Raw genomic sequence first — 113,367 nt, 5'->3', positions numbered from 1 at the left:
CCCGGCCACAGCACGAGCACCACGAGCGTCACGAGCACGACGTTCACGACGAGCTTCACGAGCACCCACCGGTAGCGGATGAGCCCGTACTTCGTGCCGAGCCCGAGCAGCACGCCGGTCGCGAGGGTGAGGAGTCCGACCGCGACGAGCGGCCAGGTGGCGACCGCGGCCATGGTCGCGGCCGCCGCGCCGGCGCCGGTCGGGTCGCCGAGCAGGGCCGTCCCGACCAGGATCCCGAGCACGAGGTCGAGGCCGACCCAGACGCCCGCGGCCGCGATGTGCACGAGCAGCAGGAGCTTGCGCACCCGGGTCGGCAGCGACATCCGGATGACGCGGGCCCCCGCCGCGGGGCGCGGTGCGGCCGGCCGTGCCGGGTCGGTTCGGGACCCTGCCGGACTCGGCGGAGTGGTGCGCGTGGCGGTGGACATGACCTCCACGATGCCCGGGGCGCGGCGGCGGGGCATCCGCTCGCCGGAGTCACCTGCGGTACGCCCGTGGTCGTACATCGAGGAGGCCGACGGATGCGGCCCGCGGGAGCGGCGCGGTTCAATGGACCATGCGACTCGTCGTGCTCACGGGCGCCGGCATCTCGGCGGAGAGCGGCGTGCCGACGTTCCGCGACGCGGGCGGGCTCTGGGAGGGGCACCGCGTCGCGGACGTCGCGACGCCCGAGGCGTTCGAGCGCGATCCCGACACGGTGCAGCGCTTCTACGACCTGCGGCGGCACGCCGTCGCCCGGGTCGAGCCGAACCCGGCGCACGACGCGCTCGCCAGGCTCGAGCGCACGCTGGGCGACGACCTGCTCGTCGTCACGCAGAACATCGACGACCTGCACGAACGGGCGGGCTCGCAGCGCGTCGTCCACATGCACGGCGACCTGCTCACCGCGCTGTGCGCGAACTGCGGCGCGCGCACGCCCGTCACGGCCGACCTCGTCGAGCAGCCGCCGTGCCCGGTCTGCGGTCGGCGGATGCTGCGACCCGACGTCGTGTGGTTCGGCGAGATGCCGTACGAGCTCGACGCGATCGACGAGGCGCTGCTCGCCTGCGACGTGTTCGCCGCGATCGGCACCTCGGGCGCCGTGTACCCGGCGGCCGGGTTCGTGATGACGGCAGCGGAATGGGGCGCGCGCACCGTCGAGCTCAACCTCGCGGCGAGCGAGATCACCCCGCTGTTCGACGAGGTGCGGCACGGCCCGGCGAGCCTCGAGGTGCCCGCCTGGGTCGACGAGGTGGTGGCGGCGCTGAGTGACGGACGCCCGTCCTAGACTCGCGAGAGGCCGTCGCCGCACCGCAGCGGGCGACGAGAAGGGGCAGCATGTCGTTCCAGGCGTACCTCGACAACATCGAGGAGAAGACGGGGCTCACGCCGCGGCAGTTCATCGAGCTCGCGCACGACAAGGGCTACGACGACCCGTCGGTCAAGGCGGGCGTCATCGTCGACTGGCTGAAGGCCGACTACGACCTCGGGCGCGGGCACGCCATGGCGCTCGTGCACGTCATCAAGAAGGGCCCCAAGATCGACGCGAAGCACGTCGACTCGGGCGGCACGCACAGTGACGCGAGCGACACCCTCTGGCTCGACGGCAGGGCGACGAACCCCGACAACGCCTGACGCCGACAGACGGGCCGGCGTCAGCCCGCGGCATCCGGTCGGGGCTCGCGCTCGGGCTCGGGTGCCGGCCGGCTCGCCTCGAGCGCGCGGATCAGCGTCGCCGAGTCCCATGGGCCCATGTGCCGCTTGCCGCCGATGAAGAACGTCGGCGTCGAGTGCAGGTCCATCATCTCGGCGTCGAGCTGGTCGTCCTCGACGCGCCGGACCACCGCGGGCGAGCGCAGGTCGGCGGCGAACCGCTCCATGTCGAGGTCGAGCTGCCGGGCGTACTCGAAGAGGTCGTCGGTGGTGAGCTCGTCCTGGTTCGCGAAGAGCGTGCGCGCCATCTCGAGGAACTTGCCCTGCAGCGCGGCGGCCTCGTACGCCTGCGCGGCCTCCTTCGCGTGCGTGTGCACGGTCTCGAGCGGCAGGTGCCGCCACACCCAGCGCACGTCGTCGCCGAAGTGCTCGATGACCGCGTCGACCGACCCCGTCGCACGACTGCAGAACGGGCACTCGAAATCACCGTACTCGGTGATCTGGAAGGGGGCGTCCGGCCGGCCGCGGAAGTGGTCGCGCTCGGGATCGAACGGCCGCACGAGCACCTTGCCGATGGGCACGGGCGGGCGGAGGCGGTCGCCGACGACGAAGATCGCCCATCCCAGCGCGAACGAGATGACGGATGCCGCGAGCACGCCCACGCGCGCGAGGTCCTGCGTCTCGCGGTCCTCGATCGCGAGTCCGACGATGAACAGCGCGATCGTGAACCCGATGCCCGACAGCGCGGCGCCGCCCGCGATGCGGGGCATCGTGAGCCCGGGCGCCAGGCGCCCGATCCGCAGCATCCGCACCAGCGCGGTCGCACCCGTGATGCCGACGAACTTGCCGACCACGAGGCCGGCGATGATGCCCCACGTGAGCGGTGACGACACCGCGGCGCCCAACGTCTCGGGGTCGAGCCGCACGCCGGCGTTCGCGAGCGCGAAGATCGGCAGCACGATGAAGTCGATGTACGGTGCCCACGCCGACTGGAGCCGCTCGTTGATCGAGATCGAATCGCGCAGGCTGCGGGTGGCGGCGCGCGCGTAGGCCGTGTTCGGCGACTCGCGGAACGCGCGCGTGAGCTCCGCCGCCCGCTCGACCTCGTTGCGCTGCGGCGGGAACACCGGGATGAGGAGGGCGACGGCCACGCCCGCGAGGGTGGGGTGCACGCCGGCGGCGGCGACCGCGAGCCACAGCGCGAAGCCGAGCACCGTGTACGCCGGGCCGCGGCCCGCGGGCAGGAACCGCACGAGGGCGAGCAGCACGAGCAGCACCGCGACGATCGCGAGCGGCACGACGTGCAGGCCGTGGTTGTAGAAGACCGCGATGACGACGAGCGCGCCGATGTCGTCGACCACGGCGAGGGTCAGCAGGAACGTGCGCAGGCGAGCCGGGAACTTCGGCCCGATGATGGCGAGCGCCCCGAGCAGGAACGCGGTGTCGGTCGAGATCACCACACCCCACGCGTCGGCCTGGCCGGTGTTCGCGTTGAGCATCAGGAAGATCAGCGCCGGCAGGATGAGCCCCGCGATGGCCGCGATCACCGGGACCGCGGCGCGCGAGCGATCGGTGAGCTCGCCGATCGTGAACTCGCGCTTCACCTCGAGGCCCACGATGAAGAAGAAGAACGCCATGAGCCCGTCGTTGACGAGCTGATGCAGGGTCAGCTGGGCGGAGAAGGACCCGATCGTCACCTCGATCGGGGTCTGCCAGAACTCCTCGTACGACGAGCCCCACGGCGAGTTCGCCCAGACGATCGCGATCACGGTGCCGAGCAGCAGGAGCATCGCGGCGCTGCGATCGGTCGTGCCGCCCTTCTTCAGGGCGCGACGCACCGACGCGACGGTGGTGGCGCTGACGCCGGGGGTCGTCATGCGGTGCGGGCCGTGACTACCGTGGCGCGCGGATCAGCGACCAGAGGGCCGCAAGGAGCAGGACGCCGCCCACGGCGCCGATCAGGCCGAGGATCGACCAGAGCACGGTTTCCACATCCATGGCGCACCTCCGGGGTTCCCGCCCATTCTGGCAAGAGGAGTCCCGTCGGGACCAGTGCCTGTGCACAGTTGACCCGGCGGCGGCATCCGTGCGACCCCATCGTCAACCCGTTGACCGCACGCGGCGGCGGGTCGGACGCTGGGTGCATCGATGGAGGAGGATGCACCATGACCGACCCGCGAGACGACGAGCGCGACGACGACGAGCCCGGCCCCGACGCCGACCAGCTCGACGCCGACAACCCGGTCGAGGAGGACACGATCGAGACGCTGGACCCCGAGAACCCGCCCGCGTGACCGCGCCGCAGTCGTGGCGTAGGTGAGGCAAACCTAACAAAGAAATAGCGGCTGATCTGCGAAAAAGACCGCCGGGGGTACTGCGGGCGATGGCGGTGGGGGCTAGCATCGCCCGTAACGCACGGTCGGAACCGCCTCAGGAGGTCACCATGAGCATGACGCTCGACGAACTGCCCGCCGTTGCCGAGTGTTCGGTGAGCGGCTGCTCCTACAACGACCACTCGCACTGCCACGCCGCCGCAGTCACGATCGGCGGTGCGGTCGGCGACGCCGAGTGCGCGACCTTCATCCCGCTCGGCACGAAGGGCGGCCTCGACAAGGTCGTCAGCCACGTCGGCGCCTGCCAGCGCGCCGAGTGCATCCACAACGACTCGCTCGAGTGCACCGCGGCATCCGTGCGCATCGGACCCGGCGCCGACGACGCCGACTGCCTGACCTACCAGCCCGCCTGACCGGCTCCGCGTCGCGTGGGGGCATCGTCCCCGCCAACGGTCCTGGTCGGCTGCGACGCGCCCGCCATCGCCTGACGGGCGCGTCGCTCATGCTCGCGATCGCCCGGACTACGCCGCGCGAGCGAGCTCCGCGCGCGACTCGCGCACGCCCCTGAGCGCCGCGGCCCACGGCACGAGCTGGTCGAGCTGGGTCGCCAGCATGCCCTGGTGGTAGGCGGCGGGCGTGAAGTTCACGTACTGCTCGAAGTCGGTCATGAGCGAGAACGACACCTGCTGGCGCACGTCGGCGACCTGCAGCTCGCCGAGGATCAGGCGCAGGTGCTCGGCGGCACGGGTGCCGCCCGCTGCGCCGTAGCTGACGAGCCCGGCAGCCTTGTCGTTCCACTCGCCGTAGACGAAGTCGAGCGCGTTCTTGAGGGCGCCCGAGGTGGAGTGGTTGTACTCGGGGGTGACGAAGATGTACCCGTCGAACGAGTCGACCTTCTCGGCCCAGGCCTTCGTGTGCGCCTGCGCGTACTGGCCCATGCTCGGCGGCACGGCCTCGTCGAGGTGCGGCAGTGCGAAGTCGGCGAGGTCGACGAGCTCGAACTCGGCGTCGCTGCGCTCGGCGGCGTGCTCGAGCACCCACTTGGCGACCTGGTCGCCGACGCGACCGGGTCGCGTGCTGCCGATGATGATGCCGATCCTGACTGCGGTCATGGGGTGGTCCTTCCGGGAAGTAGTTGACGTGTCATCACAACGGTTGACGCGTCATCATAACCCGAGAAGATGACATGTCAACCAAATCTCGGGTAGGCTGGCGTCATGTCCGTGGTGTCCGAGATCGACGAGGCCGACTGGGCGCTCTGGCGCGGCTTCCTCACGATGCACCGCGATCTCATGCGCGAGCTCGACGGCCGCCTGCAGCGCGACGCGGGCATCTCGCAGGCCGACTACTCGGTGCTGCTCACGCTCTTCGACGCGCCCGACCGGCGGCTCCGTCCGGGCGCGCTCGGCGAGGCGCTCGGCTGGGAGAAGAGCCGGCTCTCGCACCAGCTCACGCGCATGGCCGCGCGCGGGCTCGTCGAACGTGCCGAATGCGTCACCGACGGGCGCGGCTCGTGGGTCGTGCTCACGCGCGACGGGCGGCGCACGCTGCTGCACGCGCTGCGCGACCACGCGGCGTCGATCCGGAGCCTGTTCCTCGACGCGCTCGCTCCCGACGAGAAGCGGGCGATGGCGCGGGCGTCCGAGCGCGTTCTCGAGCGGCTCGACGACGCGGCATCCGATTCTGCTCTGAGCGGATCGGCCTGACGCCGACCGCGGCCCGCGATTAGCCTCGCCACATGGGCAAGGTCGTGGAGTTCTCGCGGGCGATCGGCCCGCGCGCGTCGAAGCCGCTCTGGCGGCACGTGCTCGGCGAGGTGCTGCGCGAGGAGCGCCTCGTCCAGGAGCGGATCCTCACCGAGGTGGCCGCCGCCGCGGGCGTCTCGCCGCAGTACCTCTCGGAGATCGAGCGGGGGCGCAAGGAGCCGTCGTCCGAGATCCTCGGGTCGGTCGCCGACGCGCTCGAGCTCGAGCTGTTCGACGTCGTGCACCGTGTGGGGGAGCGCCTCGGCGCGCGGCTCGACGTCGAACGTCGCGAGGCCGAGCGGCGCGAGCGCCTGCTCGTCGAGGCGTCGTTCGCGTTCCGCGCCGACGTGGTGCCGGGGCATCCGCTCGACCTCACCGGTGCGGATGCCGCGGGCACGATCGTGCTCGCCGACGCCACCCTCGCAGCGCCCGCCGACGCCTTCCTCCTCGCCGCGTAGCCCGACGGGGCCCCGCCCGGGACGCCCTCGCCCTAGAAGAGGGTGAAGCCGCCGTCGACCTTGACGATCGAGCCGGTCATGAAGCTCGACGCATCGCTGGCGAGGAAGATCGCGACGGGCCCGAGCTCGTGGGGAAGCCCGTAGCGCTTCATCGGCGCAGGGTCGACGACGTGGGGCGTGAACTCGGGCCGGTCGACGGGCGACATCTCCGTGAGGAAGTAGCCGGGGGCGATCGCGTTGACCCGGATGCCGTACGGCGCCCACTCGGCCGCGAGTCCCTCGGTCAGGTGGTGCACGGCGGCCTTCGAGGTGAGGTACGAGACCTGCCACCGCGTCCGGTTCACGATCTGCGCGGACATCGATCCGATGTTCACGATCGTGCCGCCGCCCCGCTCGGCCATGCGGCGGGCGACGGCACGGCTGCAGTACCAGACGCCGTCGACGTTGACCGTCATGACGTCGCGCCACACCTCGTCGGGCGCATCGAACGCCGCGCCGCCGATGCCGATCCCCGCGTTGTTGACCAGCACGTCGATCGCGCCGAACTCCGACTCGACCTCGGCGACCGCGCGCTCGACGTCGTCGACGTCGGAGACCTCGAGGCGAACGCCGTACGCGCGGATGCCGGCCTCGGCGAGCTCGCGGGCGGCGCGCTCCGCGGCCTCCGAGGTCGTGGCCGTGACCGCGACGGCGGCTCCGGCTTCGCCGAGCGCCTGCGCCATGGCCCGGCCGAGCCCGCGGCTGCCGCCGGTGACGAGCGCGGTCTTCCCGCGCAGTGAGAAGGTGTCGAGTGCGTTCATTCGGAACTCCTCTGGTTCGGACCGGGGCCCTCGGCCTCAGTCGACGAGCGGGACTCGCGCGTCCGACGCGAGCGACGTGCGGGCGGCGAGCGCGACGCGGAGGGCCGCGATCGCGGCCTCCGTCGGGCATCGGTCGGGCTCGGCCTGAGTCTCCACGCACTCCAGGAAGTACCGGGCCTGCGTGAGGAACGGGTCGTCGGACGGCTCGGCGGCATCCGATGCGTCGACTGCGTCCGTGCCCGACGTTCCGACGACGTCGAGCCCGCTGCGGAACTCGGAATCGGAGGGCAGGTCGGCAACGCTCAGGACCTGGGCGACACCGCCGTCGGCGTACTCCACGGTCGTCGCGACCGGAGCGCCGAAGCCGCCGGCGCGCTCGCCGGCCCCGACGCTGCGCACCGCGACCGGGGTGCCGAGCAGCAGGTTGGCCTGGTCGAAGTCGTGGATGGCGAAGTCGACGAGGATCCCGCCCGAGCGTCGCTCGTCGTCGAACCACGATCCGCCCGGCGGGCCCGACGAGAGCCGGTCCGCGCGGACCGCCCGAGCACGGCCGACCGATCCGTCGGCGACCCGGTCGGCGAGCTCCGCGTACCGGCGCATGAACCGGACGACGTGCGCGACCATCAGCACGCCTGTGCTGCGACGCGCGGCCTCCGCGACCGCCTCGGCGTCGGCCACAGTCAGCGCGATGGGCTTCTCGAGCAGCACGTTCCGCCCGTGGCGGAGCGCCTCGATCGCGATCTCGGCATGGGACGGGGTCGGCGTGCAGACCGAGAGGAGGTCGACCTCCGAGTCGGCGAGCACGTCCTCGAGCCGCGTCACCCAGCGGGCGTGCGGCGCCGCGTCGAGCTGCGGCCGGGTCCGGGGCGACACGACGTACGAGATCGCCTCGCCCAGCCCGGCCCGGCTCCAGGCATGGGCGTGCGCCTGCGCCATGCGCCCCGCGCCGACGATGGCGATGCGGTGCACCGTCATCGCGCCGGTTCGAGCTCGTGCACGTCGAAGATCCGGTCGAGCACGAGGCCCCCGGCGCCGAGGATCCCGGCCTGCTCCTTCGCCTGGCTCACGACGATCTCGAGCTCGTCGGTGATCATCGGGAGGCACTCGAGGTAGATCGCCGAGCGCACTCCCGCGACGAACGCCTCGGCCTCGCCGAGGATGCCGCCGAGGACGAGCCGCTGCGGGTTGAAGAAGTTCATGATCGTCGCGAGGACGCGCCCGACCCGGGTGCCGGCCTCACGGAGCATCCGGGTCGCGAGGGGATGCGCGTCCCTCGCGAGCGCGAGGACGTCGTCGACGCTGTCGACCTGCACGCCGGCGTCGCGGAGCGCGCGGACGATCGCCCGGCCCCCGGCGACGGCGTCGAGGCATCCGGTGCGCCCGCACGAGCACAGCACGGGCGGCGCGTCGGGGACGGTGACGTGGCTGATGTCGCCCGCCATGCCGTGGTTACCGTGGTGCAGCGAGCCCGACGCGATGACGCCGCAGCCGATGCTCGAACCGACCTTCACGAAGACGAGGTCGGCGACGCTCCGATCGAGCCCGTGCTCGCCGAGCGCCATGAGGTTCGCGTCGTTGTCGACGACGGTGGGGAGCCCCGTGAGGTCGGTCACCGCGGCGGCGACGTCGACCCCGTTCCATCCCGGCATGCGCGAGGGCGACACCAGCGTCCGGGTGCGGGAGTCGACCGGCCCCGGCACCCCGATGCCGAATCCGCGGAGGCGCTGCCCCGGCTCGGCGTGCTCCGCGACGAGGGCGTCGGCGACGCCGACCATCCAGGTGAGGATCGGCTCGACGCCCTCGGCGATGTCGATGCGCTCGCGACGCGTGGCGATGAGCCGGCCCGAGAGGTCGAGGAGTCCGAAGGTCGCATGCTGCGAGCCGAGGTCGACGGCGCACACGACGCCGGTCGTCGGGTCGACCTCGAGTGCGCGCGGACGGCGACCGCCCTGCGAGACGCCCATGCCCGCCTCGCGCACGTAGCCCGCATCGATGAGCACGTCGACGCGTTGCGCCACCGTCGTGGGCGACAGTCCGGTGACGCGGGCGATCTCGGCGCGAGAACGCGCCTGCCCGCTGCGGATGAGACCGAGCATGGCGCCGGCCGAGGCCTGATGCCGAAGCAGGTCGTTCGAGCCGTTCATCGCCCCGGATCCCTTCCTCCACGTGTGACGCCGAGTCCTCGACGCTGAGTGGTGCGTCCGAGACTACTGTACGTCTATTCATCCAAAACTGGATGAAGAAAATGCATACTTGCACCTTCAAGAGGATGTTAGTACGCTCGCCGCAACAACCCGACGATGATGCGAGGAAAGATGCCAGCAACGGAGCCCCGGCCCATGGTCAGCCTGCGGGGTGTCGACAAGTACTTCGGCGATCTGCACGTGCTCAAGCACATCGACCTGACCGTGCGGGCGAGCGAGGTCGTCGTCGTGGTCGGCCCGTCGGGCTCCGGCAAGTCGACGCTGTGCCGATCGATCAATCGACTCGAGTCCATCGACGCGGGCGAGATCCGCGTCGACGGCGAGCTCCTCCCCGTCGAGGGCCCGGCCCTCGCCTCGCTGCGCGCCGACGTGGGCATGGTGTTCCAGTCGTTCAACCTGTTCGCACACCGCACCGTGCTCGAGAACGTCACACTGGCGCCCGTCAACGTCCGCCGCGTGCCGAAGGCCGAGGCGAAGCGGGAGGCGATGGAACTGCTCGACCGCGTCGGCATCGCCGACAAGGCCGGGCACCTGCCCGCCCAGCTCTCCGGCGGACAGCAGCAGCGTGCCGCGATCGCGCGCGCGCTCGCGATGCGTCCCAAGGTCATGCTCTTCGACGAGCCGACGTCGGCGCTCGACCCCGAGATGGTCGGCGAGGTGCTCGACGTGATGACCTCCCTCGCCGCGGAGGGCATGACGATGATCGTCGTCACCCACGAGATGGGCTTCGCGCGTCGAGCCGCCGACCGGGTCGTCTTCATGGACCAGGGGCAGATCGTCGAGGAGGCGGCCCCCGACCGGTTCTTCGATGCGCCCGACTCCGAGCGCGCCCGTTCGTTCCTGGCCTCCGTGCTGTCGCACTGACCCAGCTGTCCCACTGGCCCAGCTGTCCCACTGGCCCCGCTGTCCCACCGACCCCGCTGACCCGCCGTCGCATCGACTTCGCGGTCGCCCGAGACCTTCACCACCCCAACCACCCCAGAGGAAGGACGCACCACCCATGTTCCGGATCACACGACGGAAGGCTGTCGCCGGCGCCGCACTGGCCGCCGCAGCCTTCGCCCTCACCGCGTGCTCGAGCACCACGAGCCTGCCGGGCGACGAGAACGACGCGGATGCCTCGGCCGAGACGAACTCCGTGTTCGCCGACGCGCCGGTCGCCGCCGACGACCTGATCCTGCCGGGCTCGACGATGGAGCGGATCAAGGAGCGCGGCAAGCTCGTCGTCGCCGAGGCGCTCGACGCGCCGCTGCTCTCCCAGCAGAACCCGACCGACCCCGACAGCGTCGAGGGCTTCGACGCCGACCTCGCCAAGCTCCTCGCGATCTACATCCTCGGCGAGCCGAACGTCGAGATCGTCCCGCCGGCCACCGAGACCCGCGAGGCGATGCTCCAGAACGACACCGTCGACGTCGTGTTCAACACGTACACGATCACGCCCGAGCGCGCCGAGCAGGTCTCCTTCGCAGGCCCCTACTTCGAGTCGGGCCTGGCCGTCGCGGTCAAGAGCGACAACGACGACATCAAGGGCATCGAGGACCTCGACGGCAAGGAGGTCATCGTCGGTGCGAACACGCCTGCCGTCACCGCCGTGCCGGAGCAGGCGCCCACGGCCAACGTCACCGCGTTCGCGACGGACCCGGCCGCCGTGCAGGCACTCCTCCAGGGCCGCGGCGACGCGTACGTGCAGGACTACACGCTGCTCGCGAGCAACGCCGCGAACGACTCCTCGCTGAAGGTCGTCGGAACGCCCTTCACGAAGGAGCCCTACGGCATCGGCCTCAAGCACGGCGACGACGACTTCAAGTCGTTCGTCAACGACTGGCTGCTGTCGATCCAGAAGAGCGGGCACTGGGCCGAGGCCTGGAAGACGACCCTCGGCACCGTCACCGACTCCGACGTCCCCACGGCGCCCGAGATCGGCTCCGTCCCCGGTTCCTGATCGACGCGGGTGCGGCGCGCCGACCGGCACGCCGCACCCGCTCCGACCGGCGCACCGCGCCAGTGAGTGCTCATGAATCCCCTCATCGACAACCTCGGCCTCGTGCTCGAGGCGCTCGGCACGACCCTGATGATGGCCGTCGTCGCCGGGGTCGGCTCCATCCTGCTGGGCGTGCTCGTCACCGTGGCCCGGGTGAGCCCCATCCGCGCGCTTCGCGTCGCCGCCTTCGGGTACGTGCAGTTCTTCATCAACGTGCCGCTGCTCGCCCTCCTCCTGCTCGCGGTGTTCGCCCTGCCCGATGCCGGGCTCATGCTCCCGCTCACGCCGACCGCGATCATCGTGCTCATCGTGTACGAGGCCGCCTACGTCGCCGAGGCCGTGCGCAGCGGCGTGAACACGGTCGCCGTCGGGCAGCTCGAGGCGTCCCGAGCGCTCGGACTCACGCTCGCGCAGTCGCTGCGACTCGTGGTCCTTCCCCAGGCGCTCCGCGCGGTCGTGCAGCCGATCGGCAACGTCATGATCGCCCTCGCCATGAACACGGCACTCGCCGCCGCGGTCGGGGTCGTCGAGCTGACGGCCGCCGTGAACAAGATCAACCTCGTGGCCGCCCAGCCCATCCTCATCTTCTCGAGCGCCGGCGTCATCTACATGGGCATCGCGCTCGTCATCGGCCTCGCCGCCGGCCGGGTCGAACGAAAGGTGGCGATCGTCCGATGACCGCCCAGCTGATCCCCGACCGCCCGACGGCCGTCCGCCGCCAGGATCGGGCACCCCGGTACGCGGCCGCGTTCCTCTACGACGAGCCCGGTCCGCTCGCGAAGCGCCGCCACCTCATCGGCTCCATCGTGAGCTGCGTGGTGTTCGCCATCGTCGTGGGCCTCGGGCTGTGGCAGTTCGCCTCCCACGGGCAGCTCGACGCCGAGAAGTGGGTCCCCTTCACCGACCCCGCCGTCTGGCAGTACCTGTTCGTCGGTCTCCTCGGCACGCTCGAGGCGACCGTGGTGGTCGCGGTGCTCGGTGCGGCCCTCGGCGTCGTGCTCGCGTTCGGACGCATGAGCCACCGCCCCTGGGTCCGCGGCCTGAGCGGCGCGTACATCGAGATCGCCCGCACGGTGCCCGTGCTGCTCGTCATCTACCTCATGCTGTTCGGACTCCCGCAGATCGGCATCAACGTGCCCACGCTCTGGAAGCTCGCGATCCCGCTGATCATCGCGAACTCGGCCGTGTTCGCCGAGATCATCCGGGCGGGCGTGCTCAGCCTGCCGCGGGGCCAGCGGGAGGCGGCGCTGAGCCTCGGCATGCGCTCCACGCAGGCCACGCGACTCGTCGTGCTGCCGCAGGCCGTGCGCAACGTGACACCGTCGCTCGTGACGCAGCTCGTGAGCCTCATGAAGGACACGTCGCTCGGGTTCATCGTGGCGTTCACCGAGCTGCTCTACCGCGGCCAGGTCCTCGCGACGTACCTCCACCTGCTCATCCCGACGTACCTCGTCGTGACGCTCATCTACCTCGTCGTCAACGGGAGCCTCTCCGCGCTCGCGGCGCACCTGCAGCAGCGCCTGCACCGCACAGGTTCGCCGATGCCCCGACTCCCTCGTCTCCCCGCCCTCTCGGGCGCCGCCAGGAAGGCCTCGTGATGTCCCACCCGTCCACCGTGCACCCGACCGATCCCGCGCTCGCCGAGCTCGCGGTCGTCGAGCGCTCGGGCATGATCGAGAGCCGCCATTTCGGCTCGATCGTCGCGATCGGACCCGAGGGGGAGACGCTCCTCGAGCTCGGGACGCCCGACGCGCGCATCCTCCCGCGCTCGACGGTGAAGCCGCTGCAGGCGCTCGCGTGCCTGGCCGCGGGCGCCGACCTCCGCGGCCCCGAGCTCGCGATCGCCGCCGGCAGCCACACGGGCGAGGACGAGCACGTGCGCGTGGTCGAGGGCATGCTCGAACGCGCCGGCCTCGACGAGTCCGCGCTGGGCTGCCCGGCGGATCGCCCGGAGGACGAGCCGACCTTCGAGCGACTCCTCCGCGCTGGTGCCGCACGGACGCCGATCCGCATGAACTGCTCGGGCAAGCACGCGGCGATGCTCCTCGCGTCCGCCGCGAACGGCTGGTCGACGCACGACTACCTCGACCACGGCCACCCGGTCCAGCAGGCGGTGCGCCGCACGATGGCGGAGGTCACCGGCGTCGCGGTCGGGCACGACGCCGTCGACGGGTGCGGGGCTCCGCTCTTCGACACCACGGTCCGGGGCCTGGCGCAGGCGTTCCGTGCGCTCGTGCTCGCCGACCCGGCGACGCCGGCGGGTCGGGTCGCGGCCGCGATGCGCGCGCACCCGTTCTACGTCGGCGGTGCGGGCCACCAGAACTCCCGGCTCATGGAGACCGTCCGCGGCGCGCTGGCCAAGGGCGGCGCGGAGGGCGTGATCGGCGTGGCAGCGCCCGACGGCACCGCCGTCGCGATGAAGATCGTCGACGGCAATCCGAGGGCCACGACGCTGCTGGCCCTGGACCTGCTCGACGCGCTCGGCGTCGACGTCTCCGGCGCGGGCGAGCTCGCGCGGGTTCCGGTGCTCGGCGGCAGTCGCCCCGTCGGCGCGGTCGGCATCGGTGCCGACCTCGACGCGGCGCTGCGCGACCGGGCGGCGGCCGCACGATGACGCTGCTCGAGGTCTGCCTCGACGACGTCGACGGCGCCCCGGTCGCCGAGGCCGCCGGAGCCGACCGCCTGGAGCTCTGCGCCGCGCTCGGTGACGGGGGCATCACGCCGAGCCTCGGAACCGTGGCCGCGGTGTTCGACCGCGTGCACCACGTCGGCGTTCAGGTGCTCGTCCGCCAGCGACCGGGCGACTTCGTCTACAGCAACGCCGAGCTCGAGGCCATGGCCGCCGACATCCGAGCGATCCGTGCCCTTCCCCGCCCCGAGAACGTCAAGCTCGGGTTCGTCATCGGCGCGCTCACGCCCGCCGGAACCATCGATCGCGCGGCCACCGAGCGCCTCGTGGCGGTCGCCCGAGACGTGCCGGTCACCTTCCACAAGGCGTTCGACCAGACGCCCGATCAGCTGGCCGCGCTCGACCAGCTCGTCGATCTCGGCTTCGAGCGGGTGCTGACCTCGGGCGGGGCCGCCTCTGCGCTCGAGGGTTCCGCGCGGCTCGCCGAGCTCGTCGCGCACGCCTCCGGCCGCATCGCGGTACTCGCCGGGGGCGGGGTGCGCCCCGACCACGTCGACGCGCTCGTCCGGACGACCGGGGTCGGCGAGGTCCACCTCCGGCCGGGCGCGGCCGTGCCCAGCGCGGCGCTCGCCAGTACGGTCGACGCCTCGCCCACCGCGCGCAGCTACGATCCCGGCCACCGGATCGCGACCTCGGGAGAGCTCGTCGCCCGCATGCGGGCCGCCCTCGACCTCACGAGGGCGAGCGCATGACCGCCGACCATCGCCGCCGGACCGTCCTCGCGGTCGATCTCGGCGGCACCACCATGAAGGGCGCGGTCGTCGACGAGCACGGGACCACGTTCGCGCGGCGCACCGTCCTGACGCCGTCGCACGACGTCGAGCTCGCCCTCGTCGAGCTCTTCACCGAGCTGCGCGACCTGGCCCTGACCGCGGCGACGACGCCGGTCGGCGCGGCGGTCGTGACGCCGGGGTCGGTCGACGAGTCGCGTGGCGTGGTGCGGTACGCGTCGAACCTCGGGTGGCAGGACATGCCGCTGCTCGACGTGCTCGCGTCGGCCCTCTCGTTGCCGGTCGCCGTGGGGCACGACGTGCGGTCGGCGGGACTCGCCGAGCAGCGCTTCGGCGCGGCGCGGGGTCGCGACGACTTCGTCCTCATCCCCATCGGCACGGGCGTGGCCGCCGCCCTGGTGACCCGCGGCGGCACGGTGACCGGGGCCACGGGCGCCGCCGGCGAGTTCGGCCACATCCCGGTGATCGCCGGTGGCGAGCCGTGCGCCTGCGGCCAGCGCGGATGCCTCGAGGTCTACGTCTCGGGCGCCGGCCTCGCGAGGCGGTACGCGGCGGCCGGCGGCGGCGAACGCAGCTCGCGCGAGATCGTCGGCCGACTCGGATCGGACGCCATCGCCGATCGCGTCTGGACGGAGGCGGTGGACGTGCTCGCCCAGGGGCTCAACATCCTCACCCTCCTGCTCGACCCCGGCGTCATCGTGCTCGGCGGCGGGTTCTCCCGCGCGGGCGAGGTGCTGCTCGAGCCGCTCGCCGAGCGGATGACCGCGGGCCTGGCGTGGCGCGAACGACCCGAGGTCCTCACGAGCGAGCTCGCCGACGAGGCCGGCCGCATCGGCGCCGCGATCCTCGCGTTCGGCGCGGCCGGGCTCGGCGAGGTCATCGACGCGTGGTCCGCGGCATCCGTCATCGGGCCGTCGCGAATTCCCCAGCGCTCGCCGGCGCCGGTGCCGTGAGCACGTGGTCGGCGAGCCCGTAGGCGACCGCGTCGGCCGCCGGCAGGATGAGGTCGCGGTCGGTGTCGTGCCGCAGCGTCATCACGTCGCGGCCGGTGTCGGCCGCGAGCGCCGCCTCGAGGTCGGCGCGCACGCGCAGCACCTCGTCGGCGTGCAGGATCAGGTCGGGCACCGTGCCGCGACCCTGCGTCGACGGCTGGTGCAGCGTGACCTTGCCGTGGGGGAGGATCGCCCGCTGCCCCTTCGCGCCGCCGGCGAGCAGCACGGCCGCGGGGCCGCCTGCTTGCCCGACGCACGTCGTCGCGACATCCGGCCGGATGTGCTGCATCGTGTCGTACACCGCGAGCGCCGCGCCGGGCGAGCCGCCGGGGGAGTTGAGGTAGAGGCTGATCGGCACGTCGCCCGACTCCGACGCCAGGTGCAGGAACTGCGCGATGAGCACGTTCGCGACGCCGTCGTCGATCTCGGTGCCGAGGTAGACGATGCGCTCGGAGAGCAGGCGGCTGTAGACGTCCATGGTGCGCTCGGCGTTGCCGCGCTTCTCGACGACGTAGGGGATCGTGTAGGTGCTCATGCCGGCACCCGCAGTCCGGCGACGGGTCGTGCGCTGCCGCCGAAGAGCTCCTCCGACCCGTGCACGACGCGGTCGATGAAGCCGTAGTCGACAGCCTGCTCGGCGGTGTACCAGCGGTCGCGCAGCGAGTCCTGCGTGATGCGGTCGAGCGGCTGGCCGGTCAGCTCCGCGGTGATGCCGAGCACGACGTCGCGCGTGTACCGCAGGTCGTCGGCCTGCAGCCCGACGTCGACCGCGGTGCCGCCGATGCCCGCCGACCCCTGGTGCATGAGGATGCGCGCGTGCGGCAGCGCGAACCGCTTGCCCGGCGTGCCCGCCGTGAGCAGGAACTGGCCCGCGCTCGCCGCCCATCCGACGGCGATCGTGGTCACGTCGTTCGGGATGGCCCGCATCACGTCCATGATCGCGAGCATCGCGGGCACCGAGCCGCCGGGCGAGTTGATCCAGAAGCGGATGTCGCGGCGCGGGTCGTCGGCCGCGAGGGTGAGCAGCTGCGCGATGAGCCGGTTGCCGCCGGCCTGGTCGAGCTCCTCGCCGAGCACGATGATGCGCTCGTGGAAGAGGCGTCGGGTGAGCTCGGCGTCGATGGGCTGGACGGGTGGTGGGGTCTCGTGATCGCTCATGTCCCCAGCCTGCGTCGCGAGCGGATGCCGCGGGCTCGACGCTGCCCTCGGCAGCACTGCTCTCCGCAGCACTGCGCTCGGCAGCACGGCGGACACGACGGATGCCGCGGCAGCGCGCCGCGGCATCCGTCGCCTGATCGGTCAGCCGATGGCGCGAGCGGACCGCACGCGCTGGAACACCCGCACACCCGCGAAGGCGATCGCGGCCAGCATGGGCAGCGCGCCGGCCGCCGGCAGGATCGGCAGGTCGTACGGCAGGAAGAGCATGCCCGCGTAGCCCGCGACGATCGCCGCGAGCGTCCACCATCCGACGACGCCGGCGCGTGCGAGCCCGGCGAAGGCGACGAGCAGGCCGAGCGAGATGAGCGGGGCGATGCCGAACGAGAGCTGGAACAGCCCGTGTCCGAGCACGGCGTCGGAGATGCTCGCGGCCTGGTCGAGTTCGAGCGCACGGCCGAGCTCGAGGTGCATCCAGTCGGCGAACAGCGCGCCCGAGTTGCCGAGGAACGCGACGGCGGCGAGGAACGCGCCGACGATCGCCGCGATCGCCCCACGACGGCCGCGCACCAGCCACGGGACGGCCAGGATCCCGACGCCCATCAGCAGGTTGCCGTAGTGCAGCAGCACCGCGGAGACCTGCGTGAGGAGCGGGTCGCGGGCGAGCGACGCGATGTACGAGGCCTTGTCGGTGCCCTCCTGCACGGGTGAGGTGGCCAGCCCGGCGAAGAAGAGCGCAGGCCCGGCGACGAGTGCCACGCCGGCGGCGACCGCGAGCGCGGTCTGGGTCGGGTGGGTCGTGCGGGCGAGGGCCGTCTCGCGTGCGGCGCTGGAAGTGGTGGTCATGGCGTCTCCAAGGTGAAGGTCGGATGCCGCTGCGTCTCGAGCGGCCGGAGATCACGGTAGGGACGGGGTCCCGTGGACGTCTGCCTTCCGACGGCCCGACGCGGTCGTCCGTGCGGAGGACGCTGCGGGCGCCGTGGTCGTCCGCGCGGAGGACCCGCCGCGGCCGCCCGCTCGATTACGGTTGAGCCACGTGCCCGGAGGGAGGAGCCGCATGACCCGCGTCGAGCGCATCGTGCCGATGATCGCAGCCGCCGCCTTCCTCGTGATCGGCGTCGCCGAGATCCTGCTCGATCCCGGCTTCCGCGCCGACCCGATTGCTCCGGCGGCGGGCGTCGTCGTCGTGGTGACCGGGACGCTCATCGCCGGGTGGTTCCCGATCGCGGGGACCGTCGTCGTCGCCGCGATGTTCCCCGTGACGACCGCGCTCGGCCTCTCGGGCCCCAGCGGACTGGGCGTGCTGGCGTTCTTCCTGCTGCCGGGCTGGGCGGCGTACCTGCGTCCGCCGCGGCGCTCGTGGATCGCGCCCGCCGGCGCCCAGGTCATGGCGACGCTCGGGGTCTTCCTCGCGTCGGCCGGCAGCACGGATGCCGCTGGGCCGACCGGCGCCGACGCCGTGCTCGCGACCGTGTGGGAGAACCTGTTCTTCTCTGCCATCTGCTGGGCCTCCTGGGGCGTCGGCCTGCTGGCTCGCCGGGCGAGCCACCGCGCGGCGCAGCTCTCGCGCCTGGCGGCCGCGCTCGACGCCGAGCGCGAGGCCGCCGAGCGGGCCGCCGTCGTGCGCGAACGGCAGCGCATCGCCCGGGAGATCCACGACGCCGTGGCGCACTCCGTGAGCGTCATGACCCTGCAGGTCGGCGCCGTGCGGTCGACCCTGCAGCCCGACGCGCCGCAGGCGGAGATGCTGCTCGGCATCGAGCGGCTCGGCCGCGAGTCGGTGGCCGAACTGCGCGCGGTCGTGGGCATCCTCCGCCAGGCGGACGACGCGTCGCCGGCCGCACCGCCCTCGCTCGATCGACTGGACGAGCTGCTCGACGACGTGCGCGCCGCCGGCCTGCCGGTCGAGCTGGTGGTGGAGGGCGATCGCACCGACCTGGCGCGGGCCGTCGACGTCTCGGCGTACCGCGTGGTGCAGGAGGCCCTCACGAACGTGCTCCGACACGCCGGACCCGTGCGCACCGAGGTCACCGTGGTCCGGTCGGGCGGCGGCGTCACCGTGGAGGTGGCGAACGCGCCTGGCGCGCCCACGGCGACCACCACCCTCGCCGCGGTCGGGACGAACGCCCGACCCGCGGATCGTCACCCCGCTCGCGAGGAGCCCGGCGGCGGCAACGGTCTGATCGGCATGCGGGAGCGGGTCGCGATGTTCGCGGGCGACTTCTCGGCCGGCCCGACGCCCGACGGAGGGTTCCGCGTCCGAGCCGGGTTCCCGGGAGTCGTCGGGTGAACGGCCGCATTCGCGTGGTGCTCGCCGACGACGAGGCGATGGTGCGGGCCGGGCTGCGGATGCTGCTCGAGCACCAGCCCGACCTCGAGGTGGTCGGCGAGGCATCCGACGGCGTCGAGGTGGTGGCGGTGGTCGCGCGGACGCGGCCCGACGTCGTGCTGCTCGACATCCGGATGCCGCGCGCCGACGGGATCACGGCGGCGCGCGAGATCCTCGCGGCCGGCGACGCACGCGTGATCATCCTCACGACCTTCGACGAGGACGAGCACGTGGCCGCCGCACTGCGGGCCGGCGTGAGCGGATTCCTGCTCAAGGTCGCGCCGCCCGAGCAGCTCCTCGCCGCGGTGCGCACCGTCGCGGCCGGGCAGGGGCTGCTCGACCCGGCCGTGACCGTGCGGGTCATCGAGTCCTTCGCGGGATCCCATCGGCCCGATCCGGAGCTGGCGCGCGGGCTCGCGTCGCTCACGGACCGCGAGGCCGACGTGCTGCGCCTCGTGGCCGAGGGCTTGTCGAACGCGGAGATCGCGACGCGCATGTACCTCGGCGAGACGACGGTGAAGACGTACCTCTCGCGCATGCTCGCGAAGCTGGGGCTCCGCGATCGCGTGCAGGCCGTGGTCTTCGCCTACGAGAGCGGGCTGGTCACGCCCGGGGAACGCTGACGCCGGGGGCCGAGAGTGCTCGCGATGCCGGAACGGCGCGCGGATTCCGGCACTTCCCGCACTCTCGGGCGACGCCGTACGCGCGTCACCCCATGCGGGCGGCGGCCGGGCCCTCGCTGAACTGGCAGGAGGTCGCGGTGAGGCGCTCGTCGGGGTCGAGGCGCGTGAGCACGGCGCCCGCGATCTGGTAGAGCTGCTCGAGCTGGTCGGGCGAGAGCGCGTCGAGGACGTTCGCACGCACGGTGTCGACGTGGCCCGGCGCGGCGGAGGCGAGCAGGTCGAGGCCCGCCTGCGTGATCGTCGCGTTCGTCGCGCGGCGGTCCTCGGGGCACGGGAAGCGCTCGATGAGCCCCCGCTCCTCGAGTCGGCGGGCGACGTGCGAGAGGCGGGGGAGGGTCGCGTTCGTGCGGGAGGCGAGCTCGGTCATGCGCATCGTGCGGTTCGGGGCATCCGCCAGCGACATCAGGGCCACGTACTCGAAGTGGGTGAGCCCGGCGTCGCGCAGGAGCTGCGCGTCGAGCGCACCCGGGAGCAGCTCGGCGAGCGCGATGAGGCGCACCCAGGCCGCCGATTCCTCGGTGTTCAGCCATCTCGTGTCCGTCGCCATGACTCAATCCTACCGCATTGGTTGACGCGACAACTGATTGTGCGTATGATGTTGGTTGTACCTACAAGTAATTGCGTCCGAACGGGCGCAGGGAGGACGATATGACCACCGTCAGCATCATCGGCAACGGCAACATGGGCACCGCCATCGGCGGCATCGTGGCGGCCGGCGGCAACACCGTCGAGTTCGTCGGGCGCGACGCGAGCGAGCCCATCACGGGCGACCTCGTGGTGCTCGCCGTGCCGCACACCTCGCTCGACGAGATCGTGGCCGCCCGCGGCGCTGAGCTCGCAGGCAAGGTCGTGGTCGACATCACGAACCCGCTGAACTTCGAGACCTTCGACTCCCTCGTCGCGCCCGCCGACGGCTCACGCGCGAGCGAGCTCGCCAAGTCGCTGCCCGAGTCGCGCGTGCTCAAGGCGTTCAACACGAACTTCGCCGCGACGCTCGCCACGAAGACCGTCGGCGACGCGCACCCGACCACCGTGCTCGTGGCCGGCGACGACGACCTCGCCAAGCAGGCGCTCATCGACATCGTGCGCGCCGGCGGCGTGAACGCGGTCGACGCGGGTTCGCTCTCCCGTGCTCGCGAGCTCGAGTCGGTCGGCTTCCTCCAGCTCACGCTCGCCGTGCAGGAGAAGGTCGGCTGGAACGCGGGCGTCGCACTCGTCGCGTAGTCGCGAGCCCGCCGGGCGCGAGCCCGCACCGAACGAACGGATGCCGCGGTGCTACGCCCGCCCGCGGAGGTACACGAGCTGTGCTCGAACGGATGCCTCCGCGGCGGGCCGCACCGCGGCATCCGTGTCGGCGTAGACGAGGTCGGTCACCTGGGCGACCGTCGCCTCGGCCCCGAGCTTCTCGAGCGCGCCGCGGATCTGGTCGAGGCGTTCGGCGCGGTGCGCGAGGTAGTCGTCGGCGATCGAGGCGAGGTCGCGCAGCACCGGTCCGTGTCCGGGCAGCACTGCGACCGGCCCGCCCGCGTGCTCGCCGAGCGTGCGCAGTCGCCGCAGCGACTCGAGGTACGGTCCCAGGGCGCCGTCGGGGTCGGCGATGATCGTCGTGCCGTAGCCGAGGATCGTGTCGCCCGTCAGCACGGAGCCGTGGTCGCCGTCGCCGGGCAGGTGGAAGCTGACCGAGTCGGCCGTGTGCCCGGGCGTGGCGACGACCTCGAGCTCGATGCCCGCGACCTGCAGCCGCTCGCCGTCGACGATCGGATCGGCGTCGAGGCAGTACTGCGCGTCGATCGCCCGCGCGGGCGCGCCCACCAGGCGGGCGAACTCGTGGAGCGCCTCGCTGTGGTCGGGGTGGTGATGCGTGAGGAGCACGAGTTCGACCGTGCCGAAACCTGCGAGGTGCTCGAGATGCTCGGCGATCGACGGACCCGGGTCGACGACGACCACTCCGGCCGATCCGGGACGGCGCAGTACGTAGGAGTTCGTGCCGTCGAGGGTCATGGGCCCCGGATTCGGCGCACGCACGAGGGTCGCGAGCGGCGACACCGCCTCGCTGTCGGGACCGCGCAGTCGTGGCACGTGCATGTCGGCAGTGTATCGAGCGCGGGCTGCATCCGGCCGGGAGTGATCGGTGCGCGTCCGGCCCGACCGTCCTAGTCTGGGTGAATGGACAGCGACCTTGAATCCCTGACGAACGACGAGGTTCCCGGGGCAGCGGCGACCGTCGTGCTGCTGCGCGACGGCGAGCGGGGCCTCGAGGTGCTCCTGGCCGAACGCCCGCGCGATCGGGGCTCCTTCGCCGGAGCCTGGGTCTTCCCAGGCGGCGCCGTCGACGACTCCGACGCCCTCGGCGGCCCGATCGACACCGAGGATGCCGCGCGGCGCGCCGCGGTGCGCGAGACCCAGGAGGAGATCGGGCTCGAGCTCGACCGCTGGGACCTCGTGCCGTTCTCGCACTGGACCCCGCCCAAGGGCTCGCCGAAGCAGCTGCGCACCACGTTCTTCGCGGTGCGGGTACCCGAGGGCGAGATCCGCCCGGCGCCCGACGAGGTCATGGCGGTCGAGTGGCTGCGACCCGTCGACGCGCTCGACCGGCACGCGGCCGGGGCGATGACGCTCTGGCCGCCGACGTGGGTCACGCTGCACGGACTGCAGCGCGCCCGATCCGTCGACGAGGCGCTCGCCGAACTGCGCTCCGGGCAGATCACGCCGTATGTGAGCCGGTTCAGCGAGGACGGCCGCACGATCATCTGGCAGGAGGACGACGAGTACGCCGACGAGCGCCGCCTCCGCGAGAACGACCCGGCCGTGCCCGACGAGGGTCCCGACGCCGAGGGCACCCAGCACCGGCTCGTGATGGACCGACTGCCGTGGATCTACACGAACACCATGGGAGCCGGGTTCTGAGCGCGTGACCGACGTCGTCGACGTCACGGTCGTCGGCAGCGGGCCGAACGGTCTCGTCGCGGCGGTCGTCGCCGCGCGCGCCGGGCTCTCGGTCCGCGTGTTCGAGGCCGCGTCGTCGATCGGCGGCGGGGTGCGATCGGCGGGGCTGACGCTGCCCGGATTCCAGCACGACGTGTGCTCGGCGGTGCATCCGGCGGCCCTCGCGTCGCCCGTCTTCCGCCGCCTCGGGCTGCTCGACCGCATCGAGTGGATCGTGCCCGAGGTCTCCTACGCGCACCCGCTCGACGGAGGTCGCGCCGGGGTGGCGTGGCGGGACCTCGATCGCACGGTGGAGGCGATCGGCGGCGCAGACGGCCGTGCGTGGCGGCGGCTCATCGCGCCGCTGCTCGCACGGCAGCGCGGGGTCGTGTCGTTCACCGGCTCCCAGCTGCTGCGGATGCCGGGCGACCCGATCGCGGCGGTGCGGTTCGGGCTGCGCGCGCTCGAGCAGGGCACGCGCCGCTGGAACGCCCGGTTCTCGCGCGACGTCGCACCGGCCATGTTCACGGGCGTCGTGGCGCATGCCGCGGGCGGCATGCCCTCGCTCGCGTCGGCGGGCGCCGGCCTGCTGCTCGCCATGCACGGGCACGGGGTCGGGTGGGGCTTCCCGAAGGGCGGCTCGCAGCAGATCGCCGACACGCTCGCGAACGAGCTCCTCTCCCTCGGCGGCCGCATCGTCACGGATGCCCCGGTGACCTCGCTCCACCAGGTGCGGGGGAGTCGCGCGGTGCTGCTCGACACCGCGCCCGACCTGCTCCTGTCCGCAGACCTTCCCGGCCGTTACCGGCGGGCGCTGCGGACGTACCGCTACGGCTCGGGCGTGGCGAAGGTCGACTTCGCGCTCGACGGTCCGGTGCCGTGGACGAATCCCGAGGTCGGGCTCGCGCCCACGGTGCACCTCGGCGGCAGCCGCGAGGAGATCGCCGCCGCCGAGAACGCGGTGCGGGCCGGACTCCAGCCCGGCGTGGACGACGCGGCGCCGCAGCATCCGTACGTGCTCGCGACGCAGCCGACCGTGGTCGACCCGAGCCGTGCGCCCACCGGCAAGCACGTGTTCTGGGCCTACACGCATGTGCCGGCCGGCTCGACGCTCGACGCGACCGAGCTCGTCACGCGCGAGGTCGAGCGGTTCGCGCCCGGATTCCGCGACCTCGTGCTCGCGTCGGCCTCGCGCTCGGCGGTCGAGATCGGCGCGCAGAACGCCAACTACGTCGGCGGCGACATCTACGCGGGCGAGCTCTCGATGCGGCAGTTCGTGAAGCGGCCGGTCGTCTCGACCAAGCCCTGGCGCACGCCGCTCGAGGGCGTGTACCTGTGCTCGAGCGCGACGCCGCCCGGGCCGGCGGTGCACGGCATGAACGGGTGGTGGGCGGCGAAGCTGGCGCTGAAGGAGCGGTTCGGCATCTCCTGAGGCGGCGGGCGGCCGGTTTCGAGACGCGTCGCCCTTCTCGCGGCGCTACTCGACCACCGGGGAGGCGTAGCGTGAGCACGTGGACTGGCTCGACTGGTTCGACGCGCACGACTACGAGATCGCCCGCCAGGTGCTCCAGCGCGGGGTGGCCGCGCTCGCGTTCGTCGCGTTCCTCTCGACGCTGAACCAGTTCCGGCCGCTGCTCGGCGAGCACGGGCTCCTGCCCGTCCCCGAGCTGCTGCGCATCGCGCGACGGCTGCGGGGGCCGACGCTGTTCCGCTGGGGCTACACCGACGGCCGCCTCGTCGCGATCGCGATCACGGGCATGGTCCTCGCGGCATCCGTCGTGCTGGGGCTGCCGCAGCTGGGCCCGCCGTTCGTGCCGATGCTCGTCTTCCTGGCGCTCTGGATCCTCTACCTCTCGATCGTGAACGTCGGCCAGACGTTCTACGGCTTCGGGTGGGAGATGCTGCTCTGCGAGGCGCTGTTCACGATCGCGTTCCTCGGCTCGAACGACCAGCCGCCGCCCCTCACGATCATCGTGCTCGTCTGGTGGCTGGTGTTCCGGCTCGAGTTCGGCGCGGGCATGATCAAGATCCGCGGGGGTCGCGAGTGGCGCGACCTCACGGCGCTGATGTACCACCACGAGACGCAGCCCATGCCGAACCCGCTGAGCCGGCAGGCCCACCTGCTGCCGAAGTGGTTCCATCGCGGCGAGGTGCTCGGCAATCACTTCGCGCAGCTCGTCGTGCCGTTCCTGCTGTTCGTCCCGGGGCCGGTGGGCTCGATCGCGGCGACGATCGTCATCCTCACCCAGCTGTGGCTCATCGTCACCGGCAACTTCGCCTGGCTCAACTGGATCACCGTCGTGCTCGCGGCATCCGCCATCACCGACTCGGCCTGGCACTGGCTCATCCCGGCGATCCCTGCAGACCTCGGCACGGATGCCGCGACGACGCCGATCTGGTGGTTCGCCATCGTCGCGGCGGTGACCGTGCTCCTCGTCGTGCTGAGCTGGTGGCCGATCAGGAACCTGCTCTCGCGGCGGCAGCTCATGAACGCGAGCTTCAACCGGTGGATGCTCGTGAACGCCTACGGGGCCTTCGGCACCGTCACCAAGCGGCGCATCGAGATCGTGGTCGAGGGCACGCTCGACGAGTTCCCCGACGACGCGTCGGAGTGGCGCGAGTACGCGTTCAAGGGCAAGCCCGGCGACGTGCGGCGCATCCCGCGGCAGTTCGCGCCGTACCACCTGCGGCTCGACTGGCTCATGTGGTTCCTGCCGCTCGGGCGCATGTGGGAGCCGTGGTTCGAGGTGTTCCTGCTGCGGCTGCTGCAGGCGGATGCCGCGACGCTCGCCCTGTTGCGCCACGACCCGTTCGACGGCGAGGCGCCGACATGGGTGCGGGCGCACGCGTACCACTACCGGTTCTCGACGCACGCGGAGTACCGGACGACCCGGCAGCGCTGGATGCGGACGTTCGACCACGAGGTGATCGGGCCCGCCGGGCTGCCGTGAGCCCGGCCGTCGAGTCCCCCGGTCGACGACCGAGGACGCGAGCGGAGCGCGGCGGGCGCTACTCGGCGACGCGCGCCGGCTGCTCCTGCTCCGCCGGACGATGCTCGATGTCGTCGACGTGCGCGCGCGGCATCGCGACGGCGCCGGCGATCGTCGCGACCGCCGCGATCGCGACGCCGATGAACACCGCGGCCGAGGCCCCCTGGATCGCCGCGGCGGAGTGGGCGCCGAGCCCGGACGCGTCGATCATGGCGTTGGCGACCGCGCCGAAGATCGCGACGCCGACGGCGCTGCCCATCGAGCGGAGGAACATGTTCGCCCCCGTGACGACGCCGCGCTCCTCCCACGGCACCGACGACTGCGCGGCGATGAGCGTGGGGGAGGCCACGAGGCCGAGTCCGAGGCCGACGACGAAGCAGGCGATCGCCGTCGTCACGGGGTTCGGCACGAACGTCGCCGCGACGAGGCCGGCCGTGCCGAGCACCGCGATGCCGAGGCCGAGGAACGCCGTGTTGCGGAACCCGATCCGCAAGAACAGGCGTCCCGACTGCGACGCCGAGATCGGCCAGCCGAGCGTGAGCGCGGCGACCGCGAGTCCGGAGATGAGCGGGGTCGCTCCCGCGGAGACCTCGAGGAACGTGGGCACGTACGACGTCAGGCCGATGAGCACCGCGCCCACGCCGAACGACATGAGCGAGGTCGTGAGGATGAGGCGCCGCGAGAACACCCAGAGCGGCAGCACCGGCTCGGCGGCCCGCCGCTCGATGAAGACGAAGGCGACGAGGAGGAGCGCCGCGATCGCGAACGCGGCGATGCTCTGCCACGAGTTCCACGCCCAGGCCTGGCCGCCCTCGAGCACCGCGAGGATGAGCAGGGTGAGCCCGACCGTGAGCACGGCCGCGCCCGCGATGTCGATGCGGTGCTTCTTGCGCTCCACCGTCTCGTGGTAGTTCCGGATGAGCATCCACGCCGCGAGGATGCTCAGCGGGATGTTCACGAAGAAGATCCAGCGCCACGAGAGGAACTCGGCGAAGACGCCGCCGAGCGACGGTCCGATGACGGATGACGCGGCCCACACGCTCGCGATGTAGCCCTGCACGCGGGCGCGCTCGCGCACCGTGTAGATGTCGCCCGTGATGGTGATCGACACGGGCAGCACGGCGCCGGCGCCGAGGCCCTGGATCGCGCGGAAGACGATGAGGGACGTCATGTCCCATGCGAAGCCCGCGAGGATCGACCCGACGAGGAACGTGCCGATGCCGACCAGGATGATCGGCTTCCGGCCGATCGTGTCGGCGAGCTTGGCGTAGACCGGCACCGAGACGGCCTGGGCGAGCAGGTAGATCGAGAACAGCCAGGGGAACTGCGCGAAGCCGCCGATGTCCGCCACGATCGACGGCACCGCCGTCGCGAGGATCGTCGCCTCGATCGCGACGAGCCCGGTGCACAGCATCAGCGCGATCAGCACCGGCCCGCGTTCGGAGCGGAATCCCACGGCGGTCTGCTCGGTCACGTTCCTCCTCGTCGCCGCGTTTCCGTCGCGTCGGGCGCGGCGAACCACCCCACACCGGAGAGACAACGCGTCGGGCCGGGATCCATTCCCGCTTCGCGGCATCCGTTCGGTCCGGGTCGTCGACGATCCGGTTTCGCTAGATCATCTAGTAATCAGTTCATGTAGTCTGTCGGCATGGACGAGCGGCGGTCCTCGGGCTACTGGTATGCGGGCGATGGCACCCGCCGGGGTGTCGCGGTGCTCAACGCGCTCCGCGACTACCGGGCCGCGGAGGCCGCGATGCGACGGCGCACGCGATCGGCGATGCGCATGGGGGAGACCGACCTGCTCGCCATCCGGTTCCTGCTGAAGGCGCAGTCCGCCGGCCGCATCGTGAGCCCGAAGGACCTCGCCGCCCACCTCAGCATCTCGACGGCGTCGACGACCGTGCTCATCGACCGCCTCGTGCGGAGCGGCCACGTCGAGCGACGGCCGCACCCGACCGACCGCCGGGCCCTCGTGGTCGCGCCGACGATCGACAGCGACGACGAGGTGCGCGCCACGCTCGGCGACATGCATCGCCGCATGATCGAGGTCGCCGAGTCCCTCACGGCCGAGCAGGCGGCGACGGTCCTGGGGTTCCTCGACCGCATGCGCGAGGCGGTCGACAGCGTGCCCCGGCCTGCAGCGACGACGGATGCACCGGCGCCCGCGACGAGGAAGCCCGACCGGTCCGCGCGCGCCTGACGGCCGCTTTCGCATGCCGCGCCGTCCCTGTCAAGGGGATCCCGCTGGAAACCTAGTTAGATAAACTAGCAATACGCATGGATGACCGATGCGGTGCGCCACCCGACCTCGACGACGTACGACAGCAGGAGCAGACCATGACCGACCCCTCTCCGTCCGATCCCCTGACCGCGGCGCCCCCGCGGCTCCGGTACGACTTCCTCGATCACCTCGGCTCGGGCGGGATGGCCGACGTGTATCGCGCACGCGACACCGAACTCGGTCGCGACGTGGCGATCAAGGTGTTCCGCGAGGACGACGACACCATCGCCGACCGGCAGCGTCGGGAGCGCGAGATCCACCTGCTCGGCACGCTCAACCACCCCGGCCTCGTCGGAGTGCACGACGCCGGCACGCTCGTGCACGACGGGCGCCCGCGTCGCTATATCGTGATGGAGCTCGTCGAGGGCCGTTCGCTCGCGCATCGCCTGGCGAGGTCGCCGATGAAACCGCGTCAGGTGGCCGATGTCGGTGCCCAGCTCGCCGACGCGCTGACCTACGTGCACGCGCGATCGATCGTGCACCGCGACCTCAAGCCCGAGAACGTGCTCCTCGATGAGACGCCCACGTTCGGCTACACCCTGCTCGCGAAGCTCGCCGACTTCGGCGTGGCGCAGTTCGTCGACGGATCCCGCCTCACGAGCGACGGCGCCATCATGGGCACGGCCGCCTACATCTCGCCCGAGCAGGTTCGTGGTGAAGCGGTCGGCACGCCGAGCGACGTGTACTCGCTCGGGCTCGTGATCCTCGAGTCGTTGCGGGGGGAGCGGGAGTACACCGGCTCAGCCGTCGAGGCGGCGCTCGCGCGACTGCACCGGCCGCCGTCGATCCCCGACGACCTGCCCGAGGAGTGGCGCGCGCTGCTCGTCGCGATGACGCACGACGACCCGGCCAAGCGGCCGACCGCGCACGAGGTCGCGGCGACACTGCGCGACATCATCCGCTCGATGATCATCGATGGTCGCGGGAAGCACGGGCGCGGGCATCCGCGTGCCGGCGCCGCCCGCGCGTCGGGCACCCGCACCGCCATGCTCGCGAGCTCGGCCGTCGGGGGACTCGCGATCGCCGTCGTGGCGGTCGCCGGGGCGGTGTCGGGTGTCTGGGCCCCCTGACACCGAGCCGCGCCCGATCGCGCCGAGCGCGGAGCCGGTCACGGTCGCCCTGGGGCGCGATGCCGCACCAGACGCCACACCGGCGCGGCGCGGCGCGGCGAGCCGGGGAACGCGTAGCGTCGCTCGCATGTGGAGACGCAGGGTTCCCGCCGAGCCGCCGCCTGCGGCCGAGGTCACGGCGAACGCCGACACGCACGCGCCCGAGGTGAAGATCCGAGCGTTCCGCATCGGCTTCGTCGGCGCGATCGGCGTGCTGCTCGCGCTGCTGCTCGGCGGCATCGTCGGCCAGCTCGGCACCGTGATCCTCTACGTCGCGCTGGCGCTGTTCCTCGCGCTCGGCCTCGACCCGGTCGTGAGCTGGCTGCAGAAGCACGACGTGCCGCGCTGGCTCGCGATCCTGCTGGTCTTCGTCATCGTGATCGGCGTGTTCGTCGCCCTCATCGCGACCATCGTGCCGATCGTCGTCGAGCAGACCACGAAGATCATCGAGGACTGGGACTCCATCGTCGACGGGGTCAGGAACAGCGACTTCGTGGCCTGGATCGCGTCGATCGGCGGCGAGGGCCTCAGCCTCGACGCCGCCATCGCCTCGGCGGTGGACTGGCTCGGCGACCCCGCCAACCTCGGCGCCCTCACGGGCGGCATCCTCGCGGTCGGCGCCGGCATCGCCGGCGGGTTCACGGGCGCGGTGATCGTGCTGATCCTCACGCTCTACTTCCTCGCCTCGCTCGACGCGATGAAGCGCTACTCGTCCCGGTTCGTGCCGGCGAGCCACCGCGCGCAGTTCCGGTCGGTGGCCGAGGAGGTCACGGGCTCGGTCGGCCGCTACGTCATCGGCCAGGTGAGCCTCGCGTCCATCAACGGCGTGCTGAGCCTCATCTTCCTGTCGATCATCGGCGCGCCCTTCCCGATCCTGCTCGCGTTCATCGCCTTCCTCGCCTCGCTCGTGCCGCTCGTCGGCACGCTGACGGGCGCGATCATCATCACGCTCACGTGCCTCACCGCGTCGCCGGCGACCGCGATCGCCGCGGGCATCTACTACCTCGTCTACATGCAGGTCGAGGCCTACGTCCTGAGCCCGCGCATCATGAATCGCGCGGTGGCCGTGCCGGGTGCGCTCGTCGTGATCGCCGCGGTGGCGGGCGGCACACTCGGCGGCGTGCTCGGAGCGCTCGTCGCGATCCCGGTCGCGGCGTCGCTCATCATCATCGTCGAGAAGGTGATCTTCCCGCGCCAGGACGCGATCTAGTCCGGTCCGGCCACGCCCGGCGTCGGCGAGTCCGCTCGAGCACTGCGGCCGGCGGTCGCCTGCCGCCCCTGAACATGACGGATGCCGCGACGCGGCGTCGCGGCATCCGTCATGCCGACCGGGGTGAAGCGGTCAGGTTCGGAGGACCGAGCCGCCGGCACGGACGCGGCTGAGGGCGTCGACGGTGGCGGCGAGGATGAGGACGCTGCCGGTGACGACGAGGTTGACGCCCGCGGGCAGGTTGAGCAGGCCGAGGCCGTTCGTGATCACGGCGATCACGAGGGCGCCGATCGCGGCGTGCATGAGGCGGCCGCGTCCGCCGAAGAGGCTGACGCCGCCGACGACCGCGGCCGCGACGCCGGACAGGACGATCTCGCGTCCGGCGGCGGCGTCGACCGAGCCGACCTTGCTGATCGAGAACAGGCCCGACACGACCGCGAGGGTGGAGCAGCAGATGAACGCCGTCCAGCGGATCAGCATGACCTTCACGCCCGAGCGACGGGCCGCCTCGGCGTTGCCGCCGATCGCGTAGAGGTAGCGGCCGTACCGCGTGCGGTCGAGGACGAAGGTGCCGATCCAGAGGATGACGAGCACGATCGGGACGACGATCGGCACGCCCTCGACCACGCCGACCGACTGGCCGCGGTTGCGGCTGAGGATCGCGATCGCCGCGCCGCCGATGACGGCGATGACGCCGAGCTTGATCCACACGAGCGAGATGGTGCGGTTCGCGACGCCGGCCCGCTTGCGGCGGGCGCGGTCCCAGAAGGACGTCGCCGCGGACACGGCGAGGATCACGGCGAGCATGGCCCAGCCCGCCCAGACCGGCATGTTCGAGTTCTGGATCGCGGTGATCTCGGGGATCTGCACCCGGTAGAGGCCGCCCGCCCCGATGATCCAGAGCGTGATGCCCTGGTAGCCGAGGAACAGGCCCAGGGTGACCACGAATGATGGGATGCCGACCCTGGCGACGAAGAACCCGATGAACGTGCCGGTGAGGATGCCCACCAGGAACGCGACCGCGAGCGCGATCGGCCACGGCACGGCGTTCACGTTCACGAGCACGATGAACAGCGCCATGGTCATGCCGGACGTGACGCCCGCGGACAGGTCGATCTCGCCGAGGAGCAGCACGAACACGAGCGCCATGCCGAGCATGACGAGCGTCGCGGCCTGGGTGAGCAGGTTCGCGAAGTTGCGCTCTGTCAGGAAGAACGGGCTGAGGAAGCTGAACAGGATGGTCAGCACGACGAACCCGCCGACGGCGGGCAGGGCGCCCATGTCGCCGGAGCGCAGGCGCTGGAAGTACGCCTGGATCTGGTCGCCGAGCGACCCCTCCTGGCCGGAGCCGATGCGGTCGGCCGGGATGTCGGTCACCGACGTGTCGGGTGCCGGCGACGTCTTCTGCGTGCTCATGCGGTCGCTCCCTGCGGCGTCTTCGTGCCGGTGATGTAGCCGACGACATCGTCGCGGGTGGTCTGGTCCGCGTCGAGGGACGCGACCATCTGCCCGAGGTACAGGACGCTGATGTAATCGGCGACCTCGAACACGTCGGCGAGGTTGTGGCTGATGATGATGACCGCGACGCCCTGCTCGGCGAGGCGCTGCACGAGGTGCAGGACCTGCTCTGTCTGCGCGACGCCCAGGGCGGCGGTCGGCTCGTCGAGGATCACGAGGCGCGCCTTCTTCAGCACCGCGCGGGCGATGGCGACGGTCTGCCGCTGGCCGCCCGAGAGGCTGGACACCTTCTGCCGCACCGACTTCACGGTGCGCACCGACAGCGAACGGAGCGTGTCGGAGGCGTCGCGTTCCATGCGGCCCTCGTCGAACGTGCCCCACTCCGTCTCCTCGCGACCGAGGAACATGTTCTGCACGATGTCGAGGTTGTCGCACAGTGCGAGGTCCTGGTACACGACCTCGATGCCCAGGCGGGCCGCGTCGCGCGGGGTGTGCAGGTTCACCGGCTCGCCGTCGAACCGCACCACGCCGTCGTCGTACGGCTGCACGCCGGCGAGCCCCTTGATCAGGGTCGACTTGCCCGCGCCGTTGTCACCCACCAGCGCGGTGACCTTGCCCGGGTAGGCCCGGAGGTCGACGCCCTTCAACACGCTCACGGGACCGAAGCTCTTCACGACCCCTTCGAGCTCGATGATCGGCGTTCCGGCGCCGTCCCTGCTCGCATCCATGCCGCTTTCCTTTCGACGACGACGCTGTCTGGCTCTCAGTGTGGCACTCGGGAGCCGAGGCCGGGAGGGGGAGATCGGGCCCCGGGCCCGGCGGTCGCCCGCCGGGGCCCGAGGCCCGGATCAGAGGTTGCGTACTACTGGATGCCGAACTCGCTGCACTTGGCCGCGACCTCGCCCTGGCAGAGCTCGGACACGTCGGCGTCACCGGCGTCGACCACGTCGACGACCTTGTCGGGACCGACGAGCTGCGGCGTGACCGCGATGTACGGCGTGCCGTCCTCGAGCTCCTGGTCGGCGGTCGGCGTTTCGCCGCCCAGCAGCTTCGAGGCCAGGTCGACGGCCGCGTCGGCCTCGAGCTTGATCGGCTTGTAGACCGTGGCGGTCTGCTTGCCGAGCAGCACGTTCTGCAGGCCCGCGATGGACGCGTCCTGACCCGAGACCGGAACGACGAGGCCGTTCTTGTCGAGGATCGTGATGACGCCCGCGGCGTTCGTGTCGTTGGCGACCCACACCGCGTCGACCTTGCCGCCGAGCGAGGTCAGCGCCTGCTCGAAGTTGGTCGCGGACTTCTCGCCGTCCCACACGCCCGGAGGCTCGGCGGCCGGCTTGATCCCAGCGGCCTCCATGACCTCGACGGCGCCGTCGTGGAACATCTTCGCGTTGCCGTCGGCGGGGTCACCGCCCATGTACACGACGACCGCGGTCTTCGGGTCCTTGCCGGCAGCGGCCAGGCCGTCGACGATCGACTGGCCCTCGAGACGCCCGACCTCGGCGTTGTCGAACGACACGTAGTAGTCGGCGCCCTCGATCGGGCGGTCGTAGGCGATGACCGGGATGCCCTCGGCCTTGGCCTTCTCGGCCACGGCGGCGCCTGCGCCGTTGTAGTCCACGAGCAGCATCACGCCGCAGCCCTTGCTGAGCTGCTGGTCCGCGATCGTGGCGTACTTGCTGGTGTCACCCTGCGCGTTCTGGATGTCCGTCTCGAACCCGGCGGCCGCGAGGCCGTCCTCCAGGTACGGACGGTCGTTGTTCTCCCAGCGCGGTGACGACGCGGCGTCGGGCAGGATCACGCATGCGCGCGACGCCGCCTCGGCACTCCCCGTCTCACCGCCGGAACCACCGCTCGAACACCCCGCCAGCAGCAGTGCCGAAACCCCGGCGACCGCAGCGACAGAGACCAATGAAGACGTCTTCATGGCTCTCCCCTTCTTCAAGGTTGAGGTCGACCCCTCCGGGTACCCCCGTCGTCCTCGGCGGCGGCACTGTCATCATGCGCCCAAATGTCCTGACGCCGAACAAAAGGTTGATAACACTTCCGTAACTTACTGACGAGACAGTAAGTGAGGTTTCGTGGGAATCCGGGGGACGCGGGGGGAGCGCTCTCACGGAACCCCCCGGACTGGGGTGGAGTGGCCGCGATCGGAATCCGCTTACCCGCCGTGGTGCCTGTTCCTCGATTCGGTGTTCCACGGCGACGCGCCGTTTCGGCGCCCGCTCGTCGGGTGTGTCGCCGCGGGACACCGAATCCGCTGACAGTGGGTCAGTGGTCAGTGGTCAGTGGTCAGTGGTCAGTGGTCAGGGGTGTGGCTGCGCGAGCGACGCGGGCGACGCCCGCGCTCAGAACCAGATGCTGAGGTGCGGCGTCCGCTCCGAGGCGAACATGCGGTCGGCGAGCACGAGCGAGCGCGGCGCGGTCTCCGTGATGCGGGCGGCACGCGCGAGCAGCGACGGCCGCACGCCGCCGAGGTAGATCGCCCCGAGCTCCTCGATGCCGAGCCGCAGGCCGGGGCCCGTGGCATCCGAGGCCTCGATCGGCTCGACCTCGGCCCGGCCGCGATCGTCGATCGTGAGGCGGAACCGGCCGCGCGCATGACGCAGGCCATCGGACACGTCGAGCACGAGCGTGCCGGAGGTGCCGTAGCGGCGGGCGCGCAGCGCCTCGATCGGGTCGAGGATGCGCACCCAGAGGTGGTCGTCGACGTCGGTCACGCTCACGGCGCGCGGGTCCTCGAGGAGCCAGGGCAGCGGCTCGTCGACCGAGCGGAGCCGCGCCCGGACGCCCGTGACGAAGTCCTGCTCGATGAGGAACCGCCAGAGCGCGCGCTCGGCGTCGTCGGTCGCCGCGACGAGGAAGTCGAACTCGAGGAAGCCCGGCTGGTTCGGCTCGCGCGCGATGCGGTACGCCGCGAAGCCCTGGGCCTGGCCGTGCTCGTCGTCGTAGCGCACGGCGCGGATCGAGCGGGCGCCGTCGCCGTCGGGGTCGACGAGTCCGAGGGCGCGATCGAGGATCCCGGGCCAGCGGTCGATCTCGCCGGGCGTGCGGGAGACGGCGCGGCGCGCGATGGCCGGCGCCGCCTCGCGCAGGTCGGATGCCGCGACGAAGTGCACGCGGCCCGGGGCATCCGGCCCGACCCAGTGGGTGCGTCGGCGGTCGACGGTGATCGTGGCGGCCTTCGCGGCGGGCGCGAACCCGAAGCGGCCGTAGATGGTGGCCTCGGTCGCCGTGAGCATGGCAACGGCGGCGCCGGCGGCACGGGCGTTCGCGAGCTCGCCCTCCATCAGCGCGCGGGCGATGCCGCGGCGGCGGTGCGTGGGGGAGACGGTGACCGCGCTCACGGCCCACGCGTCGACGCTGCGCCCGCCGGGCACGCTCAGCCCGGTCGGCCACGCGTCGACCGTGGCGACAGGGATCTCGGGCTGGGCGGCGGTCGGGTCGTAGACCCCGTGCACGCGGCGCTCGGAAGCCACGGAGAGGTCGTAGTCGCGGTCGACGTCGCGGGGTCGCCCGTGGTGGAAGCCGCGGTTCTCCGCCTCGATCCAGGCGTGCATCGCGTCGCGGTCCGCCGGGTCGAGCAGGCGGTACTCGAGCCCGTTCCGTGCGAGCGCGGCGGATGCTGCGGAGTCGAGCGGGATGCTGCGGGGATCGAACGGCATCCCGCCAGCGTAGCGACCGAGCCTGATCGACGGCACAATGGAGGCATGACCGGGCAAACGCTTTCCCAGATCGAGCACGCCATCGACGGGCGGCATCCGCTGCGGTCCGTGCTGCGCCTGCTCGACCTGCATCGCGGGCGCGTGCTCGCGGCGATCGGCTTCTTCGCGCTGAAGGACACGCCGCTCTGGCTGCTGCCCGTCGTCACGGCCGGGGTCATCGACGTGGTCGTCGCCGGCGGCCCGCTCTCGACGCTCGCCATCTGGGCGGGCGTCGCGCTCGTGGCACTGCTGCAGAACTACCCGAACCACGTCGCCTACACGCGCCTCTTCATGGGCGCGGTGCGGTCGACCGGCGCCGACCTGCGGAACGCGCTCGCGGCGCGCCTCCAGTCGCTCTCGATCGGCTTCCACTCGCGGGCGAACTCCGCGATCGTGCAGACGAAGGTGGTGCGCGACGTCGAGAACGTCGAGGTCATGCTGCAGCAGACGGCGCATCCGCTGCTCTCGGCGACCATGGTGCTCATCGGCGCGATCGTCATGACGGCGATCAACGTGCCCGCGTTCCTGCCCGTGTACGCGCTCGCGATCCCGCTGGCCGTCCTACTGCGCGCGATCCTGAACCGGCGCAGCGCCGCGCGCAACGAGACGTTCCGGCGCGAGGTCGAGCAGTTCTCGGCTCGCGTGGGCGAGATGGCGACGCTCATGCCGATCACCCGCGCGCACGGCCTCGAGCAGACGGCGGTGCGCCGGGTCGCGCACGGCGCCGAGGGCGTCCGCACCGCCGGCTTCGCGCTCGACCTGCTCAACGGTCGGTTCGCGTCGCTGTCGTGGGTGAGCCTGCAATTGCTGGGGGTCGGATGCCTCGTGCTCGCCGCCTGGATCTCGATCACCGGGCTCATCCCCATCACCCCCGGCCAGGTGGTGCTGCTGAGCTCGTACTTCGCGCTGCTCACCGGAGCGGCCACCAACCTGCTCATGCTGCTGCCCGTCATCGCGCGCGGCACCGAGTCGATCCGCTCGATCGCCGAGGTCGTGCAGGAGCCCGACCTCGAGTTCAACGAGGGCAAGCGCGCGGTGGCCGACGTGAGCGGCGGGATCCGCCTCGACCGCGTGCAGTACCGCTACGACCTCGGGATCCCGCCCGCCCTCGACGACGTCTCGCTCGACATCCGGCCCGGCGAGACGATCGCCTTCGTCGGGTCGTCGGGCTCGGGCAAGTCGACGCTGCTCAACCTCGTGCTCGGGTTCCTCCGGCCCACCCGCGGGCAGGTGCTGCTCGACGGCATCGACATGGAGGAGCTCGACCTGCGCACCTTCCGCCGGTTCGTGTCGGTCGTGCCGCAGGAGTCGGTGCTCTTCGAGGGGACGATCCGCGAGAACATCGTCTACGGCCTCGGCGAGGTGAGCGACGAGCGCGTGCTCGCGGCGCTGCGCGACGCCAACGCGCTCGAGATCGTCGAGGCGCAGCCCGAGGGATGGGACACGGTCGTCGGCGAGCGGGGCGCCCGGCTCTCGGGCGGACAGCGCCAGCGGCTGTCGATCGCGCGAGCGCTCGTGCGCGACCCGCGCGTGCTGCTGCTCGACGAGGCGACGAGCGCGCTCGACCCCGAGTCCGAGGCGAAGATCAAGGGCGCGCTCGAGCACCTCATGCGCGGGCGCACGACGCTCGTCGTCGCGCACCGGCTCTCGACGATCCGGAGCGCCGACCGCATCGTCGTGCTCGAGCGCGGCCGCGTCGTCGAGATCGGCTCGCACGACGAGCTGCTCGCGGCGGGCGGGCGGTACGCCGAGCTCGACCGGGTGCAGTCGGCGTAGCGCGGAAGCCTCAGCCGCCGGTGTGGGGCCCGAGGTGCTGGTGCACGGTCGAGATCACGACCGAGCCCTCGCCGACGGCCGAGGCCACGCGCTTGATCGAGCCGCGCCGCACGTCGCCCACCGCGAAGAAACCGGGCATCGACGACTCGAGCGGGTACGGGTCGCGGCCGCTCCCGAGCCAGGCGCGTCGTCCGCCCTCCTCGAGCACCTCGGGGCCGGTGATGACCGAGCCCCACTGGTCGCGCAGCACCTCGGGCGGCAGCCACTCGGTGTGCGGGCGCGCCCCGATGGTGACGAACACGGCGTCGGCGGGCACCGAGACGCGCTCGCCCGAGTCCGACCGCTCGAGCACGACGTGGTCGAGCCGGTCGACGTCGTGGGTGGCGCCGGCGTCGACGACATGGGAGCCCGTGATGAGGCCGACGCCCGCGGCATCCAACTGGTCGATGAGGTACTGCGACATGCTCGCCGCGAGCGACGGCCCGCGCACCACGAGCGAGACCGACTTCGCGTAACGGGCGAGGTGCAGCGCCGCCTGCCCGGCGGAGTTGCCGCCGCCGACGACGAGCACGTCGCGATCGGTCTGCGCGCGCGCCTCGACCGACGAGGCGCCGTAGAAGACGGAGGAGCCGACGAACGGCGCCAGCCCGGGCGCAGCGAGGCGCCGGTAGGTCACGCCCGTCGCGAGCACCACCGCGCGGGCCCGCACCACGTCGGCCGCCGCGCCGTTGGCCCCGGCCGCCGAGACGTCGAGCTCGAACCCGTCGTCGACCCTGCGCACGGCGGTGACGCGGCGCGTGTGCGCGAAGCGGGCGCCGAAGACCCAGGCCTGCTGGTATGCGCGCTGCGCGAGCTCGGATCCGGAGACCCCGCGCGAGAAGCCGAGGTAGTTGCGGATGAGCGAGCTCGAGCCCGCCTGCCCGCCGATCGACTCGCCTTCGAGCACGAGCGTGTCGAGTCCCTCCGACGAGGCGTACACCGCTGCAGCGAGGCCTGCCGGACCCGCGCCGATGACGACCACGTCGACGGGCTCGTCGGGCAGTGAGGTGGTGAGCCCGTAGGCGCGTGCGAGCTCCGCGTCGTCGGGGTCGACGAGCACGCGGCCGTCGGCCGTGCGAACGAGCGGCACGCCGGTGTAGGTCACGCCCGCGGCATCCAGCATCGCCACCGCGTCGTCGGCCGAGGGATCGAGGTGGTCGGCCGGCACGCCCGCCCGCGCGAGACGATTGCGCAGCTCGTGCGTGCGCGGCTGCGAGACGTCGCCGATGACCGTGTAGGCGCGGTGGCGCTTGCCGGCCGCGGCCTCGTGCTCGCGCAGGAAGTCGGTGATCGCACGGTGGAACGACTCGTCGGGCGAGTGCGTCGGCCGCACCACGTAGTAGTCGATCTGCACGTGCGTCATGAGCTGGAGCACCGCGTCGGACGTGACCCGGTCGGCCCACGAGCCCCACTCGATCACGAGGCCGCGGCGCACGTCGGGGAAGCGGCGGCGGGCCGCGGCGAAGACGCTCTCGTGGTCGTCGACCGGGGACGCGTCATCCGACAGCACGAGCGCCATGCTCCCGCCCTCGGTCGCGAGCTCCTCGATCGCCGCGACCGCGCTCGCCGGACCGTCGGCCTCGACCACCCGGTAGTCGTCGGCGTACCGTCGCCGCAGCGGCTCGAGCAACGAGGCGCGCACGCCCTCGTCGGCCGACACGACGAGGATCACCGGCGGGCCGGCGGAGTGCACCCGAGCATCCATTCGACTCCCCCCGGAGCGGCGCGACGAGCGGCGGAAGGCCGCCACGGCGCCACTGTACCGCCGGGCCGCGGCGAGCCGCCAGCATCCCCGACGCGCCAGCCCCGTGCTGGGTATTTACAGGCGGATGCCGCGGGGAACAGACTCGAAGGCATGAGCCCCGCCGATCCGGCGATCCGCACGCCAGACCAGCGACTGCGCGTGTTCGTGAGCTCCACGCTCAGGGAGCTCGCGCCCGAGCGCCGCGCGGTCCGCGCCGCGATCGAGCAGCTCAACCTCGCGCCCGTGATGTTCGAGCTCGGCGCGCGGCCGCATCCGCCGCGCGACCTCTACCGCGCCTACCTCGCGCAGAGCGACATCTTCGTCGGACTCTACGGCGAGCAGTACGGCTGGGTCGCGCCGGGGGAGGAGATCTCGGGGCTCGAGGACGAGTACCGCCTCTCGCCGGCGGGCATGCCGAAGCTCGTGTACGTGAAGGACGACGGCGATCGCGAGCCGCGCCTGCGGGAGCTCCTCGACCGCATCAAGGCCGACGACCGCTCGTCGTACGTGCACTTCGCCGACGCCGAGGAGCTCGCGGAGCTCGTGCGCGGCGACCTCGCGACGCTGCTCGCCGAGCGGTTCGCGCGCGCGGCCGAGCCCACCGGGACGCCGTTCACGTCGATGGACGGCACGGTCGAGCTCCCCTCCTCGCTGACGTCGCTCATCGGGCGCGACCGCGAGGTCGCCACCGTCGCCGAGCTGCTCGCCGACGACGACGTGCGGCTCGTCACCCTGACCGGCCCCGGCGGCATCGGCAAGAGCCGCCTCTCGATCGAGGCCGCGAACCGCGTGCGCGACCGGTTCCCCGGCGGCATCGCATTCGTCGACCTGGCGCCCGTCACCGACCCGTCGCTCGTGTCCGCGGCCATCGCGAACGCCCTCGGCATCATCGACAACGGCGACGGCACGCTCGACGAGAAGCTGCGCATGGCCGTGCGCGACCGCCGCCTGCTGCTGCTCCTCGACAACGTCGAGCAGGTCGTCGACGCTGCGCCGGTCATCCGCGCGCTGCTGGCGGATGCCCCGCACCTCACGGTGCTCGCCACGAGCCGCATCCTCCTCCGCATCAGCGGCGAGCACGGCGTCGAGCTCGGCCCGCTCGCCCTCCCCGACCTGCGGCACGGCACGACCGTCGCGCGGGCGCTCGCCACGCCGTCGGTCGCGCTCTTCGTGCAGCGCGTGCGGGCGACGAAGCCCGACTTCGAGCTCACGGCCGAGAACGTGGAGGACGTCGAGCGCATCGTGATCGCCCTCGACGGGGTGCCCCTCGCGCTCGAGCTCGCCGCCGCGCGCGGCCGCGTGCTGACGCCGTCCGAGCTGCTCGACCGGCTCGACCAGCGCCTCCTGGTGCTCGGCGGCGGCGCCCGCGACCTCCCCGAGCGCCAGCGCACGATCCGCTCCACGATCGAGTGGAGCACGCAGCTGCTCACTCCGACCCAGCAGGAGCTGCTCGCCCGGCTCGGCGTCTTCTCCGGGGTCTTCACCCTCGACGCCGTCGAATGGCTCGCCGAGGGCATCCCCGACGCGGACACGCTCGACGACCTCGCCGCGCTCGTCGACGGGAGCCTCGTGCGGCAGCAGGACCGCGGCGATCGTGCGGTGTTCACCATGCTCTCGACCGTGCGGGAGTACGCCCGCGACCGGCTCGACGGTCGCGAGGACCTGCGCGAGCTGCGCGACCGGCACGCCCAGTACTACGTGCGACTCGGCGAGCAGGCCGAGTACGAGCTCGAGGGCGCCACGCAGCTGGCGTGGATCGCGCGCCTCGCCGAGGAGGGCGACAACCTGCGTGCCGCCGTGCGACACCTGCTCGACACGCGGCAGTGGTCGATCGCGGCGCACTTCACGTGGACGCTCTACGTCTACTGGTGGGTCGACGGCCACCTCGGCGAGGTGCACGCCTGGATGCAGGAGGTGCTCGACTCCGGCGACGAGCTCGACACCCCGACGCGCGCGCGGGCCCTCTACTTCACGCGCGCGATCGGGTTCTGGCAGGACCCCGACGAGCTCCTCGTGCCGGGACTCGGCGAGAGCGCCGCGCTGTTCCACACCGAGGGGGAGCGGTCGGGGGAGGCGCTCGCGCTCATCTCGCTCGCCCTCGCGCTGCTGGCGTCGCGCGAGCCCGACGTCGTACGGGCGGGCGAGGCGCTGCAGGGCAGCCTCGGCCTGTTCCGCGAGGCCGACGACGACTGGGGCGAGGCGATGGCCCTCGTCACGATCGGGCGGGTCTCGCTCCTCAGTCGCGACGTCCGCGGGGCGCTCGATCGCTTCCGGGAGAGCCTCGCCGTGGCGCAGCGGCAGCACGACGCCCTCGGCGAGGCGATCGCGCTCCACCACCTCGGTTGGGCGGAGCTGCTGCTCGGCGACTTCGCCGTCGCTCGCGACTGCTTCGAGGAGAGCCTCAGCGAGTCGACGCGCCTGCACCACGACGACGGCGTCGCGTACGGGCTCGAGGGACTCACGGCGGTCGCCGCGGCTGCCGGCGACCTCGCGCGCGCGGGCACGCTGCTCGGCGCAGCGCAGATCGTTCGCGAACGCACGGGCCTGTACAACGCGCCGTCGTTCTCGTTCCACCAGCAGTTCGTCGATCCCATCCTCGCGGGCGAGGGCCGCGAGGAGTTCGAGGCCGCCCGCGCGCGCGGGCGCCGCATGCACGTCGACGACGCGGTCGCGTTCGCGCTGCAGCACGAGCCGGCGGATGCCGCGGCATCCGCCCCCTGATCACCGAGCCCCGCGGCATCCGCCCCACCGAGGAGGCACCATGAGCGAGACGGCACCAGGTACCGACGCCCCCGAGCGTCACCGCTCCGGACCCGAGGACCGCGTGCTCCCGTTCACCCGGGTGCTCGCATTCGTCATCATCCCGTTCCTCGTCGCGGCGGCGTTCCTGCTGCTCGTGCTGCCCGGCGCCACCGAGCAGCACTTCGCGTGGACCATCCAGCCGCCCATGACGGCGATGCTCCTCGGCTCGGCGTACGCGGGCGGGATCTGGTTCTTCGTGCAGGTCGCGGTGCAGCGGCGCTGGCACCGGGTGCGGCACGGCTTCCCCGCAGTGCTGGTGTTCGCGACGCTGCTCGCGATCGCCACGTTCCTGCACTGGGATCGCTTCCACTTCGGGCACATCTCGTTCATCACCTGGGTCGCGCTCTACATCTCGACACCCGTGCTCGTGCTCGTGGCGCTCGTCCTGAACCTCCGCGAGGACGACGGGATGCCCGAGGGGGACGACATCGAGATCCCCGGGCCCTGGCGGTACGTGCTCGCGCTCGTCGGCGCGGCATCCACCGTGACCGGGCTCGTGCTCTTCATCGTGCCGTCGCTGCTCATCGGCTCGTGGGCGTGGGAGGTCACGCCCCTCACCGCTCGCGTCGTCGGCGCGGTGCTCACGCTGCCCGGCCTCGTGAACGTGTGGATGCTCTGGGACGACCGCTGGTCGGCGTTCCGCCGCGTGTTCCAGGCGCAGCTCGTGAGCCTCGCCTGCATCCTGCTCGCGATCGCCGTGCGCCTGGCCGATTTCGACTGGAACCGGCCGAGCGCGTGGCTCTTCGCGATCGGGATCGTCGTGTCCGCCGCCGTCTACGCACTCTTCTACTTCTCGCTCGAGCGACGCGCCACGCGTAGCGTGTAGGCGGGAGACGCGCCGACCGGCGCGCAGGAGGGGGATCGATGGGCTGGACCGAGGAGTTCCTCGTGGACGCGTACGTCTTCGGGTATCCGCTCGTGTACAACGTGTCGTCGATGCAGGCGATCGCGACGCACGGGCTCGGCTCGTTGCCGCCGTCGGGCATCAACCGGTTCGCGCACGCGACGAAGCTCGGGTCGCCCGAGGACACGTTCGTGAGCATCAACAACGACACGGTGTACGCGATCGCGGTGCTCGACCTCTCCGGCGGCCCGCTGCTCGTGCACGTGCCCGACACCGACGGCCGGTACTACGTGCTCCAGTTCGTCGACGCGTGGACGAACAACTTCGCGTACGTCGGTCGGCGCGCCACCGGCACCGCCGAGGGGACATTCCTCATCGCGCCGCCCGGATGGTCTGGGACGGCGCCCGACGGCGTCCCCGTCATCCCCTCGCCCACCGACCTCGCGGCGATCGTGGGACGCATCGCCGTGGACGGCGAGGACGACCTGCCCGCGGTCGCCGCGCTGCAGCCGCAGTTCACGCTCACCCCGCTCGACGGGAACGGGCCGCTTCGCGGCATCCCGCAGCCGCACGGGGAGATCCCCGAGCACCTGCGCTTCTGGGAGCTGCTGCGCGCGTGGAGCCTCGCCTTCCCGCCGGCGAAGGCCGACGTCGACTACCTGCACCGCTTCGCGGACTACGGCCTCACCGCTCGCGGCAACCCCTACGGCGTGGTCGCGCGCGACCAGGAGGAGCACCTCGCGAACGCGTTCGTGGAGGGTCGGAACCGCGTCGAGGAGCTCTCGAAGCCCGACCCCGCCGCCGCCGTGAACGGGTGGCAGGCCTGGCCGCACGGCTTCGACTACAACGTCGACTACCTGGGGCCCGGCACGATCGACGCGCCGGAGTGGCGGATCGCCGATCGCGCCACGGCGTACACCACGCGGGCGCGCGCCGCCCGCAACGGGCTGTGGGGCAACCACGGCTTCGAGGCCGTGTACGCCGAGGTCTTCGTCGACTCGGAGGGCCGTCGCCTCGACGGGTCGCACGCCTACGAGCTGCACCTCACCGAGCTGCCGCCGGCCGACGCGTTCTGGTCGATCACGATGTACTCGGTGCCCGACTTCTACCTCGTCGAGAACCCGATCGAGCGCTACTCGATCGGCGACCGCACGCCCGGCCTCGTCACCGGCGAGGACGGCTCGCTCGTCATCCGCATGCAGCGCGAACGGCCCGACGACGAGGCCGCGGCGGCGAACTGGCTGCCGACGCCAGAGGGGCCCTTCCGTCCGATGCTGCGGGTGTACCAGCCGCGCGCGGAGATGATCGACGGCACGTTCGTGATGCCGGCGATCACGCGGGTCCCGTCCGCAGGTTGAGGAGCGCCCGCGGAGCCGGACGCTACTCGACCGCCGAGAGGGGCACGGATGCCGCGAGGTGCGGCACGACCGCGGCCTCGAACGCCGCGGCGGTGCGGGCGACGACCTCGGCGAACGGCGTGTCCCACAGTTCCTGGTTGAAGATCTCGACCTCGATGTCGCCGGTGTAGCCCGTGGCCTCGACGGCTGAGGTGAGCGACGCGAAGTCGATCACGCCGTCGCCCGGCTCGTGCCGGCTGAGCAGCACGTCGGCGGGCAGCGGCGTCTTCCAGTCGCAGACCTGGTAGGTCGCGATGCGTCCCTCGGCGCCGGCGCGCGCGATCTGCGGCAGCACCTCGGGGTCCCACCAGATGTGGAACGTGTCGACCGTCGCGCCGACCACCGACGGGTCGAACGGCGCAGCCAGGTCGAGCGCCTGCTTCAGCGTCGACACCACCGCCCGGTCGGACGCGTACATGGGGTGGAGCGGCTCGATCGCGAGCGTGACGCCGGCCGCCTGCGCCTCGGGGGCGAGCTCGGCGACGGCGTCGGCGACCTGCGCGCGGGCGCCGACGAGGTCGGTCGACCCCTCGGGGATCCCGCCCGCGACGAGCACGAACACGGCACGCGAGCCGGATGCGCCGGCGGCGGCGAGCGTCGCGGTCTCCTCGATACCCCGGCGGTTGTCGTCGATCGCCGCGCGGCGAGCCGGACCCTCGGGCACGGTGAAGAAGCCACCACGGCAGTACGTCGAGAGGCGCAGGCCCGAGTCGGCGAGGCGTCGCGCGGCCTCGTGGAGGCCGACCGCCTGCACGGGCTCGCGCCAGAGGCCGATCGACTCGTACCCGCCCTCGGCGACCGAGCGAAGGGCCTGGTCGAGGTCGGCGTACTTGATGGTCGCCTGGTTGAGCGACAGGCGCGGGTGGGCGGCTGAGCTGGTCGAAGGTGCGTTCATGCGAGCACCTCGACGTCGGCGTCGGCCGGCTCGGCCGCGGCATCCGGCGTCTCGGTGTCGGCGTCGACGGATGCCGCAGGAGCGGCTGCCGTGACATCGACGCCGTTGAGCGTGAGCAGCGAGTGCCAGCGGGCGGCCGCGAGCTCGGGACGCTCGAGCGCGCCCGACGCGTTCGCGAGCTCGACGATGCGGGAGAGGTGCGGCAGGCTGCGGGCGGCGTGCAGGCCGCCCACCATCTGGAACGCGGCCTGGTGGCCGTTGAGCCACGACAGGAACGCGACGCCCGTCTTGTAGTAGTACGTGGGCGCGGCGAAGACCTGCTGCGAGAGCGGCTCGGTCGGCGCGAGGATCGCGCGGTACTCGTCGGCGTCGCCGCGGTCGAGCGCCTGGATCGCCGCGGAGGCGTTCGGCGCGAGCGCCGCGAACGCGCCGAGCAGCGCGTCCGAATGCCCGCGGACGTCGCCCTCGATGAGGCCGACGTAGTGGTAGTCGTCGCCCGTGAACATGCGGGCGGTCTCGGGGAGCCGCTCGCGCACCGAGATCTCCGCGTCGGCGTCGAGCAGGCTCATCTTCACGCCCTGCACCTTGTCGCGGTTGTACTCGATGATCTGCAGCAGCGTCGCCGACGCGGCATCCGTGTCGTCGGAGCCGAAGTAGCCCGCGAGCGACGGGTCGAACGCCGTCCCGAGCCAGTGCAGCACGACCGGGGCGCCCGCCGCGGCGAGCACCTCGCGGTACACGCGGCGGTAGTCGTCGGGCGTGCGCGCGGCTCGCGCCAGGTGACGGCTCGCCATGAGGACGACGCCCGCACCCGCATCCTCAGCGTGATGGAGCTGCTCCTTGTAGGCGTCGATCACCTGCTCGAGGGAGATGGACTCGTCGCCGACATGGTCGGTGTTCACACCGACGACGAGGTTCGCACCCACGGTCGCCGCCTCGGCGGCGCTGCGGGAGATCAGTTCGCGCGTGGCCAGGGCGTCGAGGCCCATGTTGCGCTGCGCGGTGTCCATGGCGTCGGCGACGCCGAGCCCCCACGACCAGACGTGGTGGCGGAAGGCCAGGGTGGCGTCCCAGTCGATCTCGGCCGGCTCGCCCGGAGTGTTGTCGGCGAACGGCTTCGGCACGACGTGCGCCGCCGCGTACGCGACCCGGCTCGCGAGCGGATGCCGCGGCTTCTGGAATGCGGGCGCCTCCGCCAGCGGCACCGAGCGCAGCGCGCCCTCGCCGTCGATGAGGGTGATCGCGGTCATGGTCAGCGGGCCCCGGTCAGCTCGGGGGCGGCGTCGGGCGCCGCGACGTTGCTCGCGGCATCCGTGATCGCGGCGGCATCCGTCGTCTCGATCGTGACCTCGGGGATGGCGATGCGCCGGCCCTCGGCCGAAGAGCGCAGGCCCTCCTCGGCGAGGAGGACGCCGCGAGCGCCCGCGAGGAAGTCGTAGTGGTTGGGAGCGTCTTCGACGACGTGGCGGATGAACTCCTCCCACTGCGTCTTGAAGCCGTTCTGGAACTCCTGGTTGCCGGGGGACTCGATCCAGTCGGCGGCGTAGTCGTGCGCGTCGGCGAGGTCGGGGTTCCATACGGGCTTGGGCGTGGCGTTGCGCGGCTGGATCTTGCAGCCGAACAGGCCCACGACGGCCGAGCCGAGCGTGCCGTCGACCTGGAACTCGACGAGCTCGTCGCGGTTGACGCGCGTGGTCCAGCTGGAGTTGAGCTGGGCGATCGCGCCGCCCTCGAGCTCGAAGATCGCGTATGCGGCGTCGTCGGCGGTCGCCGGGTAGGGCTCGCCCTTCTCGTCGACGCGCTCGGGGATCTCGGTGACCGCCTTCGCGTAGACCGACTCGACGCGGCCGAACAGGTTCTCGAGCACGTAGTTCCAGTGCGGGAACATGTCGACGATGATGCCGCCGCCGTCCTCGGCGCGATAGTTCCAGCTCGGCCGCTGCGCCGGCTGCCAGTCGCCCTCGAAGACCCAGTAGCCGAACTCGCCGCGGACGCTGAGGATGCGGCCGAAGAAGCCCGAGTCGATGAGGCGCTTCAGCTTCTGCAGGCCGGGCAGGTAGAGCTTGTCGTGCACGACGCCGTTCTTGATGCCGGCGGCCGTGGCGAGCTTCGCGAGCTCGAGCGCCTCCTCGAAGCTCTCGGCGGTGGGCTTCTCGGTGTAGATGGCCTTGCCGGCGGCGATCGCCTTGCGGATCGCGGCGGCGCGGGCCTTCGTCACGAGGAAGTCGGCGTAGATCTGCCAGCGGTCGTCGGCGAGCGCCTCGTCGAGGTTCGTCGTCCAGTGCTCGATGCCGTGCTTCTCGGCGAGCTCGGCGAGCTTCTGCTCGGAGCGGCCGACGAGGATGGGCTCCACCTGCACGCGGGTGCCGTCGGAGAGCTCGACCCCGCCCTGCTCGCGGATGGCCAGGATCGACCGCACGAGGTGCTGCCGGTATCCCATGCGCCCGGAGACGCCGTTCATGATGATGCCGATGGACTGGGCCTGCGGGCTGGCCTGCTGGGTGGTCTGCTCTGCCACGGTGATTCCTGTTCGAGCCGGGAGCGGGTGGCGGAGGCCGCCGCGCCGCTGCGGGAAAGCGTTTACCCGAGTGTAGGACACGATCCCGCGATCGCGCAACACCCAGCTCGCGGGGTGTCGTCACGCGGCGTCGCGGTGCGGCCGGCCCGCGGTGGGCGCGCGGGCGCGTTTCGGGCCCGGCGCGCGTCGAGACTGCAGGAACTTCGGGGCGACCCGCCGAGCGGATGCCGCGCGCGAGCGGCGCGTCGCCCGGAAGTTCCTGCGTCTGGTCCGGCGGATGCGGCGGAGGCCCGCCGTCGGGCGCAACTCCGGAGATCGGGGTCGACCCGCCGGCCGGGGGGCGCATCGTCGCGGCGTGTCGGCGCGCCATCCGGAGTTGCGCACATCCGGCGCGTGGCGGATGTGGGCGGGCGGGCGGCATCCGTGCACCGCCGTACCCGAGGCGGGCGCGGGCTACTTGCGCGGAGGCGTCGACTCGCGGATGACGACCTCGGTGCGCACGGCGCCCTCGGCCTGGGCGGCCTCGTCGCCGAGCGCGAGGCGGAGGGCGCGGCGTCCGATCTCCTCGAGGGGGACGCGCACCGTGGTCAGGGCCGGCGTGACGTCGCGCACCGTGGGGATGTCGTCGAAGCCGGCGATCGCGACATCCGTGCCCGGCGTGAGGCCGGCGTCGCGGATGGCCGACAGGGCGCCGACTGCCATGACGTCGTTGGCGGCGAAGACGCACTCGACGTCGCCGAGTCCGCGTTCGAGCAGGCGGCGCATGCCGTCGTAGCCGCCGTCGCGGGTGAACGCGTCGCGGATCACGTCGTCGTCCTCGAGCGTGCCGCCCGTGGCCGCAAGCCCCGCGCGGAAGCCCTCGACGCGGTCGGCCGCGGTGCGCAGGCCCTCGCCGCCGGTGATGATCGCGAAGCGGCGGTAGCCGATGCCGACGAGGCCGCGGGCGAGCGCCTCGGCGCCCGCGAGGTTGTCGACGAGCACCGTGCGGAGGTCGAGCTCGTTGCGGCTGATCAGCACGACCAGGCCGCCGGAGCGCTCGTAGGCACGGAGCTCCTCGCCCAGCGCGCCGCCGGTCGGGTCGGTCGTCGGCCGCGAGCCCGCGAGGATCATGACGCGCGGACGCTGTCCGCGCAGCGTGCGCACGAGCTCCAGCTCGCGCTCGGGGTCGCGCTCGGTGGCGGCCATCGTGACGATGAGCCGCTCGTGGTCGGCCTCGGCGACGACGCCGGCGGCGATCGACGAGAAGTAGGGGTCGGCGATGTCGGCTACGAGCAGCGCGACGGTGGTCGTCGTGCCGCGGGCGACGGCCTGCGCCGAGAGGTTGGGGGAGTAGTCGAGCCGCGCGGCGGCCTCGAGCACGCGCTTGCGGTACTCCTCGTTGACCTTGCGCGTGCTGCCGTTGAGCGAACGCGACGCGGTCGCGAGCGAGACCCCCGCCTCGCGCGCGACGTCGTGCAGCGTCGCAGGTGCGCTCCGCCCGGTTCCGGTGCCGCCCTCGGTCATCCGTCCTCCCGCATGTGCCCGCCCCCTCGGGGCGCCTCGATGCTACCGCGCAAGCGGCTCGGAGACGCCGAGGTTTGGACACGCGCCGCGTGGCTGGTAGAAATGTCGTCGAACCGAGATAGCGCTTTCCCGCGTGATTCCCTCCCGATCCCCAGCGAAGCACGGGTGACCGAGGAAGCGCTTTCTCGTACGATGACCCCGAGTGGAGCACGCGATGGCGCAGGAACGGTACGGACTCATCGGCACGGGAAGCCGCGCGGGCATGTACGTCCGCGCGCTGAGCGGCACGCAGCTCGGCGCCGAGCACGTGCCCGAGATCGCCGAACTGGTCGCGTGGAGCGACGCGAACCCGGGTCGCCTCGACGTGCACGAGCGCGAGGTGGTGGCGGCCGGGCGTCCGGCGCCGGCGCGCTACGCGCCCGACGAACTCGAGCGCATGATCCGCGACGAGCGCATCGACCGCGTGATCGTCACGACCCCCGACTTCACGCACGCCGACTTCGTGGTGCGCGCCCTGCACGCGGGCGCCGACGTCGTGGTCGAGAAGCCGCTCACGATCGACGCCGAGAGCGTGCGGCGCATCGGCGCGGCCATCGCCGAGACCGGCCGCGAGGTCATCACGACGTTCAACTACCGCTACAGCCCGCGCAACTCGACGCTGCGCCGCGTCATCGCCGACGGCGAGATCGGCGCGGTCACCTCGGTGCACTTCGAGTGGGCGCTCGACACGGTGCACGGCGCGGACTACTTCCGCCGCTGGCACCGCGAGAAGGCGAACTCCGGTGGCCTGTTCATCCACAAGGCGTCGCACCACTTCGACCTCGTCAACTGGTGGATCGCCGCGACGCCTGTGCGCGTCTTCGCGAGCGGCGGGCTGCGCTTCTACGGTGCCGAGAACGCCGCCGCCCGCGGCCTCGGCGAGCGTCCGTCGCGCGGCACCGGAGCGACCGGCGATCCGTTCGCGCTCGACCTCGCCCGGGACCCGCACCTCAAGGAGCTCTACCTCGACCAGGAGCACCACGACGGCTACCTGCGCGACCGAGACGTGTTCGACGCGGGCATCACGATCGAGGACAACCTCGCCGCGCTCGTCGACTACGACACGGGCGCGACCATGAGCTACTCGCTCAACGCGCACGCACCCTGGGAGGGCTACCGCGTCACCGTCAACGGCACCGAGGGCCGCGCCGAGCTCGAGGTCGTCGAGCGCGGCGCCGTGCTCATCGGCGAGGACGGCCGCGTCGTCGTCGACCCGAGCATGCACCCCGGCTACTCGCCCGAGGACGAGGTGCGTCCCGACTCCGAGCGCCTCGTCGTGCAGCGGCACTGGGAGGGCGCGCGCATCGTGCCGATCCCCGAGGGCATCGGCAGCCACGGCGGCGGCGACGCCTACCTGCTGCAGCACGTGTTCGGCCGGGTGACCGACGACCAGCCGCTCGGCCGGGTCGCGGGCTACGCCGACGGCGTCAAGGCGGTGTCCGTCGGCATCGCGGGCAACCTGTCGCTCGCCACGGGCGAGCCCGTGCGCATCGCCGACCTCGAGCTCGGCATCTGAGCCGAGCCGGCTCCGGGCCGAGCGGATGCCGCGGCATCCGCCCGCCCTCAGTGCTCACGCCGAGCCGTCGATCGGCGGCGCGTCCTTCGGGTAGGCGACGAGCATCGCGCCCGACAGGATCCACACCACGCCGATCGCCGCGATGAGCGCGGGCCCGCCGAGGCCCGCCGCGAGTCCGGCGACGGCGGCGCCCGCCGCGGCGGCGGCCGCGCGAAGTCCTGCGCCGACCGTGAACACCTGCGAGCGCAGTGTCGGCGGGCTCTGCTGCTTGCGGATGAGCAGCATGGCCGATGCGGCCGGTGCCGTGAACAGGCCCGACACGCCGATCGCCAGCGCGGCCCAGAGCTGTCCGAGGTCGAGTGCGGCGACCACGGTGAACACGCCGGTCGCGGCGAAGCCGAGGCCCATCTCGACCTCGGGGCGGAGCCGGCTCGGATGCGCGGAGTTCCAGAGGGCGCCGAGCAGCCCGCCCACGGCGAAGGCCGTGACGATGACCGCGCCGCCCGCGGCATCTCCGGTGCTGCCGATCGCGAGCGCGACGGCCGCGATCGCGAGGCCACCGGCGCCGAACTGGCTCACGGTGCCGCTCGCGGTGATGAGGGCGAGCGGCCGGTGCGTCGCGATGTGGCGGAACCCGGCCGCGATGGTGCGGAGCATCGACGCGTGCGGCTCGCCCGCGAGCGGACGGAGTCGGAGGGGGATCGTGCCGACGGCGCCGAGCAGTGCGGCCGCGGCCATGACGAGCGTCGCGATGCGGGCGTTCCCGAGCGCTGAGGCCGCGGCGACGGCGGCCGGGCCCGCGACCGCGCCGAGGTTGTAGGCGAGCGCATCCATCGCGTAGGCGCGGCGCTCGTTCGGGATGCCCTCGGTGACGAAGCTCGAGAGCCCGCCGAACACGAACGGCGTCGCGAGCCCCGAGATCGCGAGCACGATGGCGACGACCCAGGCCGGCACCGGCCCGAGGAATGCCGCGATCGTGAAGGCCGCGGCCATGACGAGTCCGGCACCCGCGACGAAGGCGCCCGGCCGGCGGGTCCGGTCGAGCACCGCCCCGACGACCGGGGCCGCGATGATGCTGGGTCCGAGCGCGGCGGCGGCGAGCAGTCCGCCGAGCGCGACGTCGCCGAGCTGCTCGACGGCGAGCACGGGGATCGCGATGGTGATGCCGCCGACCGCGAGGCGCGGCGGCGTCGCGGCGGTGAGGTAGGCGATCGCGCTCACACGACGAGCACGCCGTCGATGCGGCGCGGGATGCCGAGCACGTTCTCCTCGCGGAGCTCCACGGGCAGCGCCGACTCGGGGGCGTCCTGGTAGGCGACCGGACGCAGGAAGCGGCGCAGCGCGGTGACGCCGACGGACGTGTGGATCGACGTGGTCGACGGCCACGGACCCCCGTGCTGCTGCGCCCAGCTCACCGCGACACCCGTGGGCCAGCCGGCGAAGAGCACGCGTCCGGCCACCTCGGTGAGCACCGCGAGGATGCCGGTGAGGTCCTCACCGGGTTCGGCGTGCACGGTGGCCGTGAGGCTGCCGCCCACCGCGCGGATCGCCGCGAGCGCGTCGTCGACGTCGTCGTACGCGACGACGAGGGTCGACGGTCCGAAGCACTCCGCCAGCAGGGCGCCGGGATCCGCGCGCACGGCCGACGCCGTCGTCGACAGCACGACGGCCGAGCCGGTGCCGGGCCGCTGCGCGACGTCGCCCGCGACCACGGTGATGTCGTCACGGGCCGCGAGCGCGTCGAGTCCGCGCGCGAAGGCGGCGGCGATGCCGTCGGTGAGCATGGGCACGGATGCCGCGCTGCCGACAGCCGTGGCGACGCGCGACGCGAAGTCCGACCCGGCCGGCACGAACACCACGCCCGGATTCGTGCAGAACTGGCCCGCGCCGAGCGTGAACGACGCGGCGAGTCCGGCGGCCAGCTCGTCGGCGCGTGCATCGAGCGCCGCCGCCGTGATGAGCACCGGGTTCACCGCGCTCAGCTCGCCGTAGAACGGAATGGGGTCGGGGCGCGACGACGCGAGGTCGAAGAGCGCCCGCCCGCCGTGCAGCGACCCGGTGAACCCGACCGCGCGGACCTCGGGGTGCTGCACGAGCGCGACGCCGGTCTCGCGCCCCTCGACGTGGCCGAAGATCCCCTCGGGTGCGCCCGCCGCCGCGAGCGCGCCCGCCACGAGCCCGGCGGTGCGACGGGAGAGCCGCGGATGGGCGGAGTGCCCCTTCACGATGACGGGGCATCCGGCGGCGAGGGCCGACGCGGTGTCGCCGCCCGCGACCGAGAACGCGAACGGGAAGTTCGAGGCGCTGAACACGGCGACCGGGCCGAGCGGACGCAGGATGCGCCGCAGGTCGGGCCGCGGCGGCGTGGTCGTCGGGTCGGGGTGGTCGATGGTCGCCTCCAGGTAGGAGCCCTCGACGATCGCCGTGGCGAAGAGGCGCAGCTGGGCGGTCGTGCGCGCGAGCTCGCCCGTCAGCCGAGTCGTCCCGAGGTGCGACTCCTCGTCGGCCAGCGGGATCAGTTCGCCGGCCGCCGCGTCGAGCGCATCGGCGACGGCCGTGAGCCACGTCGCGCGCTCGGCGGCGGTCGAGGCGACGGTGGTCGCGAACGCGGCGCGCGCGGCCGCGGCTGCGTCACCGATGGCGTCGGCTCCTGCGGTCGCGGCCGATGCCGCAGTGTCGATGGCGATGGGCGCGATGCTGGTCATGGTTCCTCCAGGGTCATCGGATGCCGCGGCATCCGTGCACGTCAATTGAATCGGATGCCGAGCCCGGGCTGCCCCGTCGTGCGCACCTCGGCGCCGGTCACGGCGACGGGGGAGGGCGATGCGAGCGCGCCGAGCGCCTCGAAGGAGGCGTCCTCGACGGACTCGACGAGGTGGTCGCCGGGCAGGGCCAGGGCGAGCTGGGCCGAGAGCTCGAGCAGCAGGTGCGGCGCGAGGTCGACGCCGCGATCCTCCGCGAGATCGGCGATCTCGAGGAACGGCGTGATGCCGCCGACGCGCACGGCGTTCGGCTGCACGATCGACACGGCGCCCGCATCGATGAACTCGGCGAACCGGTAGCGGGTGTGGAGGTTCTCGCCGAGCGCGACGGGCACCTCGATGCGATCGCGCAGCGCGACGTGCGCGGCGAGGTCGTCGGCGCGCAGCGGCTCCTCGATCCAGGCGAGGTCGAACGCGGCGAGCTCGCCGATCGCACACTCGGCCTGCTCGAGGGTCCAGCGCTGGTTCGCGTCGATCATGAGCCGGCGGTCGGGCCCGATGACCTCGCGTACGGCGGCGATGCGTTCGAGGTCGCGCGCGAGGTCGGGGCTGCCGACCTTCACCTTCACGGCGTCGAACCCGGCGGCGACCCAGCGCTCGGCCTGTGCTGCGAGCTCGTCGAGCGGGTAGTGCAGGTTCACGCCGCTGCCGTACACCTCGGCGGTCTCGTGCCGGCGGCCGAGGAGGTCGGTGATGCCGGTGCCGGCGCGGCGGGCGGCGAGGTCCCACAGCGCGAGGTCGAGGCCGGCCATCGCGATGGTCGTGATGCCGCCGCCACCGCCCTCGTGCAGGTGCGCCCAGAGCGGATGCCACAACGTCTCGGCGTCGGCGTCGCGCCCGATCGCGAAGGCGGTGATGTCGTGGTCGAGGTGCGCCCGCACCGCGGCCGCGCCGATCGACGGCGTCCACGAGAAGCCGTACCCGACATCACCCGCGGCGTCCTCGACCACCACCTCGACGAGCGAGAGGTCGCGCACGTCGGGCCCCCACGGCCGCGTGAGCGGCACGCGGATCGCGCGCGTGCGCAGGCTGCGGATGACCTCGGTCACCGCGCCGCCGTCGCCGCGGTGCCGAGGCGCTCGGCGAGGGCGAGCCCGGCGTCGAGGATCGCGCCGAGGCGGGCCTCCTGGTCGGGCGTCGGGTCGACGAGCGGCGGCCGCACGGATCCGACGTCGAGTCCGCGCAGTCGCAGGCCCGCCTTGATGAGCGAGACGCCGAAGCCGGGGGTCTCGTCGCGGAGGCGCACGAGCGGCGTGTAGAACTCGCGCAGCAGGGCCATCCGCGTGGCCTCGTCGCCGTCGGTGTAGGCGCGATAGTGCAGCGCGGCCACTTCGGGGATCATCGCGAACGCCGCCGACGAGTACAGCGGGATGCCGATGCCGCGATAGGCGCCCTGGCTCAGCTCTGCCGTGAGCAGGCCGTTGAAGAACTGCAGGTCGCGTCCGGTCGCCGCGGCGGCGAGCACGATCTCCTGCGCCAGGCCGATGTCGCCCGTGCCGTCCTTGAAGCCGACGACCTTCGGGTTCGCGGCCAGCCGCGTGATGGCGTCGGCCGTGTAGCGGGCGGTGCCGCGGTGGTACACGATGACGGGCAGGTCGGATGCCGCGGCGACCGCCCCGACCCAGGCGACGAGTCCGTCGGTGGTGCCCGACACGAGGTAGGGCGGCAGCAGGAGCAGCCCGTCTGCGCCGGCGTCGGCTGCGCCCCGGGCGAGCTCGATCGCGTGGCCGAGCGGCCCGCCCGCGCCGGCGATGACCGGCACGCGGCCGCCGACCACGTCGACGGTGGCCCGCACGACGTCGATCGCCTCGCGCGCCGCGAGCGCGTGGAACTCGCCCGTGCCGCAGGCGGGGAACACCCCGCCCGGACCCCACGGGAGCCGCGACGCGACGTGCTCGGACAGCACCGCGAGGTCGACGGTGCCCGACGCGTCGAACGGTGTCACGGGGAAGAACAGCACCCCGTCGAACTCGGGTGATGGTGCGGTCATGATGCCCTCGATTCGCTGGGGGAGATGGCGGCGGCCGCGAGCTCGCTGCGCCAGTCGCGCTCGGGCCGCCAGCCGAGGCGGTCGGCGGCCTTGTCGACCGAGAACACGGGCTGCGTGCCGACGAGCGCATCCGCGCCGACGCCGAGCGCCGGCGCGAACTCGCGCCACAGGTCGGCGACCGGGTGGGTGGCGAGCGCGTCGGCCGCCCCGACGAAGAACCCCTCGCCGTCGACGGCGTCGGCGGGCGCGGCGAGCCAGGCGTCGACGAACGCCCCGGCGTCCCGGGCGTCGAGGTAGTTGAAGAGGCTGACCGCCGCGAGCGCCGGGTCGGCGAGTCGCTCGGCGATGGTGTGGCCCTGCTGCGTGGGCGCGCCGCGCCACTCCTCGGGCGAGATCACGTAGCAGGGGCGGAAGAACCCGAAGGCGCCCGACGACGTGCGGGCGAACATGCGCACGGCCTCCTCGATCACGGCCTTCGACAGCGCGTAGGCGTTCGCGGGATGCGTCGGATGCGTCTCGTCGATCGGCACGGCGGCAGCCCGCCACGTCGGGGCGCTGTAGCCGACGACGGTCGGGCTCGATGCGGCGAGCACGCGTCGCACGCCGGCCCGGGCGGCGGCGGCGAACACCGTGTGCGCGAGCGCCGTGTTGGTGAGGAGGATCTCGCGCTCGGGGGCGCTGAACGGCACCGCGATGCCCGCGAGGTGCACGACCGCGTCGGGCCGGAGCGCGTCGAGGAGCTCGCCCGTCGCGTGCTCGTCGGCGAGGTCGAGCACGCGCTCGTCCACGCCGTCGAGTCCGGCGGGCGCGCGATCGATGCCGACGACCGAGTGCCCGGATGCCGCGAGCCCGGCGCTCAGGCTCCGCCCGAGCCGGCCCGACGATCCGGTGACGACGACGTGCATGCGCCCTCCATCAGGGGTGTTGAGAAACCGCTTTCTCGACGAGAGCCTAGGCGACGTCCGCGGCGCCGGGCAACTCGGTGGTTACACTGAGGAACCGGTTTCCCGGCCGAGGCGCACGGCGCGTCACGAGCCGCGGGTCGGCCGCGACGTCGACGGACTCGGCGCGAAGGAGGGCAGCACATGGGCGAGCGGAGTCGTGCCACGACGATCGCCGACGTGGCCGCGCACGCGGGCGTGTCGCAGGCCTCGGTGTCGCGCGTGCTGAACGGCAAGCAGACCGTCGATCCGGCCATCGTGCGGCGCGTGCAGGCGTCGATCGCGACGCTCGGCTACTCGCCCAGCGTGGCGGCTCGCAGCCTCGTGCACGGCCGCAACGACACGATCGCCATGGTCGTGCCCGACCTCGAGAACCCGCTGTTCCAGGGCATCCTCAAGGGGCTGAGCCTCGCCGCGGCATCCGACGGCTATCGCGTGCTCGTCGCCGACACCGCCGAGCAGGTCGACGACGAGGAGGCGACCGCGATCGAGGCGCGGCACCGCTGCGACGCGATCGTGCTGTGCGCGCCACGCATGCCCGAGCAGCGACTGCGCCGGCTCGTGGCGCAGGTCGCCCCCGTCGTGGTCGTGAACCGTCCGCTCCCCGGCGCCGACGTGCCGATCGTGGGCGTCGACTACGTGCGCGGCATCCGCGACCTCGTCGAGCACCTGCTCGCACTCGGCCACCGCCACCTCGCGTACGTCAGCGGGCCCGCCACGAGCGCTTCGAACGCCGAGCGCCTCCGCGGCGTGGAGGAGGCCGAGCAGGCGCATCCCGAGCTGCGCATCGACGTGGTGCCCGGCGGCTCCCGGCTCGACGACGGCTACGCGCTGGCCGAGACCGTGCTCCGCGCCCGCGACGAGGGCGCGACGGCGGTCATCGCGTTCAACGACCTCGTCGCCCTCGGACTCATGACCCGCCTCCGCCAGCTCGGCGTCGACGTGCCGGGCGACCTCTCGATCGCCGGCTTCGACGATGTGCCGATGGCGGGGTTCGCCACGCCGAGCCTCACGAGCATGTCGGTGCCCCGCGGCGAGATCGGCGCCCAGGTGTGGGCGCGCCTGCGCACGCTCATCGCGGGCGGCCCGATCGAGCACTCCGTGCTCTACCGGCCTCGGCTCGAGGCGCGCGACAGCACGGCGCCGCTCGCATGACAGGCGTCGCGGCATCCGTGGTGACGTCGTCGGTTCCGTCGCGCGCGGATCGAGCGGTCAAGCACACGCGCCTCGTCGAGCTGCTCGACCGTCGCGACGCCGGGTCGCTCGTGCTGCGCACGCACACCGCCCTCGGCTGGGCGCTCGACGGCGCGCGCACGCACGTCTCGCTCGCGGGCGATCCGGTCGTCGCGGCCGTCGTCACGCGCCAGGGCATCGAGCTCCGGGTGTTCGACAACGAGGCCGATCGGATGCTCGATGAGGAACTCGGCGACGCGAGCGACCTCGTCGTCACCCGGGTGCCGTGGCACGACCCGCTCGCCCGCGCCGGCATCGCCGAGCTCGAGGAGGCCGACGTCGCCGCCGAGCTCCGGGCCGCCCGGGCGACGCTGCTGCCCGCCGAGCTCGCCCGCTACCGCGGCCTCTGCCGCGAGGTGGCGGAGGTGCTGACGGATGCCGCGCTCGTCGTCGACCCGTCCGACGCCGAGCGCGACGTGGCCGCACGGCTCGCGGGCGACCTCGTCGCGCGGGGCATCGACCCGCTCGTCACGCTCGTCGCCGGACGGACGCGGCTCGCCCACCGGCATCCGCTGCCCACCGACGCGCCGCTCGGCGACCGCGCCATGCTCGTGGTGTGCGGGCGCCGGCACGGGCTCATCGCGAACGCGACGCGCTGGGTGCGGTTCGGGCCGGCCGATCCGATCGAGGCGGATGCCGCGCGCCGTTTCCTCGACGTCGAGGCGGCGTTCCTCGATGCGACGCGGCCGGGCGCGACGCTCGGCGACGTGTTCGCCGCCGGCACCGCCGCCTACGGGGCCAACGGGTTCGACCCCGCGGAGTGGCGACGCCATCACCAGGGCGGCGCCGCCGGCTACGCGGGCCGTGATCCTCGGGCGGTGCCGGGCATCGCCGACGTGGTGCAGGCGGGCCAGGCGTTCGCGTGGAACCCCACGGCGCCCGGCGCGAAGGTGGAGGACACCGTGCTGCTCGGGGCATCCGGCGTCGAGGTGTTGACCCTCGACCCGCGTTGGCCGACCTCCCGGGTCGGCGGACGCGAGCGCCCGATCGAGCTCGAACGCGGTTCGCACGACGCCGCCTGACCCCCCGGACCGGGGCCATGAGGTTCCGTCAGCACCGCGATCGCGGCGCGGTAGCATCCACCATGAGCCAGCCGACGGCACCCGATGGCCACGGCGCCGGGCGCGACGTTCCGCCGCCCGACGGGGAGTCCGACGGAGGGCAGCCGCCCGGCGCGAGACCGAGGCGCCGGGCGCTCCTGTGGACCGTGATCGCCATCGGGGTCGTTGCGATCGTCGTCATCGCGGTGATGATGTGGTCGGGGTCGCAGGGCTCTGTGTCGGATGCCGCGCAGCCGCCGTCATCCGCCGCCGAGACCTCCGGTCCTGCCGACGCCGGGTCGCTCGACCCCGAGCTCGTCGCGGAGCTCGAGACGGCGCTCGACGAGGGGTTCGCGGCATCGGGCGTACCGGGCGTCATCATCGGCGTGTGGATCCCCGGCGAGGGCGAGTGGGTGTCGGAGCGAGGGGAGGCCGAGGTCGGCACGGGCGAGCCGATCGGACCCGACAACCAGCAGAAGATCGGCAGCATCACCAAGACCATCGTCAGCACCGTCATGATGCAGGTGATCGGCGAGGCCGGGTTCGACGTCGGCCTCGACGACACGCTCGACCGCTGGTACCCCGACTTCCCCGAGGCGTCGACCATCACGGTGCGGATGCTGCTGAACCAGTCGAGCGGCGTCGGCGAGTCCGGGCGGGCGCAGGTCGATCGCATCTGCGCCGACCCCCACGGGATCCCGACCCCCGACGAGCTCATCGCGATCGGCGCGGCGACGCCGCGAGCCGACTTCGCACCCGGCGACGGATTCGCGTACTCGAACACGAACTACTACCTGCTCGGCGGCATCCTCGAGCAGGTGACCGGCACGGACCTCGCCACGCTCATCCACGACCGCATCACCGAGCCGTTCGGCATGGACCGCAGCCGGTTCGCGCCCGATGGACAGGTCACCGCACCGCTCACCCACGGCTACTCCGTCTTCTGCCCGGAGCTCGGGTCGCCGGTCGACACCGTGGACTGGTCGAACGGCCAGAGCTGGGCCGGCGGGGGCATGGTGTCGACGCTCGACGACCTGCATGCGTGGGGTGAGGCCCTCGGTGAGGGCGCGGGCGTGACGCCCGAGCTGCAGGCACGACGGTGGTCGGACCTGGCGCCGAACTTCGGTCGGAGCGGGGCGAGCTACGGCCTCGGTGCCGGCGTCGAGTTCGACGAGGCCACGGGCTGCGTGCTCGCCATCTCCCATGCCGGCGCCGAGCCGGGGTACGGCACGAACCTCGCCTACTACCCGCAGACCGGGGCGGTGCTGGCCATGCTGGGGAACGGCGACGGCGCCACCGGCGAGGCGGTGCAGGAGGTCGGGAAGGCGCTGGCGCCGATCCTCGGTCCGATCCTCAACGGTTCGCCGACCGAGCCGTGCGCGGCGCCGTGGGCGGTCGGCGGAAGGTAGGCGGCGCTCCGGGAGTGCGGCCCTTCGGCACTCCGGCACTTCGGCAATCCGGGACGGAACTCCGGAACTCCGGAACTCCGGCACTTCGGTACCGTCGATTCGGAGACGAACGAGATCCGACGCGCGTGAGCGCCCGTCGCCGTGTACGCTGGGATAGCGCTTTCCCACGGAATCGCTTCCGAGTGACGAGCGCGCACGGATCGACGACGAACCCGAAGGAGACCGATGACCGACATCCGCTTCGACGAGGCCGACGATCGGCTCCTCCTGCGCGCCGGCGACGCGGTGCTCGCCGAGTACGTCGCCCGACCCGACCATCCGACGTACGAGTCGCCTCGGCCGTACTTCAGCCCCATCCGCACGCTCGGCGGCGAGCTCGTCTCGCTCTACCGCCCGCACGACCACGTCTGGCACAAGGGCATCGCCTGGTCGCTGCCGGTCGTCGGGGACGAGAACTTCTGGGGCGGCCCGACCTTCGTGCGGGGCGAGGGCTACGTGCAGCTGCCGAACAACGGCGAACAGCGGCACGTCGCGTTCGAGCGCGACCAGGCGACGGATGCGGCGGGGCGCGTCGGCCCCGCGACCGGCACCGCCCGCGTCGTCGAGCGCCTCGAGTGGATCACGCAGGCGGGCGAGTCGATCTTCGAGGAGGAGCGGACGCTCGCGGCATCCGTGCTCGACGACGACGCATGGCTGCTCGGCTTCGCGACGGGCCTCACGAACACGACCGACCGACCGATCCCCATCGGGTCGCCGACGACCCGCGGACGCGAGAACGCCGGCTACGGCGGGCTGTTCTGGCGCGGACCGCGCTCGTTCACGGGTGGGCGGCTTCTCGCGCCCGGCCTCGCGGGCGGCGACGAGCTGCGCGGCACGCGCGCGCCCTGGATGGGCTTCAGCGGCCGGCACGACGAGACGGACACCGCGTCGACGATCGTGATGGTCGACGATCCGGCGAACCTGCAGCACCCGCCGCAGTGGTTCGCACGCAGCGACGACTTCGCGTGCCTGTGCCCTGCGCCCTTCTTCAGCGAGGAGCACGTCGTCGAGCCGGGCGCGACGCTCGTGCTCCGCTACGGCGTCGTCATCGCCGACGGCGAGAGCGACCCCGAGCGGGCAGCCCGGCTCGCCGACGCCGCCGCGGCCCGATTGCCCGGCCTGTTGGGCGCGCCGTGACCCTGCCCGCGTTCCCCGGCGCGACCTCCGTGAGCGCGCTCGCCGTGTACGACGCGGTCGCGTCCGACGGGCTCGCGGGCGGCACGCCGCACCTGCACACCGTCTCGGCCGAGGCCTACCTCGTCGTCGGCGGCCGCGGGCGGCTGCACACGATCGACGGTTCGGGCACGTTCGCCGAACGCCGGCTCGCGCCCGACGACCTCGTCTGGTTCGCGCCGGGCGTCATCCACCGGGCGGTGAACGACGGCGGGCTCGACGTGCGCGTCGTCATGCAGAACACAGGCCTGCCCGAGGCGGGCGACGCGGTCATGACGTTCCCCGACGAGGTGCTCGCCGACCACGGGCGATACGCGGATGCCGCGGCGCTGCCCGGCCCCGAGGCATCCGACGTCGACCGGCTGACGGCCGCCGTCGCGCGTCGCGACCTCGCGGTCGCGGGCTACCGTGCGCTGTTCCGCGACGACGGGAGCGTCGACCCCGACCGGCTCGCCCGCCTGCACGAACGGGCGACCGCCCTCGTGCGTCCGCGCGTGCCCGAGTGGCGTGAGCGCTGGAAGTCCGGCGCGCTCGCCGCCGCACACGACACGGGCGACCGCCTCGACGCGCTCGAGGCCGGCGACGACCCGGGGCTCGCCGAGGCCCGCGTGGCCACGGCGTCCGACGTCCCCGCCTACGGCATGTGCGGCCGGCTGCGCCGCTACGAGACCCAGCCGGCCCGAGCCGGCCGCATCGAAGGAGACCGATGACCGAGTCCACCCCGCTCCGCGCCGCGATCGTCGGCACCGGGGCGATCGCCAACGCCCACGCCGAGGTCCTCCTGGCGACGCCCGGCGCCGAGCTCGTCGCCGTCGTCGACCGCGACCGCTCGCACGCCGAAGGGTTCGCCGAGCGCTGGGGCGTGCCCGCCGTCTTCGACACGCTCGCCGAGCTGCTGGCCGCGGGCGTCGCCGACGTGCTGCACGTGTGCACCCCGCCGGGCGTGCACGCCGAGCAGTCGATCGCGGCGCTCGACGCCGGCCTCCACGTGGTCTGCGAGAAGCCCGCCGCGCTGTCGCTCGACGAGCTCGACGCGATGACGGATGCCGCGACGCGCAACGACCGGCGCCTCGCCGTCGTGTTCCAGCAGCGCACCGGCTCCGCGGCGGCGCACGTGCGCTCGCTGCTCGACTCGGGCGCGATCGGACGCCCGCTCGTGGCGACGTGCGAGACGCTCTGGTTCCGCGACCCGGCGTACTTCGCGGTGCCGTGGCGCGGCAAGTGGGCGACCGAGGGCGGCGGGCCGACGCTCGGGCTGGGCATCCACCAGATCGACCTGCTCGCCTGGCTCCTCGGCGACTGGGCGAGCGTGCAGGGCCAGCTCTGGCGCCTCGACCGCGAGACGCAGATGGAGGACGTGTCGACCGCGGTCATCGCGTTCGCGGGCGGCACCATCGCGTCCGTCATCACGAGCGCGCTCTCGCCGCGGGAGGTGAGCACCATCCGCATCGACACCGAGCACGCCACCGTCACGGTCGACCACCTCTACGGGCACGGCCACGAGCACTGGCGCATCACGCCCGCGAAGCACGTCGACCCCGAAACGGCGGCCGCCTGGGCCCTGCCCGACGTCGAGGAGGCGAGCGGCCACGCGCCGCTCCTGCGCGACATCTACGCGGCGCTCGCGTCGGGCGAGCCGCTGCCGTCGACGGCGTCGGATGCCACGCGCTCGTTCGAGCTCGTCACGGCGATCTACTCGTCGGCGTCGAACGGCGGCTCCGTGGTGACGCCGGCGACCCTGCGCGCCGACGCGGATCGCCGTCGGAGCCTCGAGAGCCCCGTCACCGACCTCCGTCGTGCCTGACGACGACGCCCTGTTCCACGACCCGGTCCACGACGGGGCGACGGATCCCACCGTCATCCGCCACCGCGACACGGGGGAGTCGTGGATGTTCTACACGCAGCGCCGCGCGACCGTCGACGAGCCAGGGGTGTCGTGGGTGCACGGCACGCGCATCGGCGTCGCCCGGTCGGCGGACGCGCTCGAGTGGCGGTACGCCGGGACGGTGGCGGGCCTCGAGCTCGGCGTCGGCCGCGCCGGCGAGACGCATTGGGCGCCCGAGGTCATCGACGACGGCGAGCGGTACCGCATGTACCTCACGGTCATCGACGGCGTCTTCGCCGACTGGGATCATCCGCGACGTATCGTCGAGTACGTGAGCGACGACCTGGAGCACTGGACCGTCGTCGGCGAGGTGCCGTTGGACTCCGACCGCGTGATCGATGCGTGCGTCGCGCGGTGCCCCGACGGCCGGTGGCGGCTCTGGTACAAGGACGAGGCCGACGACTCCACCACGTGGGCGGCGGTGAGCGACGACCTGTCGGACTGGCAGGTCGAGGGTCGCGCGATCGGCGGCCGGCCGCACGAGGGCCCGAACGTGTTCGAGCTCGGCGGCTGGTGGTGGATGCTCGTCGACGAGTGGCGGGGGATGGGCGTGCACCGCTCGAACGACGCCGTCACGTGGACGCGGCAGGGCGGCGCGGACGAGGTCATCCTCGGCGAGCCCGGACATCGTCGCGGCGACGAGACCTTCGGCCGTCATGGCGACGTCGTCGTCGACGGCGATCGCGCCGTGCTCTACTACTTCACGCACCCGCACTGGGACGGCTCCGAGCTGGGCTCGAGCGACGCCGCGGCGGCCCGCCTGAGCGCCGTGTTCACCGCTCCGCTGTCGGTTGTGGACGATCGGCTCGTCTGCGACCGCGACGCCCCCATCGACCGAAACCCGTCATGACCAGCCACTCCACCGCCCGAAATGCCGGCGGCCGCAGCATCCGGATAACGAATTGAAACGATTTTCCCTCCGCAGTTGACGACATGGGGTCGAAGGGCTACATTTGGGGAAGCGCTTTCCCACCAGCGTGAACCCGCACCAGGCAGACAGAGACGTTTCCGGGAGGACAACGATGTTCAACATTCGCAAGCGCCGCATGGCGGCGGCCGCAGCAGCGCTCACCGCGAGCGCCGCGCTCGTGCTCACGGGCTGCTCGGGCGGCGGCAGTGACGAGGCGGCGGCCACGTACGACCCCGACGAGAAGGTCACCCTCAACCTCGCGTTCTGGGGCAACGACGTGCGCGCCGCGATGTACGACGAGGCGATCGCCGCCTTCAACGAGGAGTACCCGAACATCACGGTGAACACCTCGTTCCTCGGCTTCCCCGAGTTCTGGGAGAAGCGCCAGACCGAGGCGGCCGGCGGCGGCCTGCCCGACGTCATGCAGTTCGACTACTCGTACCTCCGCCAGTACTCGGAGAACGGGCTCCTGCTCGACCTGACCCCGTACCTCGGCAACATCATCGACACCGAGCCGCTGTCGCAGCAGATCCTCGACATCGGCGTCGTCGGCGGCGAGACCACCGGCATCCCGACCTCCACCAACGCGTGGGGCATGTACACCAACCCGAAGCTCCTCGAGTCGGTCGGCGTCGAGGACTACGAGGGCGGCGGCAGCTGGGAGGACTACGACGCCTGGATGAAGGAGGTCAGCGACGCCGGTGCCGGCGCGATCTTCGGCGGCACCGACTACACCGGCCGCATCCAGAACTTCGAGATCCAGCAGCGCGCCGAGGGCAAGGACCTCTTCACCGAGGACGGCGAGCCGAACTTCACCGAGGAGGACCTCACGAAGTTCTGGGAGCAGGCCGACGGCATCCGCACCGACGGCACGGTCATCGGCCAGCAGAAGCTGGAGGAGGTCTACCCCCTCTCGGGCTTCGACTCGGCGCTCACCACGAGCGAGCTGACCTGGGACAACTTCGGCGCCGGCTACCTCGGCAACCTCGGCGAGAACTTCACCGAGCTCGGCCTCGTCGCCCCGCCGGTGACGGAGGAGGGCGCGAAGGACCTGTACCTCAAGCCCTCGATGCTCCACTCGATCGCCTCGACGACCGAGCACCCCGAGGCCGCGGCCACGCTGCTCAACTTCCTCGTGAACGCGCCCGAGGTCGGCGCCGCCTTCGGCACCAACCGCGGCATCCCCGCGTCGGAGACGCAGCTCGAGGGCGCTGAGCTCGATCCGCTGGGCCAGCAGATCGCGGACTACGAGCAGTCCATCGCGGACCGCCTCGGCGACGCCCCGCCCGTGCCGATCGTCGGCTACGGCACCCTCGAGGAGAAGTTCCGCCAGCTCGGCCAGGAGCTCGGGTTCGGCACCGTCACGGCGGCCGACGCGGCGAAGCAGTTCTTCGACGAGATGGACGTTGTCCTCAACCAGTAACACCTGAGCAGTCAAGCCCGGGCCCGGTGGGGCGCGACCCCGCCGGGCCCGGGTACTGTTTTCTCGCAGGAACCGGAGAACCACAGTGAGCACGGAAACCGAATCGATCGTCACGGCGGAAGCCGGGTCGAGCAGCGTGCGGAAGGCCATGCGCCAGGTCCGCCGCGCCGAGGCCAAGGTCCCCACGACCGCCGGCCGCCGGGCGCACAACCGCAAGGAGACGGTCGCCGGGTACGGATTCCTCGTGCCGTGGATGATCGGCTTCCTCGGCCTGACGGTCGGGCCGATGATCTTCTCGCTGTACCTCGCGTTCACGAAGTACAACCTCTTCACCGAGCCGAAGTGGATCGGCCTCGACAACTTCGTGCGCATGTTCACGGAGGACCCGAACTACATCCAGTCGGTGCAGATCACCCTGGTGTACGTGCTCGTGGGCACCCCCATCAAGCTCGCCGCCGCCCTCGGCATCGCGATGCTCCTCAACTACCGCGACCGGGGCTCGGGCTTCTTCCGCTCGTCGTTCTACGCCCCGTCGCTGATCGGCGCCTCGGTCTCGGTCGCGATCGTCTGGCGGGCCATGTTCTCCACCGACGGGCCCGTCGACGACACCCTCAGCTTCTTCGGCATCGACATCGGCGGCTGGGTCGGCAACGTGGCCCTGGTCATCCCGATGATGATCCTGCTCGCGGTGTGGCAGTTCGGCGCCCCGATGGTGATCTTCCTCGCCGGGCTCAAGCAGATCCCGCAGGAGCTGTACGAGGCCGCCGAGGTCGACGGAGCCGGGCCGTGGCACAAGTTCCGCAACGTGACGATCCCGATGCTCTCGAGCGTGATCTTCTTCAACCTGCTGCTCGAGCTGATCAACGCGTTCCAGGTGTTCGCGTCGGCGTACATCATCTCGAACGGCTCGGGCGGCCCCGCGGGCATGACCAACTTCTACACGCTGTACCTCTACAAGCGCGGCTTCGCCGACCTGCAGATGGGCTACGCCTCGGCGATGGCGTGGGTCCTGGTGATCGTGGTCGCGATCATCGCCTTCATCCTGTTCAAGACCCAGAAGTCCTGGGTGCACTACGCCGGAGAGAACCGATGACCACCTTCGAAGCCCCTCGCGTCGAGGTCGTCGAGAACGCCCTCGAGCCCACCGCCCCGCCCCGCCGGCGCCGCGTGAAGCGCAAGACGATCAACACCGTGATCTGGTTCGTGGTGCTGCTCGCGCTGACCGCGATCGTGCTCTACCCGCTGGTGTGGCTGTTCTTCTCGACGTTCAAGCCGTCGAGCGAGTTCGGCCAGAACCAGGGCCTGATCCCCAACAACCCGACGTTCGACAACTACACGAAGGTCGTCGAGGGCATCGCCGGCACGCCGCTGTACCAGTTCTTCGCGAACTCGTTCTTCATCGCGATCATGGCCGTGATCGGCACCCTGATCTCATCGGCACTGGCCGCGTACGCGTTCGCCCGCATCAAGTTCAGGGGCGTCGGCATCCTGTTCGCCGCAATGATCGGAACGCTGCTGCTGCCGTTCCACGTGATCATCATCCCGCAGTACATCATGTTCCAGAAGCTCGAGCTGGTGGACACGTACGTGCCGCTGATCCTGCCGAAGTTCCTCGCCACCGAGGCGTTCTTCGTGTTCCTGATCGTGCAGTTCATCCGCAACATCCCCCGCGACATGGACGAGGCGGCTCGCATCGACGGCGCCGGGCACATCCGGATCTTCTTCTCGATCATCGTGCCCCTGATCAAGCCAGCCCTCATCACGAGCGCGATCTTCACGTTCATCTGGACCTGGAACGACTTCCTCGGCCCGCTGCTGTACGTCAACAGCCCCGAGAAGTACCCGCTCCCGATCGCACTGCGGCTCTACAACGACGCCACGTCCACCAGCGACTACGGCGCCACCGTGGCCGTGTCCTTCCTCGCGCTCGTGCCGATCCTGATCTTCTTCATCGTGTTCCAGCGGTTCCTCGTCGCCGGCGTCGCCACTCAGGGACTCAAGGGCTAGGGGCGAGCGGATGTCACGAGTCGACCGCGCCGCACGTCGCGCCGCCCTCTCGGGGAGCGGTCCGACCCGTGGCGAGACCGCGCACGAGGCTCGGTTCCCGGGCGCCCGCGGAGCGTTCTCGCTCCTCGGCGAGGTGCTCTACGTCGGCATCCTCGTGGCGGTCGTCTCGATCCCCGTCGTCACGCTCCCGGCCGCGCTCGCGGCGGGCGTGCGCCACCTGCGCCGATACCTCAAGGCCGACGACTCGGGCCTCACCTGGTTCTGGCGCGACGTGCGCGCGGGGCTCGTCGGCGGCATCGGCATCGGCGCGGCATCCCTCGTGCTCGCCCTCGTGCTGGCGCTCGACATCGACCTCGCCGGCACCGGCGTGCTGCCCGGCGGCCCGGTCGTGGCGGCGATCGGCTGGGCCGGACTCGCGGCGCTCGCGCTCGCGCTGTTCACCGCCGCCGGACGCTGGACGCCCGGCGGGGGCTGGCTCGGCGCGCTGCGCGAGGTGCCCGGCGCGGTGCGCCAGGACCCGGCGGGCGCCGCGTACCTCGTGGCGACCGCGGTGTTCGCGGGTGTCGTGACGTGGCAGCTGCTGCCGCTCGTCATCCCGGCACTCGGCTGCGTCGCGCTGGCGATCGTGGCCGTGCCCGAACGTCCGCGCCGCGGACACGACGTCGACGCGTGAGCGCGCCCCGGCGCCCGCTCCCGGCCTGGGCCCAGGACGCGAGCCTCGGCATCTTCGTGCACTGGGGCCCGTACTCGGTGCCGGCGTGGGCGGAGCCCTCCGGCGCGCTCGGCGCGGTGCCCGACGACGAGTGGTTCGCCCACAACGCCTACGCGGAGTGGTACGCGAACACGATCCGCATCGAGGGCTCGCCCGCTGCCGAGCACCACGCCCGCGAGCACGGCGGCGCCCCCTACGCGGCGTTCCTCGACGCGTGGACGGCCGAGGCCTACGACCCCGCCGACTGGGCTCGCCTCTTCCGCGAGGTCGGTGCCGACTACGTCGTCCCCACCACGAAGCACCACGACGGCGTCGCCCTCTGGGACGCGCCCGGCTCGGGTGAGCTCACGACCGTCGCGCGCGGCCCCCGCCGCGACCTCATCGCGCCCCTCGCCGACGCCGTCCGCGCCGAGGGCCTGCGCTTCGGCGTGTACTACTCGGGCGGACTCGACTGGGCGTTCACCGACCTGCCGCCGCACCGCTCGACGGCCGACGTCACCGACCTGCGGCCGACGGATGCCGCCTACAACGCCTACGCGTTCGACCACGTCGCCGACCTCGTCGACCGCTTCGCCCCCGAGGTGCTCTGGAACGACATCGACTGGCCCGACGCCGGCAAGGAGCCGGGGCCGCACTCGATCGAGGCGCTCCTCGATCGCTATCGCACGGCCGTCCCCGACGGCATCGTGAACGATCGCTGGGGCGTCGACGTCTGGGACTACCGCACCAGCGAGTACGACGCGCACACCCAGCACGAGACCGAGCCGGGGTGGGAGCACTGCCGCGGACTCGGCTTCTCGTTCGGCTACAACCGTGTCGAGGACGAGTCGCTGACGCTCACGCCGCGCGAGCTCGCGCGCCTCTACGCCGACGTCGTCTCGCGCGGCGGACGGCTGCTCCTCAACGTCGGCCCCACCGCGGCCGGCGAGATCCCGGCCGTGCAGCGCCGCACCCTGGAGGGCGTCGCGCCCTGGCTCACCGCGATCAAGCCGCACACGGTCGGTCGCCGCATGCTCGGGGCCGGCGAGGTCGAGGCGACGGATGCCGCGTGGTGGCGGGCATGGGCCGTGCCCGACGGGATCGTGGCGGTCGTCGACGGGCCCGGGGCATCCGTGCGCGCCCTCGACGGGCGACCGGTCACGGCGTTCGTGCTGCCCGACTGACCTCGCCACGGCCCCCGTTCGGAGCCTTGTCGCCGCGGGACCGCGGGCGTAGCCTCATGGCGACTCGCTCGGCGACCTGGGCCCATGCCGTGTTCACCCGCTGCGCCCGCAGCGCCCGGGGTCGGCGTTGCCGGCGAGGGGACTGGGGAGCGACATGGCCATGCACTTCGACGGGATCGTCAACGTCGACATCCGAGACTCCGAGCCCGACTGGACGCCGTTCGAGCCGCCGAAGGCGCCTGACGGAGCGCCGAACGTCGTGTACATCGTGCTCGACGACGTCGGCTTCTCGGCGATGTCGGCCTACGGCGGACCCATCGAGACGCCGAACATCGAGCGGGTGGCCGGCGAGGGCGTGCGGTACACGCAATGGCACACGACGGCGCTCTGCTCGCCCACCAGGTCGTGCCTGCTGACGGGCCGCAACCACACGCGCAACAGCATGGCGTGCATCACCGAGGCGGCGATCGGCTTCCCGAACGCGAGCGGCACCATCCCGCCGGCGAACGGCATGCTCTCCGAGATCCTCGGCGAGCGCGGCTGGAACACCTATGCCGTCGGGAAGTGGCACCTGTGTCCCGACGACGAGATGAACGTCGCCTCGACGCGGCGGAACTGGCCGAGCGGACGCGGCTTCGAGCGCTTCTACGGTTTCCTCGGTGCGGAGACGAACCAGTGGTATCCCGAGATCACCTACGACAACCACCCGGTCGACCAGCCGAAGTCTCCCGAGGACGGGTACCACTTCGGAGTGGACATCACCGACAAGGCCATCGAGTTCATCCGCGACGCGAAGGCGATCGCGCACGAGAAGCCGTTCTTCCTCTACTACGCGCCCGGCGCGGCGCACGCCCCCCACCATGCCCCGAAGGAGTGGGCCGACAAGTACGCCGGCCGGTTCGACGGCGGCTACGAGGCGCTGCGGGGCGAGACCCTCGCCCGCCAGAAGGAGCTCGGCCTCGTGCCGGCCGACACCGACCTGCCGCCGGTGAACCCGATCGGCACCCCCGCGACGAGGACGGGGCCCGACGGGGCGCCGTTCCCCGTGATGGACGAGACCCGGCGCTGGGACGCGCTCTCCGACGACGAGCGGCGCCTCTTCTCGCGCATGGCGGAGGTGTACGCCGGCTTCCTCTCGCACGCGGACCACCAGATCGGTCGGCTCCTCGACTACCTCGATGACATCGGGGAACGCGAGAACACCGTCGTCGTGATCGTGTCCGACAACGGCGCGAGCGGCGAGGGCGGGCCGAACGGCTCGGTCAACGAGATGAAGTTCGCCAACGGCCTGACCGACGACATCGAGCAGAACCTGGCGATGCTCGACGAGCTCGGCGGCGTCAACACCTACAACCACTACCCGAACGGGTGGGCGATGGCCTTCAACACCCCGTTCAAGATGTGGAAGCGCTACGAGTTCAACGGCGGCACGTGCGATCCGTGCATCATCTCCTGGCCGGCCGGGTCGACCGCGCGCGGCGAGATCCGCGACCAGTACCACCATGCCGTGGACATCGTGCCGACGATCCTCGACCTGCTCGGCGTCGAGGCGCCCGCCCGCCTCAAGGGCCACGAGCAGAGCACCTTCGACGGGGTCAGCATGCGCTACTCGCTCGACGACGGCGCGGCGCCGACGGCGCGGCGCACCCAGTTCTACTCGATGCTCGGCTCGCGTGCGATCTGGCACGACGGGTGGAAGGCCATCACGAACCATCCGACGCTGAGCGGCTGGAGCCACTTCAACGACGACGAGTGGGAGCTGTACCACACCGACGTGGACCGGGCTGAGCTGAACAACCTTGCGGCGGAGCATCCCGAGAAGGTGCGCGAGCTCGTGAACCTGTGGTTCGCGGAGGCGGGCCGGAACCAGGCGTTCCCCCTCGACGACCGGTCGGCGCTCGAGATCATGCTCACGCCCCGGCCGCTGCTGTCGCCGCCCCGCGACCGCTACGTCTACTTCGCCGACATGGGCGAGGTGCCCGAGTCGCAGGCCGTCAACATCCGCAACCGCTCGTTCGTGATCGGCGCCCTCGTCGACCTCCCCGACTCGGGTGCCGAGGGCGTGCTCTTCGCGCAGGGGTCGAAATTCGGCGGGCACGCGCTCTACGTCAAGGACGGCCGCCTCCACTACGTCAACAACTTCGTGGGCGTCATGGAGCAGCGCGTCGACGCGACCGAGGACCTGCCGACCGGCGAGCAGCTGATCATCGCCGCGGCGTTCGACAAGGACGGCGGGGAGGGACACGTCGCGACGGGCACGCTCACGCTGTACCACGGCGAGACCGCCGTGGGCAGCGCCCGGATCAAGACGCAGCCGGGCAAGTTCTCGATCGCCGGCGAGGGCCTCACGGTCGGCCGCGACAGCGGCGCGCCCGTCACCGACGACTACCCCGGCGATGCGCCCTGGCCGTTCACCGGCGGCACCCTCCACCGGGTGCGGGTCGACGTGAGCGGCGAGCCGTTCGTCGACCTCGAGCGCGAGGCGCAGGCGATGCTCATGCGGGAGTAGGCGGCTTCACTGCAGTTCCCGCCACCGCACGGACTGCTCGACGGTGACGGCCTCGAGCGCGCAGAGCGCACCCGGTGTCGCGGTCCGGCGGGCCGCCGCGTGCTCGTCGAGCCGCACGGGCGCGTCGGGGTGCAGCGGCAGCATCCGAAGGGTGACGGTCCGCGGCGGGGCGGCGTCGAGCGCGTCGAGGTCGACGTGCCATGGCGTGCCGTCCCAGAAGCGGTCGGCGACGACCTCGCCGTCGACCTCGAGGGTCGCCACGTCGCCCGCCCAGTCCACCGTGAGCACCCGGCGCACGCCCGGGCGGGGCTCGGGCAGGCCGTCGAGCACGGATGCCGCGGCGAGCTCCGCCATCCGCGCGGCATCCGGCGCGGCGGTGCGCTGCGGGGTCCCGCCGTACCGAGGGGGCACGTCGGCGGCGGGCCGCACGGGGATCGCGGTCGGGGCGGCGGCCTCGGGCGGTCGCACCTCCGCCGCGAACGGCACGCGCCGGAAGTCGCCCGCGGCGGCATCCCATTCCTCGACGGCCGGCCCGACCGGCGCCCGCACGACCAGCGACCCGTCCTCGGTCCAGAGCGGATCGGCGCACCGGAGCAGCCGGCACGACCCGTCCGTCGTGAGCACCCACAGACGCTCGGCGTCCGACGGCGGCAGCACCAGGACGTCGAGCGCGCCGAAGCGGTGGAGCACGTGCCCGGCGGGTGGCTGGTGGCTCACCAGGTCGTCGCCGACCATCAGGTCGACGCGCACCCCGGCGTCGGCGAGCAGCACGAGCGTCGGGATCTCGCCCTCGAGGACGGTGACGGCGGAGGCGGTGGCCCAGCGCACGACGACTCCGCCGAGCTCCAGCCCGATGGGCCAGCGTGCGATGGTACCGCTGGGAAGGTCGATCGGCGCGGAGGGCAGCACCAGCTCGCCGCCGTCCAGTGAGAGGGCGAACCGCGCGCTCGTCACGGGCTCGAGCGGCTCGTGCGGCCGATGCACGTTGACGAACAGGAAGCCCGACGTGCCGTCGGACCGGAGCGCCCAGCGCGGCGTCGCCACGTCGTCCTCGTCGGCCGGCAGCGCCTCGGGCAGGCTCGACGTCATGCGGGCCAGGCGATCGCCGAACGCCTCGAGGAACGCGTGCTGGATCCGCAGCGCGGCGTGGCTCGGCGCGAGCACGCCGGCGGCGCCGATCGGTGCGTGGAAGTCGTAGTCGAACCGCGGCAGGTCGTTGGGGTACCCGGTCGCGAGCGACTCCTGGAGGCCGTCGGCCGGGTTCTGCCCGCCCGCGGCCAGGTAGTAGCCCTGCCAGGCCGAGCCGCTGCCGAGCTTCACGTGCGCGACCGCGGCCACGTCGTCGGCGCTCGGAACGGGTCGCCGATGGTACGCGGTGGCCATGCCGCCGCCGAGCTCGCAGGTCGCCGCGGGGAACCGGGTGTCGCGCGGCCGCGGCAGCCGAGGACCCGCGGGCGTGCCCCGGACGTCGGCGCCGATGCCGGGGTCGTCCCACTCGTGCGAGAACCGGAATTGCGCCCGGAATCCGGGCGCCCACGGGGCATCCGAGTCCGACCAGAAGCCGTCGCCGTAGCCGCCGTACAGCGGCAGGACGTCGTCGGGTGGGAGCTCCGCGCCGTCCCAAGCGGTCGCCGTCCAGAGCGGCGCCGACAGGCCGGCCTCGCGGGCGAGGCGCTTCAGGGTCACGAGGTGACCGGGCTGGTCGATGAGCTCGTTCTCGAGCTGGATGCCGACGATGGGCGCGTCGGGCCCGCATCGCGAGGCCAGCTCCGCTCCGACCGCGGCGTACCAGTCCGCGGCGAGCTCGAGGTAGCCCGGGTCGTCGGAGCGATGCCGGACCGGGGCGGCCTGCACCCAGTCGGGGAATCCGCCGTCGCGGACCTCGCCGTGGCACCAGGGGCCGATCCGCACGACCACGTCGAGCCCGGACTCGGCCGCGAGGTCCACGAAGGCGCCGACGTCGAGTCCGTCGTCGAATCGTGGCGGTGCGTCCCGCGACGGCTGGTGGTGGATCCAGAACAGGTACGTCGAGACGATCGTGACACCGCCCGATCGCAGGAGCCGGAGCCGCTCGGCCCACTCCCGCCGCGGGACGCGGGAGAAGTGCAGCTCGCCCGACACCGGCACGGCCGGCCGGCCGTCGACCTCGATCCATCGGTCGGTCAGCGCGATGCGCCGGTGGCGATCGACCTCGTTCGACATCGCCGGACGGGCCGTCGGCGAGGGCCACGGTCGATGGATCACGTGCAACGGCGCCGAGTCGTTCATGCGCCGCCCGCCTCCGTGATCGTCCGGTTCACCCGGCGCATCCAGTCCGCCTCGCGCCACATCGGATGATGCGGTGCGGCGTTCGAGCCGACGACGACGCCCCAGACGCCGTGCTCGAGTGCGGTGCGGATGCCGTGCTCCGCGAGCGCGAGGCCGGCCGCCCCCTCCTCGAACCAGCCGTCGCGCGGCGTGTAGCCGACCCACCCCTCGCCGACCACGGCGGGGACGCCGCGCCACCGCGCCCACTCCGCGATCGCGATGACGCGCGACTCGATCTCGCGCAGCATCACCTCGCGGTACTCCTCGTAGTGGGCGTCGAGCCACGCGTCCCAGGCGCCGGCGTCGATCCAGTCGTACCCGTAGACCATCTGGTCGGTGATGACCGTCGCGTCGAGCTTCCACGGCTTCGGACGGCCGTACTCCGGGAAGGACGGAGCATCCGGCCGGAGGAGGGCCCGGAGCTCCGGGTTCGGGAAGCCCTCCGTGCCCTCCGACCGGATGTCGATGCGGCGCTGCAGGGCGTCGAGCACGCCGTAGCTGTAGACGTGGAACTGCGCCACGTCGAGCCCGTCGGGGAGTCGATGCATCGCGAGGTGCGGCGGCTTGCCGTAGCTCGCGGTGACGAGCTGGTCGGGGTGACGCGTCCGCAGCCGCTCCATGGCGGCCGTGCCAGCAGCTTCGAGCGGCGGGAGGATCGAGAAGTCGACCTCGTTGTGCAGCTCGGTGAACGCGATCACGTCGATGAGCCCGGCGGCGCGGATCTCGTCGAGCAGGCGCCCGAACGCCTCGGCGAGCACGTCGTAGCGGCGCTCGAGCGGCACCGCGTCGATGGCCTCGAACCACCGCGGGTCGGCGGCGAACGCCGTCGACTGCTGGTACTCCCAGCTCGCGAGGATGACGACGACGCCGTGGCGGCGAGCGGACGAGAGCAGTTCGAACAGCCGCGCCCGCACGTCGAGGCGATAACCCCCGGGGGCGTCGTACCACCGGGTCCGCTGCCCGTAGAAGCCGCCGGTCGGCGCTGGGCCGAGCCCCTCGACCTCGAGATCGGACGCGAGGTCGTCGAGACCCGGTCCGCCCGCGACGAGCAGCGGTGCCGCGCAGATGCGCACGGCGTTGAAGCCGCGGTCGACCGTCTCGGCCATGGCCCGCCCGACGTCCTCGTACGACTCGCCCGCACCCGCCCGCGTGTACCAGGAGAAGTCCCAGAGGCACACCGCCAGGCGGGCGGGCAGGTGCTCGGGCACCGGCCCGGTGAGCGAGCCGTCGGGTGCCGCGGGCATCGCCGGTGTTCCGAGGTAGCGCTCGGTCATGCGCGCGCTCCCTCGCCCATCGCGGCCGACAGCCGTCGGCCGTGCGCGGCGGACTCGCGCAGTCGTCGCGCGTCGTCCGCCCTGCGCTCGGCGGTGTCGATCGAGAACAGCAGCAGCTCGGGCAGCGACGTCGCGAAGTAGTCCACGCGATCGGCGGAGGCCTCGAGCTCCGCCGCGCGCGCCTCCAGGCTCGCCCAGACGCGCTCGGCGTCGTCGCCCTCGCCGAGTCGCACGTGGGCGACGCCGACCCACGCGTCCCGGTCGTCGACGACCCTCGTGCCCGCGGCGAGCGGCCCGTCCACGTCGCGGGCGCGACGCCAGGCCGACTCCGCCGCACCCTGATCGCCGCAGGCGAGCTCGGCGTCACCGAGCAGCACGAAGCGCTCTGCGACGATCTCGGCGGGGTGGCGACCCTCGCCGAGGTGCTGGGGAACGCGGATGCCGCCCCTGAGCAGGTCGCGGGCGGCGGCCGGATCCGTCACCATCAGCTCGCGGGCCCTCGCGGCCGACGCCCGATCGAAGACGGCGATGACCCGGCCCTCGCCGCCCTCGAACGGCTGGAACTCGCGGTCGCCCAGGAAGGCCAGCGCGTCGTCGGCGCGGCCGACGTCGACGAGGAGGCCGGCGTACTCGATCGCGAGGTCGTCGCGCACCAGGACGCCCGCGCCCGCTCGCTCGATCGCTGCGAGCCGGGCCTCGGGCCGGGCGCCGCGGACCGCGCCCAGCAGGTCGCGCTCGTAGACCAGGCGTGCATCGTCGGGGGCGAGTTCCATCGCCCGGGCGTAGCGGGCGTCGGCCGTGTCGAGGTCGCCGCCGGTGTTGACGAGTGCGACGGCGGCGTTCCGCCACACGACCGGGTCGTCGATGTCCCCGGCGATCGAGGCGTCGAGCGCTGCAGCCGCGTCGTGGACGCGGCCGGCGTCGAGCAGCCAGCAGCCGAGATAGCCGCTCGCGCGGGCGTCGGCCGGGTCGGCCTCCAGCGCCGCGTCGAGCACGCCGAGGTCGTCGAGGCCCGAGGGGAAGGCGAGTCGCGGGTCGGCGCGCCGGGCGTCGGCGCGCGCCGCACTCGCACCCTCGGTGTCGCCGGCCGCGTCGAGGAACGCCGCGACCGCGTACCCGGCGAGCGGCGCCGGGTTGCCGAACGGGCCGGGCGCGGCCGAGGCGGCGCGCAGGACGAGCCCGATCGCACGATCGGCGTCGCCGAGCCGGTGCACCTCGTGCGCCATCGTGAGCAGCGTGCGCGGGTCGGTCGGCGCGAGCACGTCGTCGAGCGCGGCGAGCAGGGGGTCGAGCGGGTCGTCCGAACGGGCGGCGGCCAGCGCAGCGGATGCCGCGTCGTCGCGTCCGAGGGCGCGGAGTGCGACGACCGTTGCCGCGACGGCCTGCCCGCTGGCCGGATCCGCGCGCGCTGCGGCCTCGGCGAACGACCGGGCAGCGGCGGGGTCGCCGGCCCGCATCGCGAGCCGCGCGCGACCGAGCGCGGCGGGCAGGGCGAGGGCGCCGTCCCACGAGGCCTTCCCGAAGGCGTCGGCCGCCTCGCGGAACCGCCCGAGGCGCTCGAGCGCGAGCCCCCGGAGCAGGTGCACGTCGCCGTGCTCGGGGTTGAGGTTCCGGCGCGTGAGTCGTCGCACGGCGTGGTCGAGGTGATCCAGCACGACGTCGAGCTCCCCGCGATCCCAGGCGAGCCGGGCGAGGCCGACGCGTGCGCGGGAGTCGCCCGCGTCGCGCGCGACGGCCTCCGCGAAGTACGGCTCGGCCGCGCGGGTCGGGTGGCGGTACTGCACGAGGTGCAGGCCGGTGAGGACGAGCTCGTCCGTGCTCTCGATCTCGCCCGGCGCGGGCGGCTCGGTCGCGACCCACGGCTCGCCCGCCGGAGCAGGGTGCGCACGCCAGGCGACGAGCTCGCGGTCGTCGAGCGTCACGACGACGGTGAGGTCGTCGCGCGAGGCGGGCGCCTCCAGCTCGAGCTCGGCGGTGAACGGCTCGCCGGGGCGGACGGCGGGCGTCCACTCGCGCACGGGGACGTCGCCGCGGCGGAGCGTGACGGCGACCGCCGCGTGCTCCGCCGTGGTGGCGACGCCGAGCCGCACGCGGCATCCGTCGACCTCGAGCCCGATCGCGGCGTCGAGCGTCGCCTGGACCGCTGGCCCGATGTCCTGGATCGGGTACCAGTACTGGCGGAACGTGCGCGTCTCGCCGGGCAGCAGCCAGCTGAAGTCGGGCTGGTTGTCGGTGAAGACGCCCGCCATGAGCTCCACGTACGGTCCGTCGCCATCGGTGAGGTGCCGGTCCCAGGCGTGGCCGACCTCTCCGTCGCCCCAGGTCCACTGCTTCTTGCCGGGGGCGATCGCGCGGTCGGCCCAGTGCACGAACCCGGCACCGGCCCGGTGGTCGTAGCCGCCGAAGAAGTCGTCGGCCGTGTCCGTGATCATGTACGAGGTGGGGACGGGGATGTTCGCGTGCACGTCGATGCGGTCGGCACCGGGACGCTCGGCGGCGAGCGCCGGGTAGTCGACGCCGTAGTAGGGGCGGTCCGCGGCGGGGAAGGCGGTGATCGCCCGCCTGGCGTGGTCGGCGACGTGGCGGACGTCCGTCGGGAAGAACGACTGGTAGGCGTCGTGGGCATGCGCCGCCACGTTCGCCCACCACAGGAACGTCTGCGACACGTCGGTCCGGTTGACGAGCCTCGCCTCGAGCTCGATGAGCGCCGAGTCGCCGCGGAGGCGGATGCCGTGGCTGCCGCGCATGCGCTGCAGCGGATCGAGGTCGCTGTGCCAGACCGTCACCGAGCCGTCGTCGTGGCGCTCGATGGAGGTGTCGACGGGGAGGGAGGTCGCCGGCCGGTGGTGCTGCGGCCAGTTGAACTCGACGCCGCCCGAGATCCACGGGCCGGCGAGGCCGACCAGGGCCGGCTTGATGACGTTGTTGCGGTAGAAGAAGTCGTAGTCCCGGGTCTTGTCGTAGCCGATGTGGATCCGACCGCCGAGCTCGGGCAGCAGCACGAGGCGGATCCAGCGATTCTCGAGGTGGATCGCCCGCCAAGCCCGCGGCGTCCGGCCGGGGAGGATCCGGTCGGTGAACGGGATGGGGTAGACCTTGCCGCTCGACCCCTGGTACACGCGCCGCTCGAGGAACAGCGGATAGCGGTCGGGTTCGGCGGGCTCGTAGGTGTCGATCGTGAGCGGCGCCTCCCAGCAGGCGACGCCGCCGGCCTCGATGGCGGCGCGTTCCGCGGCGGGGGCTGCGGGCAGCACGATCGGGTGGTTCTGGTCGGTCACGCCGTCCACGGTACGCCGCGCGTGCGGGCCGGCACATGGTCGATCGAGGGTCGTGCATGGACGTTTCGACGCCCGTGCCATCATGGTCGCATGGAGCGCCGCGAAGGATTCGCGAACCAGCGGCTGAGCGTGGTTCCCCGCCCGGCCGTCGCCGAGGCACTGGCCCGCCCGGTGACCCGCCGGCTGATGGTCACGGATGCCGGGTGGTTCCCCCGCGCCCATCGGCATCTCCGCATCAGGCCGGGTGGTGCCGAGGAGGCGATCGTCATCGTGTGCGTGGCGGGCGGCGGCTGGGTCGACGTCGACGGCACACGGGTGCGGGTCACCCCGTCGACCGCCGTGCTGATCCCGCCGCGCGTGCCGCACTCCTACGGCGCCGATGACGACGAGCCATGGACGATCTGGTGGTGCCACCTGCGCGGCAGCGACCTGGCCGACCTCTGGAGCGCGATCGGCGCCGACGCCGACCGGCCGCTCGTGTCGTTGCGTGCCGTCGACCGGGTGACCGTGCTCCTCGACGAGATCGTCTCGGCGCTCGAGCGCGACCAGTCCCCGGCGCGTCTGCTGGCCACCGCGGGCATCGCGTGGCGACTGATGACGCAGCTCGCCGTCGATCGCCGGCTCCCCGAGCAGGGGGAACCGCTCGAACGGGCGATGCGCTACCTGGAGGAGCGCGTCGACGGCGGCATCCGCGTCTCGGACCTCGCCCGACTCGTCGGCGTCTCGACCTCGCACCTCGGGGCCCTCTTCCGTGACGCCACGGGCGGGGGCGTGCTGGCGTACCACACCGGACTCAAGATGGCGCGGGCGCGGCGGCTCCTCGACACCACCGACCTGCACGTCTCCGAGGTCGGCCGCGAGGTCGGCTACGCCGACCCGTTCTACTTCTCGCGGCAATTCAGCCGGGTGCACGGGATGAGCCCCACCGAGTACCGCGTGCAGCGCAAGGGCTGACCCGGCGCGCGGACTGGGGTCACGCCGATCGTTGACCGCGACACCCGCCGCGGTTAGGTTCGCAAGGTGCGAACCGCGGATGCCTCGACGAGCCGGATACCCATCGGAGCGCCCGGCGCATGATCACGGTCGACGAGCTCCGCGGCATCCGCATCTTCGCGCCCCTGCCGCAGGAGGCGCTCGAGTACCTCGTCGGGGCGGTCGAGGACATCCACCTCGTGCCGGGGGAGTACTTCGCGCACGAGGGCGACGAGCGCGCGCTGTTCGTCGTGGTCGAGGGCGGTGCCGAGATCACGAAGGTGGTCAACGGCGAGGAGCGCGTGATCGGCGTACGGGCGCCGGGCCGCTTCTTCGGTGAGGTGCCCATGACGCTGAGCACGCCGTTCCCCGCGTCGGGTCGGGCGGCCGAGGCGTCGCGCATCCTGAAGCTCGACGTGACGGCCTTCTACACGCTGGCCGTGATGGCGCCGTCGATCCCGGCCCGGGTCGCCGGGCTCGCGCGCCGCTACCTCGACTCGCTGCAGGAGCTCGCGGCCGAGCAGCCCGAGACCGACCTCCGCCTCATCGGACCGCGCCTCGACGCGGGCACGCACCAGGTCGCGACGTTCCTCACCCGCAACCAGGTCGCCTTCGAGCGGGTGACCCTCGACGCCGCCGTCGCGGGCGAGACGTACCCGGTGCTCGAGCGGGCCGACGGCTCCCGATTCGCAGCACCGTCGATGCGCGAGGTGGCGGTCGCGGCCGGACTCGACGTCGAGCCGTCGGCGACCGACTACGACGTCGTCATCCTCGGCGCCGGGCCGGCCGGGCTCACCGCGGCCGTGAACGGCGCGGCCGAGGGCCTGCGCACCGTGGTCATCGAGTCGCTCGCGCCGGGCGGACAGGCGGGCACGTCGACGCGGATCGAGAACTACACCGGATTCCCGTTCGGCATCTCGGGCGACGAGCTGGCCAGCCGGGCCCTCAAGCAGGCGAAGCGCCTCGGGGCCGAGATCGTCGTCACGCGAACCGTGGAGGCGATCCGTCCCCACGGCGACCGGCACGAGATCGTGCTCGATGGCGGCGAGACGCTCCGTGCACCCGTGGTCATCGCCGCGACCGGCGTCGAATGGCGCACGCTGCCCGTGCCGGCCGTCGAGCGGTTCCTCGGCAACGGCGTCTACTACGGCGCCGCCCGCAGCGACGCGGCGATCGCGAAGGGCGCCGACGTCTGCATCATCGGCGCGGGCAATTCGGCCGGCCAGGCGGCGATCTTCTTCTCGCGGCACGCCCGGTCGGTCACGATGCTGGTGCGCGGGCCGTCGCTCGAGGCGAGCATGTCGCGGTACCTCATCGACCAGATCGGCGCGAACGCCGGCATCCGCGTCGAGACCCGCCGCGAGGTCGTCGACCTGCACGGCGACCGCAGTCTCGACGCCGTCGACGTCGTCGATCGGGAGACCGGCACGGTCAGCGGTCGGGACTTCGCCGTCGTGTTCGTGATGATCGGCGCCGATGCCGTCACGGGCTGGCTGCCGCACGACATCGCCCGCGACGAGCACGGGTTCATCCTCACGGGGGCGGATGCCGCGGCCACCGCCGAGTGGACCGCCGACCGTCGTCCGTTCGCGCTCGAGACGAGCACCCCCGGCATCTTCGCCGTGGGCGACGTGCGCTCGGGCTCCGTGAAGCGCGTCGCCGCCGGCGTCGGGGAGGGCGGCATGGCGATCGCGTTCGTGCACCAGTACCTCGCGCTGCAGCGCACGGAGGCGCCCGCCTGACCACCCACCCGCACCACCGCCGCCGTGAGCCCCTGACCGGCACCGTCCGCATCGGAGGATCGAGATGACCGCACCCGTCCGCCCGCCGTTCGACCCCGAGCTCGGACCGGCGCTCGCCGCGCTTCCGGCGTTCTTCACGACGCTCGAGCCCGCCGGGATCGCCGAGTTCCGCGCGGCGCTCTCGTCGCCGCCCCCGATCGCCGACGTGATCGCGGGGCGGCCGGTCGAGGTGAGCGACCACGCCGTGGCGAGCGCCGACGGCACGGAGGTCGCCGTCTCGGTGCTGCGCCGGACCGACCACGCGGGCTCGGGGCATCCGGGCGCCTACTTCGTGCACGGCGGGGGCCTGGTCGCCGGTACCCGCTGGTCGCTCGGCGCCATGCTCGTCGACCACGTGCTCGAGCACGACGCCGTCGTGGCCGCGGTCGAGTACCGTCTGGCTCCCGACGCTCCCGACCCGGCGCCGCTCGAGGACACCTACGCCGGATGGACGTGGTTCACCGACCACGCCGACGAGTTCGGCTTCGATCCCGCGCGCGTGCTCATCGGCGGCCAGAGCGCGGGCGGCGGCCTCAGTGCGGGCGCCACGCTGCTCGCGCGCGACCGGGGCGGGCGGATGCCGCTGGCGCAGCTGCTCATGTGGCCGATGCTCGACGACCGGGTCGCGACCGCCTCAGCGCGGCAGGTCGACGGCGTCGGCATCTGGGACCGCACGAGCGACGTCACCGGCTGGACGGCGCTGCTCGGCGATCGCCGCGGCACGGACGACGTCTCGCCGTACTCGGCGCCGGCACGCATGGCCGACCTCTCGGGGCTGCCGCCGACGTACCTCGAGGTGGGCGGCGTCGAGGTGTTCCGCGACGAGGTCGTCGCCTACGCGAGCCGGATCTGGGCCGCGGGCGGCAGTGCGGAGCTGCACGTGTGGCCCGGCGGCTTCCACGGGTTCCAGAACGTGGTGCCCGGTGCGGCCGTCTCGCGCACCGCGGTGGCGACGCGCGAGGCCTGGGTCCGCCGCGTGCTCGGGTGAGCGGGGCGGATGCCGCGGCGAAGACCGACTTCAGCGAGGAGGACGTCGGCGCGGCATCCGCTCAGCCCTTGGTGGCCCCCGCGGTCAGGTCGGCCTTCCAGAAGCGCTGGAGCGAGACCATGAGCACGACGAGCAGGATGACCGAGACGGCCGAACCGGTCACCACGAGCGTCGTGAACGCGGGGTCGCGCTGCGTCTGCGAGTTCCAGAGCGTCAGGCCGAGCGTGATCGGGAACCGCTTCGGGTCATTGAGCATGACGAGCGGCAGCAGGTAGTTGTTCCAGATCGTCACGAACTGGAACAGGAAGATCGTCACGATCGCCGGCGTCATCATGCGGGTCGCGATCGAGCCGAAGATGCGCAGGTCGCCGGCGCCGTCGATGCGCGCCGCCTCGATCACCTCGTCGGGCACCGACGCGTTCGCGTGGATGCGCGCGAGGTAGACGCCGAACGGGCTGACCATGCAGGGCAGCAGCACGCTCCAGTACGAGCCCGTGAGGCCGACCGCGTTCAGCAGGAAGTAGAGCGGCAGCGCGATCACGGTGGCGGGCACGAGCACGCCGCCGAGGATCGTCCAGAACAGGGCCTCCTTGGCCGGGAAGGCGTACTTCGCGAAGGCGTAGCCGGCGCCGACCGAGATCACGGTCGCGACCAGGGCCCCGACGCCCGAGTACAGGATGCTGTTCAGGATCCAGATCGAGAACGCCCCGCCGTCCTGCGTGAACAGGGCGACGAGGTTCTCCCACGCCTGCGGGCTGTCGGAGAACCAGAGGCCGAACGTCGAGTAGAGGTCGCCGGGCGACTTGGTCGCCGCGATGAGCACCCAGGCGATGGGCAGCAGGAAGTAGACGGAGGCCGCGACGAGCGCCGCGTTGACGAGCACCGCGCCGGCCGTGCCGCCCGGGCGGCCGGGGCGCGCGAGGTGGGTCGTCGGCGACGTGGGCTGGGGGCGGGACGTGCGTGCCGCGGGGGGCGCGGGCGCTTCGGTGGTCACCATGCGCGGTTCCCCTTCCGATTGACGATGCGGAGGAACAGGGCGGAGAACGCGAACGCGAGCAGCGCCACGATCACCGCCATCGCCGCGGCGAGGTTCGGGTTGCCCTGCGTGAACGCCTGGTTGTACGCGGCGAGGTTGGGCGTGTAGTCGGAGCTGATCGCGGTCGTGAGGGGGCGCAGCACCAACGGCTCGACGAACAGCTGGAGGGTGCCGATGATCGTGAACAGCGTGATGAGCACGATCGACGGGCGGATGAGCGGCAACTTGATGTGCCAGATCACGCGCCATTCGCCGGCGCCGTCCAGGCGGGCCGCCTCGTAGAGGTCGGACGGGATCGCGTCCAGCGCCGCGATGAGGATGAGCATGTTGTAGCCCGCGAACCCCCAGAGGGCGATGTTCGCGATCGCGAAGAGCACGGCGTCGCTCGACAGCGGGTTCGCATCGATCCCGACCGCCCCGAGGAGCTGGAGCACGGGGCTCGTCGCCGGGATGTAGAGGAAGCCCCAGAGCAGCGCCGCGATCACCCCCGGAACGCCGTAGGGCATGAAGTAGGTGACCCGGAAGAGTCGGGGGAATCGGGCGGCCGTTGCGCCGAGCAGCAGGGCGAGGGCGAGGGCGGTGACCACCATGAGCGGCACCTCGATGGCGGAGAACGCCACGAGCCGGCCGAGGCTGGCGAGGAACGCGGGGCTCGAGAGCGCCGCGACGTAGTTGTCGAGGAACACGAACTCGCGCGTGGGAGCGGTGAGCCCGAGTCCGCTCGACTTCTGCGCGAAGAGGCTGTCGACGACGGCGAAGACGATCGGGGCGACGAAGAACAGCGCGAACATGACGAGGAACGGCACGAGCAGCACCCACAGCGCGGCAGGCGGGCGCGATCTGCTGCGTCGGACGGGTGCGAGCGTGCTGGCGGTCACGGTGGGGCTCCTCGGGGGATGGACGATCGGATGCCGGGCGGCGAGCGAGGTTCGGGGGGTCGGTCGGGCGACGACGACGGGCGGCCCGGCGCGTGCCGGGCCGCCCGAGGGTCACTCGGCGACCGAGATGCCCTTGTCCTGGAGTGCGGCGACGAAGTCCGCCTGCGTGGCGGTGTACGCCTCGGTGAGCGGCGTGCCGGCTTCGACGGCCGCCTTCACGTTGTCGGTGAGCGAGGCGAAGAGCGTCTGCGAGAGCGGCGGCCACTTCCAGGTCGCGGCGACCGCGGCATCCGACTCGGCGAAGACGTCCCAGATGTCCTGGCCGCCGTAGAAGGCGAAGACCTCGGGGTCGTCCTGCAGGCTGTCGATGGACTCGAGGTCCGTGATCGACGGCCAGCCGGCGCCGACGCTCGTGAGGATGCTCACGCTCTCGGGCTCGCTGTTCAGCCAGAGGGCGAACTCGGCCGCCTCCTCCGGGTGCTTCGAGCCCTTCAGCACGACGTTCGCCGAGCCGCCGGCCCACGTGGCCGACACGGTCTCGCCGTCGGACCACTGCGGCATCGGGGCGACCGCCCAGTTGCCCGCGGTGTCGGGGGCCGTGCCGCGCACGATCGCGTCGGCCCACGAGCCCGAGATCCACGACGCGACGTTGCCGTTCTGCATGTCGGCGTTCCACTCGCTCGAGAAGTCGGCCTCGATCTTCACGAGGCCCTCGTCGATGAGTCGCTGCCAGAACTCGGCGACCTTGAGCGTCGCTTCGTCGTCGATCGCCACCTTCCACGAGTCGCCCTCGGTCGAGAACCACTCGCCGCCGCCCTGCTGCGACAGGCCGATGAGCCACGGCGCCTGGTTGAACGCGAACGCCGCGATGTAGCGGTTCGGGTCGGAGGCGTGGATGGCCTTGGCCGCCTCGTAGTACTCCTCCCACGTCGTGGGCGCGGCGAGGCCGAGCGAGTCGAAGATGTCCTTGCGGTAGAACTGCCCCAGCGGGCCCGACGCCTGCGGGATCGAGTAGACGCGGTCGTCGAACACACCCGTCTCCCACTGCCACTCGGTGAACCGGTCGGCGTCGTCGGCGACGTAGTCGGTGATGTCCTCGAGCGCGTCGTTCACGAGGAAGTCGGGGATGGCGTCGTAGCCGACCTGCGCGACATCCGCCGGGTTGCCCGCCTGCACGGCCGAGAGCATCTTCGCGTAGCCGCCGTCGGGGCCCGCGGTGATCGTCTCGAGGGTGACGTGGATGTCGTCGTGGGCCTCGTTGAAGGCATCGACGGCCTGGTCGATGTTCGGGACCCAGGACTGGAACGTGAGCTCCACGGGTCCGTCCGCGGAGGGGGTGTCGCCGCTCGAGCACGAGGCGAGGGCGAGGGTGGCGACGACGGCGCCCGCGAGGATCGCGGAGGTCCGGAGGCGCCGGTGGGCACGCTGTGGCATGGGGATGCTCCTTTGCATTGGGAGATGCGGTGCGGAGGCGACGCTACGCCGACGCCGACGCGTGCCCCATAGCGGATCGCTTCGCCCGCATGGACATTTCGACGATCCGGTCGCTCTCCCTCGGTCTTCGACTGAGCCGGGCGCCAGCATGATCGAGTGGGCGATGTCGGCGCCCGCTCGATCCACGAACCCGCCAACATCGCCCACTCGCGGACCACGGCGCTGCGGCGCGAGCCGCGGACCGCGGCGCTAGACTGGGAATACGCTTTCCGAGCGAATGGAGGATCACCCGTGCATTACGGCGCCGACTACAACCCCGACCAGTGGCCGGACGACGTTTGGCCCGAGGATGTCGCGCGCATGCGCGAGGCGGGGGTCACCATGGTCAGCCTCGGGATCTTCTCGTGGTCGCGCATCCAGCCGCGCGAGGGCGAGTTCGACTTCGAGTGGCTCGACCGCGTGATCGACCTGCTGCACGAGGGCGGCATCGCGGTCGACCTCGCGACCGCCACCGCGTCGCCGCCGCCGTGGGCGACCGCCGCCCATCCCGAGATGCTGCCGCAGGACGAGAACGGCGCCACGTACTGGCCGGGCAGCCGGCAGCAGTTCGCGCCGTCGTCGCCCGTGTACCGGCGGCTCGCGGGCGAGCTCGTGGCCGCACTCGCGGCGCGGTACGCGCAGCATCCGGCCGTCGTCATGTGGCACGTCAACAACGAGTACGGCTGCCACCTGAACATGGACTTCTCGGATGCCGCGCGCGACGCGTTCCGGCGCTGGCTGGCCGATCGCTACGGGACGGTCGACGCGCTCAACGCGGCCTGGGGCACGGACTTCTGGTCGCAGCGCTACGCGTCGTTCGAGGAGGTGCTCCCGCCGCGCAAGGCGCCCTACAGCCCGAATCCGACGCAGATGCTGGACTATCGCCGGTTCACGAGCGACATGCTGCTCGAGTGCTACCTCATGGAGCGCGACCTCATCCGGGCGGCGGGCGCGACGCAGCCGATCACCACGAACTTCATGGGCCCGTTCAAGCCCGCCGACTACGCGAAGTGGGCCGAGCACGTCGACCTCGTGAGCGACGACGCCTACCCCGATCCGAACGACCCCGAGTCGTTCCGCGCCGCGGCGTTCCAGCGCGACCTCGTGCGGTCGCTGAAGCCCGACGTGCCGTGGATCCTCATGGAGCAGGCCACGAACGCCGTGAACTGGCGCCCGTGGAACGCGCCGAAGGCCCCGGGCCAGATGGCGGCGCTCAGCGCCCAGGCGATCGGACGCGGCGCCGACGGCATCCTGTTCTTCCAGTGGCGGCAGTCGCGCTCGGGCGCTGAGAAGTTCCACTCGGCGCTGCTGCCGCACGCCGGCACCGACACGCGCACCTGGCGCGAGGTCGTCGCCTTCGGCGAGCAGCTGGCGAAGCTGCCCACGCTTCCCGCCGGACCCCGCGACGCCCGTGTGGCGCTCGTGTTCGACTGGGAGAACTGGTGGGCGATCGAGGGAACCGACCACCCGCAGAACGCGCTCGACTACCTCGCCGTCGTGCAGCGCTGGTACCGCGCGCTGCATCGCCGCCACGTCCAGGTCGACCTGGTCGCGCCCGAGCGGGTCGACGACCGGTACGCGCTCGCGATCGCCCCGCTCGCGTACCTGCTGCGCGACGAGGGCGCCGCCGCGCTCCGCGGGTTCGTCGAGGGTGGCGGCCACCTGCTCGCCGGCCCGTTCACCGACGTGGTCGACGCCGACGACCGGTTCCGCGAGGGCGGGTTCCTCACGCAGCTCGGTCCGCTCCTCGGCATCCGCCTCGAGGACTTCGGCGCGCTCGTCGCTCCGGATGCCCATGCCGGAGCGCCCGGCCAGCGTGAGGCGCGCTTCGCCGGGTCCGGGATCGCCGGCGGCGCCGACGTGGTCGGCACGCTCGTCGCCGAGGAGCTGCACGTGATCGCGGGCACGGATGCCGCGGCGGAGGCCGCATTCACGAGTGGACGCCTGGCGGGGCATCCGGCCCTCACGCGGCGCGCCGCCGGCCGCGGCACCGCACGCTACCTCGCCACCGTGCCCGACGAGGATGGCGTGCAGGCCGTGGTCGACCACGTGCTCGCCGACGCCGGCGTCGAGCCCGTCGTCGCCGGCCTGCCCGAGCACGTCGAAGCCGCGCGACGGGGTGACCTCGTCACCGTGATCAACCACGGCGGCGACCCGGTCGACGTTCCCGTCGCGGGCGTCGACGCGGTCACGGGCGAGCGGATCGGTGGCGTGCGGCTCGCCGCCTGGGACTGGGCGCTGGTGCTCGAGCGATGACGGCGGAGGCCGGGCGGGGCTACGATGCACGCGAGAGCGGAGGAGGTGAGATGCGCGCCGTGATCCTCAGCGGCTCCGGCCGCTACGCCGACCGCTGGCACCGCTTCGACGAGACCAGCGCCGCGCTCGCCGGCATCGTCGCGGGCGCGGGCTACCGCGTCGAGGTGGGCGACGACCTGCTCGCCGGCCTCGCCGCGCTCGGCGACGCCGACCTCCTCGTCGTGAACGCCGGCGATCCCGAGTCGCCGCTGCCCGAAAGCACCGGCGAGCCGGCCGAGCCCACCGACGACCAGCTCGACGCGGCCGCCGCCGGACTCGAGGCGGCGCTCGATCGCGGGATCGGCATCCTGGCGATGCACGCCGCCGCCTCGACGCTGCCCGAGCTGCCCGACTTCGGCCATGCGCTCGGCGGACGCTGGGTCGAGGGGTTCTCGTGGCATCCCGAGATCGGCGAGGCCCGCGTGCACGTCGTCGGCACGCACGTGATCGCCGAGGGGATCGACGACTTCACCGTGTTCGACGAGCGCTACTCGGGCCTGCGGCTCGACGGCATCGTCGAGCCGATCGCCGAGCACGAGGAGGACGGCATGCGGCATCCGCTCGTCTGGGCTCGCGAGCTCGGCCGCTCGCGGATCGTCTACGACGCGCTCGGCCACGACGTGCGCTCCTACGAGTCCGCCGAGCACCGCGACCTGCTCGACCGCGCCCTGCAGTGGCTGTCGCACGTGCCCGCCCCGACCTTCGACGCGTCGTGACCCGCGTCGTCATCGCACCCGATTCGTTCAAGGGCACGGCGACGGCAGCGGATGCCGCGGCCGCACTCGCGGCGGGATGGCGCTCGGTGCGGGTCGGCGACGACCTCGTCGAGCGGCCCATGGCCGACGGCGGCGAGGGCACGCTCGACGCGTTCGCGTCCTCCGTGCCCGGCGCGCAGCGCATGCCGATCAAGGTCCGCGGACCCGTGACCGCCCCGGTGGCGACCTCGTGGGTGCTGCTGCCCGACGGCACCGGCGTCGTCGAGCTCGCCGCGACCTCGGGCATCACGCTCCTCGATCCTCTCGAGCCCCTCGACGCGCACAGCGCCGGCTTCGGCGAGGCGATCGCGGCGGCGCTCGACGCCGGCGTCGAGCGACTGCTGCTCGGCCTCGGCGGCAGCGCCTCGAGCGACGGCGGCACCGCGGCCCTCACGGTGCTCGGCGCCTGGTTCCTCGACGACTCGGGCGCACCGGTGCCGCTCGGGAACCGCGGGCTCGCGATGCTCGACCGCGTCGACCTCACGGGGCTTCGGCCGCTGCCGCCCGGCGGTGCGGTCATCCTCGGCGACGTCACCAACCCGCTGCTCGGACCGCTCGGCGCTGCGGCCGTCTTCGGCCCGCAGAAGGGGGCGGATGCCGCGACCATCGACGTGCTCGAGGCGAACCTCGCGCGGCTGGCCGACCTGATGCCCGAGGCGCTGCAGCCGTTCGCCGCGGCACCGGGTGCGGGCGCGGCGGGCGGAACGGGCTTCGGCCTGCTCGCGTGGGGCGCATCGATGGGCGGCGGCGCGGCGCTCGTCGCGCAGGCCGTGGGCCTCCGCGAGGCGCTCCAGGGCGCGGACCTCGTGATCACGGGGGAGGGCCGCTTCGACGGGCAGTCCGAGGCGGGCAAGGCGCCGACCGTGGTGGCCGCGCTCGGGCGCGACGCCGGGGTGCCGACGGCGCTCGTCGCCGGGGCGATCACGGCCGAGCCGCGCGGATTCGCGGCATCCGTTCCCCTCGCCGACCTCGCCGGCGGCGGCGCGGCCGCGATGGCGGAGCCGCTGCGGTGGCTCGAGGCGGCCGGGGCGGAGCTCGCACGGGCGCAGGGCTGAGCTCGACGGTTCGTCGGCGGTTCCCCGCCGCGGATGGTCCCTCGTCGGTCCTCGCTCCGCGTGCGAGTGCGAATGCAGGAACTTCTGGCCGACACGCCGTGGACGGACCCTGCGGAGGCGGCGTGTCGCCCGGAAGTTCCTGCAAGTCGGGGCGGCACCGCGTTCTGGGGGAGCGGCGGTGCTGGACACCCCCGCGAGCGGGCCGCGAGACTGTGACGCATGAACGCGGCCGCCGGAGGCATCCGGACGCCCGATCAGCGACTGCGGGTGTTCGTGAGCTCGACGCTGAAGGAACTGGCGCCCGAGCGACGCGCCGTGCGGGCGGCGATCGAGCGACTCGCGCTCGCGCCGGTGATGTTCGAGCTGGGTGCCCGGCCGCATCCGCCGCGCGAGCTGTACCGGGCGTACCTCGGGCAGAGCGACATCTTCGTGGGGATCTACGGCGAGCAGTACGGCTGGATCGCACCCGGTGAGGACGTGTCGGGGCTCGAGGACGAGTGGAACCTCGCGCCCGACATCCCGAAGCTGCTCTACCTCAAGCGCAGCGAGCACCGCCAGGAGCGGCTCGAGGAGCTCCTCGCGCGGATCCGCGCCGACGACGACGCCTCGTACGTCGCGTTCACGGATGCCCCCGAGCTCGCCGATCTCCTCACCGGCGACCTCGCGACGCTGCTCGCCGAGCGCTTCGACGCCGCGGGCGGCCGGCGGACGCCACTCGGCCAGCCCGCCGCGGAGGTGTTCTCCACGGAGCCGGTTCGACCTCCGTCACCGCTCACGCGGCTCGTCGGGCGCGAGGCCGAGCTCGCGACCGTCGTGGGGATGCTGACCGACGAGGAGCGACGGCTGGTGACCATCACCGGACCCGGCGGCATCGGGAAGAGCCGCCTCGCGTTGGCGGCGGCACGGGAGGCGGAAGCGGCGTTCCCCGACGGCGTCGTGTTCGTCGACCTCGCGCCCGTGGTCGACGCCGGGCTCGTGATCGCCGCGGTCGCGAACGCGCTCGGCATCCGCGACACGGGTGACCTGCCGCTCGAGGAGAAGCTCGCAGGGGCGCTGGGTCGCCGGCGACTGCTCCTCGTGCTCGACAACGTCGAGCAGGTGGTCGACGCGGCCCCCGAGCTCAGTGCCCTGCTCGCGGGTTCGTCGATGTCCGTGCTCTCGACCAGTCGCATCCTGCTCAGGGTGCGCGGCGAGCAGAACGTGCCACTCGGCCCGCTCCCGTCGTCCGACGCCGCCGAGCTGTTCGCCGAGCGGGCCCGGGCGGTCAAGCCCGATTTCGAGCTCACCGACGAGAACGCCCGGCAGGTCGTCGCGATCTGCGAAGCGCTCGACAACGTCCCGCTCGCGCTCGAGCTCGCCGCCGCTCGCCTGCGGGTGCTGACGCCCGCCGCGCTCGTCGAACGGCTCGACCATGCGCTGCCCCTGCTCGTCGGCGGCGCGCGCGACCTCCCCGAGCGCCAGCGGACGCTGCGGGCGACGATCGACTGGAGTGCGCAGCTGCTCTCGGATCCCGAGCGGGAACTGCTCCTGCGCCTCGGGGTGTTCCGGTCCGGATTCGGGCTGGACGCGGCGGAGTGGATGTCCGACGGACTCGAGGGGACGGACGCCGTCGAGGCGCTGGGCGCACTCGTCGACGGCAGCCTCGTCCGCGAGCAGGATCGCGGGTCGAGGGCCTGGTTCGCGATGCTGGCCACCGTGCGCGAGTACGGCCGAGACCGGCTCGCCGAGGGTGGAAGGCTGGCCGAGGCGCAGGAGCGGCACGCCGACTTCTATGCCGCGCTCGCCGTCGCGGCCGACTCGGCGTCGACCTGGCGAGAACAGGTCGAGCGCGTCACGCGACTGCTCGACGAGCAGGACGAGGTGCGGGCGGCCGTCGACCAGCTCTTCGCGACGGGCCGCGTCGACGAGGTCGCCGAGGTGGCGTGGCCGCTGTACGCGTTCTGGTGGGGCGGCGGCCGGGCCGGCGAGATCCGGGCGTGGATGACCCGACTGCTCGAACCGGGCGTCGAGCTCGGCGAGCGGTCCCGGGTCATCGCGGAGTACTGCATGAACGCCATCCGCTACTGGCGCACCTCGGACGAGTCGGTCGTGCCGGCCATGGCCCGCTGCGTCGAGTACTTCCGCCGAGTCGGCGACGCACGCGGCGAGTCCCTCGCGCGCGCGTCGCTCGCCGTCGCGCAGTTCGCGCAGGTGCCGCCCGATCCGGAGGCCGCCGAGGAGAACGCCCGATGCTCGCTCGAGCTCGCCGAGGAGTTCGACGTCGCGTTCAGCGGTGCCATGGTCGGGGTGATGCTCGGCCGGCTCTGGCTCGCGCAGGGGCGGGTCGACGACGCCGTCGCGCAGTTCGAGACGAGCCTCGCCGTGGCGCGGGGCATCCGCGACACGCTCGGACAGGCGATCTCGCTCAGCCATCTCGGGTGGGCCCGCATCGTCGGCGACGAGCCCGGACGCGCCCGCGAGTGCTTCGCGGAGCAGCTCCTGCTCGCGTCGACCATCGGGCACGAGGAGGGACTCGCGGACGCGCTCGAGGGCATGTTCGCGGTGGCGACCACCTCGAACGACGTCGAGCGCGCCGGCCGGATGCTCGGCGCGGCCGAGGACATCCGTGCGCGCAAGGGCCTGCCCACGCGCTCGCCGCTGTCGTTCTACGAGCCGTTCCTCGAGCGGGCGCTCGCCGGACCGGACGCGGCGCGGTTCGAGGCGGCGCGTCGGAGCGGTCGCGAGGCGGACCTCGCCGACGTCGTCGAGCTCGCCCTGGCCTGACTCGGCGGACGCCACGGGGCATCCGCCACCCTCGTGCTCGGGTACCGCCCGTGCTGGACAGTGGGCGTCTGGCGGCAGGAGACTGGCCGCATGGACCGGGTCGCGGGTGGCATCCGAACGCCCGACCAGCGCCTTCGGGTGTTCGTCAGCTCGACGCTGAAGGAGCTGGCGGCCGAGCGGCGCGCGGCCCGGGGTGCGATCGAGCGGCTGTCCATGGCGCCCGTCATGTTCGAGCTCGGCGCCCGGCCGCATCCGCCGCGATCGCTCTACCGCGCGTACCTCGAGCAGAGCGACATCTTCGTCGGCATCTATGGCGAGCAGTACGGCTGGATCGCGCCCGGCGAGGACGTGTCGGGCCTCGAGGACGAGTGGAACCTCGCCCCCGACATCCCGAAGCTCATCTACCTCAAGCGCACCGAGCGCCGCGACGACCGGCTCGAGGGGCTGCTCGCGCGCATCCGCGCCGACGATCGCGCCTCGTACGCCTCGTTCGCGGATGCCGCGGAGCTCGCCGAGCTCGTCGCCGCCGACCTGGCCTCGTTGCTGGCCGAGCGCTTCGACGCGGCGGACCCCCGCCGGGTGCCGTTCACCGAACCCGCGCCGCAGCCCGCGTCGACGGAGTCGGTGCGCCTGCCGTCGCCGCTCACCCGTCTCCTCGGACGGGAGGCCGAGCTCGCGACCCTGACGCGCATGCTGGCGGACCACGGCGATCGGCTCGTGACGCTCACCGGCCCCGGCGGCATCGGCAAGAGCCGGCTCGCGATCGCGGCGGCGCGGGCCGTGGAGACGTCGTTCCCCGACGGGGTGGTGTTCGTCGACCTCGCGCCGGTGATCGATCCCGGGCTCGTGATCACGACGATCTCCACGTCGCTCGGGATCCGGGACACCGGCGACGAGCCGATCGGCGACAAGCTCCGCCGAGCGCTCGCCGACCGGCGCACGCTGCTCGTGCTCGACAACGTCGAGCAGGTCGTGGACGCGGCGCCCGATCTCGCCGCACTGCTCGGATCGACCACCGTCGCGGTTCTCGCGACGAGCCGGATCCTGCTGCGGGTCACGGGCGAGCACAGCCTGGAGCTCGGGCCGCTTCCGCCCGAGGCGGCCGTGGAACTGCTCGTCGAACGTGCGCGGGCCGTCAAGCCCGACTTCGAGCCGACCGACGAGAACGCGGGGCAGCTGGCGGCCATCTGCACCGCCCTCGACTGCGCCCCGCTCGCCCTCGAGCTCGCCGCGGCACGGCTCCGGCTGCTCACCCCCGCCGCGCTCGAGGAGCGGCTCGACCGTGCGCTGCCGCTCCTGACCGGCGGCGCTCGGGATCTCCCCGCGCGGCAGCGCACGCTGCGCGCGACGATCGACTGGAGCGCGCAGCTGCTCCGGCCCGAGGAGCGCGAGCTCCTGGTCCGGCTCGGCGTCTTCCGTTCGGGATTCGGGCTGGATGCCGCCGAGTGGATGACCGACGGCCTCGCCGACGTCGACGCCGTGGATGCCCTCGCCGCCCTCGTTGACGGCAGCCTCGTGCGCGAGCGCGATCGCGGTGAACGCGCCTGGTACACGATGCTCGCGACGGTGCGCGAGTACGGCCGTGAGCGTCTCGACGAGCAGGGGACCCTCGCCGCGATGCAGGAGCGGCACGCGCGGTTCTACGTCGACCTCGCCGGGGCATCCGCTCGACGGACCGCCTGGAAGGGCCAGCTCGACCTGATGGTGCGCCTCGCCGACGAGCGGGACGAACTCCGGGCCGCGGTCGACCACCTCACGGCTACGCGGCAGTTCGCGGACCTCGCGTCGCTGTGCTGGAACCTGTACTGGTTCTGGTGGGTGAGCGGACAGCTCGGCGAGGTGCGCACCTGGATGGTGCGACTCCTCGAGCCCGGCCTCGACCTCGACGATCGCACGAGGACCATCGCGGAGTTCTGCGTCCACTCGATCCGCTACGGGGAGACGCCCGACGACGATGCCGTGCCCGCGCTCGCCGCGTGCGCCGAGTACTTCCGCCGCGAGGGCGACCTGCTGGGAGAGAGCCTGTCGCTCGTTGTGCTCGCCGTCGCGCAGCTGTCGGCGACGCCGCCCCACGTGGAGGCGGCCGAGGAGACGCTCGGTCGCAGCCTCGAGCTCGTCGAGGAACTCGGCGATCCGTTCGGGCGCACCATGGTGCGCATCATGCTGGCCAGGGCGGCGATGGCTCGCGGGATGCTGAACCGGGCCTTCGGGCTCCTGGAGGAGAGCCTCGAGATCGCCCGCAGCATCGGCGATCGCCTGGGCGAGGCGATCGCGCTCAACCACCTCGGCTGGGAGCGTCTGCTCAGCGGGGATGCCCGGGGCGCCCGAGGCTGCTTCACCGAACAGCTGACGATCTCCTCGATGTTCGGTCACGAGGAGGGCTTCGCCTACGGGCTCGAGGCCATGTCGGCCGTCTCGGCCGTCGACGGCGACCTCGAGCGGGCGGGCCTGCTCTTCGGGGCCGCCGAGACCGTTCGCGAGCGGAAGGGCCTCCTGACCGGCGGCACGTTCTCGTTGCACGGCCAGATCCTGGAGCAGGCGCTCGTCGCGGGCGGCACCGCGGGCACCGAGGCGTTCGAGCAGGGACGCAGGGCGGGCCGCACCGCCGACCTCGCCGACATGGTCGCACTCGCGCTGGCGCAACCGGCGTCGGAGCGCGCGACGACCGACTCGGCCTGATCTGGACACATTCCTCCGGTCGGGCGGAGACTGTGAACCATGGACCGGGCCGAGGGCGTCATCCGAACGCCCGACCAGCGCCTGCGCGTGTTCGTCAGCTCGACGCTGAAGGAGCTGGCGCCCGAGAGGCGCGCGGTTCGGGCCGCCATCGAGCAGCTCGCCCTGGCGCCGGTCATGTTCGAGCTCGGGGCGCGGCCGCATCCGCCGCGCGAGCTGTATCGGGCGTACCTCGAGCAGAGCGACATCTTCGTCGGCATCTACGCCGAGCAGTACGGCTGGATCGCGCCGGGGGAGACGGTGTCGGGACTCGAGGACGAGTGGAACCTGGCTCCGGACATCCCGAAGCTCATCTACCTCAAGCAGGCCGAGCGCCGGCAGCCCCGGCTGGAGGAGCTCCTCGCCCGCATCCGCGAGGACGACCGGGCGTCGTACGTCGCGTTCACCGATTCCGAGGACCTCGCCCGACTCGTCACGAGCGACCTCGCCACCCTCCTCGCCGAGCGGTTCGATGCGGCCGATCCGGCCCGGCGCGCGCCGATGCCCGACGCCGCGCCGCCGACCGCCGGGCCCGAGCCCGTCGGCCTGCCGTCACCACTCACCCGCCTGCTCGGGCGCGACGACGAGCTCGCGACCGTCACCCGCATGCTCGGACCCGAGGCGGCGCGACTGGTGACGATCACCGGACCCGGTGGCATCGGCAAGAGCCGGCTCGCCATCGCGGCGGCTCGCGCAGTCGAGGGTGCGTTCCCCGACGGCACGGTCTTCGTGGACCTCGCGCCCGTGCAGGACGCGGACCGCGTGGTTCCAGCCATCGCGTTCGCGCTGGGCATCCGCGACACCGGCGACGTCCCGCTCGCCGAGAAGCTGCCGCGGGCGCTCGCCGACCGGCGCCTGCTCCTGGTGCTCGACAACGTCGAGCAGGTGGTGGATGCCGCGCCGCGACTGAGCGCGCTCATCGCCGGGTCGGACGTCTCGGTGCTCGCGACCAGTCGCGTGCTGCTGCGGATCGCCGGCGAGCAGGCCGTGGACCTCGGCCCGCTCCCGCGGCCGGCGGCGGAGCAGATCTTCCGGGAGCGCGCCCGCGCCGTCAAGCGCGGGCTCGAGGAGACGCCCGAGAACGACGCGGCGATCACCGCGATCGTCGCGGCGCTCGACTCCTCGCCCCTCGCGCTCGAGCTCGCCGCGGCGCGCGTGCGCGTCTTCACGCCCGCGGAGATCCTCGGACGCCTCGACCACGCCCTGCCCCTGCTCGTCGACGGGCCGCGCGACGTCCCCGATCGACAGCGCACCATGCGCGCCACGATCGAGTGGAGCGCCCGGTTGCTCTCCGGCGACCAGCGGGAGCTGCTGCTTCGGCTCGGGGTGTTCCGCGGCGGGTTCGCCCTCGACGCGGTCGAGTGGATGGCCGACGGGCTCCGCGGTGACGCGGGCCCGGTCGTCGTCGGCGACGCCGGCGTGATCGAGGCGCTCGCGGCTCTGGTCGACAGCAGCCTCGTGCGCCAGGAGGTGCGCCACGACCGCGCCTGGTTCACGATGCTCGCCACGGTCGGCGAGTACGCGCGGGACCGGCTGGAGGCATCCGGCGCGCTCGCCGACTGCGCAGAGCGGCACGCGAGGTTCTACGTGCAGCTCGCGGCGGCGGCGGCCGAGCCGTTGACTCGTCCCGGCCAGGGCATGTGGATGGCCCGCCTCGCCGACGAGGCCGACGGACTGAGGGACTCCGTCGCGCACCTGCTCGCGACCCGGCAGTGGGACGACGTGCTCGACCTCATCTGGCCGCTCGCGCCGTTCTGGTGGGCGTCGGGCCGGCTCGGCGAGATCGCGACCTGGACGGGCCGCCTGCTCGAACCCGACGTCGTCCTGACCGATCGCTCCCGGACCATCGCCGTGTTCGTCACGAGCGCCACCGCCTCGCAGCAGGCTCCCGATCCGGCGCTCCTCCCGCTCCTCGAGGAGTGCGTCAGCCGCTTCGCCGCGGAGGGCGACGAGTTCGGCGAGGCGCTCGCGCTCGCATCCCTCGCCATGGGCCGCTTCATGCAGCCGCACCCCGATCTCGACGCCGCCGAGACGTCCATCCGGCGGTGCATCGGCCTGATGGACGAGTTGGGGAACCCGTTCTGGCGGGTGACCGCGGGCCTCATCCTCGGCTCGATCGAGCTGCTGCGGGGTCGCATCGCGTCCGCCCGCGACGTCATCGAGGCCAACCTGGCCGTGGCGCGCAGCAACGACGACCGCATGAGCGAGGCGGGCGCGCTCGGCTCGCTGGGATGGGCTCGCCTGCTCGGCGGCGACATCGTCGGCGCCCGCGAGTGCTTCGCCGACGCGGTGCTCCTCTCGTCCGCGCTCGGGAGCGAGCACGCGACGGCGTACGGACTGGAGGGCCTGTTCGCGGTCGCCGCGAGCACGGGCGACCTCGAGACGGCCGGCAGGTTCCTCGGCGCGGCCGAGTCGATCCGGGAGCGCAAGGGCATGCTGGTCGCCGGCATGTACTCGCCGCATCAGCAGGTCCTCACGCGCATCCTCGACGGTCCCGACGCCGCAGGCTTCGCGGAGGCGCGCACCATGGGACGCACGGCGGAACTCGCCGACGTCGTGGAGCTGGCGCTCGCGCCGTCGCGGCAGGATGCCCCGGCGACCCTCGGCTGAGGGCCCCGGTCAGACCGAGTGCTTGCCCGGGTGCGGCTTCGGGGGCTCGGTGCGGATGTACTTGCCGTGGCGCTCCGACGGATCGACCGCATCGGGATGCTCGGACGTCGAGGTGTAGTCGCCCTCCACCGACTCGTCGTCCGCCACGCCATCGGTGCGGGTGTACTCGCCGGCGACGCCGCGGACCTCGGGTCCCTCGCCGTCGACCTCGGTGTAGCGGCCGACGAGGCGGTCGACCGACTCGTCGTCCTTCTCGGCGGGCTCGTTCGGAGTGGAATCTGACATCATCGCTCCCTCGCTCATGGTCCGGGGCGGCGCCGTGGTACGGCGACGTCTCGGCTTCATGCTACGCCCGCGAACCGCGAGATCGGCTGGAAGGTGGCCCTGACCTCGGCGTTCTCAGCCCGCAGCGATCCCGGCCGCCGCCGCGTACTGCTCGCGGATGACCCCGCGGGTGTCCGCCGCGAGCTCCTCGGCGGTCTCCACCGGCCACGACGGCCGCTCGCCCGTGAGCACCCACGCCGCCTGTCGCGCTGCGCCATCGGCCACGTACTCGCCCGGCGCGGGCACCGTCACGGGCACGTCGAAGACCTGCGCCGCGACGCGCCGCACGGCGGGGTTCTGGGCCGCGCCGCCGATGAGCAGCACGCGCTGCGCGTCGACGCCCTGGCCGCGCACGGCGTCGAGCCCGTCGGCGAGTCCGCACAGCATGCCCTCGATCGCGGCGCGGGCGATCGATGGCCGCGTCGTGTTCGCGAGCGTGAGGCCCGAGAACGACGCGGTCGCGTCGGGCAGGTTCGGCGTGCGCTCGCCCTCGAAGTACGGCACGAGCACGGCGCCGGATGCCCCGGGCTCGCCGTCGAGCGCGATCCGTCCGAGCTCGGCGTGGTCGACGCCGAGCAGGCGCGCCGTCGCGTCCAGCACGCGGGCCGCGTTCAGGGTGGCGATGAGCGGGAGGAAGCGGCCCGTGGCATCCGCGAACCCGGCGACGGTGCCCGAGGCGTCGGCGACGGGGGCATCCGTCACGGCGAAGACCGTGCCGCTCGTGCCGATCGACACGACGACGTCGCCGGATGCCGCGTCGAGCCCGAGCGCGGCCGCCGCGTTGTCGCCCGCGCCGGGGCCGACGAGGATGCCGTCGGGCGTGCGGCCGGCGGACTCGCCGGGGCCGAGCACGCGCGGGAGGATCGCGTCGTGCCCGAGCGCCCGGACGAGGAGGTCGCGGTCGTAACCGTCGGCGCCCCAGTACGCCGTGCCGCTCGCGTCGGAGCGATCGGTCGTGAGCTCGCCGAGCACCGGGCCGAGCGGTGACTCGTCGGCGGGTCCGTAGCCGCGCAGGCGCCACGTGAGCCAGTCGTGGGGGAGCGCCACCGCCGCGACGCGCGCTGCGGCATCGGGCTCGGCGTCCCGGAGCCAGCGGAGCTTCGTCGCCGTGAACGACGCCACCGGCACGACCCCCGTGCGGCGCGCGTACTCGTCGGCGCCGACCTCGTCGATCAGGTCGCGGGCGGCCTGCGCCGACCGGGTGTCGTTCCAGAGCAGTGCGTCGCGGATGACCCGGCCCTCGGCGTCGAGCACGACCATGCCGTGCTGCTGCCCGCCGATCGAGATCGCCTCGACGCCGTCGAGCCCGCCGGCATCCGTGAACGCGCTGAGAAGGGCGCCCCACCAGGCGGCCGGATCGACCTCGGTGCCGTCGGGATGCGGGGCCCGGCCGGAGCGCACGAGCGCGCCGGTCGCGGCATCCCGGATCACGATCTTGCAGGACTGCGTCGACGAGTCGACGCCGGCGACGAGTGCCATGGGGCTCCTTCGGGGAGATGGCCCCTGAGCTCGTCGAAGGGGCGCTTCGACGAGCTCAGCGACCGGGATCAGGAGGGAACGTCAGCGCGCGCCGAGCACGTGCTCCGTGGCGAGCTGCTGCAGGCGCACGAAGCCGAAGCCCTTGCCGCCGAGGTACGCCGACGCGTCGAAGTCCTCGAACGCCGAGCGGTCGGCGAGGAGGTCGTCGTACGACTCGCCGTCGCCGAGGGTCGGCTGCGCGAGCTCGAGCACCTTGGCGGCCTCGAGCGCCTCCTGCACCTCGGGGTCGGCGCGGAAGGCCGCGGCGCGCTCCTTGAGCAGCAGGTAGGTGCGCATGTTCGCCGCCGCGGAGTCCCAGACGCCGGTCTCGTCCTCGGTGCGGCTCGGCTTGTAGTCGAAGTGGCGGGGACCCTCGTAGGCCGGTCCGCCGTTGGGGCCGCCGTTCTCGAGCAGGTCGACGAGGGCGAACGCGTTGTGCAGGTCGCCGTGGCCGAACACGAGGTCCTGGTCGTACTTGATGCCGCGCTGGCCGTTGAGGTCGATGTGGAAGAGCTTGCCGTGGTACAGCGCCTGCGCGATGCCGGCGGCGAAGTTCAGGCCCGCCATCTGCTCGTGGCCGACCTCGGGGTTGAGGCCGACGAGCTCAGGACGCTCGAGCGAGTCGATGAACGCGAGCGCGTGGCCGACCGTGGGCAGCAGGATGTCGCCGCGGGGCTCGTTCGGCTTCGGCTCGATCGCGAACTTCAGGTCGTAGCCCTTGTCGGTCACGTAGTCGCCGAGCAGGTTGACGGCCTCGCGGTAGCGCTCGAGAGCGGATCGGATGTCCTTCGCGGCGTCGTACTCGGCGCCCTCGCGGCCGCCCCACATGACGAACGTCTTGGCGCCGAGCTCCGCGGCGAGGTCGATGTTGCGCAGCACCTTGCGGAGCGCGAAGCGGCGCACCTGGCGGTCGTTCGACGTGAAGCCGCCGTCCTTGAACACGGGGGCGCTGAAGAGGTTGGTGGTGACCATCGGCACGATGACGCCCGTGGCCTCGAGCGCGCCCTTCAGGCGGTCGATCTGCGTCTGGCGCTCGGCGTCGGAGGAGCCGAACGCGAACAGGTCGTCGTCGTGGAAGGTGAGGCCGTAGGCGCCGAGCTCGTCGAGCTTCTCGACCACGTGCACGACGTCGAGGGGCTTCCGCGTCGGGCCGCCGAAGGGGTCGGTGCCGTTGTAGCCGACGGTCCAGAGGCCGAAGGAGAACTTGTGGTCGCGGGTGGGCGCGCTGGCCATGGGTGATCCGCCTTTCAGCGTCATCGGTGATTTGTTGGCAGATACAACATAAAGCCCCGGCCGCCTTCCGCGCAAGTCCGCAGGCGCCGGCAGCCATTTGTTCGGAAATTCCACAAAACCCTTGCGAAGCGCTTCGACATGTGCGTACAGTTCCCGTCGAACCGATCGAAACGTTTAGACGATGGAGTCCGACATGGCGAAGATCCACGAGGTGGCCAAGGCCGCCGGTGTGTCGATCAGCACCGTGTCGTACGCCCTGAGCGGCAAGCGCACGATCTCCGCCGAGACGCGCCGTCGCATCGAGCAGGCCGTGCGCGACCTCGACTACCGGCCCAACGCCGGCGCGCGCATGCTCGCCGGGCGCCGTACGAACATCTTCGCGCTCACGGAGCCGTTCCGCGCCGACACCCACGCGCCGACCCACATGGCGTTCGTGCTCGCGACCTCGATCGCCGCCCGGCGCTTCGACTACGACATCCTGCTCCTCACCGAGGAGGAGGCCTCGGTCGGCATGCGCCGCGTCGCCTCGAGCGGGCTCGTCGACGGCGTGATCGTGCTCGACGTGGCCCCCGACGACGAGCGGGTCCACCTCGCTCGCCGCATCTCGCTGCCGTCGGTCTTCATCGGCGTGCCCGACGACCACGAGGGGCTCGTGTGCGTCGACCTCGACTTCGAGGCGGCCGCGGCCCTCGCCGTCGATCGCCTCGCCGACCTCGGCCATCGCTCCATCGGGCTCGTCGGCCACGCGCCGGTCGCCTACGAGAAGTCGAACTTCCCGCCGCGCGTGCGGGCGGGCTTCGAGGCCCGCGCCGCGGACCGCGGGCTCGCGGCATCCGTCGAGCTGCCCGAGCCGAACGGCCGACGCGGCGAGGGGGTGCGCGCCTCGGTGCGGGCGCTCCTCGACGGCGGCGCGACCGCACTCGTGCTGCACTGCGACGACGCGGCGCACGCCGCCGTGCTCGACGAGGTCGCCCGGCGCGGCCTCGCCGTGCCGCACGACGTGTCGGTCGTGTCCGTCGGCGCGACGTTCGACACCACGGCGTTCCATCCGCCCATCGACTCGGTGCCGCTGGTGCCGCAGGCGTCGTGCGACCTCGCGGTCGACCTCGCCATGCGGCTCGTGGAGGGCGACGACGTCGCCCCCGGCGTGCACCTCATCGAGCCCGGGTACCAGGAACGGGGCTCGACCGCGCCACCGCCCTGACGGGCGACGGCGCCCACCCTGCCGGGGTGCTTCGCGGCCTGCTATCGAAGCGCTTCGACAAATCTCAAACTCAATCCACGCACACAGGAACACCACAACCACATCCCCCACGGAGGTAGCAATGAAGCACACCAGAACCCTCGCTGTCGCCGCGTCGCTCGCGGCCGCGGCGCTCGCCCTGAGCGGCTGCTCCGGCGGCGGCTCGGAAGCCGACGACGACACGCTGCGGCTCTGGCACTACGAGGGCGCCGACAGCGCCATGGGCAAGGCCTGGGACGAGGCGATCAAGGTCTTCGAGGAGGAGACCGGCGCGACCGTCGAGTTCGAGGAGAAGAGCTTCGAGCAGATCCGCTCGACCGCCAGCCAGGTGCTCAACTCGAACGAGGCCCCCGACCTGCTCGAGTACAACAAGGGCAACGCGACCGCGGGCCTCCTCTCGAGCCAGGGACTGCTCACCCCGCTCGACGACGCCGTCGAGGAGTACGGCTGGGACGACCAGCTGGCCCCGTCGCTGCAGACCACGGCGAAGTACGACGAGGACGGCATCATGGGCTCGGGCAGCTGGTACGGCGTGCCCAACTACGGCGAGTTCGTCGAGGTCTACTACAACAAGGACGCGTTCGCGGCTGCCGGCCTCGAGGTGCCGACGACGCTCGACGAGTTCGAGGACGTGCTCGCGGCCTTCGCCGCTCAGGGCGTGACCCCGCTCGCCGAGTCGGCCGCGGAGTACCCGCTCGGCCAGCTCTGGTACCAGCTCGCGCTCTCGAAGGCCGACCGGCAGTTCGTGGACGACTACCAGCTCTACGAGAACCCCGTCGACTGGACGGGCGACGAGATCAGCTACGCGACCGAGACCGTTGCGGACTGGACCGAGAAGGGCTACATCTCCGCCGACTCGAGCGGCCTCAAGGCCGAGGACGCCGGCGTCGGCTTCATCAGCGGCGACTACCCGATCTTCTTCTCGGGCAGCTGGTGGTACGGCCGCTTCCAGAGCGAGATCTCGGACTTCGAGTGGGGCACGTTCCTGTTCCCCGAGACCGAGCTGTCGCCGGGATCCGCGGGCAACATGTGGGTCGTCCCCGAGCAGGCCAAGAACAAGGAGCTCGCCTACCAGTTCATCGACATCACGATGCGCCCCGAGATCCAGGCGATCCTCGGCAACAACGGCGGCGTGCCCGTGGCGGCCGACGAGGCCGACATCACCGACCCGAAGTCGCAGGAGCTCATCGCGAACTTCAACGCGCTCACCGAGAAGGACGGCATCGCCTTCTACCCCGACTGGCCCACGCCGACGTTCTACGACGAGCTGAACGCCGCGCTCCAGGAGCTGGTGAACGGCACCAAGTCGCCCGCCGACGTGCAGCAGCAGCTCGGCGAGCAGTACCAGGCCGGTGTCGAGGACATCGTCGGCTGATCCTTCGACGAGCTCAGGAACCCGATGACGGATGCCGCGGGCGCACCTCCGCCCGCGGCATCCGCCCCTCGACCCACCTCGGAAGGAACCATCATGTCCGACGCCCTCGACACGCGGGCGGCGACCCTGCCGGAGCGCGGCGACACGACCGCGCCGCGCGGCGGCGATCGCCGGCCGCGTCGCAGCGCCCAGAGCCTCATCCCGGGCTCCAGCCGGAACGCGTTCTGGCTCTACCTCGTGCCCGGCCTGGCGCTGCTCGCCGTCATCGTCGTGATTCCGTTGGGGTGGAACGTCTTCCTCACCTTCACGGAGTACCGCGGCATCCGCCCGCCCGAGTGGATCGGCCTCGACAACTGGGTCGAGCTGATGGGCGACGAGGTCTTCTGGACCTCGTTCGGCAACTCGATCGCCATGATCGTCGCGATGGTCGTCGTGCCGACGCTCCTCGGCCTCGTGCTCGCCGCCATGCTGTTCGACCTCATCGGCAAGAAGTTCGGCGGCAAGCTGGCGAGCTTCCTGCGCGCCACCTACTACCTGCCCCAGATCCTGCCCGCGGTCATCGCCGCGATCGTCATCGGCTGGATCCTGCGCCCGCAGAACGGCGCCCTCAACCAGGTGCTCGAGGCGATCGGCCTCGGCGACCTCGCCCACAACTGGCTCGGCAGCCCCGACACCGCGCTCGCCAGCATCATGGTGATCATGGTCTGGGTGCAGCTCGGCTACCCGATCGTCATCTTCATGGCCGCGCTCCAGCGGGTCGATCCCGAGCTCTACGAGGCCGCCGAGCTCGACGGCGCGAACTGGTTCCAGCGGTTCCGCGCCATCACGGTCGGCATCATCCGGCCCGAGATCTTCGTCGTCACCCTGACCTGCACGATCGCCGCGCTCAAGGTGTTCGGCCCCGTGTACGCCCTCACGGGCGGCGGCCCCGGCACGGCCACGATCGTGCCGGCCTACTACGCGTACAGCGAGTTCTTCCAGTCGCAGCAGGTGGGCTACGGCGCCACCATCGCGACCGCGCTGACGATCGTCATCGCCGCCGTGAGCGTGGCGTTCATCCTCGTGCAGAACCGCGTCGAGCAGAAGGAGGAGGAGCGATGACCGCCATCATCGAGGAACTCGACCCCGACCACCGCGCGGTGGAGCTGCCCCCGCCGCCGTCGAGCCGCCGCACGTCGCGCCGCGGCGCGCGCCGCGCCGGGAACGGCCCCACGAAGCGCACCGCCGGCGACTGGGCCGTGCTCCTCGTCGCGATCGTGCTCGGCTTCTTCATCGCCGTCCCGTTCCTGCTCATCCTCGTCAACTCGTTCAAGTCGCCGGCCGACTACAACACGTCGGGCCCGCTGACGCTGCCCACCGAGTTCTACTTCGACGGCATCGTCGCGTTCTGGGAGCGCGTCGACTTCCCGCAGAAGCTCTGGAACAGCGTGTTCATCTCGGGACTCGTCGCCGTCTTCGCGGTGGCGCTGTCGATGTTCAACGCCTTCGCGCTCGGCGTCGGCCGGGTGAAGGGCCGGCTCTGGATCGTCGTGCTCATCCTGCTGGCGAACATGCTGCCGCAGGAGGTGCTGCTCTACCCGCTGTACTTCATGTTCAAGCAGGTCGGCCTCTACGACAGCCAGTGGGCGGTCATCATCATCTTCACGGTCATCCAGTCGGCGTTCGGCACCTACCTGCTTGCGTCGGTCTACTCGACCTTCCCGAAGGAGATGCTCGAGGCCGCCTCGCTCGACGGCGCCTCGCGGTGGCAGATCCTCTGGCGGGTCGTCTACCCGATCTCGCGTCCGACGCTCTCGGTGCTGCTGATCTTCTTCTTCATCTGGACGTGGAACGAGTTCCTCATCCCGCTCACGTTCCTCGTGTCGAACGACACGCAGACCGTGCCGGTGGCGATCACCGTGCTGCAGGGCGACCGGCTGATGGACGTCACGACGACGAGCGCCTCGGCGCTGCTCGGGCTCATCCCGACCCTGGTGTTCTTCCTCATCTTCCAACGCACCCTCACCCGGGGCATCACCGCAGGAGCAGTCAAGTAGTCATGAAGTTCACCGATGGGTTCTGGCACACCCGGCCCGGCGTCGAGGCCCTCTACGCACAGGAGGCGCGCGACCTCGCGGTCGACGGCGACGAGCTCGTCGCCTGGGCGCCGACGCGCGTCGTCGCGACGCGGGGCGACACGCTCAACCGGCCGATGCTCACGGTCTCGCTCGCGAGCCCGGCCGAGGGCGTCATCCGCGTGCGCATCGAGCACCACTGCGGCACGCCGCGCGACGTCGGCTTCGGCATCGGGTCGGATGCCGCGCACCGCCCGGTCATCGCGATCGACGACGAGGGCGGCGTGATCGACGCCGGCTCCCTGCGCGCGCGCATCCGGCGCGGTGCACCGTGGGACCTCTCGTTCGAGCACGACGGCGGCACCTACACGTCGAGCGGCCACAAGTCGGTCGGGTACATGCGGCTGGCGCCCGGCGCGCCCGTGGCGGCCGAGCCGGCGGGCGTGGCCGGCATCACGACGACCGGCCTCGCCCCGGCATCCGCGTACCTGCACGCGCAGCTCTCGCTGGGCGTCGGGGAGCTCGTGTACGGACTGGGCGAGCGCTTCGGCCCGCTCGTGAAGAACGGCCAGACCGTGGACGTGTGGAACGCCGACGGCGGCACGTCGAGCGAGCAGTCCTACAAGAACGTGCCGTTCTACCTCACGAACCGCGGCTACGGCGTGCTCGTCAACCACGCGGGGCACGTCTCGTTCGAGGTCGGCTCGGAGGCCGTGGAGCAGGTGCAGTTCTCGGTCGCGGGGGAGTGCCTCGAGTACTTCGTGATCGCGGGCCCGACCCCCGCCGAGGTGCTCGACCGCTACACGCGGCTCACCGGCCGCCCGGCGCACGTGCCCGACTGGTCGTACGGCCTCTGGCTCTCGACGAGCTTCACGACCGACTACGACGAGGACACCGTCAACGCGTTCATCGACGGGATGGCCGAGCGCGACATCCCGCTCGAGGTGTTCCACTTCGACTGCTTCTGGATGCGCGAGTTCCACTGGACCGACTTCGAGTGGGACCCCGCCGTGTTCCCCGACCCCGAGGGCATGCTCTCGCGCCTGCACGACCGCGGCCTGCGCGTGAGCGCGTGGCTCAACCCGTACATCGCGCAGCGCTCGAGACTGTTCCGCGAGGGCGTCGAGCACGGCTACCTCGTGCGCCGGCCCGACGGCAGCGTCTGGCAGTGGGACCTCTGGCAGGCCGGCATGGCGCTCGTCGACTTCACGAACCCCGAGGCGACGCGCTGGTTCCAGGACCACCTGCGGCGGCTGCTCGCGCAGGGCGTCGACGCGATCAAGACCGACTTCGGGGAGCGCATCCCGATCGACGTCGCGTGGCACGACGGCAGCGACCCCGAGGCGATGCACCACCGCTACACGCAGCTCTACAACCGGGCCGTCTTCGACGTGCTCGAAGAGGTGCGCGGCCCCGGCGAGGCGGTGCTGTTCGCCCGGTCGGCGACCGCGGGCGGCCAGTCGATGCCCGTGCACTGGGGCGGCGACAACTCGTCGACGTTCACGTCGATGGCCGAGAGCCTTCGCGGCGGGCTGTCGCTCGCGCTCAGCGGCTTCGGCTACTGGAGCCACGACATCGGCGGCTTCGAGGGCGACCCCGACCCGGCGGTGTTCAAGCGCTGGCTGGCGTTCGGCCTGCTCTCGAGCCACTCCCGGCTGCACGGCTCGACGAGCTACCGCGTGCCGTGGGCGTTCGACACGGGCGAGGAGGCGCCGGGCCAGAGCGCGGTCGAGGTCGCGCGCGCGTTCGCCAAGCTCAAGGCCTCGCTGCGCCCGTACCTCGTCGAGGCGGGCGACGAGGCGCACCGCACCGGGCGCCCGGTCATGCGCCCGATGCAGCTCGAGTTCCCCGAGGACCCGGCGACGGGCCACCTCGACCGGCAATACCTGCTCGGGCCGAGCCTGCTCGTGGCGCCCGTGTTCTCGCCGTCGGGCGAGGTGGACTACTACCTGCCCGCCGGCCGCTGGACGAACTGGTTCACGCGCGAGGTCGTCGAGGGCGGCGCCTGGCGCCGCGAGGTGCACGGGTTCGACACCGTTCCCCTGTGGATCCGCGAGGGCGCCGTCGTGCCCGTCGTCGACGAGGACGGGCGTGCGGGCGAGGTGCGGGGTGCCGAGGCATCCTGATTCGCGCGATTCGCGCGGGCGCAAGTTTCGGCGCTAGGCTTCGAAACATGGCAACGGATGTCGTGGGGGAGCGGGTCACGCTGGCCGAGGTCGCCGAGGAGGCCGGGGTCTCGCTGTCGACCATCTCGAAGGTGCTCAACGGGCGCACGGATGTCGCGCCGGGCACCCGTGCCCGCGTGGAGCGGCTCCTGCACGACCGCGGCTACGTGCGCCGGGGCGCCGGTCGCTCGGAGGCGCACGCCGACCTCATCGAGCTCGTCTTCCACGAGCTCGACCCGATCTGGTCGATGGAGCTCATCGGCGGCGTCGAGTCGGTCGCGAAGGCCGAGGGCCTCAGCGTCGTGCTCACGGTGAGCGGCAGCCGGCACGCGCCCGATCCCGACTGGATCGAGGGCGTCATCCGCCGTCGGCCCGTCGGCGTCATCCTCGTGTTCTCGGAGCTCGCGCCCGAGTACCGGGAGCAGCTACGGGCGCGCGCCATCCCGTTCGTCATCGTCGACCCGGCAGGCGACCCATCCCCCGACGTGCCGAGCGTGGGCTCGGCGAACTGGTCGGGCGGCCTGGCCGCCACCCGGCACCTCATCGAGCTCGGCCATCGGCGCATCGCGGCGATCACCGGGCCCGAGGACATGATGTGCTCCCTCGCGCGCCTCGACGGCTACCGCTCGGCGATGAACACGGCGGGCCTGCCCATCCGCGACGAGTGGATCCGGTTCGGCGACTTCCACACCTCCGGCGGTCGCGACCGGGCTCGCGAGGTGCTCGACGGCCCCGAGCGGCCGACCGCGATCTTCGCGGGCAGCGACATGCAGGCGCTCGGCGTGCTCGAGGCGGCACGCGAGCGCGGCATCCGCGTGCCCGAGGACCTCTCGGTCGTCGGCTACGACGACATCCCGCTCGCGCGCTGGCTGACCCCGAAGCTCACGACCGTGCACCAGCCCCTGCGCCGCATGGGCGAGGAGGCGGTGCTGCTCGCGCTGCGGCTCGCCGAGGAGACGGTGGAGTCGACGCCGCGCATGGACCTCGCGACGAGCCTCGTGGTGCGCGACAGCACGGCGCCACCAGCGGCGTAGCAGCGCCCGCCGCATCCGCGCGCCTGGCCGCTCCGCGCCCGCCTGCGGCTCCGCGCCCGCCTGGCGGCTCCGCCCTGTTGCCGGATTCGGTGTTTCGGACCGACACGCCGTGTCGCGCCGGCCGTGTCCGGCGCGTCGCTCCGGAACACCGAATCGGGTAACAAACGGCAGGGGACACGCGACGGACCGACGACAGCGCCGCCAGCCGGAGCGGGGAGGGCTCCGGCCGGCGGCGCCGGGTCATTCCGCGAGGACGGCCGGCCGCGGCATCCGTCGCACGACCACGTCGGGGTGCAGGCGCCGGGTGTGGTCGACGACCCGCACCGGACCCGTCAGGCGCACCGTGGTCGCGAGCGGCAGGTCGCCGCTCGAGCGGCCGAGGCTGAGCACGAGCTCGCCCGGCTCGACGATGCGCACGCCGTCGCGCGACGTGAACGACGCGAGGTCGGCCGGCACCGTGAACCGCACGTCGGCGACCTCGCCGGGCTCGAGCTCGACGCGCGCGTACCCGACGAGCCGCTGCACCGGTCGCACGACGGATGCCACGGGGTCGTGCAGGTAGAGCTGCACGACCTCGACGCCGGGGCGCTCGCCGGCATTGCGCACGCGCACGCGCACGTCGGCCTCGCCGTCGGTCGCGATCTCGGATGCCCCGCCGCCGGCGCCCTCCCACTCGAACACGGTGTACGTGAGGCCGTGGCCGAACGGATAGCGCGCGGTCGGGTCGATGTTCGAGACGCCGTTGCGACGCTCGAGCGGCGCCGCGAGGTACGTCGACGGGTGCACGCCCGCCGACGCCGGCACCGACACGGGCAGCCGGCCGCTCGGCTCCACACGGCCGCTGAGGATGCCCGCCAACGCGCGCGTCCCCTCCTCGCCCGCGAAGAACGCCTCGAGGATGCCCGCCGCGCGGTCGGGGGCCGTGCCGAGCGTGTAGGGGCGCCCGGCGAGCAGCGTCACGACCGTCGGCACGCCGACGTCGAGCACGGCCTCCAGCAGCGCCGCCTGGGCGCCGGGGAGCTGCAGCGACTCGGCGTCGCAGCCCTCGCCGCTCGTGCCGCGGCCGAACAGGCCGGCCCGGTCGCCGAGCGCGAGCACCACCACGTCGGCGGTGGCCGCCGCCTCGAGCGCCGCGGCGAACCCGTCGGTCTCGCCGCCGTCGATGCTCGTGCCCGCGGCGTGCGCGAGCTCGGCGCCCGGGAACTCCTTGCGGAGCGACTCGAGCAGCGTGGGCAGCGCGATCCCGTCGCCCGACTCGGGGTGGTTGACCCCGACGTGCGTCGGGAACGCGTAGCACCCGAGCACGGCGAACCGGTCGTCGGCGGTCGGGCCGATGACGGCGATCCGCCGCGGCGCGGCGAGCGGGAGCGTCCCGTCGTTGCGCAGCAGCACGATCGCGCGCTCGGCGATCTCGGCCGCGAGCGCCCGGTTCCCCGGGGGATCGAGGTCGATCGTGCCGCGCACCGCGTCGATGTCGTCGGCGCGGCCGGCGAGTGCCGGCGGCAGCGGATCCCAGTCGGCGTCGAGCAGGCCGAGCCCGACCTTCTGCGCGAGCACGCGGCGCAGCGCCCGATCCAGCACCGCCACGTCGAGCCGACCGTCGGCGACGGCCGCCACGAGCGGAGCGCCGAAGGCGTGCACGGTCGGGAGCTCCACGTCGATGCCGGCCTCGAGGGCCGCGGCCGCGGCATCCGCCAGCGACCCGGCCGTGCCGTGCAGGGTCTGCAGGAACGCCACCGAGAAGTAGTCGGCGACGACCGTGCCCTCGAAGCCCCACGTGTCGCGGAGGAGCTCGGTGAGCAGCGAGGCATCCGACGCCGTGGGCACGCCGTCGAGGTCGGTGTACGCGTTCATCACCGACCGGGGCCGGCCGTCGCGCACGACCATCTCGAACGGCGGCAGCAGCACGTCGGCGAGTTCGCGTCGTCCGACGGCGACGGGCGCGAGGTTGCGTCCGGCCTTCGAGGCGGAGTAGCCGACGAAGTGCTTGAGCGTGGCGACCACGCCCGCCGACTCGAGCCCGCGCACGTACGCCGCGCCGACTGTGCCGACGAGGTACGGGTCCTCGCCCATGGTCTCCTCGACCCGGCCCCAGCGCGCGTCGCGCACCACGTCGAGCACGGGCGCGAGGCCCTGGTGGATGCCGACCGAACGCAGGTCGTCGCCGATGCGCCGCGCCATCCGCTCAATGAGCTCGGGGTCGAACGTCGCCGCCCACGAGAGCGGCACCGGATAGGCGGTCGCGCCCCAGGCCGCGAAGCCCGCGAGGCACTCCTCGTGCGCCACAGCGGGGATGCCGAGTCGGCTCTCCGCCATGATGCGTCGCTGCGTGCGGGCGAGCGAGAGCGCGCCGACGCCCGGGTCGACGGGCGCCGTCCCGAACGGCCGGGTCAGCTGCCCGAGTCCCTTCGGCAGGAGCTCGTCGAGGTCGACGTCGCCGATCATCTCGTGCTGGTTCGGGGCGACGTCGCCGCCCTCGGCCGAGGCGCCGACCCACACGCCGTACAGCTGCGCGATCTTCTCCTCGAGCGTGAGCTCGGCGATGATCGCCTCGACACGGTCGGCGACGGATGCCGCGGCATCCTGCCACGGGGGGATGCCCCGTGCGGTCCGCTGGTCGGTCATCCCTTCACCGCCCCGGTGAGCCCGCCGACGATGCGCTTCTCCGCGAACAGGAAGAAGGCGAGCGCCGGGATCATCGCGAGCGACGTGTAGGCGAGCACGGCTCCCGTGTCCTGCGAGTACTGCGTCGAGAACTGCGTGACGCCGAGCGGCAGGGGCCAGAGCTCCTGCGGCAGGCTGCCCGTCGAGATCACGAGCAGCGGCAGCAGGTAGCCGTTCCAGCTGCCGATGAAGGCGAGCACCCCGACCGTGACGAGGCCGGGCATCGAGAGCGGCAGCAGGATGCGCCAGAAGAAGCCGATCCGGCCGGTGCCGTCGAGCGCGGCGGCCTCCTCGAGCTCGTCGGGGATGGCCCGCAGGAACGGCACGAGGATGATGATCGTCGTCGGCAGCGCGAACGCGATGCTCGGGATGATGACGCCCAGGTACGAGCCGTGCAGGCCGAGCGTGCGCAGCATCAGCGTGAGCGGCAGCGCCGCGACCGTGAGCGGGAACATCAGCCCCGCGGCGAACAGGCTGTACAGCCCGGTGCGCCCGCGGAACTCGTAGCGCGCGATGACGAACGCGGCCATGATCCCGAACACGACGACGCCCGCGGTGGTCGCGATGGCGAGGATCGAGCTCGCGAGCACGTTGCCCCAGAACCGGGGCGAGCCGAGCACGGTCGACCAGTTCTGCAGGGTCCACGGGTCGGGCATCCCGGCCGGGTTCGCGTTGAGGTCGGCCGTGGTGCGGAATCCGCCGATGAAGACGTAGAGCACCGGACCGATGGCGATCGCCGCGATGACGAGCGCGATCAGGTAGACGAACGGCTGGCCCCAGTCGAATCGCCGGCCCGCGGGCACGTGCGGTGCGCCGCGCCCCTCGGTGGTGATGGCGGTGGTGGCGGTCATGTCAGCGAACCCCTCGGGTGACGGCGCCGGCGAGGTCGCGGCGCAGGGCGAAGCGCTGGTACACGAGCGCGATGACGAGCGAGATCAGGAACAGGATCACGGCGATGGCGCTGCCGTAGCCGGGCTGGCCGCCGAACTGGCCCTTCTCGACCATGTACGTGGCCATGGTCTGCGTGGCGTTGAGGGGACCGCCGCGCGTGGTGACCCACACCATGTCGAAGAGCTGGAGCGAGCCGATGATCGACAGGAACGCCCAGATCCGGATGGTCGGGCCGAGCAGCGGGATCGTGATGTGCCGCTGGACCTGCCACCAGCTCGCGCCGTCGATCGACGCGGCCTCGGCGAGTTCCTCGGGCACGCCCTGGAGGCCGGCGAGCATGAGCAGGATGGCGAACCCGACGTACTTCCACGTCAGGATGAAGAACATCGTCCACAGGGCGATCTCGGGGTCGGCGAGCCAGTTCTGCTGGAGGGCGCCGAGGCCGAGCGACTCGAGCAGGGCGTTCACGCCGCCCGTCGGCTGGAGGAGGAGCTTCCACGAGAGGCCCGCGATGACCTCGGCGAGCACGTACGGCACGAAGATGAGCAGCCGCAGCGCAGCCCGTCCGCGGATGCGCCGGTTGAGCAGCAGCGCGACGCCGATGGCGATCGCGCCCTGGATGAGCAGGGAGGCGCCGAGGATGAAGAAGTTGTGGCCGACCGCGCCGAGGAACACCGGGTCGTTGAGGGCGCGGACGTAGTTCTGGAGGCCGATGAAGCGGGCCGGATCCGCGAGGTCGTCCCACTGGAACGCCTGCGGGAGGTTGTAGAAGCTGTACACCGCCGCGAGGATCACGGGCAGGATGACGAAGCCGAGGAACAGGATCAGCGCCGGGCCGACGAAGAGGGCGATCTCGGCGCGCTTCCGGCTCCTGGCCGACCTGCGGCGGGGTGTCGGGGTGGGGGCCGGGGCCCCGGGGGCCCCCGGGCCCCCCCGCGGGTGGGGGGGGGGGGATGAAAAAAGGGGGGCCCCCCCGGCCGGCGACCCCAGAGGCAGTTGTAGGGGGGGTGG

At 72.4% G+C, this 113,367-nt stretch carries 93 protein-coding genes (1 of these 93 cut by a window edge); 55 read left to right on the top strand and 38 right to left on the bottom strand.

The features are described 5' to 3' along the window. Nucleotides 1-323: the 5' portion of a hypothetical protein gene (locus tag ACWGO8_RS03400; protein WP_452041722.1), read on the bottom strand. Its footprint begins 166 nt before the window's first position; only the first 323 of its 489 coding nucleotides appear in the window; it begins with the start codon at nt 321-323; its stop codon lies beyond the left edge, outside the window. Nucleotides 324-556: 233 nt separating this feature from the next. Between ACWGO8_RS03400 and ACWGO8_RS03395 the strand changes: the two genes are divergently transcribed. Together ACWGO8_RS03395 and ACWGO8_RS03390 are read left to right on the top strand one after the other, a co-directional pair. Continuing rightward, nucleotides 557-1,267: an NAD-dependent deacylase gene (locus tag ACWGO8_RS03395; protein ID WP_452041721.1), complete on the top strand. Its 711-nt coding sequence runs from the start codon at nt 557-559 to the stop codon at nt 1,265-1,267. Between the two features lie 50 nt (nt 1,268-1,317). Continuing rightward, nucleotides 1,318-1,614 carry a DUF4287 domain-containing protein gene (locus ACWGO8_RS03390; RefSeq protein WP_452041720.1) on the top strand — a complete coding sequence of 99 codons (297 nt, stop codon included), beginning with the start codon at nt 1,318-1,320 and terminating at the stop codon, nt 1,612-1,614. A 20-nt stretch (nt 1,615-1,634) separates the two neighbouring features. On the opposite strand, the gene nhaA is transcribed toward ACWGO8_RS03390, so the two are convergent. Beyond that, complete coding sequence (nhaA, locus tag ACWGO8_RS03385; RefSeq protein ID WP_452041719.1) at nt 1,635-3,509, bottom strand: Na+/H+ antiporter NhaA; 1,875 nt, start codon at nt 3,507-3,509, stop codon at nt 1,635-1,637. Nucleotides 3,510-3,797: 288 nt separating this feature from the next. Between nhaA and ACWGO8_RS03380 the strand changes: the two genes are divergently transcribed. Further along, nucleotides 3,798-3,926, top strand: a complete 129-nt coding sequence (locus ACWGO8_RS03380) for a hypothetical protein (RefSeq protein WP_452041718.1) — start codon at nt 3,798-3,800, stop codon at nt 3,924-3,926. A 149-nt stretch (nt 3,927-4,075) separates the two neighbouring features. Next, nucleotides 4,076-4,378, top strand: coding sequence for a DUF1540 domain-containing protein (locus ACWGO8_RS03375; protein ID WP_376956170.1), 303 nt, complete (start codon nt 4,076-4,078; stop codon nt 4,376-4,378). 108 nt (nt 4,379-4,486) lie between these two features. Here the strand turns inward: ACWGO8_RS03375 and ACWGO8_RS03370 are convergent, their stop codons facing one another. Next, on the bottom strand, nt 4,487-5,077 hold the full coding sequence (locus ACWGO8_RS03370; protein ID WP_452041717.1) for an NADPH-dependent FMN reductase: 591 nt from the start codon (nt 5,075-5,077) through the stop codon (nt 4,487-4,489). A 105-nt stretch (nt 5,078-5,182) separates the two neighbouring features. On the opposite strand from ACWGO8_RS03370, the gene ACWGO8_RS03365 reads away from it, so the two are divergent. Together ACWGO8_RS03365 and ACWGO8_RS03360 are read left to right on the top strand one after the other, a co-directional pair. Beyond that, entirely contained in the window at nt 5,183-5,671 is a 489-nt protein-coding gene (locus ACWGO8_RS03365) for a MarR family winged helix-turn-helix transcriptional regulator (protein WP_452041716.1), read from the top strand. 32 nt (nt 5,672-5,703) lie between these two features. Beyond that, nucleotides 5,704-6,168, top strand: a complete 465-nt coding sequence (locus ACWGO8_RS03360; RefSeq protein WP_452041715.1) for a helix-turn-helix domain-containing protein — start codon at nt 5,704-5,706, stop codon at nt 6,166-6,168. Nucleotides 6,169-6,200: 32 nt separating this feature from the next. On the opposite strand, the gene ACWGO8_RS03355 is transcribed toward ACWGO8_RS03360, so the two are convergent. From ACWGO8_RS03355 to ACWGO8_RS03345, 3 genes are read right to left on the bottom strand one after another with little or no spacing between them, the layout of a single operon-like run. Then, nucleotides 6,201-6,968 carry an SDR family NAD(P)-dependent oxidoreductase gene (locus ACWGO8_RS03355; protein WP_452041714.1) on the bottom strand — a complete coding sequence of 256 codons (768 nt, stop codon included), beginning with the start codon at nt 6,966-6,968 and terminating at the stop codon, nt 6,201-6,203. 36 nt (nt 6,969-7,004) lie between these two features. Further along, on the bottom strand, nt 7,005-7,943 hold the full coding sequence (locus ACWGO8_RS03350) for a Gfo/Idh/MocA family protein (RefSeq protein ID WP_452041713.1): 939 nt from the start codon (nt 7,941-7,943) through the stop codon (nt 7,005-7,007). Continuing rightward, complete coding sequence (locus tag ACWGO8_RS03345; RefSeq protein WP_452041712.1) at nt 7,940-9,112, bottom strand: ROK family transcriptional regulator; 1,173 nt, start codon at nt 9,110-9,112, stop codon at nt 7,940-7,942. The genes ACWGO8_RS03350 and ACWGO8_RS03345 overlap by 4 nt, the downstream gene beginning before the upstream one ends. A gap of 171 nt (nt 9,113-9,283) precedes the next feature. Here ACWGO8_RS03345 and ACWGO8_RS03340 point away from each other — a divergent pair, with 171 nt between their 5' ends. From ACWGO8_RS03340 to ACWGO8_RS03310, 7 genes are all read left to right on the top strand, one after another. Beyond that, nucleotides 9,284-10,036, top strand: coding sequence for an amino acid ABC transporter ATP-binding protein (locus ACWGO8_RS03340; RefSeq protein ID WP_452041711.1), 753 nt, complete (start codon nt 9,284-9,286; stop codon nt 10,034-10,036). 136 nt (nt 10,037-10,172) lie between these two features. Beyond that, nucleotides 10,173-11,114, top strand: a complete 942-nt coding sequence (locus tag ACWGO8_RS03335; protein WP_452041710.1) for a glutamate ABC transporter substrate-binding protein — start codon at nt 10,173-10,175, stop codon at nt 11,112-11,114. Nucleotides 11,115-11,186: 72 nt separating this feature from the next. Next, the gene (locus ACWGO8_RS03330) at nt 11,187-11,831 is read left to right on the top strand and encodes an amino acid ABC transporter permease (RefSeq protein WP_376956179.1); all 645 of its coding nucleotides are present in this window, start codon (nt 11,187-11,189) and stop codon (nt 11,829-11,831) included. Beyond that, on the top strand, nt 11,828-12,751 hold the full coding sequence (locus ACWGO8_RS03325; RefSeq protein WP_452041709.1) for an amino acid ABC transporter permease: 924 nt from the start codon (nt 11,828-11,830) through the stop codon (nt 12,749-12,751). Before ACWGO8_RS03330 ends, ACWGO8_RS03325 begins: the two co-directional genes overlap by 4 nt. Next, nucleotides 12,751-13,767 (top strand): asparaginase, encoded by a 1,017-nt coding sequence (locus ACWGO8_RS03320; protein ID WP_452041708.1) that lies wholly within the window; start codon nt 12,751-12,753, stop codon nt 13,765-13,767. Before ACWGO8_RS03325 ends, ACWGO8_RS03320 begins: the two co-directional genes overlap by 1 nt. Beyond that, nucleotides 13,764-14,534, top strand: a complete 771-nt coding sequence (locus ACWGO8_RS03315; RefSeq protein WP_452041707.1) for a copper homeostasis protein CutC — start codon at nt 13,764-13,766, stop codon at nt 14,532-14,534. Before ACWGO8_RS03320 ends, ACWGO8_RS03315 begins: the two co-directional genes overlap by 4 nt. Further along, a complete protein-coding gene (locus ACWGO8_RS03310; protein WP_452041706.1) occupies nt 14,531-15,526 on the top strand; it encodes an ROK family protein in 996 nt (331 codons plus the stop codon). Before ACWGO8_RS03315 ends, ACWGO8_RS03310 begins: the two co-directional genes overlap by 4 nt. Here the strand turns inward: ACWGO8_RS03310 and ACWGO8_RS03305 are convergent. The 3 genes from ACWGO8_RS03305 to ACWGO8_RS03295 form a co-directional block, all read right to left on the bottom strand. Beyond that, nucleotides 15,477-16,100 (bottom strand): ClpP family protease, encoded by a 624-nt coding sequence (locus tag ACWGO8_RS03305; protein ID WP_452041705.1) that lies wholly within the window; start codon nt 16,098-16,100, stop codon nt 15,477-15,479. The genes ACWGO8_RS03310 and ACWGO8_RS03305 overlap by 50 nt on opposite strands. Further along, nucleotides 16,097-16,723, bottom strand: a complete 627-nt coding sequence (locus ACWGO8_RS03300; RefSeq protein ID WP_452041704.1) for a ClpP family protease — start codon at nt 16,721-16,723, stop codon at nt 16,097-16,099. Before ACWGO8_RS03300 ends, ACWGO8_RS03305 begins: the two co-directional genes overlap by 4 nt. 141 nt (nt 16,724-16,864) lie before the next feature. Next, nucleotides 16,865-17,566: a hypothetical protein gene (locus tag ACWGO8_RS03295; protein WP_452041703.1), complete on the bottom strand. Its 702-nt coding sequence runs from the start codon at nt 17,564-17,566 to the stop codon at nt 16,865-16,867. A gap of 211 nt (nt 17,567-17,777) precedes the next feature. Between ACWGO8_RS03295 and ACWGO8_RS03290 the strand changes: the two genes are divergently transcribed. Further along, a complete protein-coding gene (locus tag ACWGO8_RS03290; RefSeq protein ID WP_452041702.1) occupies nt 17,778-19,010 on the top strand; it encodes a sensor histidine kinase in 1,233 nt (410 codons plus the stop codon). After that, complete coding sequence (locus ACWGO8_RS03285; protein ID WP_452041701.1) at nt 19,007-19,672, top strand: response regulator; 666 nt, start codon at nt 19,007-19,009, stop codon at nt 19,670-19,672. Before ACWGO8_RS03290 ends, ACWGO8_RS03285 begins: the two co-directional genes overlap by 4 nt. Nucleotides 19,673-19,757: 85 nt before the next feature. Here the strand turns inward: ACWGO8_RS03285 and ACWGO8_RS03280 are convergent, their stop codons facing one another. Further along, nucleotides 19,758-20,279: a MarR family winged helix-turn-helix transcriptional regulator gene (locus ACWGO8_RS03280; RefSeq protein WP_376956186.1), complete on the bottom strand. Its 522-nt coding sequence runs from the start codon at nt 20,277-20,279 to the stop codon at nt 19,758-19,760. A 101-nt stretch (nt 20,280-20,380) separates the two neighbouring features. Between ACWGO8_RS03280 and ACWGO8_RS03275 the strand changes: the two genes are divergently transcribed. Then, a complete protein-coding gene (locus tag ACWGO8_RS03275) occupies nt 20,381-20,956 on the top strand; it encodes an NADPH-dependent F420 reductase (protein ID WP_376956187.1) in 576 nt (191 codons plus the stop codon). A gap of 51 nt (nt 20,957-21,007) precedes the next feature. Here ACWGO8_RS03275 and ACWGO8_RS03270 read toward each other — a convergent pair whose 3' ends face one another. After that, nucleotides 21,008-21,817 (bottom strand): MBL fold metallo-hydrolase, encoded by an 810-nt coding sequence (locus ACWGO8_RS03270; RefSeq protein WP_452041700.1) that lies wholly within the window; start codon nt 21,815-21,817, stop codon nt 21,008-21,010. An 81-nt stretch (nt 21,818-21,898) separates the two neighbouring features. Between ACWGO8_RS03270 and ACWGO8_RS03265 the strand changes: the two genes are divergently transcribed. The 3 genes from ACWGO8_RS03265 to ACWGO8_RS03255 all read left to right on the top strand — a co-directional run bounded on the left by ACWGO8_RS03265 (nt 21,899) and on the right by ACWGO8_RS03255 (nt 25,608). Beyond that, the gene (locus tag ACWGO8_RS03265; RefSeq protein WP_376956189.1) at nt 21,899-22,639 is read left to right on the top strand and encodes an NUDIX hydrolase; all 741 of its coding nucleotides are present in this window, start codon (nt 21,899-21,901) and stop codon (nt 22,637-22,639) included. Nucleotides 22,640-22,643: 4 nt separating this feature from the next. Further along, nucleotides 22,644-24,089, top strand: a complete 1,446-nt coding sequence (locus ACWGO8_RS03260) for a phytoene desaturase family protein (protein WP_452041699.1) — start codon at nt 22,644-22,646, stop codon at nt 24,087-24,089. A 79-nt stretch (nt 24,090-24,168) separates the two neighbouring features. Next, nucleotides 24,169-25,608, top strand: a complete 1,440-nt coding sequence (locus tag ACWGO8_RS03255) for a lipase maturation factor family protein (RefSeq protein WP_452041698.1) — start codon at nt 24,169-24,171, stop codon at nt 25,606-25,608. A 58-nt stretch (nt 25,609-25,666) separates the two neighbouring features. Here ACWGO8_RS03255 and ACWGO8_RS03250 read toward each other — a convergent pair whose 3' ends face one another. Beyond that, nucleotides 25,667-27,061: an MDR family MFS transporter gene (locus ACWGO8_RS03250; RefSeq protein ID WP_452043512.1), complete on the bottom strand. Its 1,395-nt coding sequence runs from the start codon at nt 27,059-27,061 to the stop codon at nt 25,667-25,669. A gap of 234 nt (nt 27,062-27,295) precedes the next feature. On the opposite strand from ACWGO8_RS03250, the gene ACWGO8_RS03245 reads away from it, so the two are divergent. The 3 genes from ACWGO8_RS03245 (at nt 27,296) to ACWGO8_RS03235 (ending at nt 30,247) form a co-directional block, all read left to right on the top strand. After that, nucleotides 27,296-27,847 carry a MarR family winged helix-turn-helix transcriptional regulator gene (locus ACWGO8_RS03245; protein WP_452041697.1) on the top strand — a complete coding sequence of 184 codons (552 nt, stop codon included), beginning with the start codon at nt 27,296-27,298 and terminating at the stop codon, nt 27,845-27,847. A 137-nt stretch (nt 27,848-27,984) separates the two neighbouring features. Continuing rightward, a complete protein-coding gene (locus ACWGO8_RS03240; protein ID WP_452041696.1) occupies nt 27,985-28,998 on the top strand; it encodes a serine/threonine-protein kinase in 1,014 nt (337 codons plus the stop codon). A gap of 127 nt (nt 28,999-29,125) precedes the next feature. Continuing rightward, nucleotides 29,126-30,247: an AI-2E family transporter gene (locus ACWGO8_RS03235; RefSeq protein ID WP_452041695.1), complete on the top strand. Its 1,122-nt coding sequence runs from the start codon at nt 29,126-29,128 to the stop codon at nt 30,245-30,247. 132 nt (nt 30,248-30,379) lie between these two features. Here the strand turns inward: ACWGO8_RS03235 and ACWGO8_RS03230 are convergent, their stop codons facing one another. From ACWGO8_RS03230 to ACWGO8_RS03215, 4 genes are all read right to left on the bottom strand, one after another. Beyond that, entirely contained in the window at nt 30,380-31,663 is a 1,284-nt protein-coding gene (locus tag ACWGO8_RS03230) for a sugar ABC transporter permease (RefSeq protein WP_452041694.1), read from the bottom strand. Beyond that, nucleotides 31,660-32,433 (bottom strand): ATP-binding cassette domain-containing protein, encoded by a 774-nt coding sequence (locus ACWGO8_RS03225; RefSeq protein WP_452041693.1) that lies wholly within the window; start codon nt 32,431-32,433, stop codon nt 31,660-31,662. Before ACWGO8_RS03225 ends, ACWGO8_RS03230 begins: the two co-directional genes overlap by 4 nt. 134 nt (nt 32,434-32,567) lie before the next feature. After that, nucleotides 32,568-33,503 (bottom strand): sugar ABC transporter substrate-binding protein, encoded by a 936-nt coding sequence (locus tag ACWGO8_RS03220; RefSeq protein WP_452041692.1) that lies wholly within the window; start codon nt 33,501-33,503, stop codon nt 32,568-32,570. Between the two features lie 547 nt (nt 33,504-34,050). After that, on the bottom strand, nt 34,051-35,367 hold the full coding sequence (locus ACWGO8_RS03215; protein ID WP_452041691.1) for a GNAT family N-acetyltransferase: 1,317 nt from the start codon (nt 35,365-35,367) through the stop codon (nt 34,051-34,053). 45 nt (nt 35,368-35,412) lie between these two features. On the opposite strand from ACWGO8_RS03215, the gene ACWGO8_RS03210 reads away from it, so the two are divergent. Continuing rightward, nucleotides 35,413-37,182, top strand: a complete 1,770-nt coding sequence (locus tag ACWGO8_RS03210; protein ID WP_452041690.1) for an ABC transporter ATP-binding protein — start codon at nt 35,413-35,415, stop codon at nt 37,180-37,182. 10 nt (nt 37,183-37,192) lie between these two features. Here ACWGO8_RS03210 and ACWGO8_RS03205 read toward each other — a convergent pair whose 3' ends face one another. Continuing rightward, the gene (locus ACWGO8_RS03205; protein ID WP_452041689.1) at nt 37,193-38,914 is read right to left on the bottom strand and encodes an FAD-dependent oxidoreductase; all 1,722 of its coding nucleotides are present in this window, start codon (nt 38,912-38,914) and stop codon (nt 37,193-37,195) included. A gap of 162 nt (nt 38,915-39,076) precedes the next feature. Here ACWGO8_RS03205 and ACWGO8_RS03200 point away from each other — a divergent pair, with 162 nt between their 5' ends. From ACWGO8_RS03200 to ACWGO8_RS03190, 3 genes are read left to right on the top strand one after another with little or no spacing between them, the layout of a single operon-like run. Further along, nucleotides 39,077-41,686 (top strand): ATP-binding protein, encoded by a 2,610-nt coding sequence (locus ACWGO8_RS03200; RefSeq protein ID WP_452041688.1) that lies wholly within the window; start codon nt 39,077-39,079, stop codon nt 41,684-41,686. Between the two features lie 40 nt (nt 41,687-41,726). Beyond that, complete coding sequence (locus ACWGO8_RS03195) at nt 41,727-42,593, top strand: hypothetical protein (RefSeq protein ID WP_452041687.1); 867 nt, start codon at nt 41,727-41,729, stop codon at nt 42,591-42,593. Between the two features lie 38 nt (nt 42,594-42,631). Continuing rightward, the gene (locus ACWGO8_RS03190) at nt 42,632-43,969 is read left to right on the top strand and encodes a DUF1254 domain-containing protein (protein WP_452041686.1); all 1,338 of its coding nucleotides are present in this window, start codon (nt 42,632-42,634) and stop codon (nt 43,967-43,969) included. A gap of 22 nt (nt 43,970-43,991) precedes the next feature. Here ACWGO8_RS03190 and ACWGO8_RS03185 read toward each other — a convergent pair whose 3' ends face one another. From ACWGO8_RS03185 to ACWGO8_RS03170, 4 genes are all read right to left on the bottom strand, one after another. Then, entirely contained in the window at nt 43,992-44,903 is a 912-nt protein-coding gene (locus tag ACWGO8_RS03185) for a sugar phosphate isomerase/epimerase family protein (RefSeq protein WP_452041685.1), read from the bottom strand. Then, complete coding sequence (locus ACWGO8_RS03180) at nt 44,900-46,153, bottom strand: dihydrodipicolinate synthase family protein (protein WP_452041684.1); 1,254 nt, start codon at nt 46,151-46,153, stop codon at nt 44,900-44,902. The genes ACWGO8_RS03185 and ACWGO8_RS03180 overlap by 4 nt, the downstream gene beginning before the upstream one ends. 2 nt (nt 46,154-46,155) lie before the next feature. Beyond that, nucleotides 46,156-47,364, bottom strand: a complete 1,209-nt coding sequence (locus ACWGO8_RS03175) for a Gfo/Idh/MocA family protein (protein ID WP_452043511.1) — start codon at nt 47,362-47,364, stop codon at nt 46,156-46,158. A gap of 510 nt (nt 47,365-47,874) precedes the next feature. Then, complete coding sequence (locus tag ACWGO8_RS03170) at nt 47,875-48,924, bottom strand: LacI family DNA-binding transcriptional regulator (protein ID WP_452041683.1); 1,050 nt, start codon at nt 48,922-48,924, stop codon at nt 47,875-47,877. Nucleotides 48,925-49,138: 214 nt separating this feature from the next. On the opposite strand from ACWGO8_RS03170, the gene ACWGO8_RS03165 reads away from it, so the two are divergent. Continuing rightward, nucleotides 49,139-50,479 carry a Gfo/Idh/MocA family protein gene (locus tag ACWGO8_RS03165; RefSeq protein ID WP_452041682.1) on the top strand — a complete coding sequence of 447 codons (1,341 nt, stop codon included), beginning with the start codon at nt 49,139-49,141 and terminating at the stop codon, nt 50,477-50,479. A gap of 54 nt (nt 50,480-50,533) precedes the next feature. On the opposite strand, the gene ACWGO8_RS03160 is transcribed toward ACWGO8_RS03165, so the two are convergent. From ACWGO8_RS03160 to ACWGO8_RS03140, 5 genes are read right to left on the bottom strand one after another with little or no spacing between them, the layout of a single operon-like run. Beyond that, nucleotides 50,534-51,700 (bottom strand): MFS transporter, encoded by a 1,167-nt coding sequence (locus ACWGO8_RS03160; protein WP_452041681.1) that lies wholly within the window; start codon nt 51,698-51,700, stop codon nt 50,534-50,536. Beyond that, a complete protein-coding gene (locus tag ACWGO8_RS03155; RefSeq protein WP_452041680.1) occupies nt 51,697-53,184 on the bottom strand; it encodes an aldehyde dehydrogenase (NADP(+)) in 1,488 nt (495 codons plus the stop codon). Before ACWGO8_RS03155 ends, ACWGO8_RS03160 begins: the two co-directional genes overlap by 4 nt. 41 nt (nt 53,185-53,225) lie before the next feature. Next, nucleotides 53,226-54,290 (bottom strand): mandelate racemase/muconate lactonizing enzyme family protein, encoded by a 1,065-nt coding sequence (locus tag ACWGO8_RS03150; RefSeq protein ID WP_452041679.1) that lies wholly within the window; start codon nt 54,288-54,290, stop codon nt 53,226-53,228. Beyond that, nucleotides 54,287-55,231, bottom strand: coding sequence for a 5-dehydro-4-deoxyglucarate dehydratase (locus tag ACWGO8_RS03145; RefSeq protein ID WP_452041678.1), 945 nt, complete (start codon nt 55,229-55,231; stop codon nt 54,287-54,289). The genes ACWGO8_RS03150 and ACWGO8_RS03145 overlap by 4 nt, the downstream gene beginning before the upstream one ends. Then, nucleotides 55,228-56,136 (bottom strand): NAD-dependent epimerase/dehydratase family protein, encoded by a 909-nt coding sequence (locus ACWGO8_RS03140; protein WP_452041677.1) that lies wholly within the window; start codon nt 56,134-56,136, stop codon nt 55,228-55,230. Before ACWGO8_RS03140 ends, ACWGO8_RS03145 begins: the two co-directional genes overlap by 4 nt. A gap of 180 nt (nt 56,137-56,316) precedes the next feature. Here ACWGO8_RS03140 and ACWGO8_RS03135 point away from each other — a divergent pair, with 180 nt between their 5' ends. From ACWGO8_RS03135 to ACWGO8_RS03075, 13 genes are all read left to right on the top strand, one after another. Further along, complete coding sequence (locus ACWGO8_RS03135) at nt 56,317-57,327, top strand: LacI family DNA-binding transcriptional regulator (protein WP_452041676.1); 1,011 nt, start codon at nt 56,317-56,319, stop codon at nt 57,325-57,327. Then, nucleotides 57,324-58,427, top strand: coding sequence for a M24 family metallopeptidase (locus tag ACWGO8_RS03130; RefSeq protein WP_452041675.1), 1,104 nt, complete (start codon nt 57,324-57,326; stop codon nt 58,425-58,427). The genes ACWGO8_RS03135 and ACWGO8_RS03130 overlap by 4 nt, the downstream gene beginning before the upstream one ends. A 62-nt stretch (nt 58,428-58,489) precedes the next feature. Then, nucleotides 58,490-59,854, top strand: coding sequence for a serine hydrolase domain-containing protein (locus ACWGO8_RS03125; RefSeq protein WP_452041674.1), 1,365 nt, complete (start codon nt 58,490-58,492; stop codon nt 59,852-59,854). A 225-nt stretch (nt 59,855-60,079) separates the two neighbouring features. Continuing rightward, complete coding sequence (locus ACWGO8_RS03120) at nt 60,080-61,030, top strand: DUF6807 domain-containing protein (RefSeq protein WP_452041673.1); 951 nt, start codon at nt 60,080-60,082, stop codon at nt 61,028-61,030. Continuing rightward, the gene (locus ACWGO8_RS03115; RefSeq protein ID WP_452041672.1) at nt 61,027-61,776 is read left to right on the top strand and encodes a cupin domain-containing protein; all 750 of its coding nucleotides are present in this window, start codon (nt 61,027-61,029) and stop codon (nt 61,774-61,776) included. The genes ACWGO8_RS03120 and ACWGO8_RS03115 overlap by 4 nt, the downstream gene beginning before the upstream one ends. After that, entirely contained in the window at nt 61,773-62,870 is a 1,098-nt protein-coding gene (locus tag ACWGO8_RS03110) for a Gfo/Idh/MocA family protein (protein ID WP_452041671.1), read from the top strand. The genes ACWGO8_RS03115 and ACWGO8_RS03110 overlap by 4 nt, the downstream gene beginning before the upstream one ends. Further along, entirely contained in the window at nt 62,863-63,801 is a 939-nt protein-coding gene (locus tag ACWGO8_RS03105) for a family 43 glycosylhydrolase (protein WP_452041670.1), read from the top strand. Before ACWGO8_RS03110 ends, ACWGO8_RS03105 begins: the two co-directional genes overlap by 8 nt. 172 nt (nt 63,802-63,973) lie before the next feature. Next, entirely contained in the window at nt 63,974-65,284 is a 1,311-nt protein-coding gene (locus ACWGO8_RS03100) for an ABC transporter substrate-binding protein (protein ID WP_452041669.1), read from the top strand. A gap of 148 nt (nt 65,285-65,432) precedes the next feature. Then, nucleotides 65,433-66,377 carry a carbohydrate ABC transporter permease gene (locus ACWGO8_RS03095; protein WP_452043510.1) on the top strand — a complete coding sequence of 315 codons (945 nt, stop codon included), beginning with the start codon at nt 65,433-65,435 and terminating at the stop codon, nt 66,375-66,377. Further along, nucleotides 66,374-67,291, top strand: coding sequence for a carbohydrate ABC transporter permease (locus ACWGO8_RS03090; RefSeq protein ID WP_376956220.1), 918 nt, complete (start codon nt 66,374-66,376; stop codon nt 67,289-67,291). Before ACWGO8_RS03095 ends, ACWGO8_RS03090 begins: the two co-directional genes overlap by 4 nt. Before the next feature lie 10 nt (nt 67,292-67,301). After that, nucleotides 67,302-67,964, top strand: a complete 663-nt coding sequence (locus tag ACWGO8_RS03085) for a hypothetical protein (protein ID WP_452041668.1) — start codon at nt 67,302-67,304, stop codon at nt 67,962-67,964. Next, entirely contained in the window at nt 67,961-69,166 is a 1,206-nt protein-coding gene (locus ACWGO8_RS03080; protein ID WP_452041667.1) for an alpha-L-fucosidase, read from the top strand. The genes ACWGO8_RS03085 and ACWGO8_RS03080 overlap by 4 nt, the downstream gene beginning before the upstream one ends. 154 nt (nt 69,167-69,320) lie before the next feature. Next, complete coding sequence (locus tag ACWGO8_RS03075; RefSeq protein WP_452041666.1) at nt 69,321-71,675, top strand: arylsulfatase; 2,355 nt, start codon at nt 69,321-69,323, stop codon at nt 71,673-71,675. Nucleotides 71,676-71,681: 6 nt separating this feature from the next. Here the strand turns inward: ACWGO8_RS03075 and ACWGO8_RS03070 are convergent, their stop codons facing one another. Genes ACWGO8_RS03070 through ACWGO8_RS03060 form a run of 3 tightly spaced genes read right to left on the bottom strand, consistent with a single transcriptional unit; the run spans nt 71,682 to nt 78,534 of the window. Next, nucleotides 71,682-73,943 carry a beta-galactosidase gene (locus tag ACWGO8_RS03070; RefSeq protein WP_452041665.1) on the bottom strand — a complete coding sequence of 754 codons (2,262 nt, stop codon included), beginning with the start codon at nt 73,941-73,943 and terminating at the stop codon, nt 71,682-71,684. Next, nucleotides 73,940-75,256 carry a cellulase-like family protein gene (locus ACWGO8_RS03065; protein WP_452041664.1) on the bottom strand — a complete coding sequence of 439 codons (1,317 nt, stop codon included), beginning with the start codon at nt 75,254-75,256 and terminating at the stop codon, nt 73,940-73,942. Before ACWGO8_RS03065 ends, ACWGO8_RS03070 begins: the two co-directional genes overlap by 4 nt. Then, entirely contained in the window at nt 75,253-78,534 is a 3,282-nt protein-coding gene (locus tag ACWGO8_RS03060; RefSeq protein ID WP_452041663.1) for a DUF5107 domain-containing protein, read from the bottom strand. The genes ACWGO8_RS03065 and ACWGO8_RS03060 overlap by 4 nt, the downstream gene beginning before the upstream one ends. Before the next feature lie 90 nt (nt 78,535-78,624). Between ACWGO8_RS03060 and ACWGO8_RS03055 the strand changes: the two genes are divergently transcribed. From ACWGO8_RS03055 to ACWGO8_RS03045, 3 genes are all read left to right on the top strand, one after another. Then, nucleotides 78,625-79,488: an AraC family transcriptional regulator gene (locus ACWGO8_RS03055; protein ID WP_452041662.1), complete on the top strand. Its 864-nt coding sequence runs from the start codon at nt 78,625-78,627 to the stop codon at nt 79,486-79,488. A gap of 119 nt (nt 79,489-79,607) precedes the next feature. Then, on the top strand, nt 79,608-81,248 hold the full coding sequence (locus ACWGO8_RS03050; protein WP_452041661.1) for an FAD-dependent oxidoreductase: 1,641 nt from the start codon (nt 79,608-79,610) through the stop codon (nt 81,246-81,248). 64 nt (nt 81,249-81,312) lie between these two features. Beyond that, complete coding sequence (locus tag ACWGO8_RS03045) at nt 81,313-82,275, top strand: alpha/beta hydrolase (protein WP_452041660.1); 963 nt, start codon at nt 81,313-81,315, stop codon at nt 82,273-82,275. A gap of 61 nt (nt 82,276-82,336) precedes the next feature. Here the strand turns inward: ACWGO8_RS03045 and ACWGO8_RS03040 are convergent, their stop codons facing one another. The 3 genes from ACWGO8_RS03040 to ACWGO8_RS03030 all read right to left on the bottom strand — a co-directional run bounded on the left by ACWGO8_RS03040 (nt 82,337) and on the right by ACWGO8_RS03030 (nt 85,623). After that, complete coding sequence (locus ACWGO8_RS03040) at nt 82,337-83,272, bottom strand: carbohydrate ABC transporter permease (protein ID WP_452041659.1); 936 nt, start codon at nt 83,270-83,272, stop codon at nt 82,337-82,339. After that, nucleotides 83,266-84,189, bottom strand: coding sequence for a carbohydrate ABC transporter permease (locus ACWGO8_RS03035; RefSeq protein WP_452041658.1), 924 nt, complete (start codon nt 84,187-84,189; stop codon nt 83,266-83,268). Before ACWGO8_RS03035 ends, ACWGO8_RS03040 begins: the two co-directional genes overlap by 7 nt. 111 nt (nt 84,190-84,300) lie before the next feature. After that, the gene (locus ACWGO8_RS03030; protein ID WP_452041657.1) at nt 84,301-85,623 is read right to left on the bottom strand and encodes an ABC transporter substrate-binding protein; all 1,323 of its coding nucleotides are present in this window, start codon (nt 85,621-85,623) and stop codon (nt 84,301-84,303) included. 291 nt (nt 85,624-85,914) lie between these two features. Here ACWGO8_RS03030 and ACWGO8_RS03025 point away from each other — a divergent pair, with 291 nt between their 5' ends. From ACWGO8_RS03025 to ACWGO8_RS03000, 6 genes are all read left to right on the top strand, one after another. Next, complete coding sequence (locus tag ACWGO8_RS03025) at nt 85,915-87,918, top strand: beta-galactosidase (RefSeq protein ID WP_452041656.1); 2,004 nt, start codon at nt 85,915-85,917, stop codon at nt 87,916-87,918. 50 nt (nt 87,919-87,968) lie between these two features. After that, on the top strand, nt 87,969-88,673 hold the full coding sequence (locus ACWGO8_RS03020) for a ThuA domain-containing protein (RefSeq protein WP_452041655.1): 705 nt from the start codon (nt 87,969-87,971) through the stop codon (nt 88,671-88,673). Continuing rightward, nucleotides 88,670-89,767 (top strand): glycerate kinase, encoded by a 1,098-nt coding sequence (locus ACWGO8_RS03015; protein WP_452043509.1) that lies wholly within the window; start codon nt 88,670-88,672, stop codon nt 89,765-89,767. The genes ACWGO8_RS03020 and ACWGO8_RS03015 overlap by 4 nt, the downstream gene beginning before the upstream one ends. Before the next feature lie 219 nt (nt 89,768-89,986). Further along, complete coding sequence (locus ACWGO8_RS03010; RefSeq protein ID WP_452041654.1) at nt 89,987-92,530, top strand: ATP-binding protein; 2,544 nt, start codon at nt 89,987-89,989, stop codon at nt 92,528-92,530. Between the two features lie 90 nt (nt 92,531-92,620). After that, nucleotides 92,621-95,209, top strand: a complete 2,589-nt coding sequence (locus ACWGO8_RS03005; protein ID WP_452041653.1) for a DUF4062 domain-containing protein — start codon at nt 92,621-92,623, stop codon at nt 95,207-95,209. Between the two features lie 39 nt (nt 95,210-95,248). Next, entirely contained in the window at nt 95,249-97,855 is a 2,607-nt protein-coding gene (locus ACWGO8_RS03000; RefSeq protein ID WP_452041652.1) for a DUF4062 domain-containing protein, read from the top strand. A gap of 9 nt (nt 97,856-97,864) precedes the next feature. Here the strand turns inward: ACWGO8_RS03000 and ACWGO8_RS02995 are convergent, their stop codons facing one another. From ACWGO8_RS02995 to xylA, 3 genes are all read right to left on the bottom strand, one after another. After that, the gene (locus tag ACWGO8_RS02995; protein WP_452041651.1) at nt 97,865-98,140 is read right to left on the bottom strand and encodes a hypothetical protein; all 276 of its coding nucleotides are present in this window, start codon (nt 98,138-98,140) and stop codon (nt 97,865-97,867) included. A 114-nt stretch (nt 98,141-98,254) separates the two neighbouring features. Next, nucleotides 98,255-99,658, bottom strand: coding sequence for a xylulokinase (xylB, locus tag ACWGO8_RS02990; protein ID WP_452041650.1), 1,404 nt, complete (start codon nt 99,656-99,658; stop codon nt 98,255-98,257). Nucleotides 99,659-99,739: 81 nt separating this feature from the next. Next, a complete protein-coding gene (gene xylA, locus ACWGO8_RS02985) occupies nt 99,740-100,930 on the bottom strand; it encodes a xylose isomerase (protein WP_452041649.1) in 1,191 nt (396 codons plus the stop codon). Between the two features lie 193 nt (nt 100,931-101,123). Here xylA and ACWGO8_RS02980 point away from each other — a divergent pair, with 193 nt between their 5' ends. The 6 genes from ACWGO8_RS02980 to ACWGO8_RS02955 all read left to right on the top strand — a co-directional run bounded on the left by ACWGO8_RS02980 (nt 101,124) and on the right by ACWGO8_RS02955 (nt 108,801). After that, nucleotides 101,124-102,134 carry a LacI family DNA-binding transcriptional regulator gene (locus ACWGO8_RS02980; RefSeq protein WP_452041648.1) on the top strand — a complete coding sequence of 337 codons (1,011 nt, stop codon included), beginning with the start codon at nt 101,124-101,126 and terminating at the stop codon, nt 102,132-102,134. 121 nt (nt 102,135-102,255) lie between these two features. Next, entirely contained in the window at nt 102,256-103,548 is a 1,293-nt protein-coding gene (locus ACWGO8_RS02975; protein ID WP_452041647.1) for an ABC transporter substrate-binding protein, read from the top strand. Nucleotides 103,549-103,641: 93 nt separating this feature from the next. Then, nucleotides 103,642-104,649 (top strand): carbohydrate ABC transporter permease, encoded by a 1,008-nt coding sequence (locus ACWGO8_RS02970; protein WP_452041646.1) that lies wholly within the window; start codon nt 103,642-103,644, stop codon nt 104,647-104,649. Then, the gene (locus ACWGO8_RS02965) at nt 104,646-105,584 is read left to right on the top strand and encodes a carbohydrate ABC transporter permease (protein ID WP_452041645.1); all 939 of its coding nucleotides are present in this window, start codon (nt 104,646-104,648) and stop codon (nt 105,582-105,584) included. Before ACWGO8_RS02970 ends, ACWGO8_RS02965 begins: the two co-directional genes overlap by 4 nt. 2 nt (nt 105,585-105,586) lie before the next feature. After that, the gene (yicI, locus tag ACWGO8_RS02960; protein ID WP_452041644.1) at nt 105,587-107,728 is read left to right on the top strand and encodes an alpha-xylosidase; all 2,142 of its coding nucleotides are present in this window, start codon (nt 105,587-105,589) and stop codon (nt 107,726-107,728) included. A 47-nt stretch (nt 107,729-107,775) separates the two neighbouring features. Continuing rightward, nucleotides 107,776-108,801 (top strand): LacI family DNA-binding transcriptional regulator, encoded by a 1,026-nt coding sequence (locus ACWGO8_RS02955; RefSeq protein ID WP_452041643.1) that lies wholly within the window; start codon nt 107,776-107,778, stop codon nt 108,799-108,801. Nucleotides 108,802-109,041: 240 nt separating this feature from the next. On the opposite strand, the gene ACWGO8_RS02950 is transcribed toward ACWGO8_RS02955, so the two are convergent. The 3 genes from ACWGO8_RS02950 to ACWGO8_RS02940 are packed head-to-tail and all read right to left on the bottom strand — an operon-like array spanning nt 109,042 to nt 113,346. Beyond that, nucleotides 109,042-111,426, bottom strand: a complete 2,385-nt coding sequence (locus ACWGO8_RS02950; protein WP_452041642.1) for a beta-xylosidase/alpha-l-arabinosidase — start codon at nt 111,424-111,426, stop codon at nt 109,042-109,044. Beyond that, on the bottom strand, nt 111,423-112,316 hold the full coding sequence (locus ACWGO8_RS02945) for a carbohydrate ABC transporter permease (RefSeq protein ID WP_452041641.1): 894 nt from the start codon (nt 112,314-112,316) through the stop codon (nt 111,423-111,425). Before ACWGO8_RS02945 ends, ACWGO8_RS02950 begins: the two co-directional genes overlap by 4 nt. Before the next feature lies 1 nt (nt 112,317). After that, the gene (locus ACWGO8_RS02940) at nt 112,318-113,346 is read right to left on the bottom strand and encodes a carbohydrate ABC transporter permease (RefSeq protein WP_452043508.1); all 1,029 of its coding nucleotides are present in this window, start codon (nt 113,344-113,346) and stop codon (nt 112,318-112,320) included. Nucleotides 113,347-113,367: the final 21 nt, after the last annotated feature.

The organism is Agromyces sp. NPDC055661, from assembly GCF_053618135.1.
The sequence above is the reverse complement of the archived record's forward strand: the minus strand, read 5'-3'. Positions and strand labels throughout refer to the sequence as shown.

What these genes read in the sequence shown, in the direction of transcription:
- ACWGO8_RS03395 (WP_452041721.1), top strand. Translation starts at nt 557, where the DNA reads ATGCGACTCGTCGTGCTCACGGGCGCCGGCATCTCGGCGGAGAGCGGC.
- ACWGO8_RS03390 (WP_452041720.1), top strand. Translation starts at nt 1,318, where the DNA reads ATGTCGTTCCAGGCGTACCTCGACAACATCGAGGAGAAGACGGGGCTC.
- nhaA (WP_452041719.1), bottom strand. Translation starts at nt 3,509, where the DNA reads ATGACGACCCCCGGCGTCAGCGCCACCACCGTCGCGTCGGTGCGTCGC.
- ACWGO8_RS03380 (WP_452041718.1), top strand. Translation starts at nt 3,798, where the DNA reads ATGACCGACCCGCGAGACGACGAGCGCGACGACGACGAGCCCGGCCCC.
- ACWGO8_RS03375 (WP_376956170.1), top strand. Translation starts at nt 4,076, where the DNA reads ATGAGCATGACGCTCGACGAACTGCCCGCCGTTGCCGAGTGTTCGGTG.
- ACWGO8_RS03370 (WP_452041717.1), bottom strand. Translation starts at nt 5,077, where the DNA reads ATGACCGCAGTCAGGATCGGCATCATCATCGGCAGCACGCGACCCGGT.
- ACWGO8_RS03365 (WP_452041716.1), top strand. Translation starts at nt 5,183, where the DNA reads ATGTCCGTGGTGTCCGAGATCGACGAGGCCGACTGGGCGCTCTGGCGC.
- ACWGO8_RS03360 (WP_452041715.1), top strand. Translation starts at nt 5,704, where the DNA reads ATGGGCAAGGTCGTGGAGTTCTCGCGGGCGATCGGCCCGCGCGCGTCG.
- ACWGO8_RS03355 (WP_452041714.1), bottom strand. Translation starts at nt 6,968, where the DNA reads ATGAACGCACTCGACACCTTCTCACTGCGCGGGAAGACCGCGCTCGTC.
- ACWGO8_RS03350 (WP_452041713.1), bottom strand. Translation starts at nt 7,943, where the DNA reads ATGACGGTGCACCGCATCGCCATCGTCGGCGCGGGGCGCATGGCGCAG.
- ACWGO8_RS03345 (WP_452041712.1), bottom strand. Translation starts at nt 9,112, where the DNA reads ATGAACGGCTCGAACGACCTGCTTCGGCATCAGGCCTCGGCCGGCGCC.
- ACWGO8_RS03340 (WP_452041711.1), top strand. Translation starts at nt 9,284, where the DNA reads ATGCCAGCAACGGAGCCCCGGCCCATGGTCAGCCTGCGGGGTGTCGAC.
- ACWGO8_RS03335 (WP_452041710.1), top strand. Translation starts at nt 10,173, where the DNA reads ATGTTCCGGATCACACGACGGAAGGCTGTCGCCGGCGCCGCACTGGCC.
- ACWGO8_RS03330 (WP_376956179.1), top strand. Translation starts at nt 11,187, where the DNA reads ATGAATCCCCTCATCGACAACCTCGGCCTCGTGCTCGAGGCGCTCGGC.
- ACWGO8_RS03325 (WP_452041709.1), top strand. Translation starts at nt 11,828, where the DNA reads ATGACCGCCCAGCTGATCCCCGACCGCCCGACGGCCGTCCGCCGCCAG.
- ACWGO8_RS03320 (WP_452041708.1), top strand. Translation starts at nt 12,751, where the DNA reads ATGTCCCACCCGTCCACCGTGCACCCGACCGATCCCGCGCTCGCCGAG.
- ACWGO8_RS03315 (WP_452041707.1), top strand. Translation starts at nt 13,764, where the DNA reads ATGACGCTGCTCGAGGTCTGCCTCGACGACGTCGACGGCGCCCCGGTC.
- ACWGO8_RS03310 (WP_452041706.1), top strand. Translation starts at nt 14,531, where the DNA reads ATGACCGCCGACCATCGCCGCCGGACCGTCCTCGCGGTCGATCTCGGC.
- ACWGO8_RS03305 (WP_452041705.1), bottom strand. Translation starts at nt 16,100, where the DNA reads ATGAGCACCTACACGATCCCCTACGTCGTCGAGAAGCGCGGCAACGCC.
- ACWGO8_RS03300 (WP_452041704.1), bottom strand. Translation starts at nt 16,723, where the DNA reads ATGAGCGATCACGAGACCCCACCACCCGTCCAGCCCATCGACGCCGAG.
- ACWGO8_RS03295 (WP_452041703.1), bottom strand. Translation starts at nt 17,566, where the DNA reads ATGACCACCACTTCCAGCGCCGCACGCGAGACGGCCCTCGCCCGCACG.
- ACWGO8_RS03290 (WP_452041702.1), top strand. Translation starts at nt 17,778, where the DNA reads ATGACCCGCGTCGAGCGCATCGTGCCGATGATCGCAGCCGCCGCCTTC.
- ACWGO8_RS03280 (WP_376956186.1), bottom strand. Translation starts at nt 20,279, where the DNA reads ATGGCGACGGACACGAGATGGCTGAACACCGAGGAATCGGCGGCCTGG.
- ACWGO8_RS03275 (WP_376956187.1), top strand. Translation starts at nt 20,381, where the DNA reads ATGACCACCGTCAGCATCATCGGCAACGGCAACATGGGCACCGCCATC.
- ACWGO8_RS03270 (WP_452041700.1), bottom strand. Translation starts at nt 21,817, where the DNA reads ATGCACGTGCCACGACTGCGCGGTCCCGACAGCGAGGCGGTGTCGCCG.
- ACWGO8_RS03265 (WP_376956189.1), top strand. Translation starts at nt 21,899, where the DNA reads ATGGACAGCGACCTTGAATCCCTGACGAACGACGAGGTTCCCGGGGCA.
- ACWGO8_RS03250 (WP_452043512.1), bottom strand. Translation starts at nt 27,061, where the DNA reads ATGCTGTGCACCGGGCTCGTCGCGATCGAGGCGACGATCCTCGCGACG.
- ACWGO8_RS03245 (WP_452041697.1), top strand. Translation starts at nt 27,296, where the DNA reads ATGGACGAGCGGCGGTCCTCGGGCTACTGGTATGCGGGCGATGGCACC.
- ACWGO8_RS03240 (WP_452041696.1), top strand. Translation starts at nt 27,985, where the DNA reads ATGACCGACCCCTCTCCGTCCGATCCCCTGACCGCGGCGCCCCCGCGG.
- ACWGO8_RS03235 (WP_452041695.1), top strand. Translation starts at nt 29,126, where the DNA reads ATGTGGAGACGCAGGGTTCCCGCCGAGCCGCCGCCTGCGGCCGAGGTC.
- ACWGO8_RS03230 (WP_452041694.1), bottom strand. Translation starts at nt 31,663, where the DNA reads ATGAGCACGCAGAAGACGTCGCCGGCACCCGACACGTCGGTGACCGAC.
- ACWGO8_RS03225 (WP_452041693.1), bottom strand. Translation starts at nt 32,433, where the DNA reads ATGGATGCGAGCAGGGACGGCGCCGGAACGCCGATCATCGAGCTCGAA.
- ACWGO8_RS03215 (WP_452041691.1), bottom strand. Translation starts at nt 35,367, where the DNA reads ATGCCGTTCGATCCCCGCAGCATCCCGCTCGACTCCGCAGCATCCGCC.
- ACWGO8_RS03210 (WP_452041690.1), top strand. Translation starts at nt 35,413, where the DNA reads ATGACCGGGCAAACGCTTTCCCAGATCGAGCACGCCATCGACGGGCGG.
- ACWGO8_RS03200 (WP_452041688.1), top strand. Translation starts at nt 39,077, where the DNA reads ATGAGCCCCGCCGATCCGGCGATCCGCACGCCAGACCAGCGACTGCGC.
- ACWGO8_RS03195 (WP_452041687.1), top strand. Translation starts at nt 41,727, where the DNA reads ATGAGCGAGACGGCACCAGGTACCGACGCCCCCGAGCGTCACCGCTCC.
- ACWGO8_RS03190 (WP_452041686.1), top strand. Translation starts at nt 42,632, where the DNA reads ATGGGCTGGACCGAGGAGTTCCTCGTGGACGCGTACGTCTTCGGGTAT.
- ACWGO8_RS03185 (WP_452041685.1), bottom strand. Translation starts at nt 44,903, where the DNA reads ATGAACGCACCTTCGACCAGCTCAGCCGCCCACCCGCGCCTGTCGCTC.
- ACWGO8_RS03180 (WP_452041684.1), bottom strand. Translation starts at nt 46,153, where the DNA reads ATGACCGCGATCACCCTCATCGACGGCGAGGGCGCGCTGCGCTCGGTG.
- ACWGO8_RS03175 (WP_452043511.1), bottom strand. Translation starts at nt 47,364, where the DNA reads ATGAACGGCGTCTCCGGGCGCATGGGATACCGGCAGCACCTCGTGCGG.
- ACWGO8_RS03170 (WP_452041683.1), bottom strand. Translation starts at nt 48,924, where the DNA reads ATGACCGAGGGCGGCACCGGAACCGGGCGGAGCGCACCTGCGACGCTG.
- ACWGO8_RS03165 (WP_452041682.1), top strand. Translation starts at nt 49,139, where the DNA reads ATGGCGCAGGAACGGTACGGACTCATCGGCACGGGAAGCCGCGCGGGC.
- ACWGO8_RS03155 (WP_452041680.1), bottom strand. Translation starts at nt 53,184, where the DNA reads ATGACCAGCATCGCGCCCATCGCCATCGACACTGCGGCATCGGCCGCG.
- ACWGO8_RS03145 (WP_452041678.1), bottom strand. Translation starts at nt 55,231, where the DNA reads ATGACCGCACCATCACCCGAGTTCGACGGGGTGCTGTTCTTCCCCGTG.
- ACWGO8_RS03140 (WP_452041677.1), bottom strand. Translation starts at nt 56,136, where the DNA reads ATGCACGTCGTCGTCACCGGATCGTCGGGCCGGCTCGGGCGGAGCCTG.
- ACWGO8_RS03135 (WP_452041676.1), top strand. Translation starts at nt 56,317, where the DNA reads ATGGGCGAGCGGAGTCGTGCCACGACGATCGCCGACGTGGCCGCGCAC.
- ACWGO8_RS03130 (WP_452041675.1), top strand. Translation starts at nt 57,324, where the DNA reads ATGACAGGCGTCGCGGCATCCGTGGTGACGTCGTCGGTTCCGTCGCGC.
- ACWGO8_RS03125 (WP_452041674.1), top strand. Translation starts at nt 58,490, where the DNA reads ATGAGCCAGCCGACGGCACCCGATGGCCACGGCGCCGGGCGCGACGTT.
- ACWGO8_RS03120 (WP_452041673.1), top strand. Translation starts at nt 60,080, where the DNA reads ATGACCGACATCCGCTTCGACGAGGCCGACGATCGGCTCCTCCTGCGC.
- ACWGO8_RS03110 (WP_452041671.1), top strand. Translation starts at nt 61,773, where the DNA reads ATGACCGAGTCCACCCCGCTCCGCGCCGCGATCGTCGGCACCGGGGCG.
- ACWGO8_RS03100 (WP_452041669.1), top strand. Translation starts at nt 63,974, where the DNA reads ATGTTCAACATTCGCAAGCGCCGCATGGCGGCGGCCGCAGCAGCGCTC.
- ACWGO8_RS03095 (WP_452043510.1), top strand. Translation starts at nt 65,433, where the DNA reads ATGCGCCAGGTCCGCCGCGCCGAGGCCAAGGTCCCCACGACCGCCGGC.
- ACWGO8_RS03090 (WP_376956220.1), top strand. Translation starts at nt 66,374, where the DNA reads ATGACCACCTTCGAAGCCCCTCGCGTCGAGGTCGTCGAGAACGCCCTC.
- ACWGO8_RS03085 (WP_452041668.1), top strand. Translation starts at nt 67,302, where the DNA reads ATGTCACGAGTCGACCGCGCCGCACGTCGCGCCGCCCTCTCGGGGAGC.
- ACWGO8_RS03075 (WP_452041666.1), top strand. Translation starts at nt 69,321, where the DNA reads ATGGCCATGCACTTCGACGGGATCGTCAACGTCGACATCCGAGACTCC.
- ACWGO8_RS03070 (WP_452041665.1), bottom strand. Translation starts at nt 73,943, where the DNA reads ATGAACGACTCGGCGCCGTTGCACGTGATCCATCGACCGTGGCCCTCG.
- ACWGO8_RS03065 (WP_452041664.1), bottom strand. Translation starts at nt 75,256, where the DNA reads ATGACCGAGCGCTACCTCGGAACACCGGCGATGCCCGCGGCACCCGAC.
- ACWGO8_RS03055 (WP_452041662.1), top strand. Translation starts at nt 78,625, where the DNA reads ATGGAGCGCCGCGAAGGATTCGCGAACCAGCGGCTGAGCGTGGTTCCC.
- ACWGO8_RS03050 (WP_452041661.1), top strand. Translation starts at nt 79,608, where the DNA reads ATGATCACGGTCGACGAGCTCCGCGGCATCCGCATCTTCGCGCCCCTG.
- ACWGO8_RS03045 (WP_452041660.1), top strand. Translation starts at nt 81,313, where the DNA reads ATGACCGCACCCGTCCGCCCGCCGTTCGACCCCGAGCTCGGACCGGCG.
- ACWGO8_RS03040 (WP_452041659.1), bottom strand. Translation starts at nt 83,272, where the DNA reads ATGGTGACCACCGAAGCGCCCGCGCCCCCCGCGGCACGCACGTCCCGC.
- ACWGO8_RS03030 (WP_452041657.1), bottom strand. Translation starts at nt 85,623, where the DNA reads ATGCCACAGCGTGCCCACCGGCGCCTCCGGACCTCCGCGATCCTCGCG.
- ACWGO8_RS03020 (WP_452041655.1), top strand. Translation starts at nt 87,969, where the DNA reads ATGCGCGCCGTGATCCTCAGCGGCTCCGGCCGCTACGCCGACCGCTGG.
- ACWGO8_RS03010 (WP_452041654.1), top strand. Translation starts at nt 89,987, where the DNA reads ATGAACGCGGCCGCCGGAGGCATCCGGACGCCCGATCAGCGACTGCGG.
- ACWGO8_RS03005 (WP_452041653.1), top strand. Translation starts at nt 92,621, where the DNA reads ATGGACCGGGTCGCGGGTGGCATCCGAACGCCCGACCAGCGCCTTCGG.
- ACWGO8_RS03000 (WP_452041652.1), top strand. Translation starts at nt 95,249, where the DNA reads ATGGACCGGGCCGAGGGCGTCATCCGAACGCCCGACCAGCGCCTGCGC.
- ACWGO8_RS02995 (WP_452041651.1), bottom strand. Translation starts at nt 98,140, where the DNA reads ATGTCAGATTCCACTCCGAACGAGCCCGCCGAGAAGGACGACGAGTCG.
- xylB (WP_452041650.1), bottom strand. Translation starts at nt 99,658, where the DNA reads ATGGCACTCGTCGCCGGCGTCGACTCGTCGACGCAGTCCTGCAAGATC.
- xylA (WP_452041649.1), bottom strand. Translation starts at nt 100,930, where the DNA reads ATGGCCAGCGCGCCCACCCGCGACCACAAGTTCTCCTTCGGCCTCTGG.
- ACWGO8_RS02980 (WP_452041648.1), top strand. Translation starts at nt 101,124, where the DNA reads ATGGCGAAGATCCACGAGGTGGCCAAGGCCGCCGGTGTGTCGATCAGC.
- ACWGO8_RS02975 (WP_452041647.1), top strand. Translation starts at nt 102,256, where the DNA reads ATGAAGCACACCAGAACCCTCGCTGTCGCCGCGTCGCTCGCGGCCGCG.
- ACWGO8_RS02970 (WP_452041646.1), top strand. Translation starts at nt 103,642, where the DNA reads ATGTCCGACGCCCTCGACACGCGGGCGGCGACCCTGCCGGAGCGCGGC.
- ACWGO8_RS02965 (WP_452041645.1), top strand. Translation starts at nt 104,646, where the DNA reads ATGACCGCCATCATCGAGGAACTCGACCCCGACCACCGCGCGGTGGAG.
- yicI (WP_452041644.1), top strand. Translation starts at nt 105,587, where the DNA reads ATGAAGTTCACCGATGGGTTCTGGCACACCCGGCCCGGCGTCGAGGCC.
- ACWGO8_RS02955 (WP_452041643.1), top strand. Translation starts at nt 107,776, where the DNA reads ATGGCAACGGATGTCGTGGGGGAGCGGGTCACGCTGGCCGAGGTCGCC.
- ACWGO8_RS02950 (WP_452041642.1), bottom strand. Translation starts at nt 111,426, where the DNA reads ATGACCGACCAGCGGACCGCACGGGGCATCCCCCCGTGGCAGGATGCC.
- ACWGO8_RS02945 (WP_452041641.1), bottom strand. Translation starts at nt 112,316, where the DNA reads ATGACCGCCACCACCGCCATCACCACCGAGGGGCGCGGCGCACCGCAC.